The sequence below is a fragment of the Bradyrhizobium brasilense genome (assembly GCF_029714345.1).
GTDB classification, from domain to species: domain Bacteria; phylum Pseudomonadota; class Alphaproteobacteria; order Rhizobiales; family Xanthobacteraceae; genus Bradyrhizobium; species Bradyrhizobium australafricanum.
On record NZ_CP121669.1, the window covers coordinates 4,797,079 to 4,906,901 of the forward strand.

The 109,823-nt window shown below is 64.4% G+C and carries 114 protein-coding genes, 2 tRNA genes and 2 pseudogenes (2 of these 118 only partly in view); 47 read left to right on the top strand and 71 right to left on the bottom strand.

Features of this window, described 5'->3' with window-relative positions; genetic code table 11:
• Together QA635_RS22535 and QA635_RS22540 are read left to right on the top strand one after the other, a co-directional pair.
• Positions 1–234, top strand: the 3' portion of a protein-coding gene (locus QA635_RS22535; protein WP_283061524.1) for a glycosyltransferase. It extends 2,616 nt beyond the left edge of the window; the window shows 234 of its 2,850 coding nt (coding positions 2,617–2,850); its start codon lies beyond the left edge, outside the window; its stop codon occupies positions 232–234.
• A 189-nt stretch (positions 235–423) separates the two neighbouring features.
• Positions 424–499 (top strand) — tRNA-Lys (locus QA635_RS22540).
• 43 nt (positions 500–542) lie between these two features.
• On the opposite strand, the gene QA635_RS22545 is transcribed toward QA635_RS22540, so the two are convergent.
• Positions 543–833: a hypothetical protein gene (locus QA635_RS22545; RefSeq protein ID WP_283061525.1), complete on the bottom strand. Its 291-nt coding sequence runs from the start codon at positions 831–833 to the stop codon at positions 543–545.
• 251 nt (positions 834–1,084) lie between these two features.
• Between QA635_RS22545 and QA635_RS22550 the strand changes: the two genes are divergently transcribed.
• From QA635_RS22550 to QA635_RS22560, 3 genes are all read left to right on the top strand, one after another.
• Positions 1,085–1,801, top strand: a complete 717-nt coding sequence (locus QA635_RS22550) for a TubC N-terminal docking domain-related protein (protein ID WP_283061526.1) — start codon at positions 1,085–1,087, stop codon at positions 1,799–1,801.
• The gene (locus tag QA635_RS22555) at positions 1,755–2,459 is read left to right on the top strand and encodes a methyltransferase (RefSeq protein ID WP_283061527.1); all 705 of its coding nucleotides are present in this window, start codon (positions 1,755–1,757) and stop codon (positions 2,457–2,459) included. The genes QA635_RS22550 and QA635_RS22555 overlap by 47 nt, the downstream gene beginning before the upstream one ends.
• Before the next feature lie 771 nt (positions 2,460–3,230).
• Positions 3,231–3,362: a hypothetical protein gene (locus tag QA635_RS22560; RefSeq protein ID WP_256438746.1), complete on the top strand. Its 132-nt coding sequence runs from the start codon at positions 3,231–3,233 to the stop codon at positions 3,360–3,362.
• Between the two features lie 361 nt (positions 3,363–3,723).
• Here QA635_RS22560 and QA635_RS22565 read toward each other — a convergent pair whose 3' ends face one another.
• From QA635_RS22565 to QA635_RS22575, 3 genes are all read right to left on the bottom strand, one after another.
• Positions 3,724–3,960, bottom strand: coding sequence for a hypothetical protein (locus QA635_RS22565; protein WP_283061529.1), 237 nt, complete (start codon positions 3,958–3,960; stop codon positions 3,724–3,726).
• Between the two features lie 201 nt (positions 3,961–4,161).
• The gene (locus tag QA635_RS22570) at positions 4,162–5,067 is read right to left on the bottom strand and encodes a ribonuclease Z (RefSeq protein ID WP_283061531.1); all 906 of its coding nucleotides are present in this window, start codon (positions 5,065–5,067) and stop codon (positions 4,162–4,164) included.
• Positions 5,068–5,273: 206 nt separating this feature from the next.
• On the bottom strand, positions 5,274–5,468 hold the full coding sequence (locus QA635_RS22575; RefSeq protein WP_016846119.1) for a hypothetical protein: 195 nt from the start codon (positions 5,466–5,468) through the stop codon (positions 5,274–5,276).
• Positions 5,469–5,735: 267 nt separating this feature from the next.
• On the opposite strand from QA635_RS22575, the gene QA635_RS22580 reads away from it, so the two are divergent.
• Complete coding sequence (locus tag QA635_RS22580) at positions 5,736–5,954, top strand: hypothetical protein (RefSeq protein ID WP_283061532.1); 219 nt, start codon at positions 5,736–5,738, stop codon at positions 5,952–5,954.
• Between the two features lie 39 nt (positions 5,955–5,993).
• Here QA635_RS22580 and QA635_RS22585 read toward each other — a convergent pair whose 3' ends face one another.
• From QA635_RS22585 to QA635_RS22595, 3 genes are all read right to left on the bottom strand, one after another.
• Entirely contained in the window at positions 5,994–6,452 is a 459-nt protein-coding gene (locus QA635_RS22585) for a hypothetical protein (protein ID WP_283061533.1), read from the bottom strand.
• A gap of 37 nt (positions 6,453–6,489) precedes the next feature.
• Positions 6,490–6,654 (bottom strand): hypothetical protein, encoded by a 165-nt coding sequence (locus QA635_RS22590; RefSeq protein WP_283061534.1) that lies wholly within the window; start codon positions 6,652–6,654, stop codon positions 6,490–6,492.
• Between the two features lie 88 nt (positions 6,655–6,742).
• Entirely contained in the window at positions 6,743–7,003 is a 261-nt protein-coding gene (locus QA635_RS22595; protein WP_028340725.1) for a DUF3551 domain-containing protein, read from the bottom strand.
• Positions 7,004–7,344: 341 nt separating this feature from the next.
• Here QA635_RS22595 and QA635_RS22600 point away from each other — a divergent pair, with 341 nt between their 5' ends.
• Positions 7,345–8,136, top strand: a complete 792-nt coding sequence (locus QA635_RS22600; protein ID WP_283061535.1) for a hypothetical protein — start codon at positions 7,345–7,347, stop codon at positions 8,134–8,136.
• Positions 8,137–8,292: 156 nt separating this feature from the next.
• On the opposite strand, the gene QA635_RS22605 is transcribed toward QA635_RS22600, so the two are convergent.
• Positions 8,293–9,144: a 3-hydroxybutyryl-CoA dehydrogenase gene (locus QA635_RS22605; protein ID WP_018271573.1), complete on the bottom strand. Its 852-nt coding sequence runs from the start codon at positions 9,142–9,144 to the stop codon at positions 8,293–8,295.
• A gap of 578 nt (positions 9,145–9,722) precedes the next feature.
• Here QA635_RS22605 and QA635_RS22610 point away from each other — a divergent pair.
• From QA635_RS22610 to QA635_RS22640, 7 genes are all read left to right on the top strand, one after another.
• Positions 9,723–9,869 (top strand): hypothetical protein, encoded by a 147-nt coding sequence (locus tag QA635_RS22610; RefSeq protein ID WP_176936926.1) that lies wholly within the window; start codon positions 9,723–9,725, stop codon positions 9,867–9,869.
• A 213-nt stretch (positions 9,870–10,082) separates the two neighbouring features.
• Complete coding sequence (locus QA635_RS22615) at positions 10,083–10,298, top strand: hypothetical protein (protein WP_283061537.1); 216 nt, start codon at positions 10,083–10,085, stop codon at positions 10,296–10,298.
• 128 nt (positions 10,299–10,426) lie between these two features.
• Positions 10,427–10,684 carry a hypothetical protein gene (locus tag QA635_RS22620; RefSeq protein ID WP_057018491.1) on the top strand — a complete coding sequence of 86 codons (258 nt, stop codon included), beginning with the start codon at positions 10,427–10,429 and terminating at the stop codon, positions 10,682–10,684.
• Between the two features lie 164 nt (positions 10,685–10,848).
• Entirely contained in the window at positions 10,849–12,138 is a 1,290-nt protein-coding gene (locus QA635_RS22625) for a hemolysin family protein (RefSeq protein ID WP_283061539.1), read from the top strand.
• Between the two features lie 121 nt (positions 12,139–12,259).
• Positions 12,260–12,859, top strand: coding sequence for a formyltransferase family protein (locus QA635_RS22630; RefSeq protein WP_283061541.1), 600 nt, complete (start codon positions 12,260–12,262; stop codon positions 12,857–12,859).
• A gap of 192 nt (positions 12,860–13,051) precedes the next feature.
• Positions 13,052–13,411: a hypothetical protein gene (locus QA635_RS22635; protein WP_076828571.1), complete on the top strand. Its 360-nt coding sequence runs from the start codon at positions 13,052–13,054 to the stop codon at positions 13,409–13,411.
• The gene (locus tag QA635_RS22640) at positions 13,356–13,910 is read left to right on the top strand and encodes a hypothetical protein (protein ID WP_057018493.1); all 555 of its coding nucleotides are present in this window, start codon (positions 13,356–13,358) and stop codon (positions 13,908–13,910) included. Before QA635_RS22635 ends, QA635_RS22640 begins: the two co-directional genes overlap by 56 nt.
• Positions 13,911–13,983: 73 nt before the next feature.
• On the opposite strand, the gene QA635_RS22645 is transcribed toward QA635_RS22640, so the two are convergent.
• Positions 13,984–14,382 carry a RidA family protein gene (locus QA635_RS22645; RefSeq protein ID WP_057018605.1) on the bottom strand — a complete coding sequence of 133 codons (399 nt, stop codon included), beginning with the start codon at positions 14,380–14,382 and terminating at the stop codon, positions 13,984–13,986.
• Positions 14,383–14,613: 231 nt separating this feature from the next.
• Between QA635_RS22645 and QA635_RS22650 the strand changes: the two genes are divergently transcribed.
• Positions 14,614–15,489 (top strand): DMT family transporter, encoded by an 876-nt coding sequence (locus QA635_RS22650; RefSeq protein ID WP_092083369.1) that lies wholly within the window; start codon positions 14,614–14,616, stop codon positions 15,487–15,489.
• 81 nt (positions 15,490–15,570) lie between these two features.
• Here the strand turns inward: QA635_RS22650 and QA635_RS22655 are convergent, their stop codons facing one another.
• Complete coding sequence (locus QA635_RS22655; protein WP_050400483.1) at positions 15,571–15,810, bottom strand: BrnA antitoxin family protein; 240 nt, start codon at positions 15,808–15,810, stop codon at positions 15,571–15,573.
• Between the two features lie 18 nt (positions 15,811–15,828).
• On the bottom strand, positions 15,829–16,803 hold the full coding sequence (gene cysK / locus QA635_RS22660) for a cysteine synthase A (RefSeq protein ID WP_076828575.1): 975 nt from the start codon (positions 16,801–16,803) through the stop codon (positions 15,829–15,831).
• 224 nt (positions 16,804–17,027) lie between these two features.
• On the opposite strand from cysK, the gene QA635_RS22665 reads away from it, so the two are divergent.
• Positions 17,028–17,243 (top strand): hypothetical protein, encoded by a 216-nt coding sequence (locus tag QA635_RS22665; RefSeq protein WP_028332087.1) that lies wholly within the window; start codon positions 17,028–17,030, stop codon positions 17,241–17,243.
• A 9-nt stretch (positions 17,244–17,252) separates the two neighbouring features.
• Here QA635_RS22665 and tgt read toward each other — a convergent pair whose 3' ends face one another.
• Entirely contained in the window at positions 17,253–18,386 is a 1,134-nt protein-coding gene (gene tgt, locus QA635_RS22670) for a tRNA guanosine(34) transglycosylase Tgt (RefSeq protein ID WP_283061544.1), read from the bottom strand.
• A 248-nt stretch (positions 18,387–18,634) separates the two neighbouring features.
• Here tgt and QA635_RS22675 point away from each other — a divergent pair, with 248 nt between their 5' ends.
• From QA635_RS22675 to QA635_RS22690, 4 genes are all read left to right on the top strand, one after another.
• A complete protein-coding gene (locus QA635_RS22675; RefSeq protein ID WP_283061545.1) occupies positions 18,635–19,768 on the top strand; it encodes a patatin-like phospholipase family protein in 1,134 nt (377 codons plus the stop codon).
• 96 nt (positions 19,769–19,864) lie between these two features.
• Positions 19,865–20,626, top strand: a complete 762-nt coding sequence (locus QA635_RS22680) for a TetR/AcrR family transcriptional regulator (RefSeq protein ID WP_283061546.1) — start codon at positions 19,865–19,867, stop codon at positions 20,624–20,626.
• Positions 20,627–20,888: 262 nt separating this feature from the next.
• Positions 20,889–21,506, top strand: a complete 618-nt coding sequence (locus QA635_RS22685) for a PepSY domain-containing protein (protein WP_283061547.1) — start codon at positions 20,889–20,891, stop codon at positions 21,504–21,506.
• Positions 21,507–21,750: 244 nt separating this feature from the next.
• Positions 21,751–22,788, top strand: coding sequence for an aspartate-semialdehyde dehydrogenase (locus QA635_RS22690; protein WP_283061548.1), 1,038 nt, complete (start codon positions 21,751–21,753; stop codon positions 22,786–22,788).
• 154 nt (positions 22,789–22,942) lie between these two features.
• Here QA635_RS22690 and queA read toward each other — a convergent pair whose 3' ends face one another.
• The 5 genes from queA to coaD all read right to left on the bottom strand — a co-directional run bounded on the left by queA (position 22,943) and on the right by coaD (position 26,123).
• The gene (gene queA, locus QA635_RS22695; protein ID WP_283061549.1) at positions 22,943–24,019 is read right to left on the bottom strand and encodes a tRNA preQ1(34) S-adenosylmethionine ribosyltransferase-isomerase QueA; all 1,077 of its coding nucleotides are present in this window, start codon (positions 24,017–24,019) and stop codon (positions 22,943–22,945) included.
• A 114-nt stretch (positions 24,020–24,133) separates the two neighbouring features.
• Complete coding sequence (locus QA635_RS22700; RefSeq protein ID WP_016846097.1) at positions 24,134–24,598, bottom strand: peptidylprolyl isomerase; 465 nt, start codon at positions 24,596–24,598, stop codon at positions 24,134–24,136.
• Entirely contained in the window at positions 24,574–25,011 is a 438-nt protein-coding gene (locus QA635_RS22705) for a hypothetical protein (protein WP_283061550.1), read from the bottom strand. Before QA635_RS22705 ends, QA635_RS22700 begins: the two co-directional genes overlap by 25 nt.
• A 5-nt stretch (positions 25,012–25,016) precedes the next feature.
• Positions 25,017–25,580, bottom strand: a complete 564-nt coding sequence (locus QA635_RS22710) for a peptidylprolyl isomerase (protein ID WP_028332096.1) — start codon at positions 25,578–25,580, stop codon at positions 25,017–25,019.
• Between the two features lie 45 nt (positions 25,581–25,625).
• A complete protein-coding gene (gene coaD, locus QA635_RS22715; protein WP_076828588.1) occupies positions 25,626–26,123 on the bottom strand; it encodes a pantetheine-phosphate adenylyltransferase in 498 nt (165 codons plus the stop codon).
• 267 nt (positions 26,124–26,390) lie between these two features.
• On the opposite strand from coaD, the gene QA635_RS22720 reads away from it, so the two are divergent.
• The 3 genes from QA635_RS22720 (at position 26,391) to QA635_RS22730 (ending at position 29,694) form a co-directional block, all read left to right on the top strand.
• On the top strand, positions 26,391–26,648 hold the full coding sequence (locus QA635_RS22720; RefSeq protein WP_038387125.1) for a hypothetical protein: 258 nt from the start codon (positions 26,391–26,393) through the stop codon (positions 26,646–26,648).
• 166 nt (positions 26,649–26,814) lie between these two features.
• Entirely contained in the window at positions 26,815–28,713 is a 1,899-nt protein-coding gene (locus QA635_RS22725; RefSeq protein ID WP_425249202.1) for a potassium transporter Kup, read from the top strand.
• 21 nt (positions 28,714–28,734) lie between these two features.
• Positions 28,735–29,694, top strand: a complete 960-nt coding sequence (locus QA635_RS22730; RefSeq protein ID WP_283061552.1) for a phosphotransferase family protein — start codon at positions 28,735–28,737, stop codon at positions 29,692–29,694.
• Positions 29,695–29,764: 70 nt separating this feature from the next.
• Here the strand turns inward: QA635_RS22730 and QA635_RS22735 are convergent, their stop codons facing one another.
• From QA635_RS22735 to QA635_RS22750, 4 genes are all read right to left on the bottom strand, one after another.
• A complete protein-coding gene (locus QA635_RS22735; RefSeq protein WP_283061554.1) occupies positions 29,765–31,540 on the bottom strand; it encodes an adenylate/guanylate cyclase domain-containing protein in 1,776 nt (591 codons plus the stop codon).
• 171 nt (positions 31,541–31,711) lie between these two features.
• Positions 31,712–34,438 (bottom strand): DNA gyrase subunit A, encoded by a 2,727-nt coding sequence (gyrA, locus tag QA635_RS22740; protein ID WP_057018507.1) that lies wholly within the window; start codon positions 34,436–34,438, stop codon positions 31,712–31,714.
• Between the two features lie 224 nt (positions 34,439–34,662).
• The gene (locus QA635_RS22745) at positions 34,663–35,061 is read right to left on the bottom strand and encodes a DUF2306 domain-containing protein (RefSeq protein ID WP_283071762.1); all 399 of its coding nucleotides are present in this window, start codon (positions 35,059–35,061) and stop codon (positions 34,663–34,665) included.
• 258 nt (positions 35,062–35,319) lie between these two features.
• A complete protein-coding gene (locus QA635_RS22750; protein WP_057018508.1) occupies positions 35,320–35,814 on the bottom strand; it encodes a single-stranded DNA-binding protein in 495 nt (164 codons plus the stop codon).
• A 448-nt stretch (positions 35,815–36,262) separates the two neighbouring features.
• Between QA635_RS22750 and QA635_RS22755 the strand changes: the two genes are divergently transcribed.
• From QA635_RS22755 to uvrA, 3 genes are all read left to right on the top strand, one after another.
• Positions 36,263–37,009 carry an outer membrane protein gene (locus tag QA635_RS22755; protein WP_076828596.1) on the top strand — a complete coding sequence of 249 codons (747 nt, stop codon included), beginning with the start codon at positions 36,263–36,265 and terminating at the stop codon, positions 37,007–37,009.
• 290 nt (positions 37,010–37,299) lie between these two features.
• Positions 37,300–37,959, top strand: coding sequence for an outer membrane protein (locus tag QA635_RS22760; RefSeq protein ID WP_283071763.1), 660 nt, complete (start codon positions 37,300–37,302; stop codon positions 37,957–37,959).
• 351 nt (positions 37,960–38,310) lie between these two features.
• Complete coding sequence (gene uvrA, locus QA635_RS22765) at positions 38,311–41,298, top strand: excinuclease ABC subunit UvrA (RefSeq protein ID WP_057018510.1); 2,988 nt, start codon at positions 38,311–38,313, stop codon at positions 41,296–41,298.
• A gap of 118 nt (positions 41,299–41,416) precedes the next feature.
• Here the strand turns inward: uvrA and QA635_RS22770 are convergent, their stop codons facing one another.
• From QA635_RS22770 to QA635_RS41795, 6 genes and pseudogenes are all read right to left on the bottom strand, one after another.
• Positions 41,417–41,788: a VOC family protein gene (locus tag QA635_RS22770; protein WP_283061555.1), complete on the bottom strand. Its 372-nt coding sequence runs from the start codon at positions 41,786–41,788 to the stop codon at positions 41,417–41,419.
• Positions 41,789–41,906: 118 nt separating this feature from the next.
• The gene (locus QA635_RS22775; protein ID WP_225161747.1) at positions 41,907–42,239 is read right to left on the bottom strand and encodes a PRC-barrel domain-containing protein; all 333 of its coding nucleotides are present in this window, start codon (positions 42,237–42,239) and stop codon (positions 41,907–41,909) included.
• Positions 42,240–42,499: 260 nt separating this feature from the next.
• The gene (locus QA635_RS22780; protein ID WP_283061557.1) at positions 42,500–43,438 is read right to left on the bottom strand and encodes a YVTN family beta-propeller repeat protein; all 939 of its coding nucleotides are present in this window, start codon (positions 43,436–43,438) and stop codon (positions 42,500–42,502) included.
• Positions 43,439–43,440: 2 nt separating this feature from the next.
• Positions 43,441–43,980, bottom strand: coding sequence for an SRPBCC family protein (locus QA635_RS22785; protein ID WP_283061559.1), 540 nt, complete (start codon positions 43,978–43,980; stop codon positions 43,441–43,443).
• 159 nt (positions 43,981–44,139) lie between these two features.
• Positions 44,140–44,682 (bottom strand): AAA family ATPase, encoded by a 543-nt coding sequence (locus QA635_RS22790; protein ID WP_425249203.1) that lies wholly within the window; start codon positions 44,680–44,682, stop codon positions 44,140–44,142.
• Positions 44,683–44,688: 6 nt separating this feature from the next.
• Positions 44,689–44,784 (bottom strand): annotated as a pseudogene (locus tag QA635_RS41795) (AAA family ATPase); the annotation flags it as partial.
• 194 nt (positions 44,785–44,978) lie between these two features.
• Here QA635_RS41795 and QA635_RS22795 point away from each other — a divergent pair.
• Positions 44,979–45,302 carry a hypothetical protein gene (locus QA635_RS22795; protein ID WP_283061561.1) on the top strand — a complete coding sequence of 108 codons (324 nt, stop codon included), beginning with the start codon at positions 44,979–44,981 and terminating at the stop codon, positions 45,300–45,302.
• A 307-nt stretch (positions 45,303–45,609) separates the two neighbouring features.
• On the opposite strand, the gene QA635_RS22800 is transcribed toward QA635_RS22795, so the two are convergent.
• The 4 genes from QA635_RS22800 to QA635_RS22815 all read right to left on the bottom strand — a co-directional run bounded on the left by QA635_RS22800 (position 45,610) and on the right by QA635_RS22815 (position 49,867).
• A complete protein-coding gene (locus QA635_RS22800) occupies positions 45,610–46,485 on the bottom strand; it encodes a PCC domain-containing protein (RefSeq protein WP_283061562.1) in 876 nt (291 codons plus the stop codon).
• A 4-nt stretch (positions 46,486–46,489) separates the two neighbouring features.
• Positions 46,490–48,130 (bottom strand): acyl-CoA synthetase, encoded by a 1,641-nt coding sequence (locus QA635_RS22805; protein WP_283061564.1) that lies wholly within the window; start codon positions 48,128–48,130, stop codon positions 46,490–46,492.
• A gap of 210 nt (positions 48,131–48,340) precedes the next feature.
• Positions 48,341–48,742, bottom strand: coding sequence for an SPW repeat protein (locus tag QA635_RS22810; RefSeq protein ID WP_057018520.1), 402 nt, complete (start codon positions 48,740–48,742; stop codon positions 48,341–48,343).
• A gap of 180 nt (positions 48,743–48,922) precedes the next feature.
• Positions 48,923–49,867: a tetratricopeptide repeat protein gene (locus QA635_RS22815; protein ID WP_283061565.1), complete on the bottom strand. Its 945-nt coding sequence runs from the start codon at positions 49,865–49,867 to the stop codon at positions 48,923–48,925.
• 100 nt (positions 49,868–49,967) lie between these two features.
• Between QA635_RS22815 and QA635_RS22820 the strand changes: the two genes are divergently transcribed.
• Complete coding sequence (locus tag QA635_RS22820; protein ID WP_050384345.1) at positions 49,968–50,240, top strand: GNAT family N-acetyltransferase; 273 nt, start codon at positions 49,968–49,970, stop codon at positions 50,238–50,240.
• 274 nt (positions 50,241–50,514) lie between these two features.
• On the opposite strand, the gene QA635_RS22825 is transcribed toward QA635_RS22820, so the two are convergent.
• Both QA635_RS22825 and QA635_RS22830 read right to left on the bottom strand, forming a co-directional pair.
• Complete coding sequence (locus QA635_RS22825; RefSeq protein ID WP_069278405.1) at positions 50,515–51,306, bottom strand: fumarylacetoacetate hydrolase family protein; 792 nt, start codon at positions 51,304–51,306, stop codon at positions 50,515–50,517.
• A 105-nt stretch (positions 51,307–51,411) separates the two neighbouring features.
• Positions 51,412–51,825, bottom strand: a complete 414-nt coding sequence (locus QA635_RS22830; RefSeq protein WP_212058276.1) for a DUF3597 domain-containing protein — start codon at positions 51,823–51,825, stop codon at positions 51,412–51,414.
• 287 nt (positions 51,826–52,112) lie between these two features.
• Between QA635_RS22830 and QA635_RS22835 the strand changes: the two genes are divergently transcribed.
• From QA635_RS22835 to QA635_RS22845, 3 genes are all read left to right on the top strand, one after another.
• On the top strand, positions 52,113–53,024 hold the full coding sequence (locus QA635_RS22835) for a DUF2189 domain-containing protein (protein WP_076828616.1): 912 nt from the start codon (positions 52,113–52,115) through the stop codon (positions 53,022–53,024).
• Between the two features lie 83 nt (positions 53,025–53,107).
• Positions 53,108–53,236, top strand: a complete 129-nt coding sequence (locus QA635_RS22840) for a hypothetical protein (protein WP_283061568.1) — start codon at positions 53,108–53,110, stop codon at positions 53,234–53,236.
• 19 nt (positions 53,237–53,255) lie between these two features.
• Positions 53,256–54,071, top strand: coding sequence for a lytic murein transglycosylase (locus tag QA635_RS22845; RefSeq protein WP_283061570.1), 816 nt, complete (start codon positions 53,256–53,258; stop codon positions 54,069–54,071).
• Positions 54,072–54,216: 145 nt separating this feature from the next.
• On the opposite strand, the gene QA635_RS22850 is transcribed toward QA635_RS22845, so the two are convergent.
• Complete coding sequence (locus tag QA635_RS22850) at positions 54,217–54,501, bottom strand: hypothetical protein (protein WP_057018525.1); 285 nt, start codon at positions 54,499–54,501, stop codon at positions 54,217–54,219.
• Between the two features lie 721 nt (positions 54,502–55,222).
• Between QA635_RS22850 and QA635_RS22855 the strand changes: the two genes are divergently transcribed.
• The 4 genes from QA635_RS22855 to QA635_RS22870 all read left to right on the top strand — a co-directional run bounded on the left by QA635_RS22855 (position 55,223) and on the right by QA635_RS22870 (position 58,400).
• Entirely contained in the window at positions 55,223–55,375 is a 153-nt protein-coding gene (locus tag QA635_RS22855; protein ID WP_016846063.1) for a DUF1127 domain-containing protein, read from the top strand.
• A 110-nt stretch (positions 55,376–55,485) separates the two neighbouring features.
• The gene (gene trmFO / locus QA635_RS22860; protein ID WP_283061572.1) at positions 55,486–56,919 is read left to right on the top strand and encodes a methylenetetrahydrofolate--tRNA-(uracil(54)-C(5))-methyltransferase (FADH(2)-oxidizing) TrmFO; all 1,434 of its coding nucleotides are present in this window, start codon (positions 55,486–55,488) and stop codon (positions 56,917–56,919) included.
• A 5-nt stretch (positions 56,920–56,924) separates the two neighbouring features.
• The gene (locus QA635_RS22865; protein WP_229193119.1) at positions 56,925–58,028 is read left to right on the top strand and encodes a serine/threonine protein kinase; all 1,104 of its coding nucleotides are present in this window, start codon (positions 56,925–56,927) and stop codon (positions 58,026–58,028) included.
• 150 nt (positions 58,029–58,178) lie between these two features.
• Positions 58,179–58,400 carry a DUF1488 family protein gene (locus tag QA635_RS22870; RefSeq protein ID WP_283061573.1) on the top strand — a complete coding sequence of 74 codons (222 nt, stop codon included), beginning with the start codon at positions 58,179–58,181 and terminating at the stop codon, positions 58,398–58,400.
• Here QA635_RS22870 and QA635_RS22875 read toward each other — a convergent pair.
• Genes QA635_RS22875 through yajC form a run of 5 tightly spaced genes read right to left on the bottom strand, consistent with a single transcriptional unit; the run spans position 58,397 to position 62,689 of the window.
• A complete protein-coding gene (locus QA635_RS22875; RefSeq protein WP_283061575.1) occupies positions 58,397–59,260 on the bottom strand; it encodes a phytoene/squalene synthase family protein in 864 nt (287 codons plus the stop codon). The genes QA635_RS22870 and QA635_RS22875 overlap by 4 nt on opposite strands.
• Complete coding sequence (locus QA635_RS22880; protein WP_018271534.1) at positions 59,257–59,640, bottom strand: Mth938-like domain-containing protein; 384 nt, start codon at positions 59,638–59,640, stop codon at positions 59,257–59,259. Before QA635_RS22880 ends, QA635_RS22875 begins: the two co-directional genes overlap by 4 nt.
• A gap of 6 nt (positions 59,641–59,646) precedes the next feature.
• A complete protein-coding gene (gene secF, locus QA635_RS22885) occupies positions 59,647–60,681 on the bottom strand; it encodes a protein translocase subunit SecF (protein WP_028342066.1) in 1,035 nt (344 codons plus the stop codon).
• A gap of 10 nt (positions 60,682–60,691) precedes the next feature.
• Positions 60,692–62,293: a protein translocase subunit SecD gene (secD, locus tag QA635_RS22890; RefSeq protein WP_016846892.1), complete on the bottom strand. Its 1,602-nt coding sequence runs from the start codon at positions 62,291–62,293 to the stop codon at positions 60,692–60,694.
• Between the two features lie 39 nt (positions 62,294–62,332).
• Positions 62,333–62,689, bottom strand: a complete 357-nt coding sequence (gene yajC, locus QA635_RS22895) for a preprotein translocase subunit YajC (protein ID WP_283061579.1) — start codon at positions 62,687–62,689, stop codon at positions 62,333–62,335.
• Positions 62,690–62,879: 190 nt separating this feature from the next.
• On the opposite strand from yajC, the gene QA635_RS22900 reads away from it, so the two are divergent.
• Positions 62,880–63,863 (top strand): ATP-binding protein, encoded by a 984-nt coding sequence (locus tag QA635_RS22900; protein WP_283061581.1) that lies wholly within the window; start codon positions 62,880–62,882, stop codon positions 63,861–63,863.
• A gap of 207 nt (positions 63,864–64,070) precedes the next feature.
• Here the strand turns inward: QA635_RS22900 and QA635_RS22905 are convergent, their stop codons facing one another.
• Both QA635_RS22905 and QA635_RS22910 read right to left on the bottom strand, forming a co-directional pair.
• Complete coding sequence (locus tag QA635_RS22905; RefSeq protein ID WP_076828627.1) at positions 64,071–65,462, bottom strand: LysM peptidoglycan-binding domain-containing M23 family metallopeptidase; 1,392 nt, start codon at positions 65,460–65,462, stop codon at positions 64,071–64,073.
• 110 nt (positions 65,463–65,572) lie between these two features.
• Entirely contained in the window at positions 65,573–66,229 is a 657-nt protein-coding gene (locus tag QA635_RS22910; RefSeq protein ID WP_283061583.1) for a protein-L-isoaspartate(D-aspartate) O-methyltransferase, read from the bottom strand.
• 375 nt (positions 66,230–66,604) lie between these two features.
• Here QA635_RS22910 and QA635_RS22915 point away from each other — a divergent pair, with 375 nt between their 5' ends.
• Positions 66,605–66,982, top strand: a complete 378-nt coding sequence (locus QA635_RS22915; RefSeq protein WP_026192734.1) for a response regulator — start codon at positions 66,605–66,607, stop codon at positions 66,980–66,982.
• A gap of 108 nt (positions 66,983–67,090) precedes the next feature.
• Here the strand turns inward: QA635_RS22915 and surE are convergent, their stop codons facing one another.
• From surE to QA635_RS22975, 12 genes and pseudogenes are all read right to left on the bottom strand, one after another.
• Positions 67,091–67,858 carry a 5'/3'-nucleotidase SurE gene (surE, locus tag QA635_RS22920; protein WP_028332131.1) on the bottom strand — a complete coding sequence of 256 codons (768 nt, stop codon included), beginning with the start codon at positions 67,856–67,858 and terminating at the stop codon, positions 67,091–67,093.
• A 79-nt stretch (positions 67,859–67,937) separates the two neighbouring features.
• Positions 67,938–68,936 (bottom strand): hypothetical protein, encoded by a 999-nt coding sequence (locus QA635_RS22925; protein WP_283061587.1) that lies wholly within the window; start codon positions 68,934–68,936, stop codon positions 67,938–67,940.
• 16 nt (positions 68,937–68,952) lie between these two features.
• Complete coding sequence (gene serS, locus QA635_RS22930) at positions 68,953–70,284, bottom strand: serine--tRNA ligase (protein ID WP_283061589.1); 1,332 nt, start codon at positions 70,282–70,284, stop codon at positions 68,953–68,955.
• A gap of 206 nt (positions 70,285–70,490) precedes the next feature.
• On the bottom strand, positions 70,491–71,288 hold the full coding sequence (tatC, locus tag QA635_RS22935) for a twin-arginine translocase subunit TatC (protein WP_038381092.1): 798 nt from the start codon (positions 71,286–71,288) through the stop codon (positions 70,491–70,493).
• Entirely contained in the window at positions 71,285–71,806 is a 522-nt protein-coding gene (gene tatB, locus QA635_RS22940; RefSeq protein WP_283061592.1) for a Sec-independent protein translocase protein TatB, read from the bottom strand. The genes tatC and tatB overlap by 4 nt, the downstream gene beginning before the upstream one ends.
• Before the next feature lie 160 nt (positions 71,807–71,966).
• Positions 71,967–72,200 carry a twin-arginine translocase TatA/TatE family subunit gene (locus tag QA635_RS22945; RefSeq protein ID WP_016846882.1) on the bottom strand — a complete coding sequence of 78 codons (234 nt, stop codon included), beginning with the start codon at positions 72,198–72,200 and terminating at the stop codon, positions 71,967–71,969.
• A 165-nt stretch (positions 72,201–72,365) separates the two neighbouring features.
• Positions 72,366–73,247: pseudogene (gene scpB / locus QA635_RS22950) on the bottom strand (SMC-Scp complex subunit ScpB); the annotation flags it as partial.
• Positions 73,248–73,269: 22 nt separating this feature from the next.
• Positions 73,270–74,091, bottom strand: coding sequence for a segregation and condensation protein A (locus tag QA635_RS22955; protein WP_212058259.1), 822 nt, complete (start codon positions 74,089–74,091; stop codon positions 73,270–73,272).
• Positions 74,088–75,110, bottom strand: a complete 1,023-nt coding sequence (gene nagZ, locus QA635_RS22960) for a beta-N-acetylhexosaminidase (protein ID WP_283061595.1) — start codon at positions 75,108–75,110, stop codon at positions 74,088–74,090. Before nagZ ends, QA635_RS22955 begins: the two co-directional genes overlap by 4 nt.
• A gap of 46 nt (positions 75,111–75,156) precedes the next feature.
• Positions 75,157–76,629, bottom strand: coding sequence for an SPOR domain-containing protein (locus QA635_RS22965; RefSeq protein WP_283061597.1), 1,473 nt, complete (start codon positions 76,627–76,629; stop codon positions 75,157–75,159).
• A gap of 118 nt (positions 76,630–76,747) precedes the next feature.
• Positions 76,748–78,544, bottom strand: coding sequence for an arginine--tRNA ligase (gene argS / locus QA635_RS22970; protein ID WP_283061598.1), 1,797 nt, complete (start codon positions 78,542–78,544; stop codon positions 76,748–76,750).
• Between the two features lie 9 nt (positions 78,545–78,553).
• Positions 78,554–79,762 carry a deoxyguanosinetriphosphate triphosphohydrolase gene (locus QA635_RS22975; protein WP_283061600.1) on the bottom strand — a complete coding sequence of 403 codons (1,209 nt, stop codon included), beginning with the start codon at positions 79,760–79,762 and terminating at the stop codon, positions 78,554–78,556.
• A gap of 138 nt (positions 79,763–79,900) precedes the next feature.
• Between QA635_RS22975 and erpA the strand changes: the two genes are divergently transcribed.
• Positions 79,901–80,230: an iron-sulfur cluster insertion protein ErpA gene (erpA, locus tag QA635_RS22980; protein WP_016846874.1), complete on the top strand. Its 330-nt coding sequence runs from the start codon at positions 79,901–79,903 to the stop codon at positions 80,228–80,230.
• Positions 80,231–80,293: 63 nt separating this feature from the next.
• On the opposite strand, the gene QA635_RS22985 is transcribed toward erpA, so the two are convergent.
• Entirely contained in the window at positions 80,294–83,422 is a 3,129-nt protein-coding gene (locus QA635_RS22985; RefSeq protein ID WP_283061603.1) for an efflux RND transporter permease subunit, read from the bottom strand.
• Positions 83,423–83,425: 3 nt separating this feature from the next.
• Positions 83,426–84,559 carry an efflux RND transporter periplasmic adaptor subunit gene (locus tag QA635_RS22990; RefSeq protein ID WP_283061605.1) on the bottom strand — a complete coding sequence of 378 codons (1,134 nt, stop codon included), beginning with the start codon at positions 84,557–84,559 and terminating at the stop codon, positions 83,426–83,428.
• A 236-nt stretch (positions 84,560–84,795) separates the two neighbouring features.
• On the opposite strand from QA635_RS22990, the gene QA635_RS22995 reads away from it, so the two are divergent.
• Both QA635_RS22995 and xth read left to right on the top strand, forming a co-directional pair.
• Positions 84,796–85,221, top strand: coding sequence for a GNAT family N-acetyltransferase (locus QA635_RS22995; RefSeq protein WP_057018546.1), 426 nt, complete (start codon positions 84,796–84,798; stop codon positions 85,219–85,221).
• A gap of 45 nt (positions 85,222–85,266) precedes the next feature.
• Positions 85,267–86,064 carry an exodeoxyribonuclease III gene (gene xth / locus QA635_RS23000; RefSeq protein ID WP_283061607.1) on the top strand — a complete coding sequence of 266 codons (798 nt, stop codon included), beginning with the start codon at positions 85,267–85,269 and terminating at the stop codon, positions 86,062–86,064.
• Between the two features lie 21 nt (positions 86,065–86,085).
• Here the strand turns inward: xth and QA635_RS23005 are convergent, their stop codons facing one another.
• The 3 genes from QA635_RS23005 to QA635_RS23015 all read right to left on the bottom strand — a co-directional run bounded on the left by QA635_RS23005 (position 86,086) and on the right by QA635_RS23015 (position 90,985).
• Positions 86,086–86,922, bottom strand: coding sequence for a tetratricopeptide repeat protein (locus tag QA635_RS23005; protein ID WP_026192730.1), 837 nt, complete (start codon positions 86,920–86,922; stop codon positions 86,086–86,088).
• A complete protein-coding gene (gene ilvD, locus QA635_RS23010; protein ID WP_018271516.1) occupies positions 86,909–88,633 on the bottom strand; it encodes a dihydroxy-acid dehydratase in 1,725 nt (574 codons plus the stop codon). Before ilvD ends, QA635_RS23005 begins: the two co-directional genes overlap by 14 nt.
• 735 nt (positions 88,634–89,368) lie before the next feature.
• A complete protein-coding gene (locus tag QA635_RS23015) occupies positions 89,369–90,985 on the bottom strand; it encodes a sensor domain-containing diguanylate cyclase (RefSeq protein ID WP_283061609.1) in 1,617 nt (538 codons plus the stop codon).
• Positions 90,986–91,472: 487 nt separating this feature from the next.
• Between QA635_RS23015 and QA635_RS23020 the strand changes: the two genes are divergently transcribed.
• Positions 91,473–91,655, top strand: a complete 183-nt coding sequence (locus QA635_RS23020; RefSeq protein WP_016846867.1) for a hypothetical protein — start codon at positions 91,473–91,475, stop codon at positions 91,653–91,655.
• Between the two features lie 252 nt (positions 91,656–91,907).
• Here the strand turns inward: QA635_RS23020 and QA635_RS23025 are convergent, their stop codons facing one another.
• From QA635_RS23025 to QA635_RS23040, 4 genes are all read right to left on the bottom strand, one after another.
• On the bottom strand, positions 91,908–92,822 hold the full coding sequence (locus QA635_RS23025) for a hydroxymethylglutaryl-CoA lyase (RefSeq protein WP_283061612.1): 915 nt from the start codon (positions 92,820–92,822) through the stop codon (positions 91,908–91,910).
• On the bottom strand, positions 92,819–94,828 hold the full coding sequence (locus tag QA635_RS23030) for an acetyl/propionyl/methylcrotonyl-CoA carboxylase subunit alpha (protein ID WP_283061613.1): 2,010 nt from the start codon (positions 94,826–94,828) through the stop codon (positions 92,819–92,821). Before QA635_RS23030 ends, QA635_RS23025 begins: the two co-directional genes overlap by 4 nt.
• Before the next feature lie 14 nt (positions 94,829–94,842).
• Positions 94,843–96,447, bottom strand: a complete 1,605-nt coding sequence (locus QA635_RS23035; RefSeq protein WP_283061614.1) for a carboxyl transferase domain-containing protein — start codon at positions 96,445–96,447, stop codon at positions 94,843–94,845.
• 130 nt (positions 96,448–96,577) lie between these two features.
• The gene (locus QA635_RS23040; RefSeq protein WP_225160990.1) at positions 96,578–97,750 is read right to left on the bottom strand and encodes an isovaleryl-CoA dehydrogenase; all 1,173 of its coding nucleotides are present in this window, start codon (positions 97,748–97,750) and stop codon (positions 96,578–96,580) included.
• Positions 97,751–97,942: 192 nt separating this feature from the next.
• Between QA635_RS23040 and QA635_RS23045 the strand changes: the two genes are divergently transcribed.
• Both QA635_RS23045 and QA635_RS23050 read left to right on the top strand, forming a co-directional pair.
• Entirely contained in the window at positions 97,943–98,596 is a 654-nt protein-coding gene (locus QA635_RS23045) for a TetR/AcrR family transcriptional regulator (protein WP_283061616.1), read from the top strand.
• Positions 98,597–98,598: 2 nt separating this feature from the next.
• Positions 98,599–99,093: an Lrp/AsnC family transcriptional regulator gene (locus QA635_RS23050; protein WP_283061617.1), complete on the top strand. Its 495-nt coding sequence runs from the start codon at positions 98,599–98,601 to the stop codon at positions 99,091–99,093.
• A 34-nt stretch (positions 99,094–99,127) separates the two neighbouring features.
• On the opposite strand, the gene QA635_RS23055 is transcribed toward QA635_RS23050, so the two are convergent.
• The gene (locus QA635_RS23055; protein ID WP_016846428.1) at positions 99,128–99,433 is read right to left on the bottom strand and encodes an ETC complex I subunit; all 306 of its coding nucleotides are present in this window, start codon (positions 99,431–99,433) and stop codon (positions 99,128–99,130) included.
• A gap of 243 nt (positions 99,434–99,676) precedes the next feature.
• On the opposite strand from QA635_RS23055, the gene QA635_RS23060 reads away from it, so the two are divergent.
• Complete coding sequence (locus QA635_RS23060) at positions 99,677–100,840, top strand: OpgC domain-containing protein (protein WP_028342094.1); 1,164 nt, start codon at positions 99,677–99,679, stop codon at positions 100,838–100,840.
• A 6-nt stretch (positions 100,841–100,846) separates the two neighbouring features.
• Here the strand turns inward: QA635_RS23060 and QA635_RS23065 are convergent, their stop codons facing one another.
• The 6 genes from QA635_RS23065 to QA635_RS23090 all read right to left on the bottom strand — a co-directional run bounded on the left by QA635_RS23065 (position 100,847) and on the right by QA635_RS23090 (position 107,677).
• Entirely contained in the window at positions 100,847–102,667 is a 1,821-nt protein-coding gene (locus QA635_RS23065) for a carbamoyltransferase family protein (protein WP_283061620.1), read from the bottom strand.
• Positions 102,668–103,661: 994 nt separating this feature from the next.
• A complete protein-coding gene (locus tag QA635_RS23070; RefSeq protein WP_283061622.1) occupies positions 103,662–104,438 on the bottom strand; it encodes a cyclase family protein in 777 nt (258 codons plus the stop codon).
• A gap of 806 nt (positions 104,439–105,244) precedes the next feature.
• A tRNA-Pro gene (locus tag QA635_RS23075) sits at positions 105,245–105,321 on the bottom strand.
• 120 nt (positions 105,322–105,441) lie between these two features.
• Entirely contained in the window at positions 105,442–105,921 is a 480-nt protein-coding gene (locus tag QA635_RS23080; RefSeq protein ID WP_057018558.1) for a DUF192 domain-containing protein, read from the bottom strand.
• A gap of 122 nt (positions 105,922–106,043) precedes the next feature.
• Complete coding sequence (locus tag QA635_RS23085; protein WP_028332158.1) at positions 106,044–106,706, bottom strand: cold-shock protein; 663 nt, start codon at positions 106,704–106,706, stop codon at positions 106,044–106,046.
• 209 nt (positions 106,707–106,915) lie between these two features.
• Positions 106,916–107,677 (bottom strand): SIR2 family NAD-dependent protein deacylase, encoded by a 762-nt coding sequence (locus QA635_RS23090; RefSeq protein WP_283061625.1) that lies wholly within the window; start codon positions 107,675–107,677, stop codon positions 106,916–106,918.
• 252 nt (positions 107,678–107,929) lie between these two features.
• Here QA635_RS23090 and QA635_RS23095 point away from each other — a divergent pair, with 252 nt between their 5' ends.
• Positions 107,930–108,091, top strand: coding sequence for a hypothetical protein (locus QA635_RS23095; RefSeq protein ID WP_229189477.1), 162 nt, complete (start codon positions 107,930–107,932; stop codon positions 108,089–108,091).
• A gap of 434 nt (positions 108,092–108,525) precedes the next feature.
• On the opposite strand, the gene QA635_RS23100 is transcribed toward QA635_RS23095, so the two are convergent.
• Positions 108,526–108,711, bottom strand: coding sequence for a hypothetical protein (locus QA635_RS23100; RefSeq protein WP_283061627.1), 186 nt, complete (start codon positions 108,709–108,711; stop codon positions 108,526–108,528).
• Positions 108,712–108,966: 255 nt separating this feature from the next.
• Positions 108,967–109,314 carry a GrlR family regulatory protein gene (locus QA635_RS23105; protein WP_168858947.1) on the bottom strand — a complete coding sequence of 116 codons (348 nt, stop codon included), beginning with the start codon at positions 109,312–109,314 and terminating at the stop codon, positions 108,967–108,969.
• Between the two features lie 172 nt (positions 109,315–109,486).
• Between QA635_RS23105 and QA635_RS23110 the strand changes: the two genes are divergently transcribed.
• Both QA635_RS23110 and QA635_RS23115 read left to right on the top strand, forming a co-directional pair.
• Positions 109,487–109,660, top strand: coding sequence for a hypothetical protein (locus QA635_RS23110; RefSeq protein ID WP_018271496.1), 174 nt, complete (start codon positions 109,487–109,489; stop codon positions 109,658–109,660).
• A 68-nt stretch (positions 109,661–109,728) separates the two neighbouring features.
• Positions 109,729–109,823: the 5' portion of a hypothetical protein gene (locus QA635_RS23115; RefSeq protein ID WP_283061629.1), read on the top strand. It continues 133 nt past the right edge of the window; 95 of the gene's 228 nt are visible here — the first part of the coding sequence; it begins with the start codon at positions 109,729–109,731; its stop codon lies off the right edge, out of view.

Below are 109,823 nucleotides of genomic sequence, written 5' to 3' on the forward strand. Positions count from 1 at the left end.
TACAAGCAGGTGCGCGAGATCTACATCTTTGCCGGCGTCCTGGTGCTGCAGAGCCTGCCATTCCTGGCGGCGGTCTCCATCGCGATCCTGGAAAATTCGCGGATCAACGAGTTCGCATTCTGGCGCAACAGCGCGATCCGCACCGCGGAACTGATCGGGTTGCGCCCGGTCAGCCTGCCCTCGGTCGCCGCCCCATCGCAGCCGGTCGGCTCGGAAATCCGCCGCGACAACTAGCGCCGGATTTGGCCGACTTCAAGAAACGGCCCTAACCGCAGGCGCCGGAACGGCAAATCCGGCGCGCCGGTGCACAATTGACCGCCCGTCGGCTATTGACCCGATGGGCCCTGCCCCCTACACAGCGCGGGCTGGAGCACGATCCGGAGCGGTTCACCGCTGGCGTCCGGATCTAATGTTCAGGTGAGTGAGCGCGTAGCTCAGGCGGTAGAGCACGTGACTTTTAATCATGGGGTCGAGGGTTCGAGTCCCTCCGCGCTCACCAAACAAATTCTGTCCAGCCCGGAGACATGGGTAACAGGTCGTACCTAAGACATGGGTGACAGCCTCGTACCGAACGGGTTGTCGAGGGGTTGCAGGGTTTTCTGCTCCAGGTCGAAGTATCCCAAATCATCGTGCATGAAGCTGACGAGCCAAATGCCGTCATCGACTTCCTTGATGCCGAGTTGTTGGCCGGCTTGCGGTGCAGGCAAAGCCGCCCGACACTTGATGGAGCACGCGAGAGCATTCGAGGCGATCCAGGCGGCCCACGCGAGCGGGACGTTCGCGCGGATGCTCCAGCCTGGGAAAGACCTGTTCGCCTTCGCTGTCCCATACATTCGGAGTACCTCATCTAGTGAAGCTGAAGCCACGAGCCCTTGGCGTTTCGCACGTCGCAATATCCATCGGGAATTTGCACTTCCTTCCTCGGGCTAGGCCGACGCCGCCCGCATGCATTTCAAGCGGACGGCGTCGGGCGTTCTCGCCATGCGGATGATTGACCAGGTGCGGAAAGAAGCTTGGGATAGCATCTGCCCGGCTCCAAGGTCGGGCGCCCATTCCAAGGCGAAGCCCCCGAGGACGATCTCAAATGGAAACGGCCACGCTTCTATCGGTTCTCCGCGACCGCAACGTCAGAGTATGGGTTGAAGGGGACCGTCTGAAGTGCAGCGCCCCCGCTGGCGCGCTTGACGCAGAGTTGCGCGCGACACTGGCTGACCGAAAGCAGGAACTGCTCGCCTGGCTTCGGCAGGCGGAGGCGCTGAAGAGCGGTCCGGCCGACTCCCTGCCGATCGAGCGCGAGGACGGGACAAGAGCGCTCCTGCCGACAATTTCCAGGGAAGTTCCGTTGCCGATAATCCCGGCACGGCGTGAACGCATGAGCCGTTTCGTTACGGAGCTCCGGAGTTGCGGTTACGACCTCGCAAGCTGTGCCGAACGTCTTGAGGTCCTTCCTCGCCTCGGCGTCAATTTCTGGCAGAAAATGCGAATGTCTTGGACCCCTCGGAAGGGCGATCCGATCGACAATCTCATTACGCTCTTCATCGATTGCCAGCAGGTGAGCGCAGACGTTATCGCGAAGCAGATTTCGTCGTTCTTTGTCGATGCGGCGCTCGAAATGAGATTGGCTGAAAAAAAACGGCGACGTGTTGCAGTCGAACTTCTGTTTGTTCCCATGCTATGGGAAATACCTGGTCACCGATCAGGCAGAGAAGAACACCGCAATCAACCAAGTCATGTGGTTGTGGGGAGAGAGCTTTATGCTCGGCGGCTTTGTGAAGAGGATCCCCCGCAGGCGCGCCATTGATCTCGGAACAGGCTCCGGAGTGCACGCAATTCTGGCAAGCGACCATTCGGCGACAGTAGTGGGCGCGGACGTCAGTCCACGCGCCATCGCATTCTCCAACTTCAATGCAGCGCTAAACGAAAAGAGCAACATCGATTTCGTTACAAGCGATCTCTTCGATTCGATCGACGGGACGTGCGATCTGCTGGTATGTAACCCTCCTTACGCACCGGACACTGCCGCCAAGGCGAGCGATAATTTTTGGAGCGGTGGAATAGAAGGCACTGAGCTTCTGCGGAGGGTCGTCGAGGCTCTTCCCACGAGGTTGGATGCGGACGGAACAGCCTACATCAATGCTCTGTTTCCGAATCCTCCAGGAACGAAAATCAGGGATCATTTCGATGCTTGGCTTGAAGGCAATCTCACGGAGTGGGATGTGCTGGATCACACCTGGCCTGTGCCGGGATATCAAGATTTGTTCTCCGAGCAGCCATTCCAAGGTGATATGAGCGCGTGGCGCTTTGGCGTGGTGAGTATGCGTCGATCTCGGACTGGCCGGGGTTGGTGGAAGGAAGTCGCAGGCAACGGCCTGTTCTTCCGGGAGGACGGAAGTTGCAGCGTAATCGCTGATCACGATGCCTACGGGTCACCTGCTGGAATATCCCCGAACAACTCGTAGGACACGGTGGAGCGCAGCATCACTCCCGGCAGACGTCCGTCATGGCCTCCCCGTCCAGCAGACGGGCGACAAAGCGAAGGCGCTCTTCCATCACCTCGCTTTGCGCGGCAACCACACCTCCCGCAGAACAAAAGCGGAAAGTGTAACCCATGTGTCCGGTACGTTCTGTCGCCCATATCTCGGGCCGCTCATACATTTGAGCAAGCAGTCCCCTCCCAAACATTCGCGAAATTTCCGTGCGGCAGTGACATCGCTCCCATGGTGTTTGGAAGCCGGCCCGGGCCCTGACGCCGGCTCTTCTTCTTAATTTTGTGTGAACCAAGCCACAGTTGTTCGGCGTGATCTTTAGTAGGTTTTTGGCGCGCTGGGGATTTCAGGGCCCAGAGGCTGGAAGAACGGGGCGCCGCCGGGACAAACCATTTCGGGCCCGGCGGCGTAATTTTTCGGGACGGTCAGAACTGCAATCCCAATGCTCGGACCAGACGCATCCGGACGCCAACGGCTCGTTGCTCTCCCTGTCGCAGTCATCACGTTCGGCGTCGCCGGCGTCGAGCCCGCCTGCGGTTCTCCGGACCGGTCGGCGGCGCGCGCATTCCGGCATGAGCCTTGCTCTTTAGGTGGCGCAAGGAATTTCAGTGTCCCGGTTCAGGAACAAGCTGTCGCCGGATGTGTCTTTTGGAGACGAGCAGCTGGATTCATTGGGAGGTATCGTTGAGATACGCAGCGCCCCTACAGTCAAGGTTTGTCGTTCGGAGAGGAAGCACCGACTGGATGGTCTATGATCGCGAGCTCAAGGGGCCAGCGCAGTTGAAGAAAGACGGCCACTTCGCCGAGAAGCTGACGAAGGAACAGGCCGAACACATCAAGCAGGCCTTGACGGACGCCCTGAAGCCCGAGCCGTAGGCAGAGGCTAGATCGAATACCCCGATCGGTGGCGACAAACCGCGAACAGATGACATCTGTGTTACCTCGTAAGGTATATGAACAGAGTTGGGCAAAGCGAACGAGGCGCGGCAAAATGGCGGCGCATCGGTGGAGCAAATTAGGCCCTTGCGGAATTCAGCTTTGGCCACTGGACGTTCTGACCGGGCCAGCGTCGTCGTTGAAAGGGAACGATCGGGGAACAGCTCAAGGCAGACCGAAAGCCGCCCGCCTCACAAAGGTTACCCCCGCGCCGAGGGGGAGCGCGACGCATGACGGCGCAAGCGCGCCGCCCAGCGCACACTTCGGAGCGAACATTCGGAACGCCGCTGGAGTTCGGCCGTCAAGATAACGGCAGTTCGCCCTGACCGCCTGTCCAGTCGATGATATCGAGCTGCAGCCCTCGCTTCAGCATCTCGGCCTCGAGGCTGCCGGCATGCCGTTTCCACTCGGGCGTCGCGCGGACGCGGAATTTTGGATCTTCGCCGGCTGCCTCGAATGCGTCGTCGGCTCTGAGCGCACCGCGGACGGCTTCGTACATCATCTTCAGGCTGGCGTCGGTGAAGGCGCCGTAGTCCATCGGTCGTCTCCCTTGGCACTGTGAGACGCAAAAGGCCGCCACGTAGTCACTCGTGGCGGCCTTCTGCTAGCGGCCCATCCAGACGGCCTGAAACGACGTTGCGTGAGTCGGGTTAATGAAGCGTTGCTGGTACGGCACCGGCACGCGTTCGCAGACACCCTCGACAGCGTTCCTTCGCCGGGATCGTGGAGGCTTCCGCACTCAGATCGCGATGCGATCGAAGTCGATGGCTATCCGGCTGTTTGGGAAAATCCTCGTCGCCTCCGCCAGAATGTCCTCGTCCGGATAGCGGCCGGAGATGTGGGTGAGGACGAGTTGCTTGACCCCGCTCCGCGCCGCGAGCGCGGCGGCTTCGCTGGCCGTCAAATGCCCGTAGTCGCGCGCGATCGCCGCGTCACGCTCGACAAACGTCGCTTCGATCACGAGCACGTCGGCGTCCCTGACGTGTTCGGCCAGCCCCTCGGTTGTTTCGGCATCACCGACAATGACGAGCTTCCTTCGCCCCTCGGCCGGACCAAGCACCTGCTCCGGATCGATGGTGCGACCGTCGTCCAGCTTCACCTGCCGCCCCTCCGCCAGCTCCCGGCGAACCGGCCCATCAGGCACGCGCAGCGCCAGAAGCCGGTCCGGGAGGAGATGCCGGCGCACCGCGCTCTGAAAGGTGAAGGCGAAGCTGTCCGTATCCCGGTGGCGGACCGGAAAGCAATCGACGGTGAATTCGCCGGCGTCGAGGACTCGCCCCTCGCTCAACGGCACCAGATCAAGCGGGATCGGCGCTCTGCCCTCGCCCCACAGGCCTGCCAGCATCCGGACGACGACATCGAGCGTGCCCGGCCCGGCATGAATCGTCATCGCATCCGAACTTTGCCGCAACCGGAGGGTCGAAAACAGCCCGGGGATGCCGAGCACATGATCGAAATGCCCGTGGGTCAGCAGCAGGCGATCGAGCCGGCGAAAGCCGGCGCCACTCCGCAGCAGCTGGCGCTGCGTTCCCTCGCCGCAATCGACCAGAATACGACTGCCGGCTGCCTCGACGAGGATGCCCGGGTGATTGCGCTCGGGAGACGGCACGCTTGCCGACGTTCCCAGAAAAGTCAGCGAGAACATCGCAGCACCTCGCCTTCCGACTGCCGACGGCGCCATGCTGCCGAGATCGCGCAATCTGATGGCAGCGTCGCCCGATGTGTTCAAGCACTTCGATGCCGACGACGGTAGACCTGAAGCCGGCGGCTTTAGGGGCAGACCATATCCGCGCCATCGGGATCGGTCGTCGTGACCGGCGCACGCAGCGCCCTCGTCACGCCCTCAACCGGTCACAGCCTCAAGCATCGAAACAGCTGCGCGAGCGCGGTGTTGGCGGATTGCGCGCGCCGTTCGACGATTTCGGCTGCGGCGGCATAGTTGCGCGCCAGGATCTGGAGCGCGCGGCGGGCATCCGGCAGCGTGGATTGCTCCGCCATCTCCAGGCACTGATGTTCGAAATATCTGAGCTCCTCAAGTTCGGTCATTCGCGAATCGTCCGATCGGGTCCTGCATTTTCGAACTCAGTGCGCCAGCGCCCTAGTGAAAGTTTGGCAAGTTTGTTGCGGGGGCCGCGCAATCTGGTCGGAGTGTTTCTGGACGCATGATTTGATCATCACCGCTCCGTGACCGATGCGAGGGTGAGCCGCGCGGATCGACAAGCGCGTGCAATCGTCTCACAATGCGGCGGTCTCGCTTGGCGGGCCTTGGAACACACGCGGTTGGTGCGGTATCGAATTGGCTTTGTTGGACCGATGAGGAAACGCGATTGGGCTTTCGTGGCGGCCTGTGTGGCGGGCGCGCTGCTGTTCGGCGTCTGGAGTTTCCAGATGGGTATCGCGTTTCATCGATCCCAGCACGGTGCGACCGACCTCTCCAGTTCGCACCGGCGGAGCCAGGACGGCGCGTCCGCGCGCAGCCTGGCCCCGCCGAAGGCGGATGACGGCGATCAGCAGGCCGGGCAACCGCGATAGGCGCCGCGATCGCGCTCGTCACCGCCACATCGCGTCGGACTAGGCCCAAGCCAGGCCTGCCATGCCGGCGGCGCCATCGTCATCTGTCTTCGCATGCGTGAGCCGCCTGCGGCGCGTGCTGTCCTTGGCACGACGGTGACGAACGCCAAACCTGTGCAGCACCATCGGCACATGCCGCATCGCGCCGCGGACGAGATCGATCGCCTGTCTGACGACAGCCACAACCGTCGCAACGCGGGTAAAGAAGCCGATCAGGAAGATCATCGAGAATATGTCGATATAGGCCAGCACATCGCCGACCAGCATCAGTTCGGGAGGAAGCGGAATCCGGTGCCAATAGGCGCCGATCACTATCGCAACCGGGATCAGCGCGATCAGCTTCCGCAACGTCAGCCGATCGAGCAAGGCGGCGAGCTCAACGACCAGGATCTGCCACAGCCAATCGCCAAGCGCGGCCGGCTTGTCGATCGTCCAAGTTTGCCACAAACGCTGCCACATCGCCGCTCCGCCTCCCCTTGCGCGCAATACCGGCGCGCTACGGCTTCGACGACGCCTCGCTGCCGCTGCCCTCGTCTGCGGCGCCTTGCGCATCAACCGGATCGGCCGATGGAAAGATGCGCTCATAGTTCGCACGCGCCTCGCGGATCAGACGCGCGCGCTCGCGTTCGGACTTCGAGATGAACCTGATGATCTCGCCCATATTCGCTCCAAGGCAGAAAAAATGATCCGACCGTCAGCTATGCAACCATCGTGCCCGACGGTCGCTTGGCCCGACCTCCTCGCACCGCTCAGCGGAACGCCCGCGGCGCCATCCGCTGCTGGCTGAAGGCAACACGCGGATTGATGCCGCAATAGGCGTCTCGGCCCGACGCGGATGCCTGGCACTGCTGATAGGTCTGGTAGCCGCAATAGCCGGGATATCCCTCCTGCCGGCCCTGGATGCACCAGGGATACTCATAGGGATCGGCCGCCGCAGGCGACGCGGAACCGACAATCCAGCTCGTTCCGAGCGCCGCGAACGCCAGAATTGCCCAATTCGTCCTGCGCATGATCGTGTTTCCTTGCTCCATCGGCTCCCAGACGCTGATCTAGGTACGCCGGCAGGATCTGCGAGGTTTCCGGGCACCGCCTCAAGAAGCTGTGACGATGGCTCAAAGCCCGGTCGCGGCACGGTGAGGACCGGCTGACCGGTCATCGGCCCTCGCGGCCTCCAGACCCGCTGGCCCGCTGCCCGCCGGGCCATCCCAGCGCATGTAGTTAACCGACGCCTAATCGGGGATGCGCGGTTGAAATGTACGATTTAAGCGCGCCGCAAGGGCGGCTGCCCTAGTCTCCCGCGCGGCTCAATGGACGACGACACCCGGAGAGGCTCGTCGCACGGGGGATAATCATGCGCAGCGCGCTCATTGCTTCAATGATCCTGTCACTTGCGGCCGGAGCGGCCGTTGCCGGACCACGAATATCGGGGCCGTCGGAGGTAGCACCGAGCAGCGTCGAGAAATATCGCGGCTACGTCTTCGATCTCTCCGAGAACGCCGACCGCAAGGACGTTACCAGCATCGCCGACATGGTCCGCCGCCAGCTCGACGTCGTGGAAACCGCCGGATTCAGCCCGAAGGTGTTGCAGTTCTTCCATCGCGTGCCGATCGTTGCGAGCGAGATGGCGTGTCTCGACGAAGGCGCGGCAGCGGCCTGCTATGGCTTGACGCCGCCGGAATGGGACCGCGGCACGACCCGCGACGTCACCATCTGGGATCACGACAAGCAGCAATGGACCAATTCGGATCCGCTCGCGCTTGCGCTCGATTCCGGCATCGGCATCATCAGGATGCGTCCGAACATGATGCGTTACGCGAAGGAGCCGGTGCTGCTGCACGAATTCCTTCACGCCTATCACGCCCGGCTGATGCCGAACGGCTTTGAGAACAAGGGCATCAAGGGCTTCCTCAGCCAGGCGAAGTCGAAGGAGCTGTTCGCCAAGGAGGCCTATGCGCTGAAGAACCAGCAGGAGTTCTTCGCGGTGACGGCGAGCATCTTCCTGGCCGGCAAGGATTCCGAGCACGAACCCTATACGCGCGCCACGCTGAAGGAGAAGATGCCGGACTACTACAAGTTCCTCGTCGGCCTGTTCGGCGCCGATCCCGAGGAAACCGGCGTCACGCCGGTCGCATCGGCCAACTGAGCCCGGTATCCCACAAAAAAACGAGGCCCGGTGTGCCTAGGAGACCGGGCCTCGTTTCTGATGTCCCCCGCCTCGTGGCGGATCAGGTCTTGTCGTTACGCGACCTTGTCCGCGCGATCCATCCCGGATGATTACGGGGTCAGGCGCGCGCCGGCCTCACTTGCTGTAGCTGTAGAACCCCTGCCCGGTCTTGCGGCCGAGATGGCCGGCGTCGACCATCTCCTTCAGCAGCGGCGCCGGCCGGTACTTGGGGTCGTTGAAGCCGGTGTAGAACACCTCCATCACCGACAGCATCGTGTCGAGCCCGATCAGATCGGCGAGCGCGAGCGGGCCGATCGGATGGTTGCAGCCGAGCTTCATGCCGGCATCGATCTCCTCGGCGGTGGCAATGCCTTCCTGCAGCGCGAAGATCGCCTCGTTGATCATCGGGCACAGGATGCGGTTCACCGCAAAGCCGGGGCTGTTCTTCGCCGTGATCGCGACCTTGCCGACCCGCTTGGCGAACGCTTCGGCCTTGGCGACGGTGTCGTCCGAGGTCTGCAGGCCCCGGATCAATTCGAGCAGCGCCATCACCGGCACCGGATTGAAGAAATGCATCCCGATGAAGCGGTCGGGACGATCGGTCGAGGCCGCAAGGCGGGTGATCGAGATCGACGAGGTGTTGGTTGCGACCAGCGCGCTCGGCTTCAGCCCCGCACAGAGATCCTTCAGGATCTTGATCTTCAGCTCCTCGTTCTCGGTCGCGGCTTCGATCACGAGATCGCAGGCGGCGAGCTTGGCCTTGTCGGTGGTCGCATTGATGCGCCCGAGCGTCGCGTCGCGATCGGCAGCGGTCATCTTCTCCTTGGCGACGAGCCGATCGAGACTGCTCCCGACCGTCTTCAGGCCGCGCTGCACCGCCGCGTCGGAGATATCCACCATGGTCACGCCGAGGCCTGCCGCCGCGCAGATCTGCGCGATGCCGTTGCCCATGGTCCCGGCGCCGATAATGCCAACCGTCTCAATCATTGCGTTCGTCCCTCGTCGCTTGCGCGGCCGCGCGGCCGCATCGTCAAAACGGCGGACCGGAGGGGTCCGCGGATGGCGCATGAATAGCAGTCCGGCCGCACGGCCGATACAGCGGAAGCCGGTATTCCGGTGAGGTCTATTCGGGGCGCGGCGGGACAGACCGCCGTGGCGGAACGGCCGGCCGCGGCGGCGATAGGGTGCGCGGTGGTTCGGCCGCGCGCGACGGTTCGAGCACGCGGTTAAGTCGGACGATCCACCAGGCCAGCCGCCCGTAGCTGCGGCGCAGCGCCGATCCAAATCCCTCGTCGATGTCCTGGTCACGATCCATACCCCTATCATTAACGTGCATCCTTGAAGGAACGGTGAGCGCCATCACGTGCTGCACCGGCAATCGTTAGGAACCTGGCAACTATTTCGCGCAAGCCTCGGTTGACGGCGTGGGCGCCGGTAATCTCCCGGATTGCGTGCGGGAGACCTTCCGCCGCAGCATCGCCATGCCGGTGCGACTCGCATTTTGTTGATCGAATTTTCCGCGGCGCGCCGCGACACAAGGACATTAGACGACGAGGGCTACGCCCATGCTTGCTGAAAAATTCTTTTTGGTGCTCGAGACATTGCTCAACGGCCAGACCCATTCCGACGGAAGCCCCCGCGTGGTGAGCACCGCGCCCCACATCCCGGTCGAGCTTCCGCGCGAAGGCCAGCCGAAACGCAGCCCCCGCTAGGCCGCTTGCTGGCGGCAGGTGGTCGCCAAGGCCGAGTTGGAGTCGCCGCGGCCACGTTGCTGCGGAATGCTGATCGCGACGTTTGCCTCCGCCAGTTGGCCCGTCGTGACGCACGAAGCCATTTGGCCGGAGCGGCTCCTCCGCTCGTGATCCAGCTCATAGTTGGTGAAGCCGAGCCGCGCTACACCGCTTCCGCAACGACGTGGTGCCGCCGTGGACGATAAGACCGACAGCAAGACCGATTTCGCAAGCATCGCCGTCGCAATCTGCGTCGCCGCCTACATCGCGATCATGCTGGCCTATCTCGCCCAATACGATCTCGGCCTGAGCGCCGCGCGGACGCGTCATCTCTCGATGCTCGCAGCGCTGTTCCTCGCGCTGCCGGTCGCGCTGGACTTGCTGCGCACCGGGCCCGGCGACGCTCGCTGACGCGGGCACTAACACGCCTGCCGCCTCCGATCTCCCCTGCCGCAAACGCGCCTGCGCAACATTGCGCTAGGTGAAGCGACGCGAATCAGCGTTACTTTGCAACTGATCGCTTCGTGGGATTTGGCGGCATGACCCAGCCCGACGTGTTTGATCAGAAGGTTCTGGATCAGAACATTCGCGAACTGCAGGAATGGCTGCGCAAGGCCTGGCAGCAACTCGCGGACCCCTCGCTCACCGCCTTCTCCCGCCGCGAATTGCGCAACCAGATGAAGCAATGCAACGCCGATTTGCGCGTGCAACTGCAAGCCGCCTCCAAACGGATGCTGATGCAGCCCGCCTCATCGGGCAGGAGGTTCGCCAAGCCGGCGCTGCGGATCCTCGCCTAGGGTATGATGCCAGCGCGCCAAAATGCCGCGATCTCATGCTGCATGCTGGCCATACGCACCCTCTGCTTGTGCAGGGACGCCCGACAAGGCACAGCAAAACCGCTCCGGTATGCCTATATTGGGCGTCGTGTAGCGGCCAACGCCGCCAATGTTTAGGGACTCCCGTGTTATATCTGGAACTTGCGATCGTGGCGGTCTTGATCGTCGTCAACGGTCTGTTGTCGATGTCGGAGCTCGCGATCGTTTCCTCGCGCCCGGCGCGCCTTGCGGCGCTGGTCGAACGAGGCGTCAGCGGTTCGCGCCGCGCCCTTGCACTGGCCTCCGATCCCGGCAAGTTCCTCTCCACGGTGCAGATCGGCATCACGCTGATCGGCGTGCTGTCGGGCGCCTTCTCGGGCGCAACGCTTGGCCAGCGTCTGACCCAATGGCTGCTTGAGGTCGGCGTGTCCGCAAGCATCGCGGACGCGGTCGGCGTCGGCCTCGTCGTCGGCGTGATCACCTATGCCTCGTTGATCGTCGGCGAGCTGGTGCCGAAGCAGATCGCATTGCGCGATCCCGAGTCGATCGCGGTCAAGGTCGCTCCGGCCATGACCATGATGGCGCGGCTGTCGCTGCCGCTGGTGTGGCTGCTCGACCGTTCCGGCAAGCTGCTGCTGTGGGTGCTCGGCCATCGCGAGGATGCACAGGACCGCGTCAGCGAGGACGAGATCAAGACGCTGGTGGTGGAGGCCGAGAACGCCGGTGTGCTCGAGCCCGGCGAAAAGGAGATGATCGCCGGCGTGATGCGGCTCGGCGATCTGCCGGTCGGCGCCGTGATGACGCCGCGCCACGAGGTCAGCCTGATCGACCTCGCCGCCCCCGCGGCCGAGATCCTGGCGACGCTGCAAAAGAGCAGTCACTCGCGCTGCGTGGTGTTCGACGGCAACCGCGATCATGCGCTTGGCATCGTGCAGGCCAAGGACGTGCTCGACGTCTACCTCGCGGGCCAGACGCCCGACATCCGCGCGCTCACGCGCGATGCGCCGATCATTCCGGAGACCGTCGACGCCCGCGACGTGGTCGCGATCCTGCGCGACTCCAGAGTGCATATCGGCCTCGTCCACGACGAGTACGGCACCTTCCAGGGCGTCGTCACCAGCGCCGACATCCTCGAGGCCATCGTCGGCGCCTTCCACACCGAGGAAGGACCGGCCGAGCCCGCCTATGTCCGGCGCGCCGACGGCTCCTATCTGATCTCGGGCTGGATGCCGGCGCTGGAATTCAGCGAGCTGCTCGGCATCACGCTGCCATCGCCGCGGCCCTACCAGACCGCGGCCGGCTTCCTGCTGCATGAATTCGGCGCGATCCCCGATGTCGGCGCGAAAACCGCCGCGCAGGGCTGGGAATTCGAGATCGTCGACCTCGACGGCCGGCGCATCGACAAGGTTCTGGCCAGCAAGCAGCCGGCGGCCTGACATTTGCCACCCGGCCGTCCTGTTGATAAGCGGCAAGACAGCGAAACAGGCCGCCGCGGTGTGCTATCGGCATAGCGGCGGCCTGAGCAATCCCCGAGTAAACCCCACGGAATAGATCCCCATGCGCATTACCCTTGTCGGTTCCCGCCATTTCGGCGTGACGACCCTGAACATGCTGCGCGAGCACCACGTCACGCTGGTCAGGGTGGTCGTCCATGACGGCGAGGACCGGCTGGCGGCAGCGACCAGGGCGGCCGGCATCGAAGTCGTGGTCCAAGCCGATCCCAAGCTGGTGACGGCCGCCGAGATTGCGCCGGACACCGACCTGATCGTGACCGCCCACAGCCACGCCCGGGTCAGCAGGGAGGCGCTTGCCGCGTCCAGGCTCGGCGGCATCGGATACCACCCGTCACTGCTGCCGCGCCACCGCGGCATCGCGGCGGTGGAATGGACCATCAAGGAAGGCGATCCGATCGCCGGCGGCAGCATCTATCACCTCGCCGACCGCATGGACGCCGGCGCCATCGCCGCGCAGGACTGGGTGTTCGTCAAGAAAGGCGAGACCGCCCGCGAGCTGTGGGAGCGCGCGCTGGCGCCGCTCGGTTTGCGTCTGCTCGCCCAGGTCATCGACTATGGTAAGGTCAACGGCTCGCTGCCGGCCAAGGTCCAGGATGAGCAGTTTGCGACCAAGGCGCCGAATCTGAGCCCTGGCAAACACTAACCCGAGCTAGGGTATATGAATACCTCGTTCGAAAAAGCCATGCTCGGATTTTCCGTTCCTGATCCGGAACCGAATTCACCATGATGTGTTTGGGTTCACAGGAACATTTGGGGCTCCCGCGACGCAGCAAATTTTGAACACATTGTGACAGGATAAGCCGCGTCATCACACGAAATTACAGGGATTTGATTCATGCGTTCGATCCGCATTCGCGACCTGATTTTGGTCACTTCGGTCGCTTCGGCTGCCGCCCTCACCGCTGCTCCCGTGTCCGCTCAGCAGCCTTATGATGGGCTTTGGAACGTCACCGTCGTCACCAAGACCGGCAGCTGCGAACCGTCGCAGAGTTCGACCGTGACCGTCGCTGAAGGAAAGATCTCGGCACAGGGCGCGGCGATCTCCGGCACCGTCGGCAGCGGGGGACTTGTGCGAGTCTCGATCAATGGTGCATATGCGAACGGACAACTCAGTGGCAACTCCGGATCGGGGAAGTGGAATGGGGCATCAGCTGGCGTACCCTGCAGCGGCCGATGGGAAGCATCCCGTCAGTAAGATCACCAGCCTATCAAGTTTCTTTGCCATCGCGCGGCGGCCAGCATTTGCAGCCGCCGCGTTTTTCGTGACCGCACTCGCAAGCACCACGGGCCATGCCCAGTCCGGCCCGTTCGCCGGCATGGCGGGCACCTGGTCGGGCGCCGGCTCGGTCACGCTGGACGACGGCTCCAGCGAGCGCATCCGCTGCCGGGCGACGTATCACGTCGGCGGGCCCCGGATGACCATGAGCCTCACCTGCGCCAGCGACGCCTACAAGTTCAACCTGGCGGCCGATGTGCAGGCCGAAGGCAGCGTGGTCAGCGGCAATTGGAGCGAGTCCAGCCGCAATGTCAGCGGCTCGTTGCAGGGTCGCGGCGGCGGCGGCAACTTCCAGGTCGTTGCCAGCGCTCCCGGCTTCAACGCCGATATCTCGATGCGCACCACCGGCAACAAGCAGGCCGTTACCATCAGGGCCGACAGCCAGTTCCGCGGCGCGAGCATCACGCTGTCGAAGTAATCGATCCGAACTCCAACGTGGAAAGCCCTCGGGTCATCATCCCCGAGGGCTTTTTGTTTACGCCCCAGCGGTGCTATGCGGCAGGCACGAATGCCGTGACCTCGATCTCGACCTTGGCGCGCTGATCGACCAGCCCGTCGATATAGAGCAAGGTGGACGGCGGGAAATTGCGCCCGAGCGTCTCCTTCCACGCCGCGCCAATACCGGCGCCCGCGGCCTCATATTCGCTGCGGCTGGTCAGGTACCAGGTCAGGCGGACGATGTGCTCGGGGCCGGCACCGGCTTCGTTCAACAGCTTGATGATGCGCTTCAACGCGGTGCCGACCTGGGCGGCCATCTCGGGGGCATAGTCGCCCTTCTCGTCGCCGCCGGTCTGCCCCGCCAGCACGATCCACTTGCCGGGCGCGTCGAACGCGACACCGTGCGAGAAGCCGCGGGGTTTCGACCATTCGGCCGGTTGCAAGACACGCATGAGCAGATCCTCCTTTTTGGCGTTCGTCATTCCAGGATGGCTCGCAGAGCCAGACCCGGAATCTCGAGATCCCGGGTTCGCCCGTTTCACGTGCGCCCCGGGATGACAGCGTAGTCGATGCTGCTTAGCAGAGATCGCGTGGGTGACGCATCACCGCGCAGGCGGAATTGCGCGTTGCAAATTCATGGCAGCTCGCCGATACCGGGCACCCCTCCTCCGCCGTTCCCCGTCATGGATCGCACGCCCTCAAAGACCCGCGCAGCATTGTGGATGTCCGGCTGGCTCGCGCTGATGCTGATCGTGGCGGTGGCCGGCCGCGAGGCGACGCGCGAGGTCAACGTCTTCCAGCTGATGGCCGTGCGCGGCGTGCTCGGCTTCGCGATGCTCTATCCGCTGATCCACATGAACGGCGGGTTTGCGATCGTGAAGACGGCACGGGTGCACGTCCATATCGTGCGCAACCTGATCCATTTCTGCGCGCAGCTCGGCTGGTTCTTTGCGCTGACATTGATCCCGATCGGCCAGGTGGTCGCGATCGAGTTCACGATGCCGATCTGGACCGCGATCCTTGCGGCAAGCTTTCTCGGCGAGCGGATGACGCGGTGGAAGATCGTCGCGATGGTGCTTGGCCTGGTCGGCGTGTTCGTGATCGTGCGGCCGGCGGCCGGCGCGATCAATCCGGGCCAGCTGATCGCGCTCGCCGCGGCGGTCGGCTTCGGCATCTCGGTCGCCGTGGTCAAGTCGCTGACGCGGACCGAGCAGACGCTGACGATCATGTTCTGGATGCTGGTGGTGCAATCGCTCGCGAGCATCGGGCCTGCGCTCTATGTCTGGACCTGGCCGCCGCTCTCGACCTGGGGCTGGCTCGCCGTGATCGCGTTCTGCGGCACGTTCTCGCACTATTGCATGGCACGAGCCCTGCTCCACGCCGACGCCACTGTCGTGATCCCGATGGATTTCGTCCGCGTGCCGCTGACGGCGATCGCCGGTTGGCTGATCTATGCCGAAAGGCTCGATGTCTACACGGTGCTCGGCGCGGCCATGATCCTGGCGGGCAACCTCATGAACCTGAAACCGACCGCAAGGAAGCCGGCGCGCGCAAGGTGATGCTCGCGCCGCAGCCAGCGCGGCCGCGCCCGCCAGCCAAAGCCCGGAGATCGTCCCGGGCTTCCCGGTTTCGAAAGCGTGTTACTTTCCGGCGGCCTTGCGCAGCGCCGCGTTGATGCGATCCTGCCAGCCGGGGCCGCCCTCCTGGAAATACTCCAGCACGTCCTGATCGATCCGCAGCGTGACCTGCTCGCGGACGCCGGGGACAGCGACGGTCTTTGGCACCGCGTCCGCGACCTTGGTGGTGGCGCGCTTGAACGCCGCCTCGGCTTCGCTGCGCGCATCGTTCAGGGTTCGCGGTCGCCTCGGCTGGTCAGCCATATGCTGGATTCCTGTGTCTCAGATTCCTTCAAACAGTACCGTAGAGAGATAGCGCTCCGAGAATGACGGCACAATCGCCAGAATGGTTTTGCCGGCCGCTTCCGGCCGCTTGCCGATCTGCAAGGCGGCAGCGATCGCGGCACCCGACGAGATACCGCCGGGGATGCCTTCGTTGCGCGCCAGCTCGCGCGCGGTCTCGATCGCGGTCGCGCTGTTGACCTTGACGATCTCGTCGATCACGGAGCGGTCGAGGATGTCAGGGATGAAGCCCGCGCCGATGCCCTGGATCTTGTGCGGCGTGTGCTGGCCGCCCGACAGCACCGGGCTCTCTTCCGGCTCCACCGCGACGACACGCAATGATGGCTTGCGCGGCTTCAGCACCTGGCCAACGCCCGTGATGGTGCCGCCGGTGCCAACGCCGGCGACGAAGTAATCGATGTTGCCGCCGGTGTCGTTCCAGATCTCCTCGGCGGTGGTGCGGCGATGGATCTCGGGATTGGCGAGGTTCTTGAACTGCTGCGGCATGACAGCGTTGGGCGTCGTGCGCACCAATTCCTCCGCGGTCGCGATCGAGCCCTTCATGCCCTGCGCGGCCGGGGTCAGCACAATCTCCGCGCCGAGAAAGGCCAGCATCCGCCGCCGCTCGATCGACATCGATTCCGGCATGACGAGCTTGAGCCGATAGCCGCGCGAGGCCGCGACATAGGCAAGCGCAATCCCGGTGTTGCCCGAGGTCGGCTCGATCAGCACGGTGTCGGCGTTGATGATGCCGGCCTTCTCCATCGCCACGATCATCGCCGCGCCGATGCGGTCTTTCACGCTGGCTGCCGGATTGAAGTATTCCAGCTTGGCGAGGATCGTCGCGTTGACGCCAGCCGCCTGCGGCAATCTGCGCAGCCGCACGATCGGCGTAGAGCCGATCGCATCGACGATGGAGTCAAAGACGCGGCCGCGTCCGGGTTGCACTGCACTCGTTGTCGACGGCGCGTCCATCAAGCGGCTCCTGTAGCGGATGTGCTGGGAATAGGCGGTTTTGTCTCATTAGAAGCAGCGCACCATGGCACGCAAGTGAGAAACCGCCGCAACGCGAATTCGTTGCATCGCAAAATAGAACCTGCGCAAATAACGTAAAACCTACGCATTTGTGTTGCGACAAGGTCAAACAAATGGGTTTATATACTTTCGTCAGGTGCAGCTCAGAACGCAAAGGAGGTCACATGCCAGCTCTCGCTGAAGTTCTGTCGACCACAGCGTCCAGGCCCGATCCGCGCGGCTGCGATTTGCCGACCTGTCCGGTGTGTGCGGACTCCATGGTGGCGGCGGAAGCCTCCGCGTACCTGTTCGACAATTTGATCAGTTATCTCTGGACCTGCGACAACTGCGGTTACGGGTTCGTTACCAAACATGCGGTCAAACCGATCGTGTGCAACTGATCACACAGCTCACCTTGGAGCGATGTCACCGCGCGCCCAACCGGCGCGCGTTTTCGTTCTGAAGTCCTCGAACGTGCCGTTCGCCACCGCATCGCGGATGCCCTGCATCAGCTGCTGGTAATAGGCGACGTTGATTTCGGACAGCAGCATTGCCCCAAGTGTTTCGCCCGATCGCACCAGGTGATGCAGATAGGCACGCGAATAGCCGCTCGCCGCCGGCCACGGGCTCTCTTCATCGAGCGGGCGCGGATCGTCGACGTGCCGGGCGTTGCGCAGGTTGATCTGCCCGAAGCGGGTGAACGCCATGCCGTGGCGTCCGTTCCGTGTCGGCATCACACAGTCGAACATGTCGACGCCGCGCGCTACCGCCTCGAGGATGTCCTCCGGCGTGCCGACGCCCATCAGATAGCGCGGCCGATCGACCGGGAGCGCCGGCGCGGTCTCCTCGATCATCGCCAGCATCACCGCCTGCGGCTCGCCGACCGCGAGCCCTCCGATCGCGTAACCGTGAAAGCCGATGTCGGTCAGCCCGCGTGCGCTGGCGTGCCGCAGATCCGGGACGTCGCCGCCCTGTGCGATGCCGAACAGCATGTAGCCGTCCGGCGCCGCCTCGAAGGCGCGCTTGGAGCGTTCGGCCCAGCGCAGCGACAGCTGCATCGCGCGCTCGATGTCGGCGCGCTCCGCCGGCAACCGCACGCATTCGTCCATCTGCATGGCGATATCGGAGCCGAGCAGCCGCTGCACCTCGATCGAGCGCTCCGGCGACAGCTCGACCTTGGTGCCGTCGATATGCGAGCGGAAGGTCACGGCCTTCTCGGTCACCTTGCGCAGCTCCGACAACGACATCACCTGGAAGCCGCCGGAATCCGTCAACATCGGGCCGCCCCAGCCGGTGAAGCGCTGCAGGCCGCCAAGCCCGGCAATGCGCTCGGCGCCCGGACGCAGCATCAGGTGATAGGTGTTGCCGAGCACGATATCGGCGCCGGCATCGCGCACCTCGCGCCAATGCATGCCCTTCATCGCGCCCGCGGTGCCGACCGGCATGAAGGCGGGCGTCCGCACGAGGCCGTGCGGCGTGGTCAGGCGCCCGATGCGGGCGGCGCCGTCGGTCGCCAGGAGCTCGAAATGATTGGGAAGAGTCATGCGGCTGCTTATTGCGTGTCGCCGGTGCCCGATCAACCCGTCGGATAGTGGCCCTCGCGCGACTTCGTGAACACGGACAACCGGCTGGACGCTTGCCTTGCATCATCAGCCCCGTTAAACAAAACGAAACAGTGTCGTTTTATGACGACAATATGGCAACCGGCTTCCCACAGCAACGTCGATCCGCGAACGTGACTGGCAGAGATGGTCTTACCCCTAGCGCCCGGCCCGCCGGCGCCGGCCCTTGGATGACGGCTGCCCGCGCGATCCGGCAAGCGGCCCTGCTGTGTGGCCTCGCCTTGGCGCTGGCTGCCTGCAGCTCGTTGCCGCGGATGCCCTACACGGCCGCCGATGCCGCCAATTCGCGGGTGCTCGACCTCGACGGGCTGCGCCGCTATGCCGACGAGCCGGCGTCAAAATTCAAGCTCGAGAAGCGCCGCGTCGCCCCGATCACGAGCTACCTCGCCCTCTCCGGCGGCGGTGCCGACGGCGCCTATGGCGTGGGCGTCCTCAACGGCTGGACCGCGGCCGGCAACCGCCCGGCCTTTTCGGTCGTCTCCGGCGTCAGCACCGGCGGACTGATTGCGCCCTTTGCCTTCCTTGGCCCGCGCTACGACGACACGCTGAAGGAGATCTACACCTCGGGCATCGCGGAAAGCCTGCTGCAGGACCCGAGCCTGATGCGGGTGCTGTTCGGCTCCGGGCTGTTCGGCAACAAGCGGCTGCGCGAACTGGTGGCGCTTTACGTCGGTCAGGAGATCCTCAGCGAGGTGGCGAGCGAAAACGCCAAGGGCCGAAAGCTCCTGATCGTCACCACCGATCTCGACACCCAGCGCACGGTGATCTGGGACATGGGAAGGATCGCCGCCGTCGGAACGCCCGAGGCGCTGCAGCTGTTTCGCGACGTGATGGCTGCCTCCGCCAGCATCCCGCTGGTGTTTCCGCCGATCATGATCGACGCCGAAGGCCAGGGCCGCCGCTTCCAGGAGATGCATGTCGACGGCGGCGTGACCGCGCCGGTGCTGACATTGCCGGATGCGCTGCTGTTCCGCGAGCGCGGCTGGCCCGCCAACAGCCGCATGAACATCTACATCCTCGTCAACAAGAAGCTCGAGGGCAACTTCGAGCTGGTGTCGAACTCGACGATCGACGTTGCCTCCCGCAGCATTTCCGCGATCACGCAGGCACAGACGCGCTCGGTCATCCTCTCGACCTATGACTTCGCCCGGCGTAACCGGCTGGGTTTCCATCTGTCCTACATCGAGCGCGACTATCCGGCACCGGAAACGCAGGGCTTCGACACCGCCTATATGCGCGCGCTGTACCAGTACGGATACGACAAGGCCGCCGCTGGGCAGGCCTGGACTGCGACGCCCCCTTAAGCGGCCTGCTCCCGGTACCGCCGAATGGACGAATCCGCACGGCGCGGGTTATAGACCGGACAGACCCGTCCGATGCACAACGAGATGAATGGGCAAATGGGATTGACGGCAACCAAGGCAAAGGTGGCCAAGCGCGGCGTGATTAAGTCACGCGGCGGCCGACCGACGCGGGACGCTGCGATCGAGCGCGACCAGCGGCTGATCGAGGTCGCCACCCGCCTGTTCCTCGAGCGCGGCTTCGATGCGACGTCGATCGACGCGGTGGCCGAGGCCGCCCGCGTCAGCAAGCCCACGGTCTATGGTCAGTATGGCGACAAGCGGGGCCTGTTCGCCGCGGTGCTCCGCCGCGAGATCGCCCGCTGGCTTGCCCCGCTCGCCGCCGCGGCGGCCGAAGCGCAGGCCGGCGGCAACTGCGACGGTTCGGTCGAGGAACGGCTGACCGAGCTCGGACGCCAGCTATTGGTGCTGAATTGCAGCGCCGACTCCATCGCTTTCAGCCGGATCCTGACCGCGCAGGCAATTAATTTCCCCGAGGTCGCCAAGCTTGCCGTCGACGAGGGCTGGTCGAAAGCGGTGTCCACCACGGCGGATTTCTTCGACCATCTGGTCGACAAAGGCGCCCTCGACCTCGAGGACACCACGATCGCGGCCGAGACATTCCTCAACATGGTGGTCGGCCACACCCACCGGATGGCGACATTCGGAATTCCGATCGACATGAAGACCGCCGAGACCCGGATGGAAGTCTCGATCCGGCTGTTTCTCGCCGGCGCCGTCGGGCCGCAGGACCGGCTTCGCGATGCGGCCAAAGAGGCGATCAAGGAAGCGACGAAGGCGCGCCGCCGCCCGACCCGCTGACAGTTTTAGGATCGTTGCATCGCCTCACACGTTGTCGTGATGAGCCTTGAAGGAAACAGAACGAAACCGTATTGTTTAGTTGCAATGAGACGCGAAACCCAAGTTCAGCCCCCCAACGGTTTCGTGTCGCCTTGTCACTTCGATCGTCACGACGGAGCTGCCGCCATCGCTCCGTCTGAACGTTCGGCGGCCGACCTCTGACTAACAAAGGTCGGCCGCACTTTCTCTGCCCGGGCGGCGGTTCGACGCGACGGATGCGACCATGACGACGGGACGATTACACGCACTGCGGCATTGGGCATTCGGCACGCGGCTGCTGGCAACCGCGCTCATTGCCCTGCCCTTCGCGACGCCGGCGCACGCGATCACGCGCTCAACGGCCGCAGCGCTTACCCCGCAGGATAACGACACCGCGCTCGACGCGCACACGGTTCGCCGCGAGCTCGACAGCTTCCAGGCGGCCCAGATCTCGCTGCGCAAGGCGATGGCGATTGCGGAGGCGCTGCATACCGGTTCGATCACCGCCGACATCAGCTTCGACGGCGCGTCGGAGCCCGCGGTCTACCGGGTCAAGACCATGCAGCAGGACCGCATCTGGCGGCACGCCATCGACGCGGCGACCGGCGAAGTGGTGGGGGGCGAAGCCGCCGCGCCGCTGAAGTCGCTCGGTGCCGAAGACCGTGACAACCTCGTCGTGCTCAAGGCGCTCCGGCATCGCCTCGGCGACGCCGTGCGGGTGGCCGAGCACACGACCTCCGGCAAGGCGATCAGCGGTGGCCTGATGCGCGAACGTGGCAAGCTCAATTTCGTCATCGTCGTGCTCGCCGGCAGCGATCTGAAAGAGGTGATCCTCGAACCGCCCGGCGCGCGCAGGCGCTGAGGCCGGCGCGGCACTCGCCAAGTTTTCTCTCGCCAAGTTTTCGCCCAAAAGCCGTTGACGGACGCCGATCTGTCCCGCATAAGTCCGCTCCATGATCACCGCGACCAAACGCACCAGCAAAACCACCAAGCCCTCCGGGGCCTCGGGAGGCGTGCGCGCGTAGTCGGTCGAACCGCATCATCTCTACCCGAAGCCCCGCCTGATGAAGGTCCGGGGCTTTTTTGTTGCCTGAAATACAACTCGAATGGAGGACAAAGTGAGTAACGATCCCGTCGTCGCGATTGTCGGCGTCACCGGTGCCGTCGGCGCCGAATTCATCGCCACCATGGACAAGCGCGGCTTCCGCGTCGGCAAGCTGAAGGCGCTGGCGAGCGCCCGCTCGGCCGGCAAGACCATCAGCTTCCGCGGCAAGCCGGTCGTGATCGAGGAACTGACCGAGCGCGCCTTCGAGGGCGTCGACATCGCGCTGTTCTCGGCCGGCAGCGGCATCTCCAGGAAGTTCGCGCCGCTTGCGGTGAAGTCCGGCGCCGTCGTGGTCGACAATTCCTCGGCGTTCCGGATGGATCCGAACGTGCCGCTGGTGATCCCCGAAATCAACGCCAACCGCATCCGCGACCACAAGGGCATCATCGCCAACCCGAACTGCGCCGCCATCACCGCCCTGGTGCCGCTGTGGCCGATCCACCAGAAGAACCGCATCAAGCGCGTGATCATCTCGACCTACCAGGCCGCGAGCGGCGCCGGCGCAGCCGCGATGGAGGAGCTCGTCGAGTCCACCCGCGCCAATCTCAACGGACAGGTCTACACCCCGAAGGTGATGCCGCACCCCTACGCCTTCAACCTGTTCAACCACAACACCGCTGTCGATCCGGAGACCGGCTACAACGACGAGGAGACCAAGGTCATCAAGGAGACCCACAAGATCTTCGAGGACGAGAAGATCGCGGTCGGCGTTACCTGCGTGCGGGTGCCGGTGCTGCGCGCGCATTGCGAGGCGATCACCTTCGAATGCGAGAAGCCGATCACCGAGGACCAGGTCCGCGCGATGATGGCGCAGGCGCCGGGCGTCAAGGTCGTCGACGATCGCGCCAAGAACTACTTCCCGATGCCGATCGACGCCTCCGGCCAGGACGACGTGCTGGTCGGCCGCATCCGCAAGGATCTCAGCGACCCCAGCGGCCACTCGATCTCGATGTTCGTCGCGGCCGATCAGCTGCTCAAGGGCGCCGCCCTCAACGCGGTGCAGATCGCCGAGCTGTTGCCCGAACGCGCGATGGCGTGATGTGATGGCGGCACAAATGCCCAACCCGTCATCCTGAGGTGCGAGCGAAGCGAGCCTCGAAGGATGCATCGGCCCTAGTCGGGCCGTCGCCCTTCGAGGGCCGCTGAAGAAGCGGCCGCCTCAGGGTGGCGGTGATAAAGTTGAGCTCGCTTAACTACCTGCCTGCGCGAAACAGCAAACAGGCATCGCCGTACGAATAGAACCGGTAGCCGTCCCTGATCGCATGCGCGTAGGCGCCTTGCATCGTCTCGAGGCCGGAGAAGGCCGAGACCAGCATGAACAGCGTCGAGCGCGGCAGATGGAAATTCGTCAGCAAAATATCGACCGCGCGGAAGCGGTAGCCCGGCGTGATGAAGATCGAGGTTTCCGCAGCAAACGGCTCGATGGTGCCGTCGGCATTGGCGGCGCTTTCCAGCAGGCGCAGCGACGTGGTGCCGATCGCGACGATCCGGCCGCCTTTTGCGCGCGCGGCATTCAAGGCGGAAGCGGTCTCGGCGGTGATGCAGCCCCACTCGGCATGCATCTTGTGCTCAGAGGTCTCCTCGGTCTTCACCGGCAGGAAGGTCCCTGCCCCGACATGCAGCGTCAGGCGGTGCAGCTCGACACCGCGGCTCTGCAGCGCGGCCTCCAGGGCCGGCGTGAAATGCAGCCCCGCCGTGGGCGCTGCGACCGCGCCCTCATTGGCGGCGAACATGGTCTGGTAGTCGCTGACGTCCTTCTCGTCAGGCGTGCGCTTGGAAGCGATGTAGGGTGGCAGCGGCGTGGCGCCGACATCGGCGATCGCCTGGTCGAGCACCGGACCATGGAACGAGAATGACAGCGTCACCTCGCCCTCCTGCCCCTTGGCCTCGACCTCTGCATCGAGATTGCCGAGCAGGCAGACCCTGCCCTCATTGCCGAAGCGGATGGTGTCGCCGGGGCTGAGCTTCTTCGCTGGCTTCACCAGCGCCTGCCAGCGCGAGCCGTCGAGCCGCTTGATCAAGGTCGCCTCGATCTTCGGTTCGGTGTCGCGCCCGATCCGGCGGCCCTTGAGTTGCGCCGCGATCACCTTGGTGTCGTTGACCACGATCTGATCGCCCGGCTCCAGCCACTGCGGCAGGTCGGCGATCGCGGCGTCGCGCAGCACGCCGTCCGGATGCACCACCAGCATCCGCGCGGCATCGCGCGGGCTCGCGGGGCGAAGCGCGATGCTTTCGGGGGGTAGTTCGAAGTCGAAGAGATCGGTGCGCATGGCGGTGACTAATACTTCAGCGCCGTCATTCCGGGGCACGCGAAGCGTGAACCCGGAATCTCGAGATTCCGGGTTCGATGCTGCGCATCGCCCCGGAATGACGGAGTGTTTGACTTACGCCGCGTCGGCGGCCATGCGCGCCTTGACGATCTTGTCCGGATCCTTCACCGGCTCGCCGCGCTTGATCTTGTCGACGTTCTCCATGCCCTCGGTGACCTTGCCCCAGACGGTGTATTGACCATTGAGGAAGGAGGCGTCGTCGAAGCAGATGAAGAACTGGCTGTCGCCTGAATCCGGATTGGCGGCGCGGGCCATCGAGGCGGTGCCGCGGACATGCGGCTCCTTGTTGAATTCGGCCTTCAGCTTCTTGCCGGAGCCGCCCATGCCGGTGCCCTGCGGGCAGCCGGTCTGCGCCATGAAGCCGTCGATCACGCGGTGGAACACGATGCCGTCATAGAAGCCCTCGCGCACCAGCTCCTTGATCCGCGCGACGTGGCCGGGCGCGAGATCCGGGCGCATCTCGATCGTGACCGGGCCCTGGGTGGTTTCGAGGATCAGAGTATTTTCAGTAGCAGCCATGCTCGCTTCTCCTGGCTTCGGGGTGGATACTTCTTATTCCTGAACGGGATCGCGAATGGGCGGCCGGCGACTGCGCCGCCCAGGCTCTCGGTAAATGGCAACGGCGTGCAGCGTTGCAACGTCTCCATCACCGCGATCCGGTATGCAATCCGGTCGTTGTCGGTCGCCTCCTGCGATTCATAGCTGATCCTGGGATGCCCGAGGATCGCGCCCTCGCGGTTGAAGCTGACAATGACGGTGATGTCGATCGGGCCGGCCTTGTCTGCCGGCGGCGGCCGCCAGCAGCGGTGGATGGCAAGAACAACGTCCTTGATCGTATTGAGTTGCTCCGGCTCGGCCTGCACGGGTGCGGCCAGCGTCAGGCAAACCAGCGGCGCGGCGAACCAGGCAAGTGGTTTGCAGCGCGCCGCCATGCGGATCACTTGATGTCGGATGCGACCTGCACCTTCACCATCTTGTCGGGATCGGTGACGGCTCCGCCAGGAGAGCCCGCAGACGCCTTTTTCAGCTTGTCGACCACGTCCATGCCCTGCACCACCTCGCCGATCACGGTGTACTGGCCGTTCAGGCTCGGTCCGTCGGCGAACATGATGAAGAACTGCGAATTGGCGCTGTCGACGCTGTCGCCGCGCCGGGCCATGCCGACGATGCCGCGCTTGAACGGGACCTGGGAGAATTCCTGCTTCAGGTTCGGATATTTCGAGCCGCCGGTGCCGTTGAAGTTTTGGCCGTCGCCGGTCTGCGCCATGAAGCCGTCCATCACGCGATGGAACGGCACGTTGTTGTAGAAGCCCTCGCGCGCCAGCTGCTTGATGCGCTCAGCATGCTTGGGCGCGATATCGGTGCGCAGCTTGATGACGATGCGGCCCTTGGTGGTGTCGATCACGATCGCATCGGCCTTGTCGAGATTGGCCGGCAGCGGCTGCGCGACCGCGGGCACGACGCAGAGCAGCGCAGCAACGAATGCAAGAATGCGAATCATGGCAACTCCGGAGCTTTAACGTTGGGGTGTGGCAAGCCGCCGGGATCAGCCGGCGAACTTGGCCTTCAGGCTAGCTGCGACTGATGACGGCACGAATGCAGAGAAGTCGCCGCCCATCTGGGCGATTTGGCGCACCAGTGTGGCGGTGATCGGGCGGACCGCAACCGACGCCGGAACGAACACGGTATGCACCTCGGGCGCCATCGCATCGTTCATACCGGCAAGCTGCATCTCGTAGTCGAGATCGGTGCCGTCGCGCAGGCCGCGAATCATCAGCGTGGCCTTGGCCGCGCGGGCTGCCGCGACCGTGAGATTGTCATAGGTCGCGCTCTCGAAGGCGCAGCCTGCCTGCTGGGCGATGGGGCCGAACACCTCATGGACCATGGCCAGCCGTTCCTCGGTGGAAAACAGCGGCTTCTTGCCGGGATGGACGCCAATGGCGACGATCAGGCGGTCGCAGAGGAAGACGGCCTGTTTCACCACGTCCAGATGGCCGTTGGTGACGGGATCGAAGGAGCCGGGATAGATCGCGATACGGGACATGGTCCCTCCTAACCCGCCCGGCTCTCCCCGGCAAGCCGCCCGGGTTCCATTGCTTGCTCGAAACAAATTTCCAGTCGTCCAGTGAACGAGTCCTGGGATGCCAGCGTCTACGGGGGTGAATGTTTCGTCGGCCGTTGGCGGACGAAACAAAACCGGCCCGCGACGAAACCATTTCCCGCGGTGGCGAAGACACCAGGAAACTTGCGGCCGGTAGACATTGGACAACGAAACGACGGGCCCGGGCGGCCCGATCAACTGGGGACCGTCATGATCAAGGCACTTTCCGCCATCGCTGTTGCCGCGTTCATTGCCGCCGCGCTCACCGTGCTGCCGGGCTTTGCACCGCAGGTCGAAGCCTCCACGCCGCAGCCGCTGGCCAAGAGCGATCGTCTCGACGTCCACCCGGTCGGCAAGGACTGCTCGCAGCAGGCCTGGCCGAATTTCGAGGCCTCGTGCCTGCGCACCGCCGGCAACAAGACTGTGGTTCGCGAAGCCCGCTTGGTCACCGCCGACCGTACCCCGTAGCGCGTAGTCGAGCGACGTCCCTCGTCAGCCTGGCGTAAGGTCAGGCCGTCACACAAAACCCAATGGTAATTTGCGACGTCCCGTCGCAGACTATCGTCTAAGGCGCCCGGCCGGATGATCCGACGGGCGCAGCCATCGGGGGATTGCCGTGACGAGTACGCCCGCCATCGTTTCTTCTGGCCACCCCCCGTCCAGTCCGATCCCGGTTGCCGTCACGCTCGGTGCCCTGGGCGTCGTCTATGGCGACATCGGCACCAGCCCCCTCTATGCCCTGAAGGAAGCCGCCAAGGCCGCTACCCATGGCGGTCCACTCACCGAGAGCGCGGTGCTCGGCGTGGTCTCGCTGATCCTGTGGGCGCTGATCCTCATCATCTCGATCAAATACGCGATGCTGATCCTGCGCGCCGACAACCGCGGCGAAGGCGGCATCGTCGCGCTCTTGGCGCTGCTCTCGGCGCGCAACGCGGCGCCCGGCACCTGGCGCGGCCATCTTCTGGTGGTCGGCCTGATCGGCGCCGCCCTGCTCTACGGCGACGGCGCCATCACGCCGGCCATTTCGGTGCTGTCGGCGATCGAAGGCCTCAAGGTCGACGCGCCCTCGCTGACCCCTGCGGTGGTGCCGATCACCGTCGTGATCCTGATCGGCCTGTTCATGATGCAGAAGCGGGGCACCGGCTTCATCGGGAGGATATTCGGTCCGGTGATGCTGTTCTGGTTCGCCGTGCTGGCAGCCCTCGGCATTCACGGCATCGTCAAGGCGCCCGGCGTGTTGGTTGCTCTGAGCCCGCTCTATGCATTCGATTTCCTGATCCATCAGGATTTTCACGTCAGCTTCGCCATCCTCGGCGCCGCCTTCCTCGCGGTGACCGGCGGTGAAGCGATGTATGCCGACATGGGGCATTTCGGCCGCTTTCCGATCCGGCTCGCCTGGTTCGCCGTCTGCCTGCCCGCTCTGGTGCTGAACTATTTCGGCCAGGCCGCGCTGTTGATCACCGACCCGACAGCGATCGAAAATCCGTTCTTCCAGTTGTCGCCGGACTGGTCGCATTACCCGCTAGTCCTGCTCGCGACGATCGCCACCGTGATTGCCTCGCAGGCCATCATCTCGGGTGTGTTCTCGCTGACCCAGCAATCGATCCAGCTCGGCTTCCTGCCGCGCATGCACATCGAGCACACCACGAGCGATGCCATCGGGCAGATCTACGTGCCGCTGGTGAACTGGATGCTTGCGGCGGGGACACTCGGCGCGGTGCTCGCCTTCGGCACCTCGGACGCGCTCGCCGGCGCCTACGGCATCGCAGTGTCGCTGTTGATGGCGATCACCACGCTGCTTGCAGCGCTGGTCGCGATCCAGTGGGGCTATTCGCCGATCATCGTGATCGCGGTGAACGGCTTCTTCTTCATCATCGACGCGATCTTCTTTGCGGCGAACTCGACCAAGCTGTTCGAAGGCGGCTGGTTCCCGCTGCTGCTCGCCGCTGCGGTGGCCTTCCTGATGCTGACTTGGCGCGGCGGCGTGAAACTGGTCGAGACGGCGCGCAGCAAGCTGCGTCAGCCGGAAGAAGATCTGATCGAGACCGCGGTCAACAAGTGCCACAGCCGGCTGCCGGGCACCGCCATATTCCTCGCCTCCGCCCCTAACGGCGTGCCGCTCGCCTTGACCCAGTTCGTCAAGCACAACCACGTGCTGCACCAGCGCGTGCTGCTGGTCACCGTCCAGATCGAGGAATCTCCGCGCATCTCGGACGAGGATCGCGTTGTGGTTCACGACGTCACCCCCGGCATCATCCGCGTCATCCTGCGTTACGGCTTCATGCAATATCCGACCGTTTACGAAGGGCTGAAGCTCGCCTGCCGCCAAGGCAAACTGCCCGGTCTCCGTCTGACCGATGTGACCTACTACATCGGCCGCGAGACCATCATCCCGCGCGAGGACATTCCGGGCATGTGGGTATGGCGGGAATCGCTATTCGCGTTCCTGCAGCGCAACGCCGAACGGTCGGCGGCGTTCTTCGGCGTGCCGACCGGACAGGTCGTGGAATTCGGGACGGAGATCGAGATCTAGTCCCACAGCCCGGATGCGGACATGTCAGACGATCCGCCTCTTCAGCTGAAGCCGCGGCTGGCGATTTCGATCGATCAGGCTCAGGCGATCATCGATCGGGTTGCGCCAGGCGCGCGCGTGGCAGGCATCACCGAGCTACGCGGCGGCGAGATCAGCACGATCCTCGAGATCACGCGGGCGGACGCGCCAAGCTGCATCCTCAAGGTCTACCCCGCCCAGCTGCAATGGAAGATGGCGAAGGAGGTCTATGTCCTCGGTCTTCTGCGCGACGCCGGCATTGCCATTCCCCGCATCCTCATAGCCGACGACAGCCGCGCGCTGATCGACTTCAATTTTGTGCTGATGAGCAAGCTCGACGGCGTCGTGCTCGGCGATCGCGAGGCGGCACTGACGGATCAGGAGCTGTTTTCGATCTACGCCGCCATGGGCTCAGCGCTCCGCCATATCAATGGCATCAAGCTCGACAGCTTCGGCTATATCGGTCCGCACGGCGTCTGGACGTCGCACCCGACCAACCACGCCTATATGTCCGCGCAGTTCGAGCGGAAGCTGACCGAGTTTTGCACGCGCGGCGGGGAGGAAGCGCTGGCCGCGCGGCTGCGGGCCAGCATCCTGGCGCGGAGCGTCCTGCTCGACGCGGCCGCCACGCCCCGCCTCTGCCACTATGACTTCCACGCCGGCAACGTGCTGGTGACACCGGAGGGGCAGCCGCGTCTCACCGGCATCGTCGATTTCGAGAATGCCACCGCCGGCGATCCGCTGATGGACATCGCCAAGGCGCTCTATTACTTCACGCCGAGGGACGCGCCGAAGCGCGACGGATTGCTCGCGGGCCACGGCACAAGCGAGCGGCCGGACTGGGAGGCCACGATCGCGCTCTACCGGCTGGCCTCGACGCTCGAGCTCTGGTGCTGGTTCGCGCAGATCGGCCGGATGGACGCCCTTCCCGGGCTCACGCGCGAACTGGAAAGCGCCATCTAGGCCGCGCCCCCACAAACACAGAGCCTGCGGTGCTCCCGACGGCGGCCTCGTCGGCGCCCGCGGGCACAATTCATTCGGGCAATCCCGCCTTCCGAAGCCCCTCGATCAACAGCTGTGCGTTTGGGTACCCGCCCCTGGCGATCATTGCGGATATTGTAAAGGCGGGATCGAGCTGAAGCAGGAGCGCTGCCGCCTCACGCGCCTCCGCGTCGCGTCCGAGATGAGCGAACGCGGACGCGAGACAACGGTAAGCCAGCGAATAGGAGGCGTTCTGGCGCCGGCATTTGTTGGCTGCGGCAATGGCCTCGTCAAAGCGGCGAAGCTCGATGAAGGCCATCCCCATCCCAACAAACGTGATGGGTAGCCGCGGGTCTAACGGGCTCAGGCGGATGGCGCGTTCAAAACTCCGGACCGCTTCATCCGGAAGCCCGGCAACTCTGTAGACGCTGCCTCTGGCGGTCCATGCGCGATATGAATTCGGATTGAGAGCGACCGCCCGGTCGGCCAATTCGATCTCACTCTCGCAATCGCCAACCATGTACGCCGAGGTGAGGGAAACCCAGGCTAATGTTTCCGCATCACCATCGTCGATGCTCAATGCCAGGCGAAGCAGCCGAACCGCTTCCTTGCGGTCAGATTGAGGATCGACGGCATGCCCCCAAAGGATGTTCTGCATGTGCGCGAGACCTGCCAGAGCGGCGACAAAGCCGAACCGGGGGTCAAGCTCCAAAGCACGATGCGCCAGCCTGATCGCCTCGGCCAACCCGTCGGCGGTCATCAGGTAATGCTGCTGCATGGCGCGGAGATAGAAATCATAGGCGGTGAGGTTCTCCGGTCGCCGTGCCGACAGGCCGATTTCGATCTGCAGCAATTTTGGTTGAATGGCCGAAACGACGGCGACGGTCACCTCGTCCTGGAGAGCGAATATGTCCGTCAGGTCGCGCTCGAACCTGTCTGCCCAGATGTGCGTTCCGGTCACCGCATCGATCAACTGCCCGGTGATGCGAACCTTCCCCGCGGCCTTGCGCACAGACCCCTCAAGGACATAGCGGACGCCGAGCCTGCGGCCGACCTCCTTGATATCGACCGCCCGGCCCTTGAAGGTAAAACTCGAATTTCGGGCGATCACGAACAGCCATTTGAAGCGCGACAGCGCCGTGATGATCTCCTCGACCATTCCGTCCGCGAAGTATTCCTGCTCGGGGTCGCCGCTCATATTCTCGAACGGCAGCACGGCGATCGACGGCTTGTCGGGGAGCGCCAGAGCTTGCGCGCTGTCGACCGGCGGCTCGATCGGGGCGCTCGCGGGATGGCCCGAATTTATCCTCAATCGCCACGCGCGCATCGGCTCAGCAATGTTCTTCAGGTTCTGCGAGCCCATGTCCTCGAACACGGCATCGACCTTGCCGCGGATTTGACGTTGCGCATCGTCCGAGATGCAGATCCCGCCGGGCTCCGCGATCCCTTCAAGGCGGGCGGCGATATTGACGCCGTCTCCAAAGATATCGTTTTCATCGACGATGATGTCGCCGACGTGGATGCCAATGCGGAATTCGATCCGCTTGAGTTGCGGCACCGTGGCATTTCGCTCGGCCATTGCGCGCTGGACCTCAATGGCGCAACGCACCGCATCCACGACACTGCCGAACTCGGCGAGCACGCCGTCGCCCGTGTGCTTGACGACCTTGCCACGGTGTTCGCTGATCTTGGGATCAGCGAGTCCACGCAGACACTCCCTCAGCCGGACGTGCGTCCCTTCCTCGTCCAGGCCGGTCAGCCGACTATACCCGGCCACGTCAGCCGCCAGGATAGCTGCAAGCCGCCGCTCAACGCGATGATCGGTCACAACGGCCTCCCGAAATCGGTAGATCCGCCGGACCCCATCAAAGCATAGGGCGTTGCCCTTGGGCTAGGGGCGCACGGCAGGCCCGCCGGATTTCGCGGAGCCTGTCAACGGGCGCGCCTGTTGCGCGCCCGTTGGCTGCATTCGGGCTGGGGGTTCTCCGAAACGGCGGCGCTAGCCGCCGTTGCCGTTCTCGCCGTTTTCCTCTTCAGGAATGTGCTCGACCGAGACCACGTGCTCGTCCTCGGCGGTGTCGAACACGATCACGCCCTGGGTCGAGCGGCCGGCGACGCGGATATCGGCCACCGGGCAGCGGATCAGCTGACCTTTGTCGGTGACCAGCATGATCTGGTCGGCGTCCTCGACCGGGAACGACGCCACCAGGTTGCCGTTCCGGTTGTTGACGCTCATCGCGACGATGCCTTTGCCGCCGCGGCCGGTGGTGCGGTACTCGTAGGACGAGGTCCGCTTGCCATAGCCGTTGACGGAGACGGTCAGCACCACCTGCTCGGCCGCCGACAGTTCGGCATAGCGCTCCTGCGACAGCTGGATCGCATTCGCGGTCTCCTCGCCCTCGGCCTCGACCGGCTCCTCGGTCGCGGCCTCGCCGGCCACGGCGCGGCGCATCTTCAAATAGGCCGAGCGCTCGTCCGAGGTGGTCTCGACATGGCGCAGGATCGCCAGCGAGATCAGCTTGTCGGCCTCGGGCAGCGCAATGCCGCGCACGCCCATCGAGGTGCGGCCGGTGAAGACGCGCACATCGGTGACCGGGAAACGGATGCACTGGCCGCCGGCGGCGGTCAGCAGCACGTCGTCATGCTCGGTGCAGATCTGGACGTCGACGATCGCCTCGCCTTCCCCGAGCTTCATGGCGATGATGCCGGAGCGGCGCACGTCGACGAAGTCGGACAGCTTGTTGCGGCGAACGGTACCGCCGGTCGTCGCGAACATCACGTCGAGATTGGCCCAGGAGGATTCATCCTCCGGCAGCGGCATGATCGTCGTGATGCGTTCGCCCTGTTCCAGCGGCAGGATATTGATCAGCGCCTTGCCGCGCGCGTTTGGCGCGGCCATCGGCAGCCGCCAGACCTTCTCCTTGTAGACCTGGCCGCGCGACGAGAAGAACAGCACCGGCGTGTGCGTGGACGCCACGAACAGGCGCGAGACGAAATCCTCGTCGCGGGTCTGCATCCCGGCGCGGCCCTTGCCGCCGCGGCGCTGCGCCCGGTAGGTCGACAGCGGCACGCGCTTGACGTAACCCGCATGCGACACGGTGACGACCATGTCCTCGCGCTGGATCAGGTCCTCGTCCTCGACCTCGCCTTCCTGCTCTATGATCACGGTCTTGCGCGGGGTGGCGAACTGCTGCTTCACCTCGGCCAGTTCGGTCTTGACGATGCCCTGCACGCGGGCGCGCGAGCGCAGGATGTCGAGATAGTCGGCGATCTCGGCCGCGAGCTTGTCGAGCTCTTCGGAAATCTCGTCGCGCCCGAGCGCGGTCAAGCGCTGCAGGCGAAGGTCGAGGATGGCCCTGGCCTGCTCCATCGACAGCCGCAGCGTGCCGTCCTCGTTGATGCGATGCCGGGGATCGTCGATTAGCGTGATCATCGCCTCGACGTCGCGTGCCGGCCAGTCGCGTGACATAAGGGCCTCGCGCGCGGTGTTCGGATCGGGCGAGGTCCGGATGACGCGGATGATCTCATCGATGTTGGCGACCGCGATCGCAAGGCCGACCAGGATGTGGGCGCGGTCGCGCGCCTTGCCGAGCAGGAACTTGGTCCGCCGGGTCACCACCTGCTCGCGGAACGCGACGAAGATGGTGAGCAGGTCCTTCAGATTCATCGTCTGCGGACGGCCGGAATCCAGCGCCAGCATGTTGGCCGGGAAATTGGTCTGCAGCGGTGTGAATCGGTAGAGCTGGTTCAGCACCACGTCGGGCACCGCTTCGCGCTTCAGTTCGATGACGACGCGATAGCCGTCACGATCGGACTCGTCGCGCAGGTCCCCGATGCCCTCGATCTTCTTCTCTTTGACGAGATCGGCGATACGCTCGACCATCGTCGCCTTGTTCACCTGATAGGGAATCTCGGTGATGATGATCGCTTCACGGTCCTTGCGGATGGTGTCGATCGTCACCTTGCCGCGCATCACGATCGAACCGCGGCCGAGATGGTAGGCGCTACGAATGCCCTGGCGGCCGAGGATGACGCCGCCGGTCGGGAAGTCCGGTCCGGGAATGATGTCGATCAGCTCGTCGATCGTGAGCGCCGGATTGTCGATCAGCGCCACGCAGGCGTCGACGACCTCGCCGAGATTGTGCGGCGGGATGTTGGTCGCCATGCCGACGGCGATGCCGCCGGCGCCATTGACCAGAAGGTTCGGGAACCGGGCCGGCAGAACCGACGGCTCCTTTTCGGAGTTGTCGTAGTTCGGCTGGAAATCGACCGTTTCCATGTCGATGTCAGCCAGCACGGCCAGCGCCGCCTTGGTCAGCCGCGCTTCGGTATATCGATAGGCCGCCGGCGGATCGCCGTCGACCGAACCGAAATTGCCCTGGCCGTCGATCAGCGGCACGCGCAGCGAGAAATCCTGCGCCATGCGGACCATCGCGTCGTAAATCGACTGGTCGCCATGCGGGTGATATTTACCGATCACGTCGCCGACGACGCGGGCGGATTTCACGTATTTCTTGTCCGGCGTGTGTCCCTGCTCATGCATCGAATAGAGGATGCGCCGGTGCACCGGCTTGAGCCCGTCGCGCGCATCAGGCAGCGCACGCGACACGATCACGCTCATCGCGTAATCGAGGTAGGACTTCTTCATCTCGTCGAGAATGGAAACGGGACGAATATCTGAGGGTCCCGGCGGCTCGCCGGGCTTGTGGTCGTCGTTATCGGACAAAGGGGAAATCCGGTCGGTTCTACTGGGGAATCATATAGCCCATCGGGGGCCTGATAACCACCCTTGCGCGGCTCCGGCAAGCCGTTTTTCCGTTCGTTTTTTCATGCACTTACGGGTGGAGCACCGAGGTTCCGGCTGCTTGCTCGGGAAGCGCGTGGCGAATGGCGAACAGCAATGGAAAAATCCCCTATTCGCCACCCGCCATTCGCTACTTGCCTCTCCCGTCAGTGGCCGAATACCACCGCGTGCATGATCCGCCCGGGCATGAACGTGAACAGCCCGGCAATGACTAGCGCGCCGAAGAAAATGCCGATCATCGTGAACCTGTGGCGGCGGACATCGTGGCTCCGTGCGGCCGTGACGCCGAGCGCCAGCATGGCGAGCGAGAAGATCGACAGCAGGTGGATCGGGCTCCAGGGACCGACCAGCTGGATCTGATGGATCCAAAACGAGCTTCCGGCGACCACCAGCATCAGGATCACCCAGATCCAGCCCAGGGTCCGGTGCGGCAGCGTGCCCTTGGGGGCGGCCAGCTGGATGGAGCCGAGCACGAAGGCGGCCATCGCGGCAAAGGCGTGGAGTGGGATCGCAGGCGCGGCGTCGAGCAATGGCGCGAGGCTCATGATGGCCGGCCCTCGGGTGAAGCTCGCGGCCAAGCATCAAATGCCGCAGGCCAATGTAAATATCATTTACATCGGGCTGTGTCAAAGTCCAGGGAACCCGCATCCCTTACGTCGAACCACCGACGTTCTGACAGAGAGTTACCGAGTTATCCTCATATTCCACACGAGGAAATTGCTGGTCCAGATCGCGGCGACCGTTCCGGGAAATGATCTTCACGGAACGGCGCCTGACGGAATCGACGGAAGCGCGACCGCTGCTCAGAACGGGATGTCGTCGTCCATGTCGCTGTTGCGGCTGCTGCCACCACCCGCGGCGACGGCGCGGCGCGGCGCCGAGCTGACCGGTCCGGCCGAACCGAAATCGCTGCCGCCATCATCGGAAAAGCTGCTGCCCCCACCGCCACGCCCGTCGAGCATGGTGAGGTTGGAGTTGAAGCCCTGCAGCACGACTTCGGTCGAGTACTTCTCGACGCCGCTCTGGTCGGTCCATTTGCGGGTCTGCAACTGACCCTCAATGTACACCTTGGCGCCCTTCTTCAGATACTGCTCGGCGACCTTGCAGAGGCCCTCGTTGAAGATCACGACGCGGTGCCACTCGGTCTTTTCCTTACGCTCGCCGGTGCCCTTGTCGCGCCACGTTTCCGAGGTGGCGATGGAAAGGTTTGCGATCGGACGGCCGTCCTGCGTCCGCCGGATTTCCGGATCCTTGCCGAGGTTTCCCACCAGGATCACCTTGTTCACGCTTCCTGCCATCGCATCATCTCCACTCAAAAACCGGGCGTCCGGACATTCGGCCGCCACTCTCAACCTTCGCCACTTACGTCGCAGGCGTCGTGGATGACCCTATACGCCGGTGCCGGCTCGTCGCCTTTGCCGTCGCGCGGTTATCCACGGATATCGGGATATAGCACCGGATCCGGCATCGTTCCAGTTTTGTTCGCCACAACCATCCGTAGAAGCGGCCAGTGCCGTCAGAGCGGCAGTCGATCTCGGCGCAGGCCGACGCTCGGCAGCAAGATTTAGAAAAACAACAAACAAATCAGTAGCTTGCCTTATCGATACTTCTCCCGCGAGTGTTGCATTTGGGAGACTGCGTTTGCGGTTGAATCAGCGTATAGCTCCAACCATGGCGCGGGCGCTCGCGTCTGGGATCGTGCTTCGGGACCGTTTGGAAGCCGATCGGGGTGCTGGGGGATTGATAATGAAGAAGTTTTTGCTCGGTACGGTTGCTCTGATTGCGTTTGCTGCGCCTGCCGCGGCTGCCGATCTCGCTGCGCGCCCGTACACCAAGGCACCGCCGCCCGTGGTTGCCCCGATCTATGACTGGACCGGCTTCTACATCGGCGCCAACGGCGGCTGGGGCTCGAGCCACAATTGCTGGGACCAGCTCCCGGCCGGCATCTTCCTCGCATCAGATGGTTGCCATGATGCAACCGGCGGCGTCGCCGGTGGCCAGATCGGTTATCGCTGGCAGGCTGGCGCCTGGGTGTTCGGCCTCGAAGCGCAGGGCGACTGGGCTGACCTGAAGGGCAGCAACAACAGCGCGATCTTCCCGGGCCTGTTCACCAACCAGTCCAAGATCGACGCGTTCGGCCTGTTCACCGGCCAGATCGGTTACGCCGTCAACAACGTGCTGCTCTACGCCAAGGGCGGCGCGGCGCTGACCGACAACCGCTTCAACACCTACTTCACCCCAACCGGCGTGCTGGTCGGTAGCGCCAGCGACACCCGCTGGGGCGGCACCGTCGGCGCCGGCATCGAAGTCGGCTTCGCGCCGAACTGGACCGCAGGCATCGAATACGACCACCTGTTCATGCAGGACAAGACCTACAACCTGATCGCTCCCAACGGCACGCTGAACAGCACCATCCGCGATCGCCAGGACGTCGACCTCGTCACCGTCCGCGTGAACTACAAGTGGGGTGGCCCGGTCGTCGCGCGCTACTGATCGCGCCAGGCCGATTGATCCAGACGAAAGGCCGGCCTCGCGCCGGCCTTTTTGTTTGCGCCTGTTTGTGCGCCGGCTTTTTCGTTGCGTGTGCACGCGCACCTCACCGGGGCCGTTTTCGGTGCGTTGTGGTTTCGCGGATACACACGTTCCGGCATTTCTCTGTAGAAGCACCAGCACGTCACGCGACACTGCTGTGACGCTCTCTTCAAAATCTTTGAAGGGACAACAAGAAAATGAGCAAGAAAAACGGGACTCGGACTTTGAAATCAGGAATGTTTTGCTGGGAAATCAGGAATGTTTTGCTGGCCTCGGCCGGCATGTTTGCACTGAACACTTTTGCACCGGCAATGGCCGCCGACATGGCGGCACGCGCGCCTTACGTGAAGGCTCCGCCGCCGGCCGCGATCTACAACTGGACCGGCTTCTACGTCGGTGGCTTCGGCGGCTACGCCAGCGAGAACTCCGGCACCCCGAGCATGGAAGGCGGCTTCGGCGGCGGCACCATCGGCTACAACTGGCAGGCCGGCAACATCGTGTACGGCCTCGAGGTTGACGCTGCAGGCGCTGACATCGACGCGTCGGTCTCCGCGCTCGGCGTCACCGCCCGCAGCAAGATCGACTCGCTCGGCACCGTGCGCGGCCGCTTCGGCTTCGCCGTCGACAAGGTGCTGTTCTACGGCACCGGCGGCTACGCCTGGGCCAACAACGAGGTCAGCGTCATCGCGTTCGGCGTGACCGCCTCGCAGAGCAACTTCCACTCCGGCTGGACCGTCGGCGCCGGCGTCGAGGCCTTCATCGCCCCGCAGTGGTCGATCAAGGGCGAATACCTGTATCGCAGCCTCGACAGCGAGAACTATTTCGGCGTGCCCTCCGGTACGCTCGAGCTGCACAGCGCCCAGTTCGGCGTCAACTATCACTTCGGCGGCCCGATCGTCGCCAAGTACTAAGATTGATCTGCGATCAGATCGCACCGAAAGGCCGGCCTCGCGCCGGCCTTTTTGCGTAAGAGCGTTTTCGAGCGAAGCGGATTCCGGCTCGCGCAAGGAAAACGCGTCAAAGCGGGAATCTGGAGCCCCCGTTCCGATTCCATCGGAACGGGGGAAAGGCTCTAGCGGAACCGGCGCTGCTGACGGCTGCTGCCATCAGGCAAACTATCCGTTGATGGACGCGACTCAGCACTGGAAATTGTCGGCCGTTCTTCCTACGTTCCAGCCTTCACACCCCATCGGCGCAAGGTCCCGGCATCACCGGCGATGCGCGCCCAAAAGGCGCCCAAGCATGCGCCCGGAACTGTCGCTATGGATGAAGTGCTCAAGGCGAAGCGCCAACAGAACGCCGGCTCCTCATCGCGCGCCATCACGATCCGTGGCGCGCGCGAACACAATCTGAAGAACATCGACGTCGAGATTCCCCGCGACAAGCTCGTGGTGTTCACCGGCCTGTCCGGTTCCGGCAAGTCGTCGCTCGCGTTCGACACCATCTATGCCGAGGGCCAGCGCCGCTACGTCGAATCGCTGTCGGCCTATGCGCGCCAGTTCCTCGAGATGATGCAGAAGCCGGATGTCGACCAGATCGACGGTCTGTCGCCGGCGATCTCGATCGAGCAGAAGACCACGTCGAAGAATCCGCGCTCCACCGTCGGCACCGTTACCGAGATCTACGACTACATGCGCCTGCTCTGGGCGCGCGTCGGCGTGCCCTATTCGCCGGCCACCGGCCTGCCGATCGAGAGCCAGATCGTCTCGCAGATGGTCGACCGCGTGCTGGCGCTGCCGGAAGGCACCCGCCTCTACCTGCTGGCGCCGGTCGTGCGCGGCCGCAAGGGCGAGTACAAGAAGGAGCTCGCCGAGTATCTCAAGAAGGGCTTTCAGCGCGTCAAGATCGACGGCACCTTCTACGAACTGTCCGAAGCGCCCGCGCTCGACAAGAAATTCCCGCACGACATCGACGTCGTGGTCGACCGTATCGTGGTGCGTCCCGACCTCGCCCAGCGCCTCGCGGAAAGCTTTGAGACCGCGCTGAAGCTCGCCGAGGGCCTCGCCGTGATTGAATATGCCGACGCGCCGGCGGCGGCCGCCCAGGACGACAAGAAAGAGGACAAGAAGAAAACCGCCAAGATCCACGACAAGAGCGGGCCCGAGCGCATCCTGTTCTCGGAGAAGTTCGCCTGCCCGGTCTCCGGGTTCACGATCCCCGAGATCGAGCCGCGCCTGTTCTCGTTCAACAACCCCTATGGCGCCTGTCCGGCCTGCGGCGGCCTGGGCGTCGAGCAGCATATCGACGAAGACCTGGTCATCCCCGACAAGGAGCTGACCTTGCGCAAGGGCGCGATCGCGCCCTGGGCGAAATCGTCCTCGCCCTACTACATCCAGACCCTGACCGCGCTCGGCAAGCACTACAAGTTCACGCTCGACACCAAGTGGAAGGACCTCACCAAGAAGGTCCAGAACGCGCTGCTGCACGGCTCCGGCGACGACGAGATCAAGTTCTCCTATGAGGACGGCGTCCGCTCCTACGACACCAAGAAGCCGTTCGAGGGCGTCATCACCAACATCAACCGCCGCTACCGCGAAACCGAGAGCGAGTGGGCGCGCGAGGAGCTCGGCAAGTATTTCTCCGACGTGCCCTGCGAAGGCTGCAACGGCCATCGGCTGAAGCCCGAGGCGCTATGCGTCAAGATCGGCGGCAAGCATATCGGCGAGATCTCCGAGCTCTCGGTCAAGCGCGCCGGCGAATGGTTCGAGACGGTGCCGGAGGCGCTGAACGCGCAGCAGAACGAGATCGCGACGCGCATCCTGAAAGAGATCCGCGAGCGCCTGACCTTCCTGCTCGACGTCGGCCTGAACTACCTGACGCTGTCGCGCTCCTCCGGCACGCTGTCGGGCGGCGAGAGCCAGCGCATCCGCCTCGCCTCGCAGATCGGCTCGGGCCTGACCGGCGTGCTCTACGTGCTGGACGAGCCGTCGATCGGCCTGCACCAGCGCGACAATGCCCGCCTGCTCGACACGCTGAAGCGGCTGCGCGACCTCGGCAATACCGTGGTCGTGGTCGAGCATGACGAGGACGCCATCCGCCTCGCCGATTACGTGCTCGATATCGGGCCCGGCGCCGGCATGCATGGCGGCCACATCGTCGCTGAGGGCACGCCCGACCAGATCATGCGCAACCCGAAATCGCTGACCGGCAAGTATCTCACCGGCGAGTTGTCGGTGCCTGTGCCCGACCGGCGGCCGCCGAACCACCGGCGCACCATCAAGGTCGTCAACGCGCGCGGCAACAACCTCAAAAACGTCTCGGCCGAAATCCCGCTCGGCCTGTTCACCTGCGTGACCGGCGTCTCCGGCGGCGGCAAGTCGACGCTGTTGATCGACACGCTGTACCGCGCCATCGCCCGCAAGCTGAACAACGCCAGCGAGGGCGCGGCGCCGCACGACCGCATCGAGGGCCTCGAGCACATCGACAAGATCATCGACATCGACCAGTCGCCGATCGGCCGCACGCCGCGCTCCAACCCCGCGACCTATACCGGCGCCTTCACGCCGATCCGCGAATGGTTCGCCGGCCTGCCGGAAGCGAAGGCGCGCGGCTACGAGCCCGGGCGCTTCTCCTTCAACGTCAAGGGCGGCCGCTGCGAGGCCTGCCAGGGCGACGGCGTCATCAAGATCGAGATGCACTTCCTGCCGGACGTCTACGTCACCTGCGACACCTGCAAGGGCAAGCGCTACAACCGCGAGACGCTGGAGGTGCTGTTCAAGGGCAAGAGCATCGCCGACGTGCTCGACATGACGGTCGAGGAAGCCGCCGAGTTCTTCAAGGCGGTGCCGCGCGTGCGCGAAACGTTCCAGACCCTGCACCGGGTCGGCCTCGACTACATCCATGTCGGCCAGCAGGCCACCACGCTGTCCGGCGGCGAGGCGCAGCGCGTCAAGCTGGCCAAGGAGCTATCAAAGCGCGCCACCGGCCGCACGCTCTACATCCTGGACGAGCCGACCACCGGCCTGCACTTCCATGACGTCGCCAAGCTCTTAGAGGTGCTGCACGAGCTGGTCGCCCAGGGCAACACGGTGGTGGTGATCGAGCACAATCTCGAAGTGATCAAGACCGCCGACTGGGTCATCGACCTCGGCCCCGAAGGCGGCGACGGCGGCGGCGAGATCGTCGCCTGGGGCCCGCCCGAGGACATCGTGAAAGCGCCGCGCAGCTACACCGGCAAGTTTTTGGCGCCGGTGCTGAAGAAGGCGAACAGCAAGCCAAGGAAGAGCTCAGCGAGCGAGGCGGCGGAGTAGCGGCATCGCTCGTCGGTGCGAGTTACCGCAACATGCAAGTAGGATGGGTGGAGCAAAGCGAAACCCATCAACTCACCCCGCGGCCCCGAATGATGGGTATCGCTTCGCTCCACCCATCCTACGGATTGCTGCGATAGGTAGCGATCCTGCCAGACATTTGCCCAGGCATCCCGGACCGTCGCGCGTCTGTCGCCATAGGCGTATCCACGGGTATCTCGATGGATTCAGCGCCTGCCGCGATCGCCCGCCGATAGGCCTCGTCCGCGTCTTGAACATAGACGTAGAGAAAGGCCGGCATCGCCTCGCGCACGCCTCCGCCGTCGCTGATCAGGATGATCGAGTCTCCGATCCGGATTTCCGTCGGCGCTCCGGAGCGGACATCGCCCTGCGCATCGAAAACGTCTCGAAGAAATCTGGCCAAGCCGGTGAGGTCGCGCGTGACAATCCGCGGTATGACGGAAGGCCAGCCTGCGGGCTTGAATTGGGTCATGTGCCTGACTTAGTAGCCCGCATGAGCGGAGCGATATGCGGGGTCTATCAGCCGAACAAGTTGACCGCTCCCGCATGTCGCTTCGCTCATGCGGGCTACGGCAGGCCTCAACTGCGCACTACACCGCCCAATAGTTCGGGTGCGTATACGATTGCGAGCGGTCGCCCCAGTCGAACTCGTCGCCGTCGAACTCCGACGGCCCTGCGCGCAGATCCTCCAGCGTCACCTCGGCCTCGAAGGCCTGGCGCACAGGATCGAAGCGCAGCGCGGTCCATTTGACGGGATAGTGGTGGTGGGTACTCAGCACGCCGCCGGTCTTGATGATGGCGTAGGCCACCGTTCCGCTCACCTTGTCGAGCATCAGCCGCTCGATCGACCCAAGTTTCGTCCCGTCGCGCCCGAAGACGCAGACGTGTTCGACTCGGTCACTGGGCACCAAGGTATGATGCATAGCATCCTCCCTGTTTCCTGGTGTTTGCCTGATAATATAGGCCTGCCGCGCTGGTGAGCCAATGGGGCGCAGCACGACGACGGGTCGCAGGGCGCGGTTGGCTCTATCCTGCGGCGGCGAACGCTTGCACAATTTCGGAATAATAAAAACGTACCGCTGATTTGCCCGACGCGTCAAGTCGCTTTCCGAGTCTCGGCGGCAGCCTGCTCCTTTGCATGGGGTTGTTTTCGATATTTTGGGACACCCCACGCACCTTCTGCCTACTCCGTCCGTCTCAGGAACGCCCCGAACGCGCGCGGGCCGTCGCCGACCCGGACCTCGCCAATCACCTTCAGCTCGGCGGCGTCGATCACGCTCAGCGTGTTGCTCTCCCAGTTCGCGACCAGGATGCGCTTGCCGTCGGCGGTCGCCTCGATGCCTTCGGGGTAATCGCCCACCGTAATCCGCTTCACGGGCTGCAACGTCGCGAGGTCGAACACGCTGACCTTGCCGTCATACTGGTCGGTGACGAAGCCGCGGCCCTGCGCCAGCGCCACCGCGTAGGGGCGCAGGCCGACATGCACGCGGCCGATCTCGCGGGCGGTCGCGACGTCGATCACCGAGACGTCGTTGGTGCCGACATTGGCGGTGTAGGCACGCTTGCCATCGGCATCGATGGTGACACCAAACGGCCGACTCCCGACCTTCACGATCCCCCTCCGCTCGCGCGAGGCGGTATCGATGATGGAGACGCTGTCATCGTCGCGATCCGCGGACAGCAGCAGCAGCCCATCCGGCGTCACCGCCAGCCCGGACGGCGATGCCCCGACCGCGATACTTGCGACGACACGCCGCTCTCTGGCATCGATCACCCGCACCGCGGCGGCGTACCAGTCGGCGACATAGACCATCGCGCCGTCGGGCGCGACCGCAATGCCGAGCGGCCCGCCGCCGACATCGACCCGGCCTACCACCTTTCGCGCCGACGCGTCGACCACCGTGACCGCCTTGGCATCCGGGCTGGTCACATAGGCGAAGCGGCCGTCATTGCTGACGGCAACGCCTGCGGGCTTGCCGCCGATCGCGATGGTCGCAACCGGCTTCGAGGTCGCGAGATCGACCACCGTGAGGTCGTCGCTGAGCTGGTTGGTGACGAACGCCTCCTCGGCGCGCGCGACGCCGAGGCCGGCGAGCAGCGCGACGAGCGCAATCGCGCGCACGCTCAGGTCCCGCTCTCGATCTTCTTCTTCAGCGCTTCGAGCCCGGCCTTGTAGAGCCCGCTCACCGCCTTCACCGCGGCCTCGTCGCTCAGTTCCGGCGGCGGATCATTGTTCGGAAAACCGCGGTAGAACGCGCCGGCCCATTCCAGCTTCGACTTGCCGTCCGGCGCCGGCGACACCGTCAGCGTCGAGGAATAGTTGGAGACCGGCAGCACCTTCACGTCGACCGCCGTGATCCGGTACGAATAGCTCATCATCTCCGGTTCGTATTTGTAGAGTTCCTCGTCGACGGTGGCGCCGGGCCCGAGCGTCAGCCGCCGCGTGGCGCCGACCTCGTTGCCCTTCTCGCCTTCGGTCTTGGTGACGCCGGCGAGCCAGCTCATGTCCTGGAAATTGCCGATCACCGCCCACACCTTGGCCTGCGGCGCGTCGATCTCGATCGATTCCCGCACCTTCTGGCGGGTCGGCCCGTGGGCCCAGGCGGCCCCCAACACAGCCAATGCCGCCACCACCACGAAAGTCCGTGCGATCGTTCGCCTCATCCTTGGTCCTCTCCCGATGTCTGTCGGCCCTGCGCCGCCTGGCGCATGCCGCAGTTTATGATTGGAGGTTCTAGACTAGACCGGCAACCTGCTTCTTGCACCAGAGCGAAGTCGCAGCCGGCGGCTTCCCCGGGAGGCAAGCCCGCCCGGGCAGCGGTTTCACTCCTCGATCGCCGCCTCGACGAACCCTTTCGGATCGTCGCAGAACTCGCGCATGACCTTGTAATGATCGGTGTCCCTCAGGTTCACCGGCTCCAGCCCGTATTTCGTCAGCCGCAGCAGCGTCGCATTCGGATAAGCCATCAGGACCGGTGAATGCGTGGCCATGATCACCTGGCAGTGGCCGGTTCCGTGCATCCGGTGCAGCAGCTTGAGGAATTCAATCTGGCGCGACGGCGACAGCGCGGATTCCGGCTCGTCGAAGATGAAGATGCCTTGCCGCTGGCAGCGCTCCTCGAAGAAGCGCAAAAAGCCTTCGCCATGCGAATGCGACAGGAAGTCAGCATAGGGGCTGGCGACGGAGTCGAGATATCTGGCGACCGAGTAGAAGCTCTCGGCGCGGAAGAACCAGCCATTGGTGATTTTCGGCAGCCAGCTCGCGCGGAGCGCGGTCGCAAGCGAGCCGCCCATTTCCTCGACCGCATTGCTGTGATCGACCGGCATGTAGCCCTTGCCGCCGCCGGCGTCATCATAGCCGGCCATCACGGCGATCCCCTCGAGCAGCGTCGACTTGCCGGTGCCGTTCTCGCCGACAATGATGGTGATTGCCTTGTCGAAGCTCAGCTCGAAATCGTCGCGCAGCAGCGGCAGCACGAACGGATATGCGTTGCGATTGGGAATGCGCTCGGGATCGAGCCAGACGCGCCTCAGATATGGCGCGGGCATGTTGATCGGGCGGTGTCGTCCTCTGGCCATCGGCGCGGATCCGGGGAAACAACGGCGGGTGGCCCAGTTTATATGATAGGAGCCCGCAGCAATCCTAGATGGCCGGATGTTCCATGGCTAGCAAAGCTTACGCCCTCTTCCGCAAGGCGATCCTCAACGAACAGCAAGCGGTCTGCATCTATGACGGCCGGCCGCGCGAACTCTGCCCGCACATCATCGGCCACAACAAGAGCGGTGAAGAGGTCGTGCTGGCCTGGCAGTTCGGCGGCTCGAGCTCGGGCCAACTGCCGCAATGGCGCTGCCTGCGGCTCGCTCGCGTCACCGACATCAGCCTGCGCAACGGCCCTTGGCACGAGGGCGGATCGCACCGCACCGAGCAACGTTGCGTCAGCGCCATCGACCTCGACATCAACATCGATGTCCGCAAGCGGCGGTGAGCGGCCCCTGCGCCCTCTGGTCAAGAGAGGGCGGCGAAGGCGGCAAACCTCGGACAATTCATGTCGCGAGTGGATGTGTGCCTCGCAGATCGCGCAACAAATTAGGTGTCGTCTCGGGCAAGCGAAGCGCGACCCGGGACCCATAACCACCGAAGGTCATTAGCGCATAACGCTGGAGCCACAGCTCGCTTCGACAACGAACGTCTGTGGTATGGGTCCCTGCTTTCGCAGGGACGACAGCGAAGGCCGCGGCGCGATATCGGCTCCGGCGAACGCCAGGACGACCGCCGGGAGAAAGCGCCCGCCCCTACGGCTGCTCCGCCTCCTCCAACACCTCCAGCGCCAGCTCCATCGTCATCAGCACCGGATTGTCGCCGCGCACCAGGCGTCCCTCGGCGATGCCGCCGAGATAGTCGACCAGTGCGATGTCGAGCTCGGCATGCAGCCGGCCATCCGCGTCCGGTGCGATCTCGCCCGCGGTCACCGCGAGCTCGGTCGCGAACGGCACCACGCTGTGGCCGTCGGTGAAGACGGCGCCGATGGTCGAGCCGACGCCGCCATGCAGCCGCGCACGCAGGATGCCATGCTGGCGGCAGAAGCCTTCCAGCGCGCAGGCAAAATCCTGGTTCGGCCGCAGCCGCAGCGCGAAGGCATGGCTCGTGGTCCTGGCCCCACGCGGCGCGCTGGCGACGGGACCGAACAGCTTGAAATTGGTCTCACTGTCCGCTTCGGCCAGGAACGTCGCGCCGTCGATCCCGAACGCGTTCACCTCGAACGGCTCGGCGACAATGGTTTCGTCCGGCAGCATGTGGCCGCCGTTGAACCGGCCATCGGCTTCGGTCCACAGGCCGTGGCAATGAAAGAACGGCGCGCCGTCACGTTCACCGAAGGTCAACGCCGCCAGCTTGAGCCGGGTCACGCCGTCGGGACGGAACGTGTCGCTGTAGAACGCGGCGTTGACGCCGTCCTTCGATAGCGCCGGCATCACATAGGCGAACGGCCCGAGCGCGCCGCTTTTCGCGCTGAGGACGCCGCCGCAAAAGCCCTCCGCCGCAAAGCCGCGGCGCACGGCTTCGAGCAAGGGAATGCCGGCCTCGAGCACGAATGAAAAGGCGCGGCCGCGCGCGCTGACCCATTGGATGCGCTCTGGATGCGGAGCGCCAGGCTGGGCGATGCTGCGCATCGCCTCACGCTCCCGTCGATTTGGCGATCACCTCGAGCAATCCGCGCGCCTCGAGTTCGTCGCGGATCAGCCGCTTCGGCACCTTGCCGTAGCCGGACTTCGGCAGCGCCTCCCAGAAGAAGAAGCGTTTCGGCATCTTGTAGCGCGGCACTTTAGGCGCGAGATAGGCGGCAAGCTCCGCCTCCGCGACCGCCTCGGTGCCCTCGCGCGCGACGCAGACGGCGACGCCGACCTCGCCCCAGAAGGAATCGGGCACGCCGAGCACCGCGACCTCGCCGACCGCGGGATGGGTCAAGAGCTTCTCCTCGATCTCGCGCGGATAGATATTGGAGCCGCCCGAGATGTACATGTCGGAGGCGCGGCCGGTGATGTAGACGAAGCCCTCCTCGTCCATGTGGCCGAGGTCGCCGGTGCGGAACCAGCCGTCGCGAAACGCCTTCGCGTTGGCCTCGGGATTGTCGTAGTAGCCCGCGAACACGCCGGGACCGATCACGCAGATCTCGCCGGTCTCGTGCGACTTCAGCTCGCTGCCGTCGTCGCCCTGGATCGAGACCTGCATCCCGGTGCGCTCGAAGCCGCAGGTGCCGATCCGCGCATGCGGCCCGTCCTCGGGATCGTGCAGTCCGGGCGGCAGCACCGTGATGTTGCCGGTGACCTCGCCGAGGCCGAAATACTGCACCAGCACGCCGCCGAGCTTGTTCAGCGCCGCCTTCTGGTCCTCGCGATACATCGGCGCGCCGGCGTAGATGATGTAGCGCAGCGAGGAGTGGTCGTGCTGGTCGGCGGCGGGATGCTCGACCATCATCTTCAGGATGGTCGGCACCGTGAACATGTTGCTGACGCGATGCTTGGCGATCAGCCGGAAGGCTTCGGCGATGTCGAACTTCTCCGACGGCAGCAGGATGGTCGGCACGCCGCGCGCCGTCTGCACCAATTGATGTACGCCGGCGCCATGCGACAGCGGCGCCACCACCAGCGAGGCGTCCTCTTCCGTGGTGCCGGGCATCAAGTCGGCGAGATGGTTGGTGATGACGAAGGCCATCTGGCCATGGGTCAAGACCGCGGCCTTGGAGCGGCCGGTGGTGCCGGAGGTGAAGAAGAACCAGCAGGGATCGTCATAGTCGACGGCAACGTTCTCGACCACAGCGCCGGCGTGCTTGGCGATGACGTCGCCGAGCGTCGCCTCGCCGAACGTGCCCTCCTCCCCGATCTGCCAGACGAATTCGAGCGCGGGATTGGCGGCCGCCTTGGCATGTTCGGGGAAGTCGGCGTGGCAGAGAAACGCCTTGGCGCCGGAGGCCGCCGCGAGATAGGCGACCTCGTCCGGCATCAGGCGGAAATTGGTCGGCACCCAGACGGCGCCGAGCCGGAAGGCCGCGAACATCGACCAGAACATCTCGTCGCAGTTCTTGGAATGCACCAGGATGCGGTCGCCCTTGACGATGCCACGTGCCGCCAATGCCGCCGCCAGCGCCGAGACGTTCTGGTCGACATGGCGCCAGGACCAAGCCTTCTCGTTCCAGATGAAGCCGGGGCGATCGCCGTGGCGGCGGGCGTTCTGGGTCAGGATGTAGGCGAGGTTCATCACCCGGCGCGATACTCGCGCGATCCCGCCGCGCGGCGCGGCAGCAGCCGTCCCGCTCATTGCCGCCCCGCCGATACGCACAACAGACAGGGCAAGGTCAGGACGGTCATCGGGTGTTTCCTCGGTCAGAACCGGGCGTCTTCAAGCGCCGCAAGGGATTGGTACCGCCCGGTTTATCGCCAAGCCGCCGCCTTCGGCAAGGCCCGCCGGGCGCTGCCCGATGATACCGCGCGCCGGCGGCGGTCAACCCGTTGTTTTCTGCCCAGCCCGCTACTGCGGGTGCTTGGCGAGTTCCTGCTCGCTCAGGTTCCAGTCCTGCCACAGCTGCAACGCGCCTATAAAGGCGACCAGCGCGCCGAGCAGGATGTGCCAGAACTGCAGCGCGTGGTCCTCGGCGTAACCAAAGACCATGGGCGATGCCATCAGCCAGAGACCGAGCAGGATGCTGGCCACCTCCTCCCAGCGGTGCAGCGCGACATATTCGAGCTGGGCGATGCCGAGCACCAGCATGCCGACGATGAAGCTGTTGAGGACGAGGTGGCTGCGCTCGATATCGACGGCGCCGCTCACCTGCATCGGAAACCAGGGCGAGACCATGATCAGCACGCCGAGCAGCATGCCGAGCCAGTCCTCCCAGGGACGGTGTGTGTTGAAGAAACGATTGTCCGACATGACGAACCTCCTCCGACAAGAGGCATACGTCGGCGGCCGGCTCCGCCACTCCGTACCAGACGACCATCCAGCCGCATCAGGGGCGTATGTCTGTCATCAAACGTAATCGAACTGCATCCATCCGCAAGGCCCGTCCCGCGTATGTGCGACGCGGCAGGTGCGATCGTTGCCGGCACGATGTCACCGCGCTCCGCCGAGCCGCGCCAGCGCTCCCTTGGCGCTCTGCAAATCGGGCTGCAGTTCGAGCGCCTTGCGGAAATCGGCCGCCGCGCCCTTCTTGTCGCCGAGCCGCAGCTTGGCCTGGCCGCGATTATTCCAGGAATAGACGTCGTTCGGATCGTATTGCAGCGCCTTGTCGTAATCGGCGAGCCCGCCCTTGTTGTCCCCCTGAAAGAGACGGATCATGCCGCGGTTGCGCCAGCCGCGCGCATCGGTCGGCGCGATCTTCGCCGCCTCGCCGTAATCGGCGGCTGCGCGATCGAGCTGCTCGGTATCGCGATAGACATTGCCGCGGTTGATGTAGGCGAGCACGTTGGGCCCGAGCTTGATCTCGGTGGTGAAGTCGGCGATCGCATGCGCCGCGTCGCGCTTGCGGTAGTAGACGAAGCCGCGATTGCCATAGGCGGTGGCGAGCTGCGGATTGTATTTGATGGCGAGGCTGAGATCGGCCAGCGCGCGGTCGAGATCGCCCTTGTTGAGCCAGGCATCGCCGCGGTTGTTGTAGGCCAGCGCGAACGCCGGATCGATCCGGATCGCCTCGTCGTAGTCGGCAATCGCATGATCGAGATCGTGCTTGAAGGCGTAGACGCGGCCGCGATTGGTATAGGCGCAGGCATAGGCGGGATCGAGCTTGATGGCCTCGTTGAGATCAGCGAGCGCTGCATCGAGCTCGCGCTTCTCGGTCAGCCCATGGCCGCGATTGCAATAGGCCCCGGCCAGCCGCTTGCCGGTCTCGGTCTTGCCGTCGATCACCGTGGTGCACGCGGCCACGCGGTCGCCGGGCGCCGTCGTCAGGCCGACGCAGGTCTGCCAGCTCGGATCGTCGCCGGCGGCAGCTTGCGGCGGGTCTGGAAGCGTCAACGCGGCGCCGAGCAACACGGCGGTCAGGCAGACCAAAATGCGCATGTCGTCAATCCACAAATGCCAATTTGCGGGTTGGTCGCGGCTTTGCATCGGCGGGTTCACACGCTTACATCAGGGCCTGCGAATCAACCGGGATTTTGCGATGGCCGCCGTCCGCGACAACAGGGACCAAAACCGCTTCGAACTCGACACCGAGGGCGGCCTCGCTTTTGCGAACTACCGGCGGACGCCCGCGGCCGTCATCATCACCCATACCGAGACACCGCGCGCCCTGCGCGGCCGCGGCATCGCATCGGAGCTGGTCAAGGGTGCGCTGGATCTGATCCGCGCCGACGGCCGCAAGGTGATCGCCGGCTGCGGTTTCGTGGTGGATTACCTCAACAAGCATCCGGAATACGCGGACCTTGCCGGCTAGTGTGCTGAATGCGAAGTTCGTGCGATTTCGCGGCAGCCACTTTCACGAACTTCGCATTCATAAAGCACACTAGAATCATAAGTTTGCTAGTGTCCTTATCGAATCCGAAGTTCGCTCCGAAGGTGCGGCAAATGATGCGAACTTCGGATTCGGGACACTAGAGCCCGTTCTGTTCCGTTGGAATCGGAAGGGGGCTCTAGCTGTTCCTTATGACGCGTTTTCTTTACGCGAACCGGTATCCACTTCGCTCGAAAACGCTTTTGCGCCGCGTTCGTCAGACGATCTTGATCGACATGTCGGGCAGGCCCTCGAGCTTGCACAGCAGCACGTCGCCCTTGACCACCGGGCCGACGTTCTCCGGCGTACCGGAATAGATGATGTCGCCGGCCTTCAGCTCGAATGCCTCGGACAGCTTTGCGATCTGCTCGGCGACGCTCCAGATCATGTTCTTCAGATCCGAGCTCTGTCGCACCGTGCCGTTGATCGCGAGCGAGATCGCCCCTTGCGTGAAATGGCCGGTCTTATCAGCCGGATGGATCGGCCCGAGCACCGCGGCATGGTCAAAGCTCTTGCCGATCTCCCACGGCTTCTTCTCCGCGGCCATGCCGTTCTGCAAATCGCGCCGCGTCATGTCGAGGCCGAGCGCGTAGCCATAGACGTGATCGAGCGCCTTGTCGGCCGGAATATTGGTGCCGCCGGATTTCAGCGCGGCGACCAGCTCGACCTCGTGGTGATAGTTCTTGGTCAGCGACGGATAGGGATGATCGGCCACGGTGCCGATCGCGACATTCTGGATCGCATCCGTCGGCTTCTGGAAGAAGAACGGCGGCTCGCGCGTCGGATCCGAACCGCGCTCGATAGCGTGCGCGGCGTAGTTACGGCCGATGCAGTAGATGCGGCGAACCTGGAACACCTCGCTGGCGCCGACGATCGGGATCGTCACGGCCGCGACCGGAAACATCGCCTTCGGCGCGGCCTCGGCATGGGCAGGCGCGGATTGCGCGGCGGCGCCGGCCAGTGCGAGGGCGCCGGTCGCAAGCATCGTCCGGCGATCGAGATCAGTCATGGGCGTTCTCCTTGTTGTTGTTGGCCGATCTATAGATGTTCGCCGGTCGATAAAAAAGGGCCCGCGTTGGTGCGGGCCCTTTCTATGCGCGGGAGGATGATCCCGTCAGTGCTTGATGTCGGGGGGCAGCTTGCCGCCATTGGCCGCGAGCTTGGTCATCACCTGCTTGTGCAGCCAGATGTTCATGCTGGCGGAATCGTTGGTGTCGCCGGTGTAGCCGAGCTCCTTGGCGAGCTCCTTGCGGGCCGACAGGCTGGAGTCGATGTCGAGCGCCTTCATCAGGTCGACGATCGAGGTCCGCCACTCGAGCTTCTCGCCCTTGGCGGCAACCGCCTTGTCGAGGATCGGGGCGACGTCAACGGACTGCGCCGGCGCCGCGCCGGCGGGCACTGCGGCAGGAGACGACGATGCGCTGCCGGATCCACCGGCGGGAGCTGCGCTTGTGGCCGTTCCGCCGGCGGGCGCAGCGGTGGCGCTACTGCCGAAGATCGCGCCCATGATTTTTCCGAAAATGCTCATCGTTCGCTCCCAAGAGAGTTGAGATGTGAAGGCCAGACGGCCTTGGGCGCCTGACCGAGGTCGCAGTTCAAGTCTATCGCCCCCTCCATAGCTTGCCAATGCGACATTCACTTAAGCGTGAGTGCTTTTGGCACAGTTTGGGAGTACCCTCGTTTTACAGTTCGCGACACGGCCAGTTCCCTGCTCTGTCTTTCGCGTCTGGCTTGATCGTGATCGCTTCGAGAGGCGGCAGGTTTGTGCCCGCATGCCGGGCGCCAGATGCGACCGCCCAGAGGGAGACAACGACCATGGCCACGTCATACCAAGGCAATGTCAGTTCGATGACGCAGAGCGGACAAGGCGCCGCGTCTGCGCCGGTCATCCGCACCATCGGCCTGTCCGATTTGCATCATGCGCTGCGTCTCGGCTGGGAAGACTTCAAGGCGGTGCCAAGTCACGCCATCGTCCTCTGCCTGATCTATCCTGTGCTCGGCCTCGTGCTTGCGCGCACCGTGCACGGCTATTCCGTGCTGCCCCTGCTGTTTCCGCTGGCCGCGGGCTTTGCCCTGCTCGGCCCGTTTGCCGCCATCGGCCTCTACGAGATGAGCCGCCGCCGCGAGGACGGCGGGGAAGCATCTGCCTGGGATGCCATGGAGGTATTCCGTTCACCGTCATTCGGCGCGATGCTTGGGGTCGGAACGCTGCTGTTCGCGCTGTTCGTGACCTGGATCGCCACCGCCCAGGCGATCTACACGGCGGTGTTCGGCTATGAGACCGCGGCCAACATTCCCGATTTTGCCGCGCGCGTGCTGACCACCCAGCAAGGCTGGTGGCTCATCGTGGTCGGCTGCGGCGTCGGCTTCCTGTTCGCGCTCGTCGCGCTTTGCATCAGCGTGATCGCCTTCCCCATGATGCTCGACCGCCAGGCGACCGCCGGCGAAGCCATGGTGACGTCGATGCGCGCCGTCGCACAGAACCCGGTGCCGATGGCGGCCTGGGGCCTGATCGTCGCGGTGCTGCTGGTGCTGGGCACGATCCCGTTCTTCCTCGGGCTTGCCGTGGTGATCCCGCTGCTCGGTCACGCCACCTGGCATCTCTATCGCGAGGTCATCGTCAAGGATCCGAATGCGCGGCCGGTGATCCCCGAACCGCGCGAGCGCAAGCCCGCCGCGGACTTTCCGGCCAATCTGTTTCCGTGGCGGCGCAGCGATCGCGGCTAAGCGCCGCTAACCCGAATTCGTAAACGTCAAAGCAACCGCCGGCCGATATGTTCGGCCGGCGGTTTGTCGTTCAGGATCGTCAAATGGGTGTGAAACTGGCGTGGCATTTGCAGCGCGACCTGAGAAAAAACGGCTCGGTCACGAGCCTTGTTTTGGCCGCTGTTGCCGCGAACATACCCGCCGCCTTTCGCGACCAATCGATGACATCGTAGACTCCGGAGTGAATTGCCTATGACCTCTCGCTCTTGCTTTCGCACGCTCGCCATCGGCGCGTGGCTCCTGACCTCGACGGCATCGGCGCTGGCCGCTCAATGCGGCACGGGCACGTTCGAATCCTGGCTCGACGATTTCAAGAAAGAGGCTGCGACGAAGGGCATTTCGCAGAACGCGATCCAGGCCGGGCTGGCTGGCGTCACGCAGGACAAGGCGATCCTCGCTCGAGACCATTCGCAGCAGGTGTTCAGCCAGACCTTCGAGCAATTCTCGGGCCGCATGGTGCCGCCGCGGCTCAATCGCGGCTCCGACATGATGAAGCGCTACGGCTCGGTGCTGTCGCGAATCGAGGAGGCCTACGGCGTACCGGGCGAAATCCTGGTCGCGATCTGGGGACTGGAGACCGATTTCGGCGTCAACACCGGAAAGTTTCCGACCATACGTTCGCTGGCGACGCTCGCCTATGATTGCCGCCGCTCCGACATGTTCAAGGCCGAGTTGATGGATGCCTTGCGCATCGTCGAGCGCGGCGATCTGCCGCCGCAGGAGATGCGCGGCGCCTGGGCCGGCGAGATCGGCCAGACTCAATTCATGCCGTCGTCCTACATCAAGTTCGCGGTCGACTTCGACGGCAACGGCAAGCGCGACCTCCTGCACAACGTGCCCGACGTGCTGGCGTCGACGGCGAACTACCTGAAGAGCTATGGCTGGAAGAAGGGCAAGGGCTGGGAGCCCGGCAGCGAGAATTTTGCGGTGATCCAGCAGTGGAACAAGAGCGAAGTGTACGCCAAGACGATCGGCTACTTCGCCATCCAACTCGCCAAGGCTCCCTAGCGCTTTCACACCAGCTTGCGTGGCGCAGCGAGCCAAGGATGAGGCCAACCTTCTGCTCTGACACGATCAAAGCTGGTTCAGCTACGGATGAATCAAAAAGGGCCGACTGCCCCAGGCAATCGGCCCCTATCGCCATGATCAAAACCTACTTCGCCATGCTGGCTTCGGCAGCCTTGCTGAGATGCGCGCCGCAAGCACCCCACTGGTTGTTCAGCATCGCGTCCTGAGCGAGCGAGACTTCCTTCTCCGCCGCGAATTTGACCTCATTGTCAGCCATAGCTTCGACTGCAGCTTCGGTCTTGCCGAGATTGGCGCCGCTGCAGCCGAGGCCCGCGTGATGACGATGCGCGGCCTGAGCGGGAGCGACAGCGTAGGCAACGGCAGCCACGGTGGCTGCTGCGATCAATGTCTTAATCATGGGATGATCCATCTGTTGTTCTTGGACAGATCCCAGCGTGATTGCGGAATCTGCGGAACGATTATTCGCTGTTCCCGGCACCGTTCAGAATGAACTTCGCGCGATACAAACGTGATGAGCGCTGCGCGCGCATCGCGCATGCGTTGCATAGTGTTTTGATTACATGTCGGTAAGGAAGCGGCGCCGCAATAGCTTTGCTCGATGCGTTCACTTCAATCGAGCTGCACTTCCGATAATCAGCAGCGCGTTCGCGCGGCAGGCGAAAATCTGAGCGGGCGGGATGACCAAATTACCTCCGACGTCAATGCGACTGATTGACGCTGCGTCCGCCTAGGTGCCGCCCCATCATACTATGAATATAAAATCATTCATACAGCAATATTCCGCATGCGAATCACGCATGGAACACGCCGCCGTGATCTAGCGTCAGACGCGCGTCATCCCTTGACCGAACGGTCCGTAATTACCATATGAACGGCGTAGTTCAAGCCACCACCATGCTTCTAACTCACTGATCTCAAGAAGATTTTTGCGCCGTCGTCCGGCTCTGCGGAACTTTGGTCCACCGGACCTGGCTCGATGCGCCAAACGGTTAACCGGAACTTACCGCCGCTATGCGTTTTGAGCTTAGCTGCATCGCAACATCGGAACTACCGCACTGCACTATATCATCTATATTCACTTCAACGATGAGGCTTTAGAAAAGCTGAATCTGAATTACTAGGAGACTACCATGTTGCTCTCGCTCATCCGCATGATCCAGGCTTTCCGGGATTATCAGCGCAATGTCAGCGAACTGTCCCAGCTCAGCGATCGCGAACTCGCCGATATCGGCCTCGACCGCTCGGACATTCCGCGCGTTGCCGCCGGCACCTACAACGGCTAATCGGCCGCAAGCCATCTGCTAAACGGATAACGCCCGCTTCCACAGCGGGCGTTGTCGTTTGTGGTGCGGTTTCAGATGCATATGAGATCAAAACGCGCTAACGCTGCGCGATGACACCGCATCAATCCTCTTCCCAACCCGTGCACATCGTGGGCGCGGGGCTCGCCGGCTCGGAAGCCGCCTGGCAGGTCGCCAATGCCGGCGTCCGCGCCGTGCTGCACGAAATGCGCCCGCACCGGATGACCGAGGCGCATCGGACCGAAGGCTGCGCCGAACTGGTCTGCTCGAACTCCTTCCGCTCCGACGATGCCGCCAACAACGCGGTCGGGCTGCTGCACGCGGAGATGCGGCGGCTGGGCTCCCTGATCATGCGCTCGGCCGACGCCAACCAGGTGCCCGCCGGCGGCGCGCTGGCGGTCGACCGCGACGGCTTTTCGGCCGCCGTCACCAAGGTGCTCAACGAACATCCGCTGATCGAGATCAGCCGGGAGGAAGTCGCAGGGCTGCCGCCGGCCGACTGGAGCAACGTCATCGTCGCAACCGGTCCCCTCACCTCGGCACCGCTTGCCGACGCCATCAGGCAGCTGACCGACGAGAGCGCGCTGGCATTCTTCGACGCGATCGCGCCGATCGTGCACAAGGATTCCATTGATATGTCGGTGGCCTGGTTTCAATCGCGCTACGACAAGGTCGGCCCCGGCGGCACCGGCGCCGACTACATCAACTGCCCGATGACGAAGGAGCAGTATGACGCCTTCGTCGCGGCGCTGCTCGACGGCGAGAAGGTCGACTTCAAGGACTGGGAGACCAACACGCCCTATTTCGACGGCTGCCTGCCGGTCGAGGTGATGGCCGAGCGCGGTCACGAGACGCTGCGCCACGGGCCGATGAAGCCGGTGGGATTGACCAATCCGCACAACCCGACGGTCAAGCCGTATGCGATCGTCCAGCTGCGGCAGGACAACAAGCTCGGCACGCTCTACAACATCGTCGGCTTCCAGACCAAGCTGAAGCACGGCGTGCAGCAGCGCGTGTTCCGCACCATCCCCGGCCTCGAGAACGCGGAGTTCGCGCGCCTCGGCGGCCTGCATCGCAACACCTTCCTGAATTCGCCGAAGCTGCTCGACGGGCAGTTGCGTCTGCGCGCGCAGCCGCGGCTGCGCTTCGCCGGGCAGATGACGGGCTGCGAGGGGTACGTCGAGTCGGCCAGCGTCGGCCTGATCGCCGGCCTTTGCGCCGCCGCCGACATGCGCGGTGCCGCGCTGACACCACCGCCGGCGACGACCGCGCTCGGCGCGCTGCTCGGCCACATCACCGGCGGCCACATCGAAACGATCGAGGGCGGCTCGCGCTCGTTCCAGCCGATGAACATCAATTTCGGTCTGTTCCCGCCGCTGGCCAGTGCGCCGACCAAAAAGCCCGACGGCTCGCGGCTGCGCGGCAACGAGAAGACCGTCGCCAAAAAGCAGGCGATCAGCGCGCGCGCGCTCGCCGATCTCGACCATTGGATCGCAGAGCATCTGCGCGTTGCGGCCGCGGCCTGACAGTCATGAGCTTGCCGAAAGACGATGACGCCACCCTGTCGGTGCGGTGGAGCCAGGGCGTGCTGCTCAAGCGCGACGTGTTCTCGACCGTCGAGCGCGGCCGCTTCCGCGCCGATGACGGCGAGGTCGACGGCGTGCTGCGCCGGCTCGATCAGGTGCCGTTCTGGTCGTTCGCCCTGGCGCTGCATCTATTCTCCCGCGAGCGCCGCGCGCTGACCTTGGCACGCGACCTCGACGTCGGGCCGAAGCTGTTGTGGGCCGGCCGTCGCGCGCTGGTGCGTGGCTTCATCGACGGCGCGGCGCTGCATCTGGCGAAGCCGCACGGCGACGTCGCCTATTTTCGTTCCGCCAAGGCCGCGTTGCGCAAGCTGCATCGCGCCGGCATCTGCCACAACGATCTCGCCAAGGAGCAGAACTGGCTGGTCGGCCGCGATGGCCGCGCCTACCTCACCGACTTCCAGCTTGCCGCCTGCTTCAAGACCCGCAGCCGGCTGTTCCGCATCGCCGCCTATGAGGATCTGCGGCATCTGTTGAAGCACAAGCGCAGCTACGCGCCGGAGGCGTTGACGCCGAAGGAGCGCAAGGTGCTCGCGAAGAAGTCCGCGGTCGCCAGCATCTGGCTCAAGACCGGCAAGAAGGTCTATCAGGCGATCACGCGCGGCATCTTCAATTTCACCGACCGCGAAGGCGGCGGCCGGAGGCTGGTCAACGACGCCCCGGTATTGATCGATCTGATCCGCAAGAATCCGCAGGTGCGCGACACCGCGATTGTCGCCTTTGCCGACCGGCGCGTCGGCGTCGGACTCTACGCCTTCGTCGAGGCGGACCAGTCCGCGCTGGAAAAGACGCTGCGCAGTGAGCTTACCGCGGCCGGGGGCGTCAAGCCGCCCGAACACATCCAGGTCGTGCACGCGCTGCCGCGCGATGCCGCCGGCAAGCCGCGCACCGAAATCCTGCAGCTCGTCGCCATGAACCAGATCGACCTGATCGAGCCGATGATGCGCAGCGACGCCGATCGCGAGTTCCTCAAGGACATCCTCGAGCAACGCAAGAATTTGCGCGACCGCTTCAATTTTGAAGTCGCCGAGATGGACCGGCCGGCGGGTTAGAGCGCGCTTGTCGGCGCGTGGCCCTCGACAAACGCGGCGCGAAGCTTCACTCTTTGCGAGGGGTAGCGCGCTCAAGGGACAAGTTTAATGCCACTCACCCGTGGCCGGATCGGGGGATACGATTCCGAACGACTGGCGTTCGGATTCACCATGATGAACGGCGACCAGGAAATCGAATGCCAGATCAGCGACGCCGCACTGGACGAGCTGGCCGGCACGCGTGGAACGGCGAGCATGGCGCGGCAGGCCCAGTTCGTTGCACTGCGCGACGCGGTCGAACAGATCGCATCCGACATCTATGACAGCGGCCCGATGGTCAAGGGCAGAACGATCCGGATCTTCACCAAGCACATCTCGAAAGAGCAGAGCTAGCGACCGAACTCCTCCGTGCGCGCGGCTCGCCACAACGTCCAGAGCGTGCGCAGGCGCGAAACCGGCTTCGGCAGGAACGGGTCGTAGTCGTTCCTCCTCGCCCGATTCAGCTCGCGCCTGACGTGGGCGAGCGGCAGGAAGATCGGCCTCACGCCGGACGGGACATCCGCAAGCAGCCCGAACGAGGTCTTGAGATGGCCCTGGGCCTCGTCCGCAAGCTGATCGATCGCGGCACGGATGTTCGGCGTCACCTTGCCGGCAAACACCTCCTCCTTGCTGCCGCCGTGCTGCTGCAGCAGCTGTAACGGCAGAAACAGCTGATGCCGTGAGGCGTCGCGGCCGAGCGAAGCGATGACTTGCGCCATGCCCTGGGCAAGACCCGCATGACGGGCCAGATGATCGATCGCCTCCGACGGCCGCGCCACCACGCGCGTCGCCTGCGAGAACAACACTGAGGTCGTGGCGTCGAGATAGCCCTCGAGCGCGGCCAGCGACGGCATTGGATCGTTGTAGAGATCGAACTGGTGCTCCTCGACCAGCCGCGAGAATGGCGAGACCGGCAGACGGTGATTGCGGATCGTGTGCAGCAGTTCTGCCGCGACCGGATTGCCCTCGACGCCGCCATGGCCCGCACCGGCCAGCATGTCGGTCCACCATTGCAGCCGCATCTCGCCGGGCAGCGGCTGGCTGACCTGCTCGTGCACGCGCGAGACCTCGATGTTGAAGGCGTAGATCGCAAGCATCGCGCGCCGTTCCGGACCCGGCAGGAACAAGGTCGACGCGTAGCGTACGAAGTCATGGCTCCGCACCAGATCGGCGCAGAAGGCCGCGCCGTCCTTCGGTGCCTCTGTCGCGCTCATGGCACCGCGATCAGCGCCGCCGCGACGCGACGCCGCTCGCCCAGCATGATGTTGTAGGTGCGGATCGCAGGTCCCGTCTGCATCGGATCGAGCACCACCCGCACGGCCCGCAGGGCCTCGCGCAGGCCCTTCGGCGGGACCCAGACGTCGGTGCCGGTGCCGACGATCAGCGTGTCGATCGCATTGGCGGCCGCGAATACCTTTTGCAGCGAGTATTCGTCGATCTCCTGCGGCCTGGTGACCGGCCAGGCCCAGATCGAGTCAGGCAGGCACAAGAGCGAGCCGCGGTGCGACATATCGGCAAACGCGAAGCCGCCCTTGCCGTAGGCCTCGATCGGCGCCGACCTCGGAAGATGGGGAGCGTCCGAGGAGTTGCTCATGACCGGCTACTTCTTGGCTGCCGCCGTGTCCGGCTTCTTGGCCGGCGCGTCCTGCGCCGCCTCTCCACCCCGCGTGGTGTGAACGCCGAGATAGATCAGGATCGGCGCCGCGATGAAAATCGAGGTGTAGGTGCCGACCAGCACCACGCCGAACATCATGACCGCGGTGAAGCTGTGGATCGCCTGGCCGCCGAACAGCAGCAGTGCGAGCAGCGCCAGCGTCACGGTGACGTGGGTGATGATCGAGCGCGACAGCGTCGAATTGATCGATTCGTTCAGCAACTGCGGCATCGGCATCTTCTTGTAGCGCCGCAGCATCTCGCGGATACGGTCGTAGATGACGACGGTATCGTTGAGCGAATAGCCGAGAATCGTCAGCAGCGCCGCGATGCTGGTGAGGTCGAAATCGACCTGGGTGATCGACATGAAGCCGATCGTGAGCACGATATCGTGGACGTTGGCGATCATGGCGCCGAGCGCGAACTGCCATTCGAACCGGAACCAGAGGTAGATCAGGATGCCCATGATCGCGAACATCAGGCCGATCATGCCGTAGGCCAGCAGTTCGCCGGAGACGCGCGGTCCCACCACCTCGACGCGCCGGTAATCGACGGATTCGCCGAGCGCGCCGCGCACTTTCGTCACCGCATCCTGCTGCGCCTTGTCGCCGCCGGGCTGCTCGGCGACGCGGATCAGGACTTCCGCCGGACCGCCGAACTGCTGCAGCTGCACCTCGCCGAGCCCAAGGCCGTTCAAGGTCGTGCGCATCGCGGCAATGTCGGCGGTGCCGGATTTGGCCTGCACCTCCAGCAGCGTACCGCCCTTGAAGTCGATGCCGAAATTCAGGCCGTGGGTGAAGAACAGCGTGATGGCAAGGATCGAGAGCAGCGCCGAGATCGGGAAGCTGATGCGACGAAAGCGGGTGAAGTCGAAATGCGTGTCGTCAGGCACAATGCGCAGCGCCGGCAGCAGGCCGAGCGCCGCGACCACGGTCAGCACGGTAATCAGGATACCAAGGCCAATGAGAACGGTATGAGTCACAACAGGCCTCTCAGATCGGCACGGTTTGCGGCCGCTTCCACCGCACCCAGCCGGCGACGATCAGGCGCGTCAGGGTAAAGGCGGTGAACACCGTGGTGATGATGCCGATGCCGAGCGTCACGGCAAAGCCGCGGACCGGTCCGGTGCCGATGTAGAACAGCACGGCGGCGGCGATGAAGGTGGTGATGTTGGAGTCGAGGATGGTCGCCAATGCCCGCTTGAAGCCGGCGTCGATCGCCGAGATCGCGTTGCGGCCGCCGCGCAGTTCCTCGCGGATGCGCTCGTAGATCAGCACGTTGGAGTCGACCGCGATGCCGACGGTCAGCACGATGCCGGCGATGCCCGGCAACGTCAGCGTGGCGTTGAGCAGCGACAGCAGTCCGAAAATCATGGCGACGTTGATCGCCACCGCGATGTTGGCGAACACGCCGAACAGCCGATAGGTGATCAGCATGAACACGATGACCAGGATCGAGCCGACATAGGCCGCGAGCTCGCCCTTCTCGATCGAGTCCTGTCCGAGGCCGGGGCCGACGGTGCGCTCCTCGATCACGGTCAGCGGCGCCGGCAGCGCGCCGGCGCGCATCAGGATCGCCAGATCGTTGGCCGACTGCACGGTGAAGCTGCCGGAGATCTGGCCCTGTCCGCCGGTAATCGGCTCACGGATCACGGGTGCCGAGATCACCTTGTTGTCGAGCACGATCGCAAACGGCTGGCCGACATTTTCGGCCGTCGCCTGGGCAAATTTGCGCGCTCCCGACGTATTGAACTTGAAGCTGACGATCGCCTCGCCGGTGCGCTGGTCAAAGCCGGGCTGGGCATCGGAGAGCTCGCCTCCGGAAACCAGAACCTGCTTCTTGACGACATACGGAACCGGCGGCGGCGACGCGCTCATCAAGAGCTCGGAGTCCGGTGGCAGGCGGCCCTGCTGGGCCTGGTCCGGCGACACCGAGCTGTCGACCATGCGGAATTCCATCTTCGCGGTCTTGCCGAGCAGCTCCTTCAGGCGGGTCGGGTCCTGCAGGCCCGGCACCTGGACCAGGATGCGGTCGGTGCCCTGACGCTGGATCACCGGCTCGACCGTGCCGAGCTCGTTGACGCGCCGTTCGACGATCTGGATCGATTGCTCGATGGTCTGCCGGATGCGCTCGGTGATCGCGGCTTGCGGGACCGTCAGGCGGATCAGGCCGCCGCCGGCGTCGGCAACCTCGAGGCTGCGCTGGCCGCTGGAGCCGAGCAGGCCGCCGAGCGGCTGCGACAGCTCGCGGAGCTTCGACAGCGCCGTCGCCTGGTCGCCTTCCTTGGAGATGCGGACTTCCACCGCGTCGTTACGCGTGTTGAGCCCGGTGTAGCCGATCTTGGCTTCACGAAGCACCTTCCGGACGTCGTCGCGGATCTGGTCGAGCTTCTCCTTCTTCACGTAGTTGGAGTCGACTTCGAGCAGCAGATAGGAGCCGCCCTGCAAATCGAGGCCGAGGACCAGGCGCCGCTGCGCCCAGGCCGGCCAGGTCTTCACCTGCGCTTCGGGGAAGAAATTGGGCACGGCGCACAGGCAGACCACCAGCGCTGTCAGGATAATCCCCAGCGCTCGCCACCGCGTGAAATACAACATCGAGTTGACCCGTCAGATTCCAAAAAAGCGCCGCGGCAATCAGCTCGCGGACGCCTCGTCCTTGGCGTCGCCCTTCGCCGGCTCACCCTTGGTACGCACACTCGAGATCATCTGGCGCATCTGGCGCACGCGAACGCCGTCCGAAATCTCGAACTCGATCTGGTCGTCGTCGACCACCTTGGTCACCTTGCCGACGAGGCCGCCCGAGGTCACCACGGTGTCGCCGCGGCGGATGTTCTTCACGAGGTCCGCATGGTCGCGCACTTTCTTCTGCTGCGGGCGCAGAATCAGGAAGTACATGATGACGAAGATCAGCGCGAATGGCAGCAGCGACATCAACATGCTGTTGGTGTCACCAGTCGCTCCAGCCTGGGCAAACGCAGGAGTAATCAGCATTCGGACGATCCTCGGATAAGACGGGAAAGAACCGGCAGCGCCCTCGGATTCGGGGCGGTATGGCGGTCCGGACAAATTCGCGCGGACTATAGCGGCCGCGGTCCCAATTGCAACGTTAACGGACCTTCATTTAGGGCGCTTGCGGGACCGCCGCCAGCCCGATAAGGCTGCGCCGTCAGGAACTGGACAAATGCCGAAAAAAGCCAAGAAAACGACCAGTAAAACAACCCGCAAAACCACCCCCAAGGCTGCCGCCAAGCGTGCTGAAAACGCCGCGACAAAACGCCCGGTAACGGCGCTCGACGGCGCAGCGGCCGAGCGGATCGCGAACGCCCTGGAGGTCATCGCCAGCCGCCTCGCGGACGCCTCCCCGGCCCTCGATCCGGCCGAGACCTTCGGCGCCGCGGACGCCTTCGTCTGGCATCCGGACGGGCGCCTCGCCCCGGTGCCGCGCGTCAGCCGCGTCGAGATCGGCCTGCTCAAGGGCGTCGACCGGATGCGCGATATCCTGATGGAGAACACCGAGCGCTTCGCCGACGGCCTGCCCGCCAACAATGCGCTGCTCTGGGGCGCCCGCGGCATGGGCAAGTCGTCGCTGGTCAAGGCCGCCCATGCCAGCATCAATCTCGACCGCAAGCCGGCCGACCGGCTGAAGCTGATCGAGATCCACCGCGAGGACATCGAGAGCCTGCCCGGCCTGATGGAGCTGCTGCGCAGCTCCTCCTTCCGCTTCATCGTGTTCTGCGACGACCTCTCGTTCGACGGCAACGATGCCTCATACAAGTCGCTGAAGGCCGTGCTGGAAGGCGGCATCGAGGGGCGCCCCGACAACGTCATCCTCTATGCGACCTCGAACCGGCGGCATCTGCTGGCGCGCGAGATGATCGAGAACGAACGCTCGACCGCGATCAATCCCGGCGAAGCGGTCGAGGAAAAGGTGTCGCTGTCGGACCGCTTCGGCCTCTGGCTCGGCTTCCACCGCTGCAGTCAGGACGAATACCTCGCGATGGTGAGGGGCTATTGTGACCATTACGGCATCAAGATCGCCGAGGACGAACTCGAGCGCGAGGCGCTCGAATGGTCGACCACCCGCGGCTCGCGCTCGGGCCGCGTCGCCTGGCAGTACACGCAGGAACTCGCAGGCCGGCTCGGCGTGCGGCTTAGTGGCCATTAACAGGAATGGGAGGCATAGCCCTCCCGTCACCGGGATCGGTGCACTCCGCGAGTGAGCTCCCGGATTTCGCTTCACTCCATCCGGGCTACGCGGCTGAGCGGCAAGTAATCGTCGCTGCAATCGTCAAAACAAAACGGGGGAGGCTTGCGCCTCCCCCGCTGTCTTTGTTGTGAGACTTGGAAGTCCCTTGAAGTCCCGACGCGTAGCTTACGCGCCGTTGAGGAACTGGAGCGGATCGACCGGCGACGATCCCTTGCGGATCTCGAAGTGGAGCTGCGGCGAACCCGCCTCGCCGGACTGGCCCGACTTGGCAATTACCTGACCGCGCTTGATGGTATCGCCGCGCTTCACCAGGATTTCGCTCGCATGGGCGTAGGCTGTGACGTAGCCGTTGGAATGGCGAACCAGCACGAGATTGCCGTAGCCCTTCAGCTCATTGCCCGAATAGGCGACGACGCCGTCTTCGGCCGCTTTCACCGGCGTGCCCTCGGGGACCGCGACGTTGATGCCGTCATTGACCTTGCCGTTGGTCTTCGAGCCGTAGGCAGTGATGACCTTGCCGCGCACCGGCCAGCGGAAGGTCGGCAACGCGCCGGTGGCCTCGCTCGACTTGGTGACGACGGGCGCTTCAGCGGCAGCCGCCGGCTGTTCGACGGTCGCGGTCGGCTGGACCAGCCGCGCGCTCTGCTGCGGCAGCGCGGTTGCAACGACCTTCGGGGCTGCGACCGCCGGTGCCGGAGCAACGGCAGCAACGGGCGCGGCAGCAACGGGTTGCGCAACGGGCGCGGGTGCCGCCATCGCCGTCTTGGCGCCGGGCACCACGAGCTTCATGCCGAGGCTGAGCCGGGCCGACTGGTCGAGATTGTTGGCACGGGCGAGCTCGGCCACCGGGATGTGGTGCTGACGCGCGATGCTGTGCAGCGTGTCGCCGCGATTGACATAGTGGACGCCGGCGGGCGCGGCTGCCACGGCGACAGGGCGCGCGGCCGGTGCGGCCATTGCCGGCGCCGCGGCCGATGCGGTCGGACGCGGAATGACCAGCTGCTGGCCGGGCGACAGCGCGCGCGGTCCCTTGTAGCCGTTGGCGCGCAGGATCTCGGCGGTCGAGACGTTGTAGCGGCGTGCCAGCACTTCCAGCGTATCGCTGGTGCCGACGATGATGGTGGTGCCGTTGTGCCCGGCAGGGGCTGCGGCGACCGAATGCGGAACGGTGCCGGTGGATTCGATCTGCGGACGCGCGGGCGGCGGCGTGTAGGACGAGACCCCGCGCCCTCCTCCGGAGACGCCGGCATTGCCATTGGCGACCGGATAGGACTGCGGCGCCGCTGCGACCGGCGGCGGCAACGGCTGTGACTGGTATTGCGAATACTGCGGTTGCGTTCGCGGCCGCGCGTATTGCGGCAACTCGCGCGGCGGCGGCGCCTGCTGCACGGTGCCGGTCGGCTGCGGATCAAACGCAAACGGATTTTGCGAGTAGGAGTTTTGCGAGAAGCGCGACGACATATCGGCGCTGCAACCGGCAAAAGCCATGGACATCAGCGTCAGCACCGCAACCTGCGGTACGCGACGCGAGCGAAGCAACTCAACAACCCCAGACATGGTTACTCACTCGTACGCAACAAAAGACTGTTTTGAGTAAACACGTACCGAGTAAATAACCGCTTAACCCTGCGAATAAGGCGTTGGTGCCAAGCAGCAAATCGCCAAATTTACAATTCGCGCGCGATTCCCGGCAACGCCGGCACAAAGCGGACGTCGACCAATTCCTTGCGGTCGAAGCCGTTCTCGGTCCGCACCACGCGGACGAGGGTCTGGATACCCTGATGCGGCCCGACCGGGGCGATCAGGATGCCGCCGGGTTCGAGCCGCTCCAAGAGCTTCTCCGGGATTTGCTCCATCGCCGCGGTGACGATGATGCGGTCGAAGTCGCCCGCCCCGGCCGGAATGTCGAAGCCGTCCCCGAGCAGCACCTCGATATTGTAATAACCCAGCTTTTCGAGGCGCTTGCGGGCGCCGTCGGCCAGCGTCCGGTAGCGCTCGATGGTCAGCACCTGCTTGCACAACCGGGACAGCACGGCCGCCTGATAGCCCGAGCCGGTGCCGATCTCGAGCACGCGATGGTCCTTCTGCAGTTTCAACTGCTCGGTCATGTAGGCCACGACGAAAGGCTGGCTGATGGTCTGCCCACAGGCGATCGCAAGCGCGCTGTCGCGATAGGCCTCGTTGCGATCGCGCGGATCGACGAAGACCTCGCGCGGCACCTCCTCCATCGTACGCAGCACCGCCTGATCGCTCACCCCACGCCGCCGCAGGGTCAGCTGAAACATCATCTTCTCGGTCGGATCGGGGTTCACGGCCATGTTCATCAGCGTCTCTGGGCGGCAGCGCGGAATCTTGCCCTCTAGATGCCATTGAAATCCGAAATACCGCGTTAAGGAAAAATTTCCCGTCGCGTTTTGTTCCCGGCCAGGAACCATCGCCAGATTTGGCATTGGCGCCGGCCCGGCTCCCTCACATATAATCGGCGGCGATGCGCAGTTAACGTCTGGGTGGCGCAGATCAGGGCGCTCGTAGGGCCAACACACCTCGTTGGCTGTTGGGCAAATCTTGCGCAGCAAAGCCCGCCAGCGCGATGCGGAAAACGCTGTGGCGCGCCGGAAACGGACCAATTCCCGAACGTTTGCATTGCGCGCTGTAATGTTATTTGCGAGCCTGATTCAGGGAAGGGCAAGGATTCCATCATGACAGCGATACGGCCGGCGGGCTGTTCAGTTTTCCTCGTAGAGGACGAGGTCATGATCCGAATGATGGTCGCCGATATGCTGGAGGAACTCGGCCATAGCGTTGCGGCCGAGGCCGGCGAGATCGGCGAAGCGGTCAAGCTTGCGCAATCGACCGAATTCGACCTCGCGATCCTCGACGTCAACGTCAATGGCAAGGTGATCACCCCGGTCGCCGAACTGATCAACGCCCGCAACCGCCCCTTCATCTTCGCGACCGGCTATGGCTCGTCCGGCCTGCCTCCGGAGTATCGCGACCGTCCGGCGCTGCAAAAGCCCTTCCAGTTGGAAACGCTGGCCCAGGTGATTTCCAGCGCGATGAAGGGCGCGCCGGTTTAACGGCAAGTTACGCGCGTAGCCCGGATGGAGCGAAGCGTAATCCGGGGACTTCACAACACGGGTCCCGGATTTCGCTTCGCTCCATCCGGGCTACAGATTCCCCGAGGATTACTTCAGCGTATCAATCAGCGTTTCCGAAAATGCTTCATCGGTGCGGTCGAGCCGCAGCGGTGTGACCGAGACGTAGCGCGCCGCAAGCGCGGCGAGATCGGTGCCTTCGGCCGGCGCATCCATCATCGCCGCGCGCTCGAAGCCGATCCAGAAATATGGATTGCCGCGTCCGTCGTGACGGCGATCGATCTTCAGGAACCCCTGATTGCGCTTGCCCTGCCGCGTGATCCGGATGCCCTTCACGTCATCGGGCATGCAGGACGGGAAGTTGACGTTGATGACGGTGTTTCTGGGGACGCCGGCGCCGATCACCTTGCGGATGATGTCGGGTCCGAATTTCAGCGCGGTGTCCCACAGCGGCGCGTTGCGCGTCTCGATCGAGAATTCCTGCGACAGCGCGAATGACGGAAAGCCCAGAATGGTGCCTTCGAGCGCGCCGGCGATGGTGCCGGAATAGACCACGTCCTCGGCGACGTTGCGGCCCTTGTTGACGCCGCTCAGCACGAGATCGGGCAGCTTGTCTCCGAGAATGTGGCGCGCGCCCATGATGACGCAATCGGTCGGCGTGCCGCGCACCGCGAAGTGACGCGGGCTGACCTCGCGCAGACGCAGCGGATCGTTGAGCGACAGCGAATGCGAGACGCCGGACTGATCGAGCTCGGGGGCAACGATCCAGACGTCGTCGGACAACGCGCGTGCGATCTGCTCGACGACCTGCAGGCCTGGGGCATGGATGCCGTCATCATTGGTGCAGAGAATTCGCATCCGTCAAAGTGCCTTTTGTTCCGATTCGACGCGGGTATCTTACGTTGCGGTTTCTTGAGTTGATTGCCGTCTTAACCGGCTAGGGCCGCGGAGGCAAACCTGGCGATGGCCCGCGCCATCGTGCCGACGTCACGCGCCATGGACGGACAAATCGCGCGCTGCCGGCGATCTTGCGCTCGAACACCGGCCAGGCTGCTCTGGCCGGCCGCCGAACAACCGCGATGACGGGCGTTGGCCGCGGCGCCTCTGGCACTTTGACCCGTGGGGTCTGACGCAGTTCGGCCCCGAGACCCCGGGACGCGACAGCTTCTGACCTTGGAGGCTCGGGCTTGGCAGGTTCAGGCTTTGGCGCTTCAACCTTGGGAGCTTCAACCCTGGGCGGCTCAACCCTCCGAGCTTCCGGCTTGGCCGACTCAAGAGCAATTGATGCGGTTTGGCGAGGCTCAGGGTTGGGAGGCTTCGGAAGCTCCGATGTGGGGAGCTCGGACTTGATGGGATTGGCCGTGACCGAATCGGCCTTGGCGGGTGCGATCGTGAGAGACTCGGCCTTCGGAGCTTCAAACGCGCCAGGCTCAGCCCTGGACGGTTCGGGGGCGAACGAAGCCGCTTGGGGGAGCTCGGACCCCGACGGCTCGACCTTCCGAGGCTCAACCCCGAGCGGTTCGGGTTTGGGCGGCACCGGAGCGAGCGCTTCGCCCGGCGCCGTCGCAGCCGATTTCGATTTCAGCCTGGCCAGCAGCTCCTCGATCGAGGGCACCGATGTCGCGTCAAGCGGCGCGCGCGGCGCGGCCGGCGGCGTCGCCCGGACCAGCGGTGGCGGCGACCCAATCGGTGCAGGTGGTGGCGGCAGATCTGCCGGTGCCAATTGGGTGAACTTGCCGCGCGCGATCTCCAGAGCCTTGTCGAAGTCGGGCCTGTCGATCCAGGCCTTCGATTGCACCTCGGTCACGCGCGCGTCCCACAGGCGCGCGGCCTCGATGTCGTAATAGCCCATCTGCTTCTGATTGATCAGCTGCAGACCGTGGCCCGTAACGGCCCATTGTCGACCAAGCCAGTGGATGTCACGGTGCAGCGGCATCACAATGGCCCTCGCCTCACATGCCGTGCTCGATGACCTTGAGCCCGCCCATATAGGGCTGCAGCACATCGGGCACCGCGATCGAACCATCCTGCTGCTGATAGGTCTCCATCACCGCGATCAAGGCGCGCCCGACCGCCGTGCCGGAGCCGTTCAGCGTATGCACGAAACGCGGCTTGCCGTCGGGGCCGCGATAGCGCGCGTCCATGCGGCGGGCCTGGAAATCGCCGCACACCGAGCAGCTCGAAATCTCGCGATAGGCGCCGCCGTCGCCCTGCCCCGGCATCCACACCTCGATGTCGTAGGTCTTCTGCGCGGAGAAGCCCATGTCGCCGGCGCACAGCGTCATCACGCGATAATGCAGGTCGAGCTTCTGCAGAACCTGCTCGGCGCAGGACAGCATGCGCTCGAGCTCATCCTTGCTGGCTTCCGGCGTCGTGATCGACACCAGCTCGACCTTTGTGAACTGGTGCTGGCGGATCATGCCGCGCGTGTCGCGCCCCGCCGCGCCGGCCTCCGCACGGAAGCACGGCGTCAGCGCGGTGAGCCGCATCGGCAGCTCCTTCTCGTCGAGGATGGATTCGCGCGCGAGGTTGGTCAGCGACACTTCCGCGGTCGGGATCAGGCCGAGGCGCTCGCTGCGCAGATCGGCATTCGGCGACGCGAGCAATTCGCCCTTGATCGCCCAGAACTGGTCGTCCTCGAATTTCGGCAACTGACCGGTGCCGAACATCACGGCGTCGCGCACCAGCAGCGGCGGATTGATCTCGGTGTAGCCGTGCTCGCCGGTGTGCAGGTCGAGCATGAACTGCCCGATCGCACGCTCGAGCCGCGCCAGGCCCTTCTTCAGCACGACGAAGCGCGCGCCGGACAGTTTCGCCGCCGCCTCGAAATCCATGTCGCCCAGCGCGGTGCCGAGATCGTCATGCAGCTTCGGCGCAAAGCCGTAGTCGCGCGTCTTGCCGTACACATGGTGCTGGACGTTGCCGTGCTCGTCGGTGCCGTCGGGCACCTCGTCGAGCGGCAGGTTCGGAATCGACGACAGCTCTTTGGTCAGCTGTTCATCAGCCGTCTTCGCCGTCAGCTCGAGTTCTGGCATCGTGGTCTTCAGCTCGGCGACTTCAGCCATCAGCTTGGCCGCGCGCGCCTCGTCCTTTGCCTTCTTGGCCTCGCCGATCTCCTTCGAGGCCGCATTGCGCCGCGCCTGGGCCTGCTCCGACGCCAGGATCGCCGCCCGCCGCTTCTCGTCGATCGCCAGCAGCGACGGCGACAGGGCCTCCAGCCCGCGGCGCTTCAGGCCGTCGTCGAAGGCTGTCGGGTTGTCGCGGATCGCTTTGATGTCGTGCATGAGTCAGTCCTGGCAGGCTATGCGTAAGCAACCAACCATTGCGTTGGCAAACTACGGCTATGTAGTTCCACTACCACGACCGTCATCGTCAGCGAAAGCGGGTGATCCAGCATTCCAGAGACGTCGGTGCGTCACACCGAGAAGCCGCGGCGTACTGGATACCCCGCTTTCGCGGGGTATGACACCGACTGTGAGGTGAAATCACCCTACTCGGCCGGATTGGTCGCCCCGGACGACGCATTCGAGGTCGCGGCCTTCTTCTCCACGATCCGGACCGCGATGATGGCGCCCTCGTAGAGCGCGAGCAGCGGGATCGCGAGCGAGGCCTGGCTCAGCACGTCGGGCGGCGTCAGCACGGCGGCGATGATGAAGGCGATCACGATGAAGTAGCGCCGCTTCTCCTTCAGCATCTTCGAGGTGACGATGCCGATGCGGCCGAGCAGCGTCAGGATCACCGGCAGCTGGAACGCGATGCCGAAGGCGAAGATCAGCGACATCATCAGCGAAAGATATTCGCCGACCTTGGGCAGCAGCTGGATCTGCGCGGTCTCCGCGCCGCCGGCCTGCTGCATGCCGAGCGAGAATCGCACCAGCATCGGCAGCACAACGAAATAGACCAGCGCCGCGCCCATCACGAAGAACACCGGAGTGGCGATCAGATACGGCAGGAACGCGTTGCGCTCGTGCCGGTAGAGACCGGGCGCGACGAATTTGTAGATCTGGGTGGCGACGATCGGAAACGAGATGAAGCCGGCGCCGAACAGCGCAAGCTTCAGTTGGGTGATGAAATATTCCAGCAGCGCGGTGTAGATGAATTTCGAATTCTCCGGCCCGGCAATCCAGACGAACGGCCAGACCAGCACGTTGTAGATCTGCTTGGCGAAGAAGAAGCAGATGATGAAGGCCACGCCGAAGCCGAGCAGCGCCTTGATCAGCCGCGAGCGCAGCTCGATCAGGTGATCCATCAAGGGGGCCTTGCTGGCCTCGATGTCTTCGGCGCTCATGACGCCCTCGCGTCCTTGAGCGCGTCGGGCTGTACCGGCGTCACGTCCTGCGGCGCCGGCTCGGCCTTCACCTCATTGGTGATCGCAAGCGGCTCGCTGGCTGCCGCGTGCGCCTCGGCCTCGACGAAGGTTTCCGGCGTCGGCTCGACGGGAGTCGTGGGCGTCACCGGCGTGTCACTTGACGCCACCTGTGCGTCGATTGCGGACGCGACCTGCGCATCGACCGGCTTGTCGATCTGCAGGGCGTCGCTGACGTCCTTCTGCAGCGAGGTCATAATGTTGCCGCTGGTGATGCCGGTTGCGGCCTCCTTGACCTCGTCAAAGCTCTTTTTGAGGTCGGCCATCTCGGCCTCGCGCATGGCTTCCTGGAATTGGCCCTGGAATTCGGAGGCCATCTTGCGGGCCTTGCCCATCCATTGCCCGACCATGCGCAGCACGCCCGGCAGTTCTTTCGGGCCGATGGCGATCAGCGCGACGACCGCGATGACGACCAGTTCACTCCACCCGATATCGAACATGAATTCTTCTGCCTAAGCGCGCCGCCATCGGCCCCATCGCTCCCAACAGGATCTGGGGCTGCCGGCGCCTTTTCTCAATCGGCGTCCATAGCGCGTCTATGCGACGGCGTCACCGTTTCGCGCAAGAAAAAACGTCGAAATATGCGTCAGTACAAGCGCGTTAGACGGCCTTGCTGCCGACGTCCTGGCGCGCGGCCGACGTCGCCGCATTGTGATCGATCGACTTGGTGGGCTCAGTCTTCTCGGCGACCTTGTCGTCGTCCTGCATGCCCTTCTTGAAGGCCTTGATGCCCTGGGCGACGTCACCCATCAGATCAGAAATCTTGCCGCGTCCGAACAGCAGCAGGACCACTGCGATCACGACGATCCAGTGCCAAATGCTCAACGAACCCATCCTGCAACCCTCCAGAAATGGCCGGCGGACCGGCCTGAACTTTGCCGGAAGGTAGGCCCGCGGGGTGTCAAAAACAAGGACCTCGGCCGCGGCAAATCGCTGTCGCGGCTACGTAATATTGCTAGGCTTAACCGGGAATATTCAGGCCTATTCGCCCTTGTCCTCGGTGGCGGCGTCATCACCCGCGTGGTCGGCGCGGTCTTCTGGCTCGCCGGTGTCAGGTTCGGCCGCATCCGCGTCAGAGGCAACGTCCGCCTCGACCTCCGCTTGGGCGGTCGTTTCGACCTCGGCAGTCCCAACCTCATCAGTGGTTTCTGCGTCGGCCTTCGGTTCCTCGGCTTCCGGCTCGACCGCCGGCGCCAGCAACAGTTCCAGCGTATCACCCGGCTCGAGCGGCTCCTCGTCCTCCCGCAGCGTCGCGTCATCCGACGGCGACGGAACGGAAAATCCGGTCGGCAGACGCGAGTCGAGCAGACCCGTGCCCTTCAGCTCCTCGAGTCCCGGCAGGTCGCCGAGCGCTTCCAGGCTGAACTGCGACAGGAACGCGTCGGTGGTTCCGAAGGTGAGCGGACGGCCCGGCGTCTTGCGGCGGCCGCGCGGCCGGATCCATCCGGTCTCGAGCAGCACGTCGATCGTGCCCTTCGACGTGACCACGCCGCGAATTTCTTCGATCTCGGCGCGAGTCACCGGCTGGTGATAGGCAACGATCGCCAGCACCTCGATCGCGGCACGCGACAGCTTCCGGGTTTCGGTGCTCTCGCGCGTCATCAGCCACGACAGATCGCCGGCGGTGCGGAAAGTCCACTTGTTGGCGACGCGCACCAGGTTGACGCCGCGCGGCGCGTATTCCGCTTGCAGCTGTGCGAGCGCCGCCTTGACGTCGACGCCGTCGGGCATCCGCTTTGCCAGCGTTGCCTGATCGATCGGCTCGGCCGATGCAAACAACAGGGCTTCCAGGAGCCGCAATTCCTCAGGACGCGCCACCGGATCCATAGGAGAAACCTCCTCCTCGGGCTCTTCTCTGCGCACTTCCGCCAAGCTTGCCATGGGCTTGCTCTCCTTCTTCCACTTACTCAACCGACAGGTCCGGCGCCGCCATTGCGGCTTGCGCTTGACGCTTTCGGAAATAGATCGGCGCGAACGCCTGCTTCTGGTTGATCTCCATCTCGCCTTCGCGAACCAGTTCGAGGGCGGCCGCGAAGCTCGAGGCGAACACCGTCGCCTTCTGCTTGGGATCTGCGACGTACTTCATCAGATACTCGTCGAGGCAGCTCCATTCCTCGGCGAGGCCAACCAGCCGCTCCAGCGACGCGCGCGCTTCGGCGAGCGACCACACCGTCCGCTTGGCCAGATGGACCGAGGTCAGCACGCGCGACGCGCGCTGCGTGGCATAGGCCGACAGCAGGTCGTACAAGGTGGCGGTGAACTTCGGATGCTTGATCTCGGCGATCGATTCCGGATTGCCGCGCGGAAAGATATCGCGCTGGAACTGCGGCCGGTTCATCAGCCGGTTCGCCGCCTCGCGGATCGCCTCCAGCCGGCGCAGCCGGTTGGCGAGCGCGGTCGCCATTTCCTCGGCGCTCGGCCCCTCCGCGCTCGGCGGCTCGGGCAGCAGGAGCCGCGACTTCAGGAACGCCAGCCACGCCGCCATCACCAGATAGTCGGCCGCAAGCTCGAGGCGAATCTTGCGCGCCGCCTCGATGAACGAAAGATACTGGTCGGCGAGCGCGAGGATCGAGATCTTCGACAGGTCGACCTTCTGCTGCCGCGCCAGCGTCAACAGCAGGTCGAGCGGACCTTCATAGCCCTCGACGTCGACCACCAGCGCCGGTTCGCCCTCGGCGAGGTCGGCCGGCCGCCCGGTATCAAACGAAAGAATTTCAGCGGTCATGCCGTCCCTACCCGATCCAACAACGCATCCAGTTCAGCCCGTGCCGCCTGCCGGTCGAGCGGCTGAGGCGGCTTGCGCGCGGCGAGCGTCGCCTTGGCGCGCTCAAGCGCCTTGCCGGTCAGTTCCGGCGTTTCGCGTGCGACCTCGCGCATCTCGTCAATATTGCCGTTGCAGTGCAGAACCATGTCGCAACCGGCGGTGACGATGGCGCGGGTCCGCTCGGCAATCGATCCGGCCAGCGCATTCATCGACACGTCATCACTCATCAACAAACCTTGGAACCCGATCAGGCCGCGAATCACCTGTTCGATGATTGTCGCAGAAGTCGTCGCCGGATGGACGGGGTCGAGCGCGCTAAACACAACATGTGCAGTCATGGCCATCGGCAGATCCGCAAGCGGCTGGAACGCGGCAAAATCGGTCCGTTCCAGCTCGGCCTTGGCGGTATCAACGGTCGGAAGCCGGAAATGGCTGTCCGCCATGGCCCGGCCATGGCCGGGAATATGCTTGAGAACCGGCAGCACCCCGCCCTGTTCCAGTCCGTCCGTGACCGCCCGCGCGATCGCCGCGACCTTGCCCGGCTCGGTTCCATAGGCCCGGTTGCCGATCACCGCGTCCGCCCCGGCCACGGGAACGTCGGCCAAAGGCAGGCAATCGACGGTGATTCCGAGGTCGGTCAGGTCGGCCGCAATCAGCCGTGAGCTGAGCCGAGCTGCCGCAAGCCCGAGTTTCGGATCGATGTCGTAGAGCGCCCCAAAGCTCGCGCCCGGTGGATAGGCCGGCCAATGCGGCGGGCCGAGCCGCTGCACCCGCCCGCCTTCCTGGTCGATCAGGACCGGGGCATCGGCGACGCCGACTGCGGACCGGAGTTCCTCAACAAGAGCCGCCACTTGGGCAGGACTCTCGATGTTGCGCTTGAACAGAATGAAGCCCCATGGCCGCTCGGCGCGAATGAATTCGCGTTCGGCGTCGTTGAGGATCAGCCCGGATATGCCCGTGATGAATGCGCGGTTCGTCATTCGGCCGATTAGGCCGTATGCAGCTCACGGGTCAAGGAAACGGCCTTTAATTTCTTTGGATGAGGCACTGCGGTCCACCTGCCGACATCAGGCTCTTGCAAACTTGGCTCGCCTCTTCCGAGGACGCGAACGGGCCCGCGAAGGCGCGGTAGTAGACGCCTTTCTCTCCGAGATCGACGCGCTTCACCACCAAGGGCTGCGAACCGAGCACGTTGCGATACTTGCCCTGCAGCGTCCGGTACGACGCCTGGGCGTCCGCCTCGTTCTTCTGCGAGGACACCTGGACCAGATATCCGCCGCCACCAACCGGAGCCGCCGAGGTTGACGCGACCCGGGTCGGAGGCGCGGCCGGAGCCGCCTCAGCCTGGCCGGGAACAAGCGACATTGGCGAGTTGACGCTGGCATTGGCCGCAGCCGGGTTGCCGCGCGACACCGGAGGCTTCGCCGCCGCCGAAGGTTTCGCCGGCACGGTTGCGGTGGCCTGCGCGCCATCGGGCGTATCGCCCTTGACCGAAAGCGTGCGGACCTTGCGCGGCTCGTTGTTCGGCAACGTGCCGTTCGCGGTGATCGGTGCCGGCGCGGGTTGCGCCGTCTGCACGCTGGCCGCCGGCGGCGGATTCGCATTGGCGTTCAGCGGCGGAAACACGACGCGCGGTCCGGCGGTCTTCGAATTGACGTCGACCGGCGTCTCTTCGCGCGACACGATCTTCTCGGTGCCGTCGCCCGTCGCCATGCGGTCCGGCGTCTTAGCCGGCGCGTCGGCCTGGGCCGGGACCACCTTGGTCGGCGTGTTGTCAGCCTTGATGATCGGCGGCTCACCGCTGCGGGGCGAGCCGACATAGGTCCGGTAGGCATACGCGCCACCGACGCCGAACACACCAAGCGCGAGCACCGCGGCGACCGTTATCAGGCCGCTGCGCCGCCGACGGGGCTCGGGTTCTTCCTCGTAGGCCTCTTCATAGGCATAGGGATCGTCCGGATAGGCGGGATCGCGCTGCAGATCCTGCTCGCCGGCTTCCAACTGGCCGTAGAGCGCGTCGTCATAGCGCGACGGATCCTGATTCTGACCGCCACTCTGATAGTGCGGCTCCTCGTCAAAAGCCTCCGGCTGTCGAGGGGCCTCGACCGGCCGATATTGCGCCACCGGCGCGGGCGCAGGCGCGGGCTGCGCCTGCTGAGCCGCGTAGCGATGCAACGGATGCACCGGCTTCGGCTGGTAGTCCTGCTCGGGCTCTTCGTCTTCGATGTTCTGCACGGGAGGCGGAGCGACAGCCTCCTGCCGCGCGCGCTGCATCCAAGGCGGCGGGCCCGCGGGCGGCGCATCCTCGTCCGCGGCCTGCGGCTCGTATTGCTGCGGCCGCGCGTTGGCGCGCGACTGCAGCGGGCGCGGTGGCGGCTTGTTCGCGCTGCCGAAGGGATCCGTCTGGCCGATCAGCCGTGCCAGTTCGGCAAGCGGATCGCTGTCGGCCTTGGAAGCCGTGTCGGCGGGAAAATGTCGGTCCTGATATCGATCAGCCATTGTGATCATGCATCCCCTTCGGGACAGCGCCAAAATCGCCGGCACAGCCGGTCCGAACGAGTTGGCCCCTGCCAGATGCCCTCACAAATCCCCACTCGTGAAGGCCTAATGCCCCTGCCTACCGCATCTCGGTCGGAGCGTGGACGCCTAGAACAGCTAAGCCCGATGCCAGAACCGAGACGACGCCCTGAACCATTGCCAGTCGCGCCCTCGTGATCTCTGCATCATTATTGATAATGAAGCGTAAATAGGGCAAATCGCGCCCCTTGGTCCAAAGCGCATGAAATTCACTGGCCAAATCATAGAGATAAAAAGCGATTCGGTGCGGCTCATGTGCCACCGCGGCAGCCTCAATCATCCGCGGATAAAGCGCAAGCCGCTTGAGCAGCTCGAGCTCGGCCGGGTCGGTCAGCCGCTCGACCGTAGCATTACGGAGATAGGCCAGCCGGGCCTCATCGGTCTCGGGCAGATCGGGAACCGCTTCCTCCCGCGCGTTGCGGAAGATCGAATGGCCGCGGGCGTGGCCGTACTGGACGTAGAAGACCGCGTTGTCCTTTGACTGCTCGATCACCTTGGCGAGGTCGAAATCGAGCACCGCGTCGTTCTTGCGGAACAGCATCATGAATCGGACAGCGTCGGAGCCGACCTCGTCGACCACCTCGCGCAGCGTGACGAACTCGCCGGACCGTTTCGACATCTTCACCGGCTCGCCGTCGCGCAGCAGCTTCACGAGCTGCACGATCTTGACGTCGAGCACAGCCTTGCCCGCGGTCACCGCCTTCACGGCGGCCTGCATGCGCTTGATGTAGCCGCCGTGATCGGCACCGAACACGTCGATCAGATTGGTGAAGCCACGCTCGAACTTGTAGCGGTGGTTGGCGATGTCGGATGCGAAGTAGGTGTAGGAGCCGTCCGACTTAATCAGCGGACGATCGACGTCATCGCCATAGGCGGTGGCGCGGAACAGGGACTGCTCGCGGTCCTCGTAGTCCTCGACCGGCTTGCCCTTCGGCGGCGGCAAACGGCCCTCGTAGATGTCGCCCTTGGCGCGCAGGAAATCGATCGTCTCGGCGACCTTGTTGTTGCCTGATGTGATCAGCGAGCGCTCGGAGAAGAACACGTCGTGATGGATGTTGAGCGCGGCGAGATCGCCCTTGATCATCTCCATCATCATCGCGATCGCCTTGTCGCGCACGATCGGCAGCCACGCGGCTTCCTGCATATCGAGCAGCTTCTCGCCATATTCTTTGGCGAGCGCCTCGCCGACCGGCACGAGGTAATCGCCGGGATAGAGCCCTTCCGGGATCGCGCCGATGTCCTGGCCCAGCGCCTCGCGGTAGCGCAGGAACGCCGAGCGCGCGAGCACGTCGACCTGGGCGCCGGCGTCGTTGATGTAATATTCGCGGCAGACGTCGAAGCCCGCGAATTGCAGCAGGCTGCACAGCGCGTCGCCGAACACGGCGCCGCGGCAATGGCCGACATGCATCGGTCCGGTCGGGTTGGCCGAGACATATTCGACATTGACCTTCTCGGCCTTGCCGATGTCGCTGCGCCCGTAAGCCGAGCCGGCGGCCAGCACGGCACGCAGCGCGTCCGCCCAGACCAGCGGCTTCAAGGTCAGGTTGATGAAGCCGGGCCCGGCGACATCGACCGAGGCCACCAGCGCATCGGCGCGCAACCGCTCGGCGATCTTGTCGGCGAGCTCGCGCGGCTTGGCCTTGGCATCCTTGGCGAGCAGCATCGCGGCATTGGTCGCCATGTCGCCATGGCTGGCGTCGCGCGGCGGCTCCACCACGACGCGGGACAGATCGATGCCGGCGGGCCAATTGTCCTCGGCTGCGACAGCGGCACAGATCGCGTGCACGCGCGTCAGCATGTCGGCAAAAAGGTGTGGTGAAGCAGTGGTGTCGGCCATGGCAGGGCGCTAACGCAAATCCGGGGTCGAGTCAAAAAGCCTTTGGTGCTCGATCAGGGCGAAGCGGTCGGTCATCCCGGCAATGAAATTGCCGATCCGCCTGTTCCGAGCGCTCCCAGTCTCCTGCACGCTGCCCTCGATCCATTCCGCCGGCAGGTCTTCAGGCGATTGCTGGTAGCGCTCGAACAGATTGCGGACCACCTCCTCCGCCTCCCCCATCACCAGCATCACCCGCTTGTGGCGATACATCCGCCGGAACAGGAACGCCTTGATCCCCGCCTCCTGCTCCGCCACCTCGGACGGAAACGCGATCAGCGGGGTATTGTGGTGACGCACGTCGTGGGCCGATTGCGGCTGCGCGGCCGCGAGGCGCCGGCTCGCCTCGTTGAAGACCGCGCTGATGAAGTGTGAGATCAGCTCACGCACCAGTTCGGCGCCGCGCCGGACCTCGTCGAGCCCGGGATAGTGGCGGTCGATCTCGGCGATGATCTCTGCGGTCAGCGGCATCTCCTTGAGGTCGTCGACCGCGAACAGGCCGGCACGCAGGCCGTCATCGATATCGTGCGCGTCGTAGGCGATGTCGTCGGCAAAGGCCGCGATCTGCGCCTCGAGCGAAGCATAGCTCCAGAGCTCGAGGTCGTGGCCCTTGTTGTAGTCGGCAATTCCGATCGGGATTCCACTCTCCAGGTAGCGGCCGGCGGGTGCGCCGTTGCGCTCGGCCAGGGGGCCGTTGTGCTTGACGATCCCCTCGAGCGATTCCCAGGTCAGGTTCAGCCCGCCGAATTCGGGATAGCGATGCTCCAGCGAGGTGACGACCCGCAGCGCCTGCGCATTGTGGTCGAAGCCGCCGTCATCCCTGAGGCATTCGTCGAGCGCCCGCTCCCCGGCATGGCCGAACGGCGGATGGCCGAGGTCATGCGCCAGCGCCAACGTCTCGGTCAGGTCCTCGTCGACCCCGAGCTGGCGGGCCAGCGCCCGGGCGATCTGCGCGACCTCCAGCGAATGGGTCAGCCTGGTGCGGTAGTGATCGCCTTCGTGGAAGACGAAGACCTGGGTCTTGTGCTTGAGGCGGCGGAACGCGGTGGAATGAATCACCCGGTCGCAGTCGCGCCGGAATGGGCTCCGGGTCCGGCTCGGCGGCTCCGCGACCAGCCGGCCGCGGCTGCGATCGGGGTCGCAGGCATAAGGCGCGCGGGGGGCAGCCATTCCGACCGACACTGTATTTTAGTCCTTATCCATTTGATTCCATGGTCCGACGCACTTAACTATGACTGAGGCGGCCGACCAAATGAATTGGGGATGACGCCGGGCCTGATCCGGATCGGATCATGCTCAAATAGGGTTTCGGAGACCGACATGACTGCTGCCATCACCGTCAGCGAACGGGCCGCCCGCCGGATCGGGCAGATCCTCAGCAAGGAAGGCGAAGGCGCCAAGCTGCGCATTTCGGTCGAGGGCGGCGGCTGCTCCGGTTTCCAGTACAAGTTCGACGTCGAGCGCACCCAGGCCGATGACGACCTCGTGATCGAGCGCGACAGCGCGGTGGTGCTGATCGATCCAGCCTCGGTCCCGTTCCTCGCGGGCTCCGAAGTCGACTTCGTCGACGACCTGATCGGCGCCTCGTTCCGCGTCGTCAATCCGAACGCCACCGCCTCCTGCGGCTGCGGCACCAGCTTCTCGATCTAACGCTTCGCGATCCCGAGCGGTTTCTCCCGGCGAGCCGGTTTCCGGCTCGCGCCGAACGCTCGGCTATTCCGCCGCGACCACCTGCGGCCGCTCGACGTCGCCGCCTGTCTCCGCCTGGGGGTCGAGCTTGCGCCGCAGCCTGCGGTCGATGCGGTCGAGATAGATGTAGATCACCGGCGTGATGAACAGCGTCAGCAGCTGCGACACGCAGAGGCCGCCGACCACGGCGACGCCGAGCGGTTGACGCAGTTCGGCGCCGGCACCCGCGCCGAGCGCGATCGGCAGCGTGCCGAAGATCGCCGCGAACGTCGTCATCATGATCGGGCGAAAGCGCAGCAGCGCCGCCTCGCGGATCGCGTGCTCGGCGCTGAGGCCGACGCGGCGGCGCTCCAGCGCGAAGTCGACCATCATGATCGCGTTCTTCTTGACGATGCCGACCAGCATCACGATGCCGATCATCGCGATGACAGACAGCTCCATCCCGAACATCATCAGCGTCAGGATCGCGCCGATACCGGCCGACGGCAGGCCGGAGATGATGGTGATCGGGTGGATGAAGCTCTCGTAGAGAATGCCGAGAATCACGAAGGCCGCGAACACCGCGGCGAGGATCAGCACGCCCTGCCCGCGCAGCGAATCCTGGAACACCTGCGCGGTGCCGGAGAAGCCGGTCACAATCGTCGGCGGCAAATTCGCGGTCTGCTCGAGTTCGGTGATCTTGTCGACCGCGTAGCCGAGTGAGGTGCCCGGCGCGAGGTTGAACGAGATCGTCACCGCCGGCTGCTGGCCCTGGTGGTTGATCTGCAACGGCCCGACCGTCGGCACCAGCCTCGCCACCGCATCCAGCGGAATGGTCTGGTTGTTCGCGGTCTTCATGTAGAGCTTCGAGAGGTCGGACGGATCGACGCGGAACTGCGGCTGCACCTCGAGGATGATCTGGTAGTCGTTCGACGGCATGTAGATGGTGCCGACCTGCCGCGCGCCATAGGCGTTGTAGAGCTGGTTGCGGACCTGATCGACGGTGACGCCGTAGACCGCCGCCTTCTCGCGGTCGATGTCGACCGTCATCTGCGGGTTCTTGATGTAGAGGTCGGTGGTAACGTCGAGCAAGCCCGGGATCTTCTCGATCTTGTCGCGCATCTCGGGCGCCAGCCGGTACAGCGCCTCGGTATCGCCGCTCTGCATCACATACTGATACTGGCTCTTGGAGATGCGGCCGCCGATGCTGAGGTTCTGGATGCTCTGGAAGAACGCCTGCATGCCCGGGATCTCGCGCGCCTTCTGCCGCAGACGGCCGATCACCACGGTGGCGTTGTCACGCATCTTCTGCGGCTTCAGCGCGATGAACAGACGGCCGTAATTCGCCGTCGGATTGGGACCGCCGGAGCCGACCGTAGAGTTGATGTACTCTATCGCCGGATCGGTCCGCAGCACCTCGACCAGCGCCTGCTGGCGCACCTTCATCGCCTCGAACGAGGTGTCGGTCGCAGCCTCCGTCACGCCGATCAGAAAGCCGGTGTCCTCCTGCGGGAAGAAGCCCTTCGGCACGATCATGTAGAGGTAGATGGTGCCGCCGAGCGTCGCCAGCGTCACCACCAGCATCAGGGCCTTCTTGGCCAGCACCCAATCCAGCGCCCATTCATAGGCCCGCAGCCAGGCCTCGAACATCGCCTCGAACGCCCGCAGCACGATGTTCGGCCGCTTGGTCGCGTCATGCGCGCGCAGCACGCGGGCGCACAGCATCGGCGTCAGGGTCAGCGACACGAAGCCGGAGACGATGATCGCAACCGAGATCGTCACCGCGAATTCGCGGAAGACGCGGCCGACGATGCCGCCCATCAGCAGCACCGGGATGAACACGGCGATCAGCGAGAAGGTGATCGAGATGATCGTGAAGCCGATCTCGCGAGCCCCCTTCAGCGCCGCCTCGAACGGCTTCATGCCGTGCTCGATGTGGCGGACGATATTCTCCAGCATGACGATGGCGTCATCGACCACGAAGCCGACCGAGAGCGTCAGCGCCAGCAGCGTCATGTTGTTGATGGAGTAGTCCAGCGCGTACATCGCCGCGCAGGTGCCGAACAGCGAGATCGGCACCGCGAGCGCCGGGATGAAGGTCGCGGACGCCGAGCGCAGGAACAGGAAGATCACGAGGATCACGAGCCCGATCGCGATCAGCAGGGTCTCCTCGACGTCGCTGACCGCCTGGCGGATCGAGACCGAACGGTCCATCATGACCTGCATGGTCACCGAGGGCGGGATCGCGGCGCGCAGCGCCGGCAGCTTGGCCAGCACGGCGTCGACCACCGCCACGGTGTTGGCGTCGGGCTGCTTCTGGATCGCGAGCACGATCGCCCGCTCGTCGTTCATCCAGGTCGCGATCTTGTCGTTCTCGACGCTGTCATAGACCTTGGCGATCTCGTCGAGCCGGACCGGCGAGCCGTTGCGCCAGGCGACATAGATCTGGCGGTAGTCGGCCGCCTTGTCCATCTGGCCGGAGGCCTGCAGCGCGACGTCCTGCTTGGGGCCGTTCAAGGTGCCGACCGGCGTCGACGAATTGGCGCGCGACACCGCGGCGCGGATATCCTCCATCGACACGCCGCGCGCGGCGGCGGCCTCCGGATCGGCCTGGACGCGGATGGCGAATTTCTGCGCGCCGTAGATCAAGACCTGGGCGACGCCCGGCAACTGCGATAGCGCCTGCCCGATCGTGATGTCGCCGTATTCGTTGACGCTCGACAACGGCAGCGTCGCCGAGCCGAGCGAGACGAACAGCACCGGGAAGTCCGCCGGGTTCACCTTCCGGAAGCTCGGCGGGATCGTCATCTCGATCGGCAGCCGGCGCTGCGCGATCGTCAACGCGGTCTGCACGTCGAGCGCGGCAGCGTCGATGTTGCGGTTGAGGTCGAACTGGATGGTGATGACGCTCGTGCCCTGCGAGGAGTTCGAGGACATCGAGGAGATGCCGGCAATGGTCGAGAGCTGGCGCTCGATGATGCCGGCGACCGAGGCGGCCATGGTGTCGGCGCTGGCGCCGGGCAAGGTCGCGGTCACCGCAATGGTCGGGAAGTCCACCTTGGGCAGCGCCGAGACCGGCAGCAGGCGGAAGCCGAACACGCCGAATGCGATGATCGACGCCGTGATCAGCGTCGTCATGACCGGGCGGCGGATGCAGAGCTCGGAGAGCGTCATCGGTCAGGCTCCGGCCTTGCGCGCCCGCAGTTCAACCCGCGATCCCTCCGAGAGCAGCAGCTGGCCGTCGACGACGACGCTTTCATCGCCCGCCAATCCGTCTGAGATCACCGATGAGCCCTGGAAGGTGCGATCGACCTTGACCGGCCGGACCTTGGCAACGCCGTCCTTGACGACGAAGACGAAATTGCCGTTCTGGCTGCGCTGCACCGCGACCGTCGGCACCACGACCGCGTCTTCGCTGCGGATGATCAGCTTGGTCTGCACGATGGTGCCGGGCCAGAGCGTCTCGCTCTCGTTGTTCATGATGCCGCGCACGGTCACCATGCCGGTGGTCGCGTCGACGGCGTTCTCCACCATCGCGACCTTGCCGCGCTCGGAGCGCTGATGGCCGGGAATGGTCGCGATCACCTTGGAATCGCCCTTCCCCATGGCGTCGCGCAGATCGACCAGCGCCCGCTGCGGAATCGCGAAGGTGACGTAGACCGGTGCCATCTGGTTGATGACCGCGAGCGGCTGGGTGTCGGCGGGGCGGACGAAGTTGCCGACCTTGACGTTGGCGACGCTGATCCGTCCCGCGAATGGTGCGCGGATGACGGTGTAGCTCTTCTGGACGCGGAGATTCTCCAGCGCGAAGCGGTCGGCCTTGATGGTGCCGATCAGGACGTCGGACTGGGTCTTGGCGTTGTCGAGGTTGACCTGGGTGGTCGCACCCTTGCCGACCAGTTCGGTGTAGCGGCGGAGGTCGCGCTGCGCGCCCTCGAGCTGGGCCTGGTCGCGGGCCAGGACGCCCTCGGCCTGCTCGATCTGCGCGTCGATCTGCCGCGCGTCGAGCGTGAACAGCAGGTCGCCTTCATTGACCCTGGCGCCGTCCTCGAAATGCACCGAGACAATGGTAGTCTCCAGCCGCGACTTCAGCGCCACGCTGGAGATCGGCGTGACCTGTCCAATGGCATCGACATCGACCGGAACCGATTTGCGTTCCGCCTTGGCGAGATCCACGGACACCACGCGCGGCCGCGGGGTCCCTTGCGCGGTGGCGGCGCCGCCACCCATCCATGAAGTGCGGGTCATGTAAGCCGCCCCGGCCGCAATGCCGAGAACAGCGACAGTCAGAACCAAATTGCGTTTTTTCATAAGTTTTGCACGTGCGCCGCCAGCTTGCCTTGAAGGCCGGTGCGCGTCGTCACTCCCCCGTCGGCAATTGTTGCGCCTTGTTTCCTGAGAGGGTTAGCACAGGCGGACCGCCCATGGTATGCCACCTAAGTGAAATAGTGCGGCTTCAATCCGGTCATTGGCATGCGCATCGCCGGACGTTTTGAGTAACCGGGCCGCATCCGTTCTGCTTCATTGAGCTTCCGAATCGCGACCTTATGTCCACCTCCGTCCTTGTCTGCCCCTGGGAAGAAGCCCGCGAACGCTCCCGTGCCATCCGCTACAGCGTCTTCGTCGAGGAACAGCGGGTGCCGGTAGAACTGGAATGGGACGACATGGACGCATCGAGCTGGCATGCGCTGGCGTTCGCCGACGACGGTGCGCCCTTGGCCACGGGCCGGCTGCTGCCGGACGGTCATATCGGCCGCATGGCCGTGCTCAAAGCGGCGCGCGGCACAGGCGTAGGCGCCCGCGTGCTGGACGCGCTGATGGCCAAGGCGGCCGAACTCGGCTATCCGGAACTGATCCTCAACGCGCAGACGCACGCGGAGCCGTTCTACGCACGCGTCGGCTTCGAGCGGATCGGCGCGGAATTCGAGGAGGCCGGCATCCCGCACATCGAGATGCGGAAGCGCTTGGTCTAAGCGGGGCGGCGCTCGGTCACGTGCCCCCACAATGAAGGAAGTCCGATGGCAGTTCGCATCGCTACGTGGAACGTCAACTCGGTCCGGCAACGGATCGAACTTCTGGTCAGCTGGCTGAAGGAGTGTTCCCCCGACATCGTCTGTCTGCAGGAGATCAAATGCGTCGATGATGCGTTTCCCCGGCTCGAGGTCGAGGCGCTCGGATATAACGTCGTCACGCACGGCCAGAAGACCTTCAACGGCGTCGCGCTGCTGTCGAAGCTGCCGTTCGACGAAACCAAATCGGGCCTCGCCGGTGACGACGAGGACGCACATGCCCGCTTCCTCGAGGGCGTCGTCACGCTGAAGCAGGGCGTGATCCGGGTCGCGTGCCTTTATCTGCCCAATGGCAACCCCGCCAATACCGACAAATATCCGTACAAGCTCAAGTGGATGTCGCGGCTTCTTGAGTATTCGAGGGAGCGGCTGAAGGCCGAGGAGCCGCTGATCCTGGCCGGCGACTTCAACGTGATTCCGGCGGCGCGCGACGTCTACAATCCCGCCGCCTGGGCCGATGACGCCCTGTTTCGGCCTCAGACCCGCGAGGCCTTCCAGTCGCTGCTCGGCCTCGGCCTGACCGACGCGCTGCGCGCGGTCAATGACGGGCCCGGCCAGTACACCTTCTGGGACTACCAGGCCGGCGCCTGGCAGAAGAACTGGGGCCTGCGCATCGACCACCTGTTGATGTCGCCGCAGGCCAGTGACCGGCTGATCGACGTCGGCATCGACAGCTATGTCCGAGCCTGGGAGAAGCCGTCCGACCACGTCCCGGTCTGGGCCGATCTCGACTTCGAGATCGCCTGACCCCGCCGGCCGGCGGGAAGATCAATCCCGGCGGCCCTGCACCCAGTGCTCGAGCATCTGCAGCGCCATCGCGCGATCGTCCTCGGAGGCCTTGGCGATCGCCCGGTTGTAGCTTTCCTTGATCCAGGCCTCATCCGGCGTCGCGCTGTCGCGCGCCAGCGTCAGCCACATCAGGCCGCGTGCCCGCTGCGGCGGCAGGCGGTCGCCGTTGAACAGCATCTGGCCGAGCAGCGCCTGCGCCTGATGCTGGCCCTTCTGGGCGGCAAGGCCGAGCCAGCGCGCGCCGTAGCGGAAGTCGTCCCGCGAGGCGTCCGGCGTCTTCAGGTAGAGCCGGGCAAGGTCGTACTGGGCGTCGGCATTGCCGAAATAGGACGCGGCATAGGAGAACATCTCCCGCGCCCGCTCGGTGTCCGCCTTCACCTTGGAATTGGGAATGCCGCTCAGATAGTAGCGGCCGAGCGCGACGAAGGCGTTGGCCACGATCGAGGCCTGCGGTGCCGACGGCGAATCCTCGGCATGCGCATTGGCGATCCGGCTGAAATACTCGAAGGCGCGCATGTCGTCCTGGATAACGCCATCGCCCTCGGCGTACATCTTGCCGAGCTTCCACTGCGCCACGGGGTGACCGCCCTCGGCCTGATACTGCAGCGTGCTGAACGACGAGGTCGGCGAGGTCGCCGCAGGCGCCACCGGGGTCGCGGCCCGTTTCAGCGCGCCGGCTGTCCCCGGCTGCGGGGAAACCACAGGAAGAACCGTATCTTGTGGGTTGACCGGTGCGCCGTCGAATCCGAATCCGGGGCCCGCCACCGGGATGGCCCCTAACGCAAACGCCAATATCGTACGCCTAAACGTCCGCATAACACTGTTTCTCGTACGCGCCACCCGGATGGGTGACTGCGCCATCCACCGCCGGCCCCACTTGCTCGGCGTACTTCCACAGCGCACCAGATGTATGGTTCGTCGCGCGAGGGGCCCATTTGGTCTTACGATTTGCGAGTTCGGCGTCGCTCAAATTTACGTTAAGGGTGCCGGCGACCGCATCGATCTCGATGATGTCGCCGTCTTGCAACAACCCGATCGGCCCGCCGACGGCCGCTTCAGGTCCAATATGTCCGATGCAGAAGCCACGGGTGGCGCCGGAGAACCGGCCATCGGTGATCAGGGCAATCTTGCCGCCCATCCCCTGCCCGGTCAGTGCCGCCGTGGTCGCCAGCATCTCCCGCATGCCGGGACCGCCCTTCGGCCCCTCATAGCGGATCACGATCACCTCGCCTTCCCTGTAGGTGCGCTTCTGCACCGCCTCGAAGGCGTCTTCCTCGCGGTCGAAGCACCGGGCCGGACCGGTAAACCTCAGGTTGGACATTCCCGCGACCTTCACGATCGCACCCTCCGGAGCGAGATTACCCTTTAGCCCGACAACGCCACCTGTCACGGTGATCGGATTGTCGGCGGGCCGCACCACATCCTGGTGCGGATTCCATTTCACGCTTTTGAGGTTTTCGGCGATCGTTCGGCCAGTGACGGTCAGGCAATTCCCGTGCAGGTGGCCATTGTCGAGCAGCGTCTTCATCAGCAGCGGAATGCCACCTACTTCAAACATGTCTTTGGCAACATAACGGCCGCCCGGCTTCAAATCCGCGACGTAAGGAGTCTTTTTGAAGATTTCGGCAACGTCGAACAAATTGAATTTAATGCCGCACTCATGGGCGATCGCCGGCAGGTGCAGCGCAGCATTGGTCGAACCACCTGAGGCTGCAACCACGGCCGCAGCATTTTCAAGGGCTTCGCGGGTGACGATGTCGCGGGGCCGGATGTTTTTCTCGATCAGCTCCATCACCTTCTCGCCGGCGGCGGCGCAGAAGGAGTCGCGGATCTCGTAAGGCGCCGGGGCCCCGGCGGAATACGGGAGCGCGAGGCCGATCGCCTCGGAGACGGTCGCCATGGTGTTGGCGGTGAACTGGGCGCCGCAGGCGCCGGCCGACGGGCACGCCACCCGCTCGATCTCGTCGAGGTCCTCGTCCGACATGGCGCCGACCGAGTGCTTGCCGACCGCCTCGAACATGTCCTGGACGGTGACCGGCTGGCCGCGGAAGTTGCCGGGCAGGATCGAGCCGCCATAGATGAAGATCGACGGAACGTTGAGGCGGACCATCGCCATCATCATGCCCGGCAGCGACTTGTCGCAGCCGGCGAGCCCGACCAGCGCGTCATACGAGTGGCCGCGGACCGTCAACTCGACCGAATCGGCAATGCATTCACGCGACGGCAGCGACGAGCGCATGCCGTCATGACCCATCGCGATGCCGTCGGTGACGGTGATGGTGCAGAACTCGCGCGGCGTGCCGCCGGCCGAGGCCACGCCCTTCTTCACCGCCTGCGCTTGGCGCATCAGCGAAATGTTGCATGGAGCGGCTTCATTCCAACATGAAGCAACGCCGACAAAGGGTTGATGAATCTGGGCTGTCGTCAGCCCCATCGCATAGAGATAGGACCGGTGCGGTGCGCGCTCGGGACCCTCCGTCACGTGACGGCTGGGCAGCCTGCCCTTGATGTTCGTCTTGGCGTCCATCGCGACCCTGTTCCCGGCGCTCTTTCCTCCATCAACGCCGGAACCCGAAAAAATGTCCCGTCGTCGGAGCGCTGGCTATTCAGCTACGTGAATATCCTTTCATGTCGGGGTGTGGCTAAAAAGCGGCGCGAGTGCGGACCGGGTGCTTTTAAGGTTAAATGTTCAAGCACCGTTGCAACATCGCAACAATCGTGGCCGCCGGGCAACCATGTATTATCAGTCCTTATAGGCACCTGATGCGGGCCCGACCACATAGCCGACAGATTGCCGCCATGTGATGGAGCTCGCTGGAGTAGAAGGAAAGGCCAGCCCCTGCTCACGGATTCAACTGTCAAACAGCGTATTCGGTGTCATCACCCACGCATGCGCGTGCAAGTGATCCAGTATTCCAGAGGCGCCAGTTGCTGAGCCGAGAGAACACGTCCTCCGCCGTCGTCCCGGCGAAGGCCGGGACCCATACTCCGCAGCGGGTGTTATGGATGGGACTCGTCGTTCCACCGATGCGCAGCAATGACCATCGGAGGTTATGAGTCACGGCTTTCGCCGGGACGACACTGAGTGTGTTGCGCGGGCTCGTGCTTCGCACGCCCCGGAATGACGACGAGGAGACGTCGTTCGAGCATCCAGAGGATGGCTGGAGCGCAGCGATGTCATCCAATTCGCGGTGACGCGATGGCGTATCGCTTCAGCCTTCGCTCTTCGGGCTACGGCGGACAAGTCCCTCCATCCTGCAACTCACCCGGTGGCCAGTTTCGGTGGCGACGGAGGTGACCAGCACTCCGTGCGATTCCTGCCGTGCTCCTTGGCCTGGTAGAGCGCCGCATCGGCAGCCTTCATTAGGGCATCGATCCCCGGCATGCTTGTGAGCGCCTCGGCAACGCCGATGCTCACCGTGAGTGATACCGGTCGATCATCCGCGCCCACCGTCAACGCTTCCGCCCGCTTGCGGATGCGCTCGGCGACGGTTCGGGCGCGCGACAATGTGGTCTCCGGCAGCAGGACCGCGAACTCCTCGCCTCCGACGCGGCCGACGACGTCGGACTTGCGCTTGCCCCGAATGCATATCCCGGCAACAGCCTTGATGGCCTCGTCACCGACCGCATGTCCGAAGCGGTCATTGATGCTCTTGAAGTGATCGATATCGACCATCAGCACGGATACCGAACGATAGTAGCGCTGGAACCGGCTCCACTCCGCATCCAGCGTCGTCAGGAAGTGCCTGCGGTTGAACAATCCGGTGAGCGGATCGGTGGTCGCAAGCACCTCCAGCTGCCGTGCGTTGCGTACGAGATCGGTCACGTCGACGAAGGTCAGCATGCGACCGCCGTTTGCCATCGTCGAGCAGTGGATCCTGATATGGCGGCCGTCCGGCGTCTGCACGTCGCGCTTGTGATCGCCTGCCTTGATCTCCGCAATCCGCTTCGCAGGAAAGGCCCTGATTTGCTCCGGGGTCGCGCCCGCCGGAACGGCGCGGCGATTGCGCGTGAGCAGCGTGATGTATGCCGGATGCCGCGCAACCTCCTCCTCGCTCACCTCCCAGAATTCCCGCATTCGCCGATTGAGGAAGATCGCATTGAGATCGCGGTCGAGCAGGACGACGCCGTCTTCGACGTTCTCGAGCGCGCCGGTCAGTACCTTGAGCTTGTCGGATGCGCGCACGATGTCGGTCACGGGCGTGTAGCTCACCATCCGGCCGCCGTCGGGCAGCGGCGTGCACTGACATCGAACCACATCACCGTTGCTGCGCCTGAGATCGATCGGGTTGGGGTCCCCGACGCTCACGAGGCGGACGCGCTCGGCAACATAGGCTTCGAGCTGCGCGGCCGGCAGCTCGTAGGCCATCGTCTTGCAGCCGTGATGCATCAGGTCGGTGAAGCTGGGGCTGCGGTCGGCCACCGCGTCCGGAAGCGCCCACATGCTCCGAAACGCACGATTAATGAACAGGGCCTTCAGCTCCGAGTCCAAAAGCAGGATGCCGACCGGGATCTGATCGAGCGCCGCGCGCAGCGCCAGCATGTGCCCGCGCAGAATGTCGCCGCTGCGCCGCTCCGGAATGGCGGCCGGCACAGGAGCGGCAGGCGTGGGCACCGCAGCGTTGGCCTGCTGCTCTTCAAAGACCAGGCCGAGCTGGCGGTCCGATTGCCACAGCCGTTTGCATGGCTTCACCTGATTGCTGCCGACGAGCAACAGTTGAATGTGATCGGGAATGCCAACGACACTTTCGAGTTCCACGGTGGCGCCCGTCTCCGTGAGCTGGCGGACCGTGCAGTCGAAGGCCGACCGGCCGAAGTTGAAGACGATCTTTCCGGCCAGAAACGTTCGGCCGCGGGAAGCTGACACCTGTCCGGACATGGCGAGAATCCACCTGGAGCAATTGCGAGCCCCCTCACCTCAGCACGTTTGAGTCACCAAGCCATGAACGCTTTCGGGAGGGTTTAATCGGGAGCCGAGCCGATGACGCCGGCTGTGTGCGCCGCAAAACGGGTTCCATCCGGCGGAAGGACCTCGCTCGTAGGGAAGCGAAGCGATACCCATCATTTGCGCCGCGGATACTGAATTGATGGGCTTCGCTGCGCGCTACCGATCCGATTACGGCTCCGCCGCATCGTCAGTTGCTCATCTCATATCCGAGCGCTTCGATTTGCCTCCGGAATGCCTCGAAACGCTCATGCGCTTCCGCCTTCGCTGTTCGAGCTACGGCGGACAAGTCGCTCCCATCAATCGGTCAAAGTCATTGCCGGGAAGAATTTAGTTCTACCCTATAATTATGCTGTGTTAGACGCAGTCCGAGTAGTAGCGTCGCAACTCCCTCAGTAACAGTGTCAGGGAAACGCCCGCCATGTCTGCTCTCCAAGCAAAGCTGGAACGATTTGAGATCCTCGCCGACGAATGCGAGCTGATCGCTAGCAGGACGCTGGATGGGAGCAACCGCGAGCTATACCAGCGGTTGGGCGGGCACTATCGCGAGCTGGCGACCGATATGAGGGCCGTGATCGCGACGATCAATGCTCCGGCGGCGTAAGAAAAAGGGCCGCTCGAAACAACAAGCGGCCCAAGTCTAGGGAGGAAACGCCCTCAAGGAGGGCGGCGATAGCGCGAGGCGCTGTCGCACGATGGGCATATGGGTCGAGAGTCCAGCTTCGGGAGCCCGGACTGCGCAAGCCAGGGGCGCGACTATGAGCCTTGAATCTGCGCTTCGCAGCACATAACTCCGGGCGCGACCGCCGAAGATTGAGGCGGCTGCAATCCCAAATCGCTCCAAGCATCCCACAATTTACGATTTGGCGAGCCGCGTGCGCTTCGCGTTGAGCGCGGACGCAACACGGCTGACCGGCGGACGGCCGAGCAAGCCAGCCATCTCGTTGGTCGCGGCCAGCAGTCTGTCCATATCGATCCCGGTCTTCACGCCCATGCCCTCGAGCATGTAGGCGACGTCCTCGGTCGCGACGTTGCCGGTGGCGCCGGGGGCGTAGGGGCAGCCGCCGAGACCGCCGGCGGCGGCATCGATGACACGGACGCCCTCTTCCATGCCGGCATAGAGATTGGCGAGCGCCTGGCCGTAGGTGTCGTGGAAGTGCATCGCGAGGTTGCCGATCGGCAACTCAGAACCGACCGCACGCAGCATCTGTTTGGCCTTCAGCGGCGTGCCGACGCCGATGGTGTCGCCAAGCGAGATCTCGTAGCACCCAAGATCCCACAGTGTCACCGCGAGGTCGGCGACCGCCTTCGGCTTGATCTCGCCGTCGAACGGACAGCCGAGCACACAGGAGATGTAGCCACGCACCTTGACGCCGTCGGCCTTGGCGCGCGCCAGCACCGGCTTGAAACGCTCGATCGATTCCGCGACCGAGCAATTGATATTGGCGCGCGAAAAGCCTTCGGAGGCCGCCGCGAACACCGAGACCACCGCGGCGCCGGCCGCGCGCGCGGCGTCATAGCCCTTCTCGTTCGGCACCAGCACGTGGAATTCGGCGCCCTTGATGTGGCTGACGCCGCGCAGCACCTGGTCGGAGCTCGCCATCTGCGGGATTGCCTTCGGCGACACGAAGGCGCCGACCTCGACGGTATTGAGCCCGGCCGCCACCAGCGCCTCGACGAAGGCGATGCGCGCCTCGACGCTGACCGGCGTCTTCTCGTTCTGCAGGCCGTCGCGCGGCCCCATCTCGACGAGTTGGATCTGATCGCTCATGACGCGGCCGCAGGTTCGACTTCGGCAAGCTCGACGCCCTCGCCGACGATGTCGCCGACCTTGCATCTGAGCTTCTTCAGCACCCCGGCATAGGGCGCGCGCAGGGTCTGCTCCATCTTCATCACTTCCAGGGTGAGGATCGGGGCGCCCTTCTCGAGCGTTGCGCCCTCCTCGGCCAGCAGCGCCACCACGGTGCCCGGCAAGGGCGCCACGATCTTGTCCTCGCCGACCTGCTCCTCGCTCTCGCCGCCGAACGGATCGACCCAGTGCAGGTCGAAGCGGCCGTTGCGGGTGCGCAAGTAGAGCTCGTGGCCCTCGATGACCGAGGCTATACGCGACTTGAGGCCGTTGAGCGTCAGGTCGAAGCCGTCATCGCCGGCTGACGAGATGGCGAAGACGAGTTCGCGCCCGCCGACCGTGAGCGTCGACGGTCCGTTGCCATAGTGCAGCGTGATGGTCTGGGCGGGCTCATGGCCCTGCCGGAACGAAAACACCCGCTGACGGCGGCCGACCGGCATCCAGCCGAAGGCCTGCCAGGGCGAGCTGGCCTCGCGCCGCGCCGCCTTCTGCTCGTCGTTGACGATCGCGGTCACCGCCGCGCAAAGCTCGAACTCGCCGGCCGTGCCGGTACCCGATGTCAGGTTCTTCAGCTCGCGCTCGATGAAGCCGGTATCGATCGCATTGGCTCGCGTATCCTTGTGCGTCACCAGCGCCGACAGGAACGGGATATTGGTGACGATGCCGCGGACATCGGTCTCCTGCAGTCCGCGATTGAGCTTGTCGATCGCGCCCTCGCGCGTCGGCGCCCAGGCGATCACCTTGGCGAGCATCGCGTCGTAGTACGGCGAGACGTTATCGCCGCTGCGATAGCCGGCATCGATGCGCAGGCCGTCGCCTTCCGGTGGCGTCCGCCAGGTCTTGATGCGGCCGACCGAGGGCATGAAGTTCTTCTGCGGATTTTCGGCGTAGACCCGCGCCTCGATGGCATGCCCGTTCAGCCTGATCTCGTCCTGCTTCAGCGGCAGCGCCTCGCCGAAGGCGACGCGGAGCTGCCATTCGACGAGATCGACGCCGGTGATCAGCTCGGTGACGGGATGCTCGACCTGCAGGCGGGTGTTCATCTCGATGAAGAACACGTCCTTGCCGTCGGAGACGAACTCGATGGTGCCGGCGCCGATATAGTTGACCGCGCCGGCGGCCTTGCGGGCGGCCTCGCAAACCGTCTCGCGTTGCGCGGCGTTCAGCGTCGGCGACGGCGCCTCCTCGATCACCTTCTGGTGGCGGCGCTGCAGCGTGCATTCGCGCTCCCACAGCGAGAGCAGATTGCCGTGGCTGTCGCCGATGATCTGCACCTCGATGTGGCGCGGGTTCTGCACGTATTTCTCGATCAGCATGCGGTCGTCGCCGAACGCCGCCTTGGCCTCGCGCTTGGCGCTGGTGATCGCGGCCGTGAGCTCAGCCGCCGAATTGACCACGCGCATGCCGCGCCCGCCGCCGCCGGCAGACGCCTTGACCAGCACCGGGAAGCCGATCCGGTTGGCGGCTTCCGCCAGCGTCGCCTCGTCCTGGGCCTCGCCGTGATAGCCCGGCACCAGCGGCACGCCGGCCTTCTCCATCAGCGCCTTCGAGCCGGACTTCGAGCCCATCGCCGTCATCATCTCGGCGGTCGGACCGACGAACACCAAACCTGCTTCAAGACAGGCCTGCGCGAACTCGGCATTTTCAGACAGGAAGCCGTAGCCGGGATGCACCGCCTCGGCGCCGGTCTCCTTGGCGGCGGCGATGACGCGCTCGATGCTGAGATAGCTGTCGCGCGCCCGTGCCGGACCGAGCAACACCGCCTCGTCGGCGAGCGCGACATGCATCGCGTCGCGGTCGGCCTCGGAATAAACCGCGACGGTGCGCAGCCCCATGGCGCGCGCCGAGCGGATGACGCGGCAGGCGATCTCGCCGCGGTTGGCGATCAGAAGCGTACGGAAACGCCGGGTGAGTTTTGAGCGGTCCATGGTCAGTTCCTGGGTCACATCCTGAACAGGCCGAACTTCGTCGGCTCGATCGGGGCGTTGGCTGCCGCCGACAGGCCGAGCCCGAGCACGAGGCGCGTATCAGCCGGATCGATCACGCCGTCATCCCACAGCCGCGCCGTGGCGTAATAGGGATTGCCCTGCTTCTCGTATTGCGCGCGGATCGGCTCGCGGAATTTGTCTTCCTCTTCCGCCGACCAGCTCTCGCCCTTGGCCTCGATGCCGTCGCGCCGCACCTGGCTCAGCACCATCGAGGCCTGCTCGCCGCCCATCACCGAGATGCGCGCATTCGGCCACAGCCAGAGGAAGCGCGGGCTGTAGGCGCGGCCGCACATGCCGTAATTGCCGGCGCCGTAGGAGCCGCCGATCACGACGGTGAATTTCGGCACGCCTGCGGTCGCAACCGCCGTCACCAGCTTGGCGCCGTCGCGCGCGATGCCGCCGGCCTCGTACTTCTTGCCGACCATGAAGCCGGTGATGTTCTGCAGGAACACCAAGGGAATGCCGCGCTGGCAGCACAGCTCGATGAAATGCGCGCCCTTCAGCGAGCTCTCGCTGAACAGGATGCCGTTGTTGGCGATGATGCCGACCGGATAGCCAAAGATATGGGCGAAGCCGCAGATCAGCGTGGTGCCGTAGAGCTTCTTGAACTCGTCGAACTCGGAGCCGTCGACGATCCGCGCGATGATGTCGTGCACGTCGAACGGTTTTCTGCCGTCGGCGGAGACCACACCGTAGATCTCCTCGGCCGGAAACAGCGGCTCCTGCGGGGGGCGCATGTTGAGCTGTGCCTTCACCGGCTGCTTCAGCGTGCCGACGATGCGGCGCGCGATCCCGATCGCGTGGGCGTCGTTCTGCGCATAATGATCGGTCACGCCCGACTGGCGCGAGTGGACATCGGCGCCGCCGAGCTCTTCGGCGGTGACGACCTCGCCGGTCGCCGCCTTCACGAGCGGCGGACCGCCGAGGAAGATCGTGCCCTGATTGCGCACGATGATGCTCTCGTCCGACATCGCCGGCACATAGGCGCCGCCCGCGGTGCAGGATCCCATCACGATCGCGATCTGCGGGATGCCCTGCGACGACATCTGGGCCTGGTTGTAGAAGATGCGGCCGAAATGCCGCTCGTCGGGAAATATCTCATCCTGCAACGGCAGGAACGCGCCGCCGGAATCCACCATGTAGACGCAGGGCAGATTGTTCTGCCGCGCGATGTCCTGGGCGCGCAGATGCTTCTTCACCGTCATCGGGTAATAGGTGCCGCCTTTGATGGTGGCGTCGTTGGCGACGATGATGCATTCGCGGCCCGAGATGCGCCCGACGCCGGTGATGACGCTGGCCGAATGGACGTCACCGCCATAGAGCCCGTTGGCGGCGAGCGGCGAAAGCTCCAGGAATGCGGTGCCGGGGTCGACCAGGAGATCGACGCGATCGCGCGCCAGCATCTTGCCGCGCGAGGTGTGCCGCCTGCGCGAGGTCTCGCCGCCGCCGCCGGCCACCTGGTTGAGCTTGCCGCGGAGCTCCGCGACCAGGCCGCGCATCACCTCGGCGTTGCGGGCAAATTCAGAGGATGTGGGATCGATCGTCGATTGAAGCGGCATCGGTGTTGCACGTTTCGTTAGAGTATCGGTGGGGTTCAAGGTCAATCATCGTGCCGGGGTGCGCACAACTGCCACCACTGGTGCGGTGACAGCCCCTCTCCCCGCGAAGAGCGGGGCGAGGGAGAAGACATCAGGCTGTCTTGGCGAACAGCTCGCGGCCGATCAGCATGCGGCGGATCTCGCTGGTGCCGGCGCCGATCTCGTAGAGCTTTGCATCGCGCAGCAAGCGGCCGGTCGGATAATCGTTGATGTAGCCGTTGCCGCCCAAAAGCTGGATCGCATCCAGCGCGCATTGGGTGGCTTTCTCCGCGGCGTAGAGGATGGCGCCGGCGGCGTCCTCGCGCGTGGTCTCGCCGCGATCGCAGGCCTTCGCCACCGCGTAAACATAGGCGCGCGAGGCGTTCATCGTGGTGTACATGTCGGCGACCTTGCCCTGCACCAGCTGGAACGAGCCGATCGGCTCGCCGAACTGCTTGCGCTCGTGCACGTAAGGCAGCACCACATCCATGCAGGCCTGCATGATGCCGATCGGCCCCGCCGCCAGCACCGCGCGCTCGTAGTCGAGACCACTCATCAGCACGTTGACGCCGCGGCCGACCTCGGAGAGCACGTTCTCCTCCGGCACCTCGCAATCCTCGAACACCAGTTCGCAGGTGTCGGAGCCGCGCATGCCGAGCTTGTCGAGCTTCTGCGCGGTGGAAAATCCCTTCATGCCCTTTTCGATGATGAAGGCGGTGATGCCGCGCGGGCCGGCGTTCGGATCGGTCTTGGCGTAGACCACCAGCGTATCGGCGACCGGGCCGTTGGTGATCCACATCTTGTTGCCGTTGAGCACGAAGCGGTCGCCCTTCTTGTCGGCACGGGTCTTCATCGAGACCACGTCCGAGCCCGCGGACGGCTCCGACATCGCGAGCGAGCCGACGTGCTCGCCCGAGATCAGCTTCGGCAGATATTTGCGCTTCTGCGCCTCGTTGCCGTTGCGGCGGATCTGGTTGACGCAGAGGTTGGAATGGGCGCCGTAGGACAGGCCGACCGAGGCCGACGCCCGCGAGATCTCCTCGACGGCGATGCAGTGCTCGAGATAGCCGAGGCCCGAGCCGCCATACTCCTCCTCGACGGTGATGCCGTGCAGGCCGAGCGCGCCGATCCGGGGCCAGAGGTCGCGCGGAAACTGGTTACTGCGGTCGATCTCGGCGGCGCGCGGCGCGATCTCGTTGGTCGAGAAGTCATGCACCGTCTCGCGGATCGCATCCGCGGTCTCGCCAAGGTCGAAATTGAAGATTGCCGCCTGGTTCGAGGCCATGATCCCTCCCGTGAGATTCATCTTGCAATTAAACGATCATACGTTTTTTTCTTGGCTTCGCAAGCAATCGTGCTATGGTTTGGGCGCGAAATCCGCAGTTCATTGAATTCACTGGGATTTCATGCGATATACATACGGTCGTTCGCTTGTTTCCTGGTCCTCCCTGGCAAGCCAACACCCTCCGAGGCCCCGATGGCACGCACGATCGGCTCACACGGCCCCACCACGCTGGAGGCGATCCGCAAGGCCGGCGTGCGCCTGATCTTCGAGCACGGCTACGAGGCCATGAGCCTGCGCCAGCTTGCCGCCGAAGTCGGCATCCAGGCGGGCTCACTCTACAACCATATCTCAACCAAGCAGGACCTGCTGTTCGATCTGGTCCAGGACCATATCAACGATTTGCTGCGCGAGCTTGACCTTGCGCTGGAGGGCAAGGCCGATCCGGTCGAGAAGCTGCGCGCCTTTGTCGCGTTCCACGTCACCTATCACATGACCCGCAAGCGCGAGGTCTTCATCGCCAATTCCGAGCTGCGCAGCCTCGATGCGAAGAACTACGACGCCGTGGTGGCGCTGCGCGGCGCCTATGAGCAGCGGCTGGCACAGATCCTCACCGACGGGGCGGCGGACGGCGCGTTCGAGGTGGTCGACATCCAGGTCGCGACCTTCGCGATCCTGGCGCTGCTCACCGGGCTGTGCACCTGGTACCGCCCCGGCGGCCGGCTGACCCGCGACGCCATCATCGCGGCGCATGAGAAGCTGGTGCTGTCGGGCGTCGCGCCGCGGGCTGCGATCGGCCAGGCGAGCTACGGCAGCGACAGCCGGCGCGCCGCCGTGGCGGGCTCGTAGCCGTGACCGCGCGCCCACAGCTCGATGACATCGATCTGCGGATCCTGTCCGAGTTGCAGCGGGACGGCCGGATCAGGATCAACGAGCTCGCCGAACGGGTCGGCATCACCGCCCCGCCCTGCCTGCGCCGGGTTCGCGCCCTGCGCAGCCGCGGCGTGATCCAGGCGATCCGCGCCACGCTGGACGAGCGGCTGCTCGGCTATGAGGTGACGACCTTCGTGCTGATCCAGCTCGACAGCCAGACCCTGAGCGCGATCGAGGCGTTCGAGGCTGATGTGGCGGCCGTGCCGCGCTTCCTGCAATGCTGGCGGATCTCGGGCGATGCCGACTTCATGCTCCGATGCGTCGCGCCCAGCGTCGACGACATGCGCCAGCAGCTGCTGCAATTCGCCGGCCTGCCCAATGTGCGTAAGATCAGAAGCTTTCCGGTGCTCGGCGTCTCCAAGGACGCGCCGCTGCCGATACCGGGCGCCCTCGCCGCGCCCGCGGCGAACTGATCCGGGCGCCAGTCAGGACTTAGTGGGTCCAACCTTAGTGGGTCCAAGGCTCCCAACGGCGGAACGCGAAATTGTCGGCATAGGCGATCTGGCGGTGCGCCGAATCCTTCGGCTCGATTACCTGGTAGGCGATGCCCTTGCGCTCGCAATAGGCGACCGCCTCTTCCTTGGTCTCGAACTGCAGCGTCAGCTGCTGCTTCATGTCGGTGGACGAGGTCCAGCCCATCAAGGGCTCCACGGAGCGCGGCTGCTCCGGCTCGTAGTCCAGTTGCCACTCTTTGGTCTTGGCACGTCCCGATTGCATCGCGTTTTTGGCGGGCTTAAAAATGCGTGCGGTCATGGATGGTCGGCCCTGTGGGATGTGCGACATGGAAGCGATTTGAAGGAAACCGCCGGGATAGTATAGAGACACCTATCAACGATCTGATCGGTGATTCCTCGATCTCGGAGGCAGCCTTCGCCGGACCGGTATAGTCATTCTACCGCGCTGTGACAATCTGGCCTCGGGAGGCTTCCCTTAGCAGTCCCCCGGGCCCGCGGCGCGATCTTCTCGACAAGCATCACCTCGAGGAAACGGCGCGCCATGGAAATCCACGCTACCCTGCCCGAAAAAGGACGTGACCTCCGGCTCGACCTGTTCCGTGGGGTCGCGAACTGGGCGATTTACCTCGATCACATCCCCGACAACGTCGTGAACTGGATCACGACGCGGAATTACGGCTTCAGCGACGCCGCGGACCTGTTCGTCTTCATCTCCGGCTACACCGCCTCCTTCGTCTACGCCCGCATGATGCTGGAACGCGGCTTCATCGTCGGCGCCACCCGGCTGACCAAGCGGGTCTGGCAGCTCTACGTCGCCCACATCATCCTGTTCGTGATCTACATTGCCTCGATCAGCTATCTGGCGCTGCGCTTCGGCGATTCCGAGATCATCAACGAGTTCAACGTCGCCGGCCTCGTCGACAACGCCACCGAGACACTGCGCCAGGGCCTGTTCCTGAAATTCAAGCCGGTCAATCTCGACGTGCTGCCGCTCTATATCGTGCTGATGGGCCTGTTCCCGCCGGTGCTGTGGTTCATGCTGCGGCGGCCGAACTGGACCATGGCGGCCTCGCTCGTGCTGTGGCTGGTGTCGCGCCACCAGGGCTGGAACCTGCCGGCCTACCCGGCCGGCAGCTGGTACTTCAATCCGTTCGCCTGGCAGGTGCTGTTCGTGTTCGGCTCGTGGTGCGCGATGGGCGGCGCGCGCAACAACATGGGCATCATCAACTCGCGCTACACGTTGTGGTTCTGCATCGCCTATATGATTTTCGCGCTGATCATGACGATGGCCGGACGCTTCCCGGACTTCGGCGCCATGTTCCCGGACTGGCTCTATTCGGCCTTCAACCCGAACGACAAGACCAACCTCGCGCCGTATCGCTTCCTGCACTTCGTGGTGATCACGGTGCTGGTGATCCGCTTCATCCCGAAGGACTGGGCGGCGCTAGAGTGGAAGGTGTTCGATCCCCTGATCGTCTGCGGCCAGCAGTCGCTGGCGGTGTTCTGCGTCGGCGTGTTCCTGTCCTTTGTCGGACATTTCGAGCTCTCGATGAGCTCGGGCTCGCTGTTCGCGCAGATCTTCGTCAGCATCTCCGGCATCGCGATCATGACGATCGTGGCCTATTACATCTCGTGGTCGAAGCGGCAGGACAAGCCGGTCAAGCCGCCGGCGGCAAAGCCCGCGGCACCGGCGACACCTGCGTAATAGGTTTCAGCCGCCGCCGCGACTGGTGTCCTGCGTCGTCGAGGAGACGATGGTGGCGACGTCGCCGAACGTCGTCATGACAGGCGTGACCACCTTGTGCATGGCGGTCTTCGACACCAAGGTGTCGTGCATCACGAGGTGGTCGATCCCGGTGGTGAGGAAGCAGCTGACCGCGTCCTGCGGCGTCTCGATGATCGGCTCGCCCTTGACGTTGAACGAGGTGTTGATCAGGACCGGCACGCCGGTCAGCGCCTCGAATTCCTTCAGCAGGCGATAGAGCATCGGGTTGGTCTCTTCCCGCACGCTCTGCACCCGCGCCGAACCGTCGACATGCACGATCGCCGGGATCCTGTCGCGCCATTCCGGCCGCACCGGCTTTGCGATCAGCATGTAGGGCGAGTCCTCCTCGCCTTCGAAGATCTCCTTCATGCGCTCGGCCAGCACGATCGGCGCGAACGGCCGGAAGGCCTGGCGGTGCTTGACCCGGCTGTTGAGGATGTCCTTCATCTCGGCCCTGCGCGGATCGGCGATCAGGCTGCGGTTGCCGAGCGCGCGCGGACCGAACTCGGAACGGTCCTGAAACCAGCCGATCACGCGCTGGTCGGCGAGCAGCTTTGCGGTGTCGCGGCAGATATTGTCGCTGCGCTTCGCGTCGATCTGGATGCGCACCAGGAAGCTTTGCAGCGCGGCAGCCACCTCGGCTTCGCTGTAGCGCCGCCCGACATAGGCGTGGTCCATCACGAACGAGCGGCGCTGCTTGAGCACTTCGAGCCAGCCGTAATAAGCGCAACCAATCGCGATGCCGTCGTCGCCGGCGGCGGGCTGGATCCAGATGTTTTCGAAACCTGACTCGCGCGCGATGCGCCCGTTGGCCACGCAGTTCAGCGCGACGCCGCCGGCGATGCAGAGATTTTTCGCCCCCGTGGTCTCGCGCAGCCAGCGCGCCCGCGCCAGCAGCACGTTCTCGGTGTCGTCCTGCACCCGCCAGGCGATGTCCTCCCAGTGCCGCATCGTCGGGCTTTTGTCCCAGCTGCCGCTGTCGAGCACGAAGGGCTGCTGGTTCTCGGCGCCCCAGAACGGCACGTGCAGCTTGCCGTCCTTCATCTCGAGCAGATGGCCGACCTGCTCATGGCGGCCATAGGGCGCAAGCCCCATCAACTCGCCGCACTTGTTCCAGTCGCCGAACACATAGGTAGAGACCCGGCTGTACAGCGCCCCCAGTCCCGGCATGTTGTAGAACTCGTCCGACAACAGCCCCCGCGCCGGCTCCATCCAGACCTTCTTCAGGCATTCGAGCCTGGTGTCGTCGAACCTGTAGTAGCTCTCGGACTCGCGGGCCAGCGGCGACGCCCCATCCTCGGAGCAGGACTCCATCGCGTCGGCCCGATAATTGCCGACGCCGTCGACGATCATCACGACGCCGTCCTTGAATGGGGACACCGCGAACGCGCTGTAGGCATGCGCGAGGTGGTGCGAGATCGACACCACCTTGTCGGACTTGGAACGAAACAGCGGGTGCTTGATTGCCTCGTTGCGTTCGGCGATCGGCAGGAAGCCCGGCATGTCCTGGTGGAGCATCCGCTCCTCCATCTCGGGCACCGGCAGGATGTAGCTGTTGCGCACCACGAGATCGACGTCGTCGAGGGTGATGCCCTCGGCCGACAGGCAGTAGTCGACGACTTCCTTATAGAAGCCGGAGGCATGCTTCTCGCGGGTGATGCGCTCCTTGGAGATTGCGTAGGCGATCGCGCCGTCACGCAGCAGGCAGGCGCTGACGTCATGGTCGTAGACGTTGAGACCAAGGACGTAAGTGTGTTGTTTCGGCATGGGCACTCTTCAGGGAGGACACTGCAACGCTGAGAGAACAGGATCGTGTCGACTTCAAGTTCTCGCCGGCATTTTCCGAGGTTCTCAAATCTCTGCTTCTGCGATGCACAAATCAAATCGGCGCAACGCAAGATGAACAGAATGAACGGCGGATGAACGACAAGATGAGCGCAGCAACGACAGTATCCTTTGCAGGCGGGACTGTAACTTGACCTTACCTATTGGTCTCAATAGAGTCGTTAAAGCTCGCAAGAACCTTAGTGAAAATATTGTCTTAGCATGCACGAACCGAATGCCGGTGTCGCGCGTCTAAGCGAGACAGCCAGCATCAGTTCAGATGTTTGGAAGTGGACTGGAGATCTTCAGAATGACTAAACGCTACAATATCCTGACTCGTTGCCTAGCAGCAGTCGCTTTGTTGTTCGTCTATGTCGCAAGCACCTCTGCCATCTTGGTCGGCGTCACCACAGCGCCTGCGCAAGCCTGGCGCGGACGCGGCGGTGGCTGGGGCTATCGCGGCGGCGGCTGGGGTCGCGGTCGCGGGTGGGGCTATGGCCGCGGATATGGATATGGCCGTGGCTATGGCTACTACGGCGGTTACGCCGGTCCCCGTTGCTGGTGGACCCCGCGTGGTGTTCGCGTTTGCCGGTGGTAACAACCGCCCGGTCGACACAAGCGATATTAAAGACATGAAATCAGGTGCGTCGGTCCCGACGCACCTGATTTGCTTTTTGGGGTTGGTTCACCTGCCCGGCTTGGCTCAGCTGCGGCACGCAAGAAAGAGCCCCGGAGACGCCGGGGCTCTAGTCACGGGAGAGAACGCTTCCGAAATCGGGACGCGAGGACGAGCCGGCGGCCCGATCACCCAATGCATCTACTGCGTGCATGAAAGCAGATTCGGCTGCCTCAAGCTGTAGCGGTGCCGCAACAACCCACCGTAATGCACAGCCTGTCCACCGGTTCCCGAAGCTGGCCGATCACAACCCCGGCGCGCCTAGCCGTCGAGGATGGCGACCGCCCTCGTCCAGCCCGCCGACGCGCGCTCGATCTTCACCGGGAAGCACGACACCATGAACCCGGTCGACGGCAAGAGCTCCAGATTGTGCAGCTTCTCGATGTGGCAGTAACCGATGTGCCGCCCGGCCTTGTGGCCTTCCCAGATCAGGCTGGCGTCCCTGGTCTCGGCGTATCTCTTCGCGGTGAAGACGAACGGCGCGTCCCAGCTCCAGCCGTCGATGCCGGTCAGCCGCACGCCGCGCTCGAGCAGATACATCGTCGCCTCGTAGCCCATGCCGCAGCCCGAATTGACGTAGTCGGGCTGGCCATATTTCGCGCCCGCGCTGGTGTTGACGACGACGATCTCGAGCGGCGACAGCGCGTGGCCGATGCGCTTCAGCTCGGCTTCGACATCCTTGGCGGTCGCGACATAACCGTCAGGCAGATGCCGGAAGTCGAGCTTCACGCCCGGCTGGAAGCACCACTCCAGCGGCACCTCGTCGATGGTCCAGGATCGCTCGCCGCGGTTCATGGTCGGATGGAAATGCCAGGGCGCATCGAGATGCGTGCCGTTGTGGGTGGAGAGCGAGACCTGCTCGACGGCCCAGCCCTGTCCGTCGGGCAGGTCCTCCGCCTTCAGTCCATCGAAGAACTGCAGCATGCGCGGCAGCCCCTGCTGGTGATCAATATACTGGATGGTCGGATGGTTGCCGGGCGGATCGGCCGGAACGTCGTTCTGCAGGGGAACGGAGATATCGATCAGTCTGCGCGCCATGGTGCTTTCTCGCGGATTGGTCTTGTCGGGCCGAACCACCCTGCCAGCGCGCGCGCGTTATCGGCAAGCCACATCCGCTCGAGATCGCAGCTCACGATGTCGTGGCTTGGACTGCGGCAAGGCGGCGCAACGTTGAACCTATCCCCCGCCCACACGACCCATTGGCACTGGGGATTTCAGGGCCCAGTATTTCGACGGCGCCGTCTGGACGAGCATATTCCGTCCAGGCGGCGTTGTTGCCTCAGGCGAGACAATCTCGGCCGAAGCTTAGTTACCCGTGCCGGAACGCTGTTCACGCACAGAGAGCCACGGAAACAATACGTGTGCTCATGTCGTGCGGATTGCTGGTGGTGTTGCCACGCCGATACAGAGATACCCCCACAACGATGCTAACCAACCTGCATCTGAACCAAGACGGGGTTGCGTCGTGTCGGGATTTGATCACTGGAACGGTGCAAATAGAGCCTACTCGTCCGCCGAAGCGCCACATCTGCGCGATGAGCAGCAGCAGTTCGACCGCTATCACAAATTCGACGACCCCATCTCGCGACCGCCGGAGAGTGGCTCGAGAACCGTGATCCTGGATCGCTACAACCCGCCGGCCCGTTGATCTGGTCAGCGCCCGGGCGGCCGAAGTTGCGAGCAGTGGAGCGCGGGGGCTTCGGTCCCGCGCTTGCTATTTCAGGGTGCCAACTGACCGCGATTTGTGGACCAGGTCAGGCGCGAATGCCGAGCACGCGCCGGTTACAAACATCGCGTCCGCCTCATCTACCGACGGAGCGTCGCTGTTAAGTCTTTGACTTGGATGGTCGGGGCAGCTGGATTCGAACCAACGACCTGCAGTACCCAAAACTGCCGCGCTACCAGGCTGCGCTATACCCCGACATTTCCGAGAAGCCCCGTGGATACACGCTTCAGCCAGCGCCAGCAAGGCACGGATGGGGGCTTCGCGCGGCGAATCCGGGCACCTCTTTCCGTCCGGAAATCGCGTCAAAACCGGATGCTAACGGCCGCCGAACAGCGGATGGGCAACCCGGTCGCCGGGCTGGATCCCGTATTTCTGCGCGGTCCCGGCAATCACCTCGAGCACGCCCTTGGCGAGCCCGCGCGACGGAATGATCCTGGTCGAGAGCGGCTCGGTGTTTTCCGCGATCCGCAGGATGCGCCCGTCAGCGCGGATGAAGATCATGTCGAGCGAGATGTAGGTGTTCTTCATCCACATCGACACTTCCTGCTCCGGCGAGAAGTCGAACAGCATGCCTTTGCCGTCCGCGAGTTCCTTCCGGTACATCAGGCCAGTCTCCTTCTCCTGCTCGGTGGTTGCCATTTCGACCGAGAAGACGTGCACGCCCGATTTGGTGACGATCTCGAGCGGCTGGACGCTGGCGGCCTGCGCGGCCGGAGCCAGCAGCGCCCCGAACATGATCACGAGGCAGGCCATCAGCCACGAACGATGGCGCCCAACAATGCGAACGAAATTCATCGACAAATACTCACACCGGGGAAGATTTTCCGGCGGACCCTAACCCGACGATTGCGGCAAATGCCAGAGCCGAGACGGCTCGCCGGCGGCTCACGTTTCCGTCAGGGCGTATTGAAGTCGGATCAGTGCGACGACAGCGCCGACGGACCGGTCTCCGGGTGGATCTCGGCGGCCATCATGCCCTTGGAGCCGGGCCCAAACCGCACCAGCACATATTGGCCGGGGCGCAGTTCGGTCATGCCGAAGCGGCGCAGCGTCTCCATATGCACGAAGATGTCGGGCGTGCCCTCGCCGCAGGTCACGAAGCCGAAGCCGCGCAGCCGGTTGAACCACTTGACCTGCGCGCGCTCGAGCCCGCTGGTCGCGGTCACCGTGACATGGGTGCGCGGCGGCAGCATCTGCGCCGGATGGATTGCCGTCGATTCGTCCATCGAGACGATGCGGAAAGCCTGGTAGCCCTTCGCGCGCTGCACGCATTCGACGACCAGCCGCGCGCCCTCATAGGCGGTCTGATAGCCGTCGCGCCGCAGCACGGTCACGTGCAACAGGATGTCGGGCCAGCCATTGTCGGGGACGATGAAGCCGTATCCCTTCGAGGCGTCGAACCATTTGATGACGCCGGAAACTTCGACGAGGTTTGCCGCTGTGTCACCGAGGCCTGAGAAGGCATCCATCGCCGGATCGCGTGGCGCGCTTCCATACTCGCCTTGACCAATCCTGCTTTGCCCAACTCCGCCCATCGGCGGTCCGCCGAGCTTCTTGGACTCAAATCCGTCCGACCCCATGACCCCGGACCCCACACATCAAATGCAGATCGCCGTCGTTGCGGCGCACCCTGTACACGCTGCTCTCCATGACCAACTCACTCGGACTGATTTGGACGCGGCGCGAATCTCTCAACCAAAAGATAACACTCCCGCTTGCGGGGCATAGCTAAAAAACGATTCTTGCGGGAACTATGAACAGGCTTGCACAGTCGCGAATCAATCGGGCATCAATTGCCTACGAAAGGACCAAGCGTGTCGCCGATGTCGTGGCGGATCACCAGATCGGCGATGTCGTCCTGATCGGTCGGCTCGTCGTTGATGATCACGAGCCGCGCGCCGCTCTCCTTCGCCATCATCGGAAAGCCCGCGGCGGGCCACACCACAAGCGATGAGCCGATCGCCAGAAACAGGTCGCAGTGCCGGGAGAGTTCCGCCGCGCGGCGCATCGCATCCTCGGGCATCGATTGCCCGAACGAGATCGTCGCGGTCTTCACCGGATCGCCGCAGTCCGCGCAATCGGGCGCGCTGCCCGCCTTGTCGAACTGCTGCTTCACCCACAACAGCTCGTAGTCCTTGCCGCAGCCGATGCAGCGGCCATAGGTCGTGTTGCCGTGCAGCTCGATCACGTCGTCGGCCTTGAAGCCCGACGCCTGATGCAGGTTGTCGATGTTTTGCGTGATGATGCCGGGAACCTTGCCGGCCCGGTAAAGCGACGCAAGCGCGCGATGCCCGCGACCGGGTTTGGCCGCCGCGAACGTCTGTTCCATCGCAAAGCGGCGCCGCCAGGACTCGTCGCGCGCGTCCTGGCTGCCGACGAACTCGTCGAACGGAATCGGTCGGTTGCGGGTCCACAGCCCGCCGGGCGAGCGGAAATCGGGAATGCCGCACTCGGTGGAGATGCCCGCCCCGGTGAAGGGCACGATGGACGACGCCTCCGCAATCATGTTGCCGAGCTGCTCCACGCCGCTGCGCAAGTCTTTTGCGATCACTGAAAACAATCCGGTTGGCCGCAGCGACTATAGCACGGCCAGACCGATTGCGAGCTCAACCGTTGCGCGAGCGATCGGCTGCGAGCGGCGTGCCTTGATCGATCGGCTTGCGATCAGCTGCGTCGGCGCCTCCGCTTGGTCGCTCTTCCAGCGCCTCAGCATCATCACATTCCTGCACTGGCTGCTCCGCATTGACGCCCAATTCGCCGACGCCAATGCGCCCGGGACAGGACCACGGCCAGGAGGATGGGCATGACCGATCAGGAAGACCGCGTCGCGCGCGAGCGCGAGGAGATCGTCGCACGCATTGCCAGCTTCAGGGCGACGCAGCAGAAGTTCGAGCGCGATCGCCAAGAATATTACGACAACACGCTCGGCAATGCCTGGAGTGGATTTCAACGCAAGACCGCTTAACGCAAGACCGCTCGATGCCCTGCCAGGCGACCGCGTTCATGGTCCGGGCGCCATGAGGCGCAAGTGAGAAAGCCCCGAGCGGTTTGTTCCGGGCTTATGTCTATTGCCGGTGCCGCTGTGCGATGGTTGCCGCAAACGCAGTTCCGGTTCCCTCGAGCGTTTTCCGTTCCGATCGAATCGCTCGAAAACGCGCCAGCCATGCGATAGCGCAAAGCTACCATCGGTCAGCGCTGGAACAAAAATACAACCTCAGAGATTAGCTTGGCGGTGAACGAGGTTGGCATCAATGCCGGCATGGATGGAACTGCTGCTTAACGTGATGGGCTTTGCCGGCTTCATCGGCATCGCGATGTATCACAAGCATCCGAACGGGAAGCTGCCGGACTGAGCGCCGGCGGCGCGTCTCGGCTTGCCGCTCCCCCGGCTTGCCGTGTTCAGTTTGCCTTCCGGGCCTCTCCCGCGGTCCGGACCAGCCGGTCCGACTTCACTAGCACTTTGCCGCTCTCCGGCTGCTGCCGCAGCCAGAAGCTCATCACGACAAAAGCCGAGCAGAACAGCAGCCCCACCACCATCACGCGCCGGTGGGTCGGTCGATCAGCACTGTGGAAAGATGGCATCATGGCTGTCACCCGCAGCCATCCCAATCGCAATCGCAGGTGGTGACAACACGATGCTGCTCTTAACCTAACCACGTAGGGTTAGCGGTGGCTGGGTAACGCCTCGTCCGGGAAGTTCCGATCAGCCGTCGCAGCGTGATTCACAACGATATCCCCCGCTTGTCCGCAGCAAATTCACAACGCCAGCGGGCCCAATTATCCAACAAAATACAGTTCTTGCTGCACGCCCATCCACAGCCTCGCGCCGCGTGCGCGCATTCAGGCGTCGGCGAGCCATTTCAGGGTGGCCCGGAAACCCAGGCTGCGGGTTCCAACCAGCACGGTCCCGAACACCTCAGCCTCGTCGCCGCTGAATGTGCCGGAGAACCCGCTCGTCACCTCCTGTCCGGCGAACAGCGGACGGGTGAACGGGTCCGCGAAGGGCGAATGCTGGTTGGTGCTGAGATGTCCCTTCCAGGTCCCCTCGCCGGCCGTGTAAGCCCCGATCGACCAGAAATACGGCCCGCCGCCGATCAAGAGACCGTCGCGCAGGATCAGGATGCCGCTGTCGCGGCCCTTCACGCCGTCGGTCATGTGGATGTGGATCGAATAGAGCCCGTTCTTCATCGATCGCGCCGCCCGGTCCTGACGGCCCGCAGTATGGCTCCAACCCGGCCGGCATGCGAGCGGGCCGATACCGTCCGCCCCGTCCGAATCGAGGCAAAAAGGCAGCTCCCCGGGCGCTTACAAATCGTTAAGAAAGCCCTGACAAGGTTCGATCCTCCGGAGGGAGAGAGCCATGCTCGTATACCCCGTACCTGTCGAAGTGACGCAAGCCAGAGTGCAGCTCGTCGTCGACCAGACGGCGAAGGAGCAGCCGCGCATCATCAATGAGGATGTGCTGGACGTCTTCGCCGCGAAGAACCAGGCCGACCGTGAAGCGGTCGAGACCATCCTCGACATCAAGGTGTGAGAGCGGCAGCAGCCGACAGGAACCTCTCGACTGCGCACGGGTCATCCTGGTGACGCCAGGAGGCACCCATGTGCAAGCTGATCGCGGTCACCGTCTTCACCCTGATATGCGGCACGGCCTTTGCCCAGGATATTGGTCCAGCGCCGCAGAGCGGCATGGAACG

Coding starts and splice junctions, on each gene's coding strand:
- QA635_RS22545 (WP_283061525.1), bottom strand. CDS start 833: ATGTATGGGACAGCGAAGGCGAACAGGTCTTTCCCAGGCTGGAGCATC.
- QA635_RS22550 (WP_283061526.1), top strand. CDS start 1,085: ATGGAAACGGCCACGCTTCTATCGGTTCTCCGCGACCGCAACGTCAGA.
- QA635_RS22555 (WP_283061527.1), top strand. CDS start 1,755: ATGCTCGGCGGCTTTGTGAAGAGGATCCCCCGCAGGCGCGCCATTGAT.
- QA635_RS22560 (WP_256438746.1), top strand. CDS start 3,231: ATGGTCTATGATCGCGAGCTCAAGGGGCCAGCGCAGTTGAAGAAAGAC.
- QA635_RS22565 (WP_283061529.1), bottom strand. CDS start 3,960: ATGGACTACGGCGCCTTCACCGACGCCAGCCTGAAGATGATGTACGAA.
- QA635_RS22570 (WP_283061531.1), bottom strand. CDS start 5,067: ATGTTCTCGCTGACTTTTCTGGGAACGTCGGCAAGCGTGCCGTCTCCC.
- QA635_RS22575 (WP_016846119.1), bottom strand. CDS start 5,468: ATGACCGAACTTGAGGAGCTCAGATATTTCGAACATCAGTGCCTGGAG.
- QA635_RS22580 (WP_283061532.1), top strand. CDS start 5,736: ATGAGGAAACGCGATTGGGCTTTCGTGGCGGCCTGTGTGGCGGGCGCG.
- QA635_RS22585 (WP_283061533.1), bottom strand. CDS start 6,452: ATGTGGCAGCGTTTGTGGCAAACTTGGACGATCGACAAGCCGGCCGCG.
- QA635_RS22590 (WP_283061534.1), bottom strand. CDS start 6,654: ATGGGCGAGATCATCAGGTTCATCTCGAAGTCCGAACGCGAGCGCGCG.
- QA635_RS22595 (WP_028340725.1), bottom strand. CDS start 7,003: ATGCGCAGGACGAATTGGGCAATTCTGGCGTTCGCGGCGCTCGGAACG.
- QA635_RS22600 (WP_283061535.1), top strand. CDS start 7,345: ATGCGCAGCGCGCTCATTGCTTCAATGATCCTGTCACTTGCGGCCGGA.
- QA635_RS22605 (WP_018271573.1), bottom strand. CDS start 9,144: ATGATTGAGACGGTTGGCATTATCGGCGCCGGGACCATGGGCAACGGC.
- QA635_RS22610 (WP_176936926.1), top strand. CDS start 9,723: ATGCTTGCTGAAAAATTCTTTTTGGTGCTCGAGACATTGCTCAACGGC.
- QA635_RS22620 (WP_057018491.1), top strand. CDS start 10,427: ATGACCCAGCCCGACGTGTTTGATCAGAAGGTTCTGGATCAGAACATT.
- QA635_RS22630 (WP_283061541.1), top strand. CDS start 12,260: ATGCGCATTACCCTTGTCGGTTCCCGCCATTTCGGCGTGACGACCCTG.
- QA635_RS22635 (WP_076828571.1), top strand. CDS start 13,052: ATGCGTTCGATCCGCATTCGCGACCTGATTTTGGTCACTTCGGTCGCT.
- QA635_RS22640 (WP_057018493.1), top strand. CDS start 13,356: ATGGGGCATCAGCTGGCGTACCCTGCAGCGGCCGATGGGAAGCATCCC.
- QA635_RS22645 (WP_057018605.1), bottom strand. CDS start 14,382: ATGCGTGTCTTGCAACCGGCCGAATGGTCGAAACCCCGCGGCTTCTCG.
- QA635_RS22650 (WP_092083369.1), top strand. CDS start 14,614: ATGGATCGCACGCCCTCAAAGACCCGCGCAGCATTGTGGATGTCCGGC.
- QA635_RS22655 (WP_050400483.1), bottom strand. CDS start 15,810: ATGGCTGACCAGCCGAGGCGACCGCGAACCCTGAACGATGCGCGCAGC.
- cysK (WP_076828575.1), bottom strand. CDS start 16,803: ATGGACGCGCCGTCGACAACGAGTGCAGTGCAACCCGGACGCGGCCGC.
- QA635_RS22665 (WP_028332087.1), top strand. CDS start 17,028: ATGCCAGCTCTCGCTGAAGTTCTGTCGACCACAGCGTCCAGGCCCGAT.
- tgt (WP_283061544.1), bottom strand. CDS start 18,386: ATGACTCTTCCCAATCATTTCGAGCTCCTGGCGACCGACGGCGCCGCC.
- QA635_RS22675 (WP_283061545.1), top strand. CDS start 18,635: ATGACGGCTGCCCGCGCGATCCGGCAAGCGGCCCTGCTGTGTGGCCTC.
- QA635_RS22680 (WP_283061546.1), top strand. CDS start 19,865: ATGGGATTGACGGCAACCAAGGCAAAGGTGGCCAAGCGCGGCGTGATT.
- QA635_RS22685 (WP_283061547.1), top strand. CDS start 20,889: ATGACGACGGGACGATTACACGCACTGCGGCATTGGGCATTCGGCACG.
- QA635_RS22690 (WP_283061548.1), top strand. CDS start 21,751: ATGGAGGACAAAGTGAGTAACGATCCCGTCGTCGCGATTGTCGGCGTC.
- queA (WP_283061549.1), bottom strand. CDS start 24,019: ATGCGCACCGATCTCTTCGACTTCGAACTACCCCCCGAAAGCATCGCG.
- QA635_RS22700 (WP_016846097.1), bottom strand. CDS start 24,598: ATGGCTGCTACTGAAAATACTCTGATCCTCGAAACCACCCAGGGCCCG.
- QA635_RS22705 (WP_283061550.1), bottom strand. CDS start 25,011: ATGGCGGCGCGCTGCAAACCACTTGCCTGGTTCGCCGCGCCGCTGGTT.
- QA635_RS22710 (WP_028332096.1), bottom strand. CDS start 25,580: ATGATTCGCATTCTTGCATTCGTTGCTGCGCTGCTCTGCGTCGTGCCC.
- coaD (WP_076828588.1), bottom strand. CDS start 26,123: ATGTCCCGTATCGCGATCTATCCCGGCTCCTTCGATCCCGTCACCAAC.
- QA635_RS22720 (WP_038387125.1), top strand. CDS start 26,391: ATGATCAAGGCACTTTCCGCCATCGCTGTTGCCGCGTTCATTGCCGCC.
- QA635_RS22730 (WP_283061552.1), top strand. CDS start 28,735: ATGTCAGACGATCCGCCTCTTCAGCTGAAGCCGCGGCTGGCGATTTCG.
- QA635_RS22745 (WP_283071762.1), bottom strand. CDS start 35,061: ATGAGCCTCGCGCCATTGCTCGACGCCGCGCCTGCGATCCCACTCCAC.
- QA635_RS22750 (WP_057018508.1), bottom strand. CDS start 35,814: ATGGCAGGAAGCGTGAACAAGGTGATCCTGGTGGGAAACCTCGGCAAG.
- QA635_RS22755 (WP_076828596.1), top strand. CDS start 36,263: ATGAAGAAGTTTTTGCTCGGTACGGTTGCTCTGATTGCGTTTGCTGCG.
- uvrA (WP_057018510.1), top strand. CDS start 38,311: ATGGATGAAGTGCTCAAGGCGAAGCGCCAACAGAACGCCGGCTCCTCA.
- QA635_RS22770 (WP_283061555.1), bottom strand. CDS start 41,788: ATGACCCAATTCAAGCCCGCAGGCTGGCCTTCCGTCATACCGCGGATT.
- QA635_RS22775 (WP_225161747.1), bottom strand. CDS start 42,239: ATGCATCATACCTTGGTGCCCAGTGACCGAGTCGAACACGTCTGCGTC.
- QA635_RS22785 (WP_283061559.1), bottom strand. CDS start 43,980: ATGAGGCGAACGATCGCACGGACTTTCGTGGTGGTGGCGGCATTGGCT.
- QA635_RS22790 (WP_425249203.1), bottom strand. CDS start 44,682: ATGGCCGGCTATGATGACGCCGGCGGCGGCAAGGGCTACATGCCGGTC.
- QA635_RS22795 (WP_283061561.1), top strand. CDS start 44,979: ATGGCTAGCAAAGCTTACGCCCTCTTCCGCAAGGCGATCCTCAACGAA.
- QA635_RS22800 (WP_283061562.1), bottom strand. CDS start 46,485: ATGCGCAGCATCGCCCAGCCTGGCGCTCCGCATCCAGAGCGCATCCAA.
- QA635_RS22805 (WP_283061564.1), bottom strand. CDS start 48,130: ATGAGCGGGACGGCTGCTGCCGCGCCGCGCGGCGGGATCGCGCGAGTA.
- QA635_RS22810 (WP_057018520.1), bottom strand. CDS start 48,742: ATGTCGGACAATCGTTTCTTCAACACACACCGTCCCTGGGAGGACTGG.
- QA635_RS22815 (WP_283061565.1), bottom strand. CDS start 49,867: ATGCGCATTTTGGTCTGCCTGACCGCCGTGTTGCTCGGCGCCGCGTTG.
- QA635_RS22820 (WP_050384345.1), top strand. CDS start 49,968: ATGGCCGCCGTCCGCGACAACAGGGACCAAAACCGCTTCGAACTCGAC.
- QA635_RS22825 (WP_069278405.1), bottom strand. CDS start 51,306: ATGACTGATCTCGATCGCCGGACGATGCTTGCGACCGGCGCCCTCGCA.
- QA635_RS22830 (WP_212058276.1), bottom strand. CDS start 51,825: ATGAGCATTTTCGGAAAAATCATGGGCGCGATCTTCGGCAGTAGCGCC.
- QA635_RS22835 (WP_076828616.1), top strand. CDS start 52,113: ATGGCCACGTCATACCAAGGCAATGTCAGTTCGATGACGCAGAGCGGA.
- QA635_RS22840 (WP_283061568.1), top strand. CDS start 53,108: ATGGGTGTGAAACTGGCGTGGCATTTGCAGCGCGACCTGAGAAAAAAC.
- QA635_RS22845 (WP_283061570.1), top strand. CDS start 53,256: ATGACCTCTCGCTCTTGCTTTCGCACGCTCGCCATCGGCGCGTGGCTC.
- QA635_RS22850 (WP_057018525.1), bottom strand. CDS start 54,501: ATGGATCATCCCATGATTAAGACATTGATCGCAGCAGCCACCGTGGCT.
- QA635_RS22855 (WP_016846063.1), top strand. CDS start 55,223: ATGTTGCTCTCGCTCATCCGCATGATCCAGGCTTTCCGGGATTATCAG.
- trmFO (WP_283061572.1), top strand. CDS start 55,486: ATGACACCGCATCAATCCTCTTCCCAACCCGTGCACATCGTGGGCGCG.
- QA635_RS22865 (WP_229193119.1), top strand. CDS start 56,925: ATGAGCTTGCCGAAAGACGATGACGCCACCCTGTCGGTGCGGTGGAGC.
- QA635_RS22870 (WP_283061573.1), top strand. CDS start 58,179: ATGATGAACGGCGACCAGGAAATCGAATGCCAGATCAGCGACGCCGCA.
- QA635_RS22875 (WP_283061575.1), bottom strand. CDS start 59,260: ATGAGCGCGACAGAGGCACCGAAGGACGGCGCGGCCTTCTGCGCCGAT.
- QA635_RS22880 (WP_018271534.1), bottom strand. CDS start 59,640: ATGAGCAACTCCTCGGACGCTCCCCATCTTCCGAGGTCGGCGCCGATC.
- secD (WP_016846892.1), bottom strand. CDS start 62,293: ATGTTGTATTTCACGCGGTGGCGAGCGCTGGGGATTATCCTGACAGCG.
- yajC (WP_283061579.1), bottom strand. CDS start 62,689: ATGCTGATTACTCCTGCGTTTGCCCAGGCTGGAGCGACTGGTGACACC.
- QA635_RS22900 (WP_283061581.1), top strand. CDS start 62,880: ATGCCGAAAAAAGCCAAGAAAACGACCAGTAAAACAACCCGCAAAACC.
- QA635_RS22905 (WP_076828627.1), bottom strand. CDS start 65,462: ATGTCTGGGGTTGTTGAGTTGCTTCGCTCGCGTCGCGTACCGCAGGTT.
- QA635_RS22910 (WP_283061583.1), bottom strand. CDS start 66,229: ATGAACATGGCCGTGAACCCCGATCCGACCGAGAAGATGATGTTTCAG.
- QA635_RS22915 (WP_026192734.1), top strand. CDS start 66,605: ATGACAGCGATACGGCCGGCGGGCTGTTCAGTTTTCCTCGTAGAGGAC.
- surE (WP_028332131.1), bottom strand. CDS start 67,858: ATGCGAATTCTCTGCACCAATGATGACGGCATCCATGCCCCAGGCCTG.
- QA635_RS22925 (WP_283061587.1), bottom strand. CDS start 68,936: ATGCCGCTGCACCGTGACATCCACTGGCTTGGTCGACAATGGGCCGTT.
- serS (WP_283061589.1), bottom strand. CDS start 70,284: ATGCACGACATCAAAGCGATCCGCGACAACCCGACAGCCTTCGACGAC.
- tatC (WP_038381092.1), bottom strand. CDS start 71,288: ATGAGCGCCGAAGACATCGAGGCCAGCAAGGCCCCCTTGATGGATCAC.
- tatB (WP_283061592.1), bottom strand. CDS start 71,806: ATGTTCGATATCGGGTGGAGTGAACTGGTCGTCATCGCGGTCGTCGCG.
- QA635_RS22945 (WP_016846882.1), bottom strand. CDS start 72,200: ATGGGTTCGTTGAGCATTTGGCACTGGATCGTCGTGATCGCAGTGGTC.
- QA635_RS22955 (WP_212058259.1), bottom strand. CDS start 74,091: ATGACCGCTGAAATTCTTTCGTTTGATACCGGGCGGCCGGCCGACCTC.
- nagZ (WP_283061595.1), bottom strand. CDS start 75,110: ATGACGAACCGCGCATTCATCACGGGCATATCCGGGCTGATCCTCAAC.
- QA635_RS22965 (WP_283061597.1), bottom strand. CDS start 76,629: ATGGCTGATCGATATCAGGACCGACATTTTCCCGCCGACACGGCTTCC.
- argS (WP_283061598.1), bottom strand. CDS start 78,544: ATGGCCGACACCACTGCTTCACCACACCTTTTTGCCGACATGCTGACG.
- erpA (WP_016846874.1), top strand. CDS start 79,901: ATGACTGCTGCCATCACCGTCAGCGAACGGGCCGCCCGCCGGATCGGG.
- QA635_RS22985 (WP_283061603.1), bottom strand. CDS start 83,422: ATGACGCTCTCCGAGCTCTGCATCCGCCGCCCGGTCATGACGACGCTG.
- QA635_RS22990 (WP_283061605.1), bottom strand. CDS start 84,559: ATGAAAAAACGCAATTTGGTTCTGACTGTCGCTGTTCTCGGCATTGCG.
- QA635_RS22995 (WP_057018546.1), top strand. CDS start 84,796: ATGTCCACCTCCGTCCTTGTCTGCCCCTGGGAAGAAGCCCGCGAACGC.
- xth (WP_283061607.1), top strand. CDS start 85,267: ATGGCAGTTCGCATCGCTACGTGGAACGTCAACTCGGTCCGGCAACGG.
- QA635_RS23005 (WP_026192730.1), bottom strand. CDS start 86,922: ATGCGGACGTTTAGGCGTACGATATTGGCGTTTGCGTTAGGGGCCATC.
- ilvD (WP_018271516.1), bottom strand. CDS start 88,633: ATGGACGCCAAGACGAACATCAAGGGCAGGCTGCCCAGCCGTCACGTG.
- QA635_RS23015 (WP_283061609.1), bottom strand. CDS start 90,985: ATGTCCGGACAGGTGTCAGCTTCCCGCGGCCGAACGTTTCTGGCCGGA.
- QA635_RS23020 (WP_016846867.1), top strand. CDS start 91,473: ATGTCTGCTCTCCAAGCAAAGCTGGAACGATTTGAGATCCTCGCCGAC.
- QA635_RS23025 (WP_283061612.1), bottom strand. CDS start 92,822: ATGAGCGATCAGATCCAACTCGTCGAGATGGGGCCGCGCGACGGCCTG.
- QA635_RS23030 (WP_283061613.1), bottom strand. CDS start 94,828: ATGGACCGCTCAAAACTCACCCGGCGTTTCCGTACGCTTCTGATCGCC.
- QA635_RS23035 (WP_283061614.1), bottom strand. CDS start 96,447: ATGCCGCTTCAATCGACGATCGATCCCACATCCTCTGAATTTGCCCGC.
- QA635_RS23040 (WP_225160990.1), bottom strand. CDS start 97,750: ATGGCCTCGAACCAGGCGGCAATCTTCAATTTCGACCTTGGCGAGACC.
- QA635_RS23045 (WP_283061616.1), top strand. CDS start 97,943: ATGGCACGCACGATCGGCTCACACGGCCCCACCACGCTGGAGGCGATC.
- QA635_RS23055 (WP_016846428.1), bottom strand. CDS start 99,433: ATGACCGCACGCATTTTTAAGCCCGCCAAAAACGCGATGCAATCGGGA.
- QA635_RS23060 (WP_028342094.1), top strand. CDS start 99,677: ATGGAAATCCACGCTACCCTGCCCGAAAAAGGACGTGACCTCCGGCTC.
- QA635_RS23065 (WP_283061620.1), bottom strand. CDS start 102,667: ATGCCGAAACAACACACTTACGTCCTTGGTCTCAACGTCTACGACCAT.
- QA635_RS23070 (WP_283061622.1), bottom strand. CDS start 104,438: ATGGCGCGCAGACTGATCGATATCTCCGTTCCCCTGCAGAACGACGTT.
- QA635_RS23080 (WP_057018558.1), bottom strand. CDS start 105,921: ATGAATTTCGTTCGCATTGTTGGGCGCCATCGTTCGTGGCTGATGGCC.
- QA635_RS23085 (WP_028332158.1), bottom strand. CDS start 106,706: ATGGGGTCGGACGGATTTGAGTCCAAGAAGCTCGGCGGACCGCCGATG.
- QA635_RS23095 (WP_229189477.1), top strand. CDS start 107,930: ATGACCGATCAGGAAGACCGCGTCGCGCGCGAGCGCGAGGAGATCGTC.
- QA635_RS23100 (WP_283061627.1), bottom strand. CDS start 108,711: ATGATGCCATCTTTCCACAGTGCTGATCGACCGACCCACCGGCGCGTG.
- QA635_RS23105 (WP_168858947.1), bottom strand. CDS start 109,314: ATGAAGAACGGGCTCTATTCGATCCACATCCACATGACCGACGGCGTG.
- QA635_RS23110 (WP_018271496.1), top strand. CDS start 109,487: ATGCTCGTATACCCCGTACCTGTCGAAGTGACGCAAGCCAGAGTGCAG.